The sequence below is a fragment of the Dyella lutea genome (assembly GCF_024158035.1).
Classification (GTDB): Bacteria; Pseudomonadota; Gammaproteobacteria; order Xanthomonadales; family Rhodanobacteraceae; genus Dyella_A; species Dyella_A lutea.
This window is the reverse complement of record NZ_JAMZEK010000003.1, coordinates 617585-731268: the sequence shown is the minus strand read 5'-3', so window position 1 is coordinate 731268 and position 113684 is coordinate 617585. Positions and strand designations below refer to the sequence as shown.

The window sequence follows — 113684 nt, the reverse complement described above, 5'->3', positions numbered from 1 at the left end:
CAGCCGGAAGGCAGAGTTCGTGCAACGCGCACGAGGCGCAACTGCGGCGGAGCTGGTTCAGGTCGAGAACGCTGCTGGTGTCCATGCGGGTGCTCTTTCCCTGTCCTAGGCAGGAGGTGAATCAGGTTCTTGCGGTGTCTGGGCAGGTTAACCGATTGCCGCGCAATCGTCTCCCGTGGCCGGTGCGCAGTAGATGCCATGCAGCGCTTCGATCACCTGCAGCGCCGGGCCGGGGGTCAGGGCGTAGTAGATGGTCTGCGCCTCGCGTCGGGTCGTGACCAGGCCGTCCTGCCGGAGCCGGGCGAGATGCTGGGACAGCGCCGACTGGCTCAGCGTCATCGATGCGTGCAGGTCGCTCACCGACCGTTCCCCACCCAGCAGCAGGCAGAGGATGCGCAGCCGCTGCCCGTTGGCCAGCACCTTCAGCAACGAGGCCGCCTGGTCGGCGTTCTCGCGCATGGCATCGATGTCCAGTTCGACCGGGGGAGGCGGATGGGAGCTTTTCATGGAGTCGGTCTCGCGATGGGTCCGGGGGCGGGCTTGTCCCGCGGACGACGTTGACATTTTAGCTTGAAGCTAATTAAGATGACACTACATTAGAAAACACTAATTTAGTGCACATTTGATCAGCGGCAAGTCGATGGCTCACCCGTGGGCGCATCGTCAGGCCAGTCGCGACCTCTCCGGCGCACCATCAGAAGGAGTCCACTCATGGCACACGTCATCGTCATTGGCGCCGGCATCGGCGGCATGTGCGCGGCCTACGAACTGCGCGCCGCGATCGGCGGCAGCCACGCGATCACGGTTGTCGGGGAGGCGCCGAGCTTCTCCTTCACTCCGTCCAACCCGTGGGTCGCGATCGGTTGGCGCAAGCCTTCGGACATCCAGGTCGAGGTAGCGCCGGCGCTCGGTCGCCGCGACATCGGCTACATCGACTGCGGCGTCGCCAAAGTCGTCCCGCAGGACAACCGCATCGAGCTCAAGGACGGGCGCAGCGTGGCCTACGACTACCTGGTGATCACCACCGGGCCGCGTCTGGCGTTCGACGAAGTGCCCGGCCTCGGCCCGCACGGCGGCCACACCCAGTCCGTGTGCACCACGCCACACGCCACCGACGCGTGGGCGAACTACGAGGCGTTCGTGAAGAATCCGGGGCCGGTGGTGATCGGTGCGGCGCAGGGCGCCAGCTGCTTCGGTCCCGCCTACGAATTCGCGCTGATGCTGGACACCGACCTGCGCCGGCGCAAGATCCGCGACCGGGTACCGATGACCTTCATCACCAGCGAGCCCTACATCGGCCACATGGGGCTTGGTGGCGTGGGCGATTCGCAGGGCCTGCTCGAGCGCCAGTTCCGCCAGCGCCACATCCGCTGGCTCACCAGCGCGAAGATCGACAAGGTGGAGGCCGGTCAATTCCACGTCTCCACCCTGGGCGGCGCCGGCCAGCCGGCCGGCGAACACACGCTGCCGTTCGCCTACTCGATGATCATCCCGGCCTTCACCGGCGTCGACGCCGTGCGCGGCGTCGAGGGGCTGGTGAACCCCCGTGGCTTCGTGCTGATCGACAAGCACCAGCGTAACCCGACCTACCGCAACGTCTTTTCCGCCGGCGTGTGCGTGGCGATCCCGCCGGTGGAGGCCACGCCGGTGCCCACCGGTGCGCCGAAGACCGGCTTCATGATCGAGTCGATGGTGACCACGCTGGTGGCCAACCTGAAGGCCGATCTGGAAGGGCGCGAGGGCAACGCCGAAGCCACCTGGAACGCGGTATGCCTGGCCGACATGGGCGACAGCGGCGCGGCCTTCGTGGCGCTGCCGCAGATCCCGCCGCGCAACGTCACCTGGGCCCGCGAGGGCAAGTGGGTACATGTGGCCAAGGTGGCCTACGAGAAGTACTTCCTGCGCAAGATGCGCGCCGGCACCAGCGAACCGCTGTACGAGCGCTACGTGATGAAGGCGCTTGGCATCGCGCGCATCAAGCCGGGTACCGGCAAGCACTGATCCCGATCCCTTTTCCACCAGAGAACCGTCATGAACATCGATCGTTTCGTCCTCGCGTTTGCCGGCAGCGTGGTGCTGCTGAGCGTGGTGCTGGCCCACTTCGTCTCGCCGTGGTGGCTGCTGCTCACCCTGTTCGTCGGCGCCAACCTGCTGCAGTCGGCGTTCACCGGCTTCTGCCCGCTGGCGCTGATCCTGCGCAAGGTCGGCCTCAAGCCGGGCTGCGCGTTCGGCGACCGCTGATCCACCTTCCCCGAGAGAGACCGACATGATCGTGCGTGTGCGCCACCTGGCTCCTTTTTTCGCGCTGGCCCTGCTCGCCGGCTGCGGCGACAAGTCCGCGCCCTCGGCAGGCCAGGCGCCCCGGCCGTCGCTTGCCTCGCAGGTGATCCACGCCGGGGATGCTTCGCGCGAGCAGACCTGGGACGGCGTCGTCGAGGCGGTCAACCAGGTCACCCTGACTGCACAGACCAACGCCCGCGTGCTGGCCTTGCCGCACGACGTCAACGACGTGGTGCCGGCAGGTGCCGTGCTGGTGCGCTTCACCGACGTGGAGCAGAGGTCCTCGCGTGACGCGGCGCTGGCGCAGCTTGCCTCGGCGCGGGCCGGCTACAGCGATGCGCAGGCGTCGTTCGAACGCTTCTCCGCGCTGCTGCCCAAGGGCTACGTGTCCAAGTCGGACATGGACAGCGTGCGTGCCCGGCGCGATGCCGCCAAGGCTGCGCTGGATGCCGCGCAGGCCCAGCTTGCCCTGGCGAAGCAGAGCGTGGACTACACCGAGGTGCGCGCGCCGTATGCCGGCGTGATCACCCGCCGTTTCGTGCACGTGGGCGAGGCGGTGCAGTCCGGGCCGCCGTCGCCGCAGCCGCTGATCGCGATGGAGTCGCTCGATGCGCTGCGCGTCAGCGTGCAGGTGCCGCAGAGCTCGGTCGACGCGATCCGCGCCGCCAGGAGCGCCACCATCCTCGCCGACGGGCGGCGCGTGCCGGCGAAGGACATCACCGTGTTCCCGTATGCCGATCCGGCCACGCATACCTTCACCGTGCGCGTGGAGGTGCCGGGGCAGGACAGGGGCCTGCGTCCGGGCACCTCGGTCAAGGTGGCCTTCCCCGTCGGTGACGCGAAGCAGCTGCTGGTGCCGGCGTCCGCGCTGGTGCGCCGCGGCGAGCTGATCGGCGTCTACGTGATCGGCGATCATGGTGTCTCGCTGCGCCAGCTGCGCGTGGGCGATCCGGTGGGCGACCGGGTGCAGGTGCTGGCCGGCCTGGACGACGGCGAGACCATCGCGACCGATCCGGTGGCGGCGCTGAACTTCCTCGCGCAGCATCGCGCCAAGGATGCGTCCGGCCATGAGTGAGGCAGGGAAGATGGGTATCTCCGGGCGCATCGCACGGGCCTTCCAGGCTTCGCAGATCACCCCGCTGCTGGCGCTGGCGGGGCTGTTGCTGGGCATCGCCGCGGCGATCATCACGCCCAAGGAAGAGGACCCGCAGATCGAGGCCACCATGGCCAACGTCATGGTGCCGTTCCCCGGCGCCGGCGTGGACAACGTCGAGCACCTGGTGTCGTTCCCGCTGGAGCAGAAGCTCTCGGAAATCCGTGGAATCAAGCATGTGTACTCGATGAGCCGTCCGGGCATGTCGGTGGTGACGGTCGAGTTCCAGGTCGGCGTGCCGCGCCAGGAGGCGCTGGTCCGCCTGTACAACAAGATCTATTCGAACGCCGACTGGGCCCCGCAGGGCCTGGGCGTCGGCCAGCCGCTGGTCAAGCCGTACGGCATCGACGACGTGCCGATGATGGCGCTCACGCTGTGGTCGGACCGGCCCGAGGTGGACGCCGAGCAGTTGGCCCGAGTCGCGCATACGCTGGAGACCGAGGTCAAGCGTATCCCCGGCACGCGCGACGTCTACACCCTTGGCACGCCCGACCGCGCGGTAACGGTGCAGATCGATCCGTCGAAGCTGGCCAACTACCAGCTCACCGTCGGCGATCTCGACCAGGCGTTGAAGGCGGCCAATATGGCGGCCGACGTCGGCAACGAGATCGGCGACAACCGCAACGTGCCGGTGAAGGCTGGTCGCCTGCTGATGAATGCCGACGAGGTCGCCCACCTGGTGATCGGCCTTTCCGGCGGCAAGCCGGTGTACCTGTCCGACGTGGCCACGGTGACGGCCGGTGCCGACCAGCCCAGCCAGTTCGCCTCGTTCGGCGCGCCCGCAGGCAAGGCCGGTCCGCTGACCGGGCTGGTGCCGGCGGTGACCATCGCGATCGGCAAGAAGGCCGGTACCAACGCGCACACCATCGCCAGCGAGGTGCAGGCGCGCATCGCCGCGCTGCGCAACGTCTCGATTCCGGACAGCGTGCACGTCACGGTCACCCGCGACTACGGCTACACCGCCAACCAGAAGGCCGACGAGCTGATGCTGCACCTGGCGCTGGCCGCCCTGGCGGTGGTCGCGCTGGTGCTGTTCGCGCTGGGCTGGCGCGAGGCGGTGGTGGTCGGCGTGGCGGTGGTGGTGACGCTGGCGATCACCCTGTTCGCCTCGTGGGCGATCGGCTTCACCATCAACCGCGTCTCGCTGTTCGCGCTGATCTTCTCCATCGGCATCCTGGTCGACGACGCCATCGTGGTGGTGGAGAACATCCACCGGCACATGGCACTGGGCGGCAAGCGCCTGCTCGAGGCGATCCCGCAGGCGGTGGACGAGGTCGGCGGCCCGACCATCCTGGCCACCTTCACGGTGATCGCGGCGCTGCTGCCGATGGCCTTCGTCGGCGGCCTGATGGGCCCGTACATGCGGCCGATCCCGATCAACGCGTCGGCCGGCATGATGATCTCGCTGGCGGTGGCCTTCGTGGTCACGCCGTGGCTGGCTTTCCGACTGCTCGGGCACCACGAGCACCAGGCACATCCGGGCCATGGCGAGGGGCTCCAGCCGTCGCGCATCGATGCCTTCCTGCAGCGCTTCTTCAAGCGCCTGATGACGCCGTTCCTGGCCGGTCGCAGCGCGTCGCGCAAGCGCCGCATGCTGTTCGCCGGCATGGGCCTGCTGGTGCTGCTGGCGGTGGGTCTGGTCGGCGTGAAGGCGGTGATCCTGAAGATGCTGCCGTTCGACAACAAGAGCGAGTTCCAGGTGGTGCTCAACATGCCCGAGGGCTCCACCCTCGAGCAGACCCAGCGCGTGCTGGTGGAGATGAGCCAGGTGATCGACAAGGTACCGGAGGTGAAGGACTTCCAGATCTATGCCGGCACCTCCGCACCGATGAACTTCAACGGCCTGGTGCGCCAGTACTACCTGCGCAACCAGCCGTACCAGGGCGACATCCAGGTCAACCTGGTCGACAAGGACGAACGTTCGCGGCAGAGCCACGAGATCGCCAGTTCGGTGCGTCCAGCGCTGGCCGCGGTGGCGCACAAGTACCACGCCCACATGGTGCTGGCCGAGGTGCCGCCGGGTCCGCCGGTGATGGCACCGATCGTGGCGGAGATCTACGGGCCGTCCTACGGCGGGCAGCGTCAGCTGGCGCGGACGATGGAGCAGATGTTCGGCAAGACCGACGGCATCGCCGACATCAATTCCAGCGTGGAAAGTCCGGCTGCGCGGCGCAAGGTGTTCGAGATCGACCGCGAGCATGCCGCCACGCTGGGCGTGAGCCAGGCCGAGATCGTCTCGGTGCTGCAGGCGGCGATGGGCGGCGACCGCGCCACGTATCTGGGCGAGCCGGGCATCAAGTACGCGGTGCCCGCGCTGCTACGGCTGTCGCCGGCGGCGCTGGCGTCGACCCAGACCATCCTGTCGCTGCGGGTACGCTCGCGCAGCGGCGCGCTGATCCCGCTGTCCGAGGTGGTGAAGGTCAGCGACGAGCCGTGGGCCGGCGCGGTCTACCACAAGGACCTGCGCCCCTATGCCTTCGTCACCGCGGACGACGCCGGCAGCGAGGACAGCCCGGTCTACGGCATGTTCCGGCTGGTCGGCAAGCTGGGCGCAGGCAAGGTGGATGGGCACACGCTGACCCAGCACTTCACCGGCGCACCGATCGGCGACGACCACTACTCGATCAGCTGGAGCGGCGAGTGGGAGATCACCTACGAGACCTTCCGCGACATGGGCATCGCCTATTCGGTGGGCCTGGTGCTGATCTACCTGCTGGTGGTCGGCCAGTTCCGCAGCTACCTGGTACCGCTGGTGATCATGGCGCCGATCCCGCTGACGGTGATCGGCGTGATGCCCGGCCACTGGCTGCTCGGCGCGCAGTTCACCGCCACCTCGATGATCGGCATGATCGCGCTGGCCGGCATCATCGTGCGCAACTCGATCCTGCTGGTGGACTTCATCAACCACGCGATCGCCAGCGGCCTGCCGCTGGAAGAGGCAGTGGTGGAGGCCGGAGCGGTGCGCGCCAAGCCGATCATCCTGACCGCCATCGCGGCGATGCTCGGCGCGTTCTTCATCCTCACCGACCCGATCTTCCAGGGCCTGGCGGTGTCGCTGGTGTTCGGCGTGCTGGTGTCCACGGTGCTCACGTTGCTGGTGATCCCGCTGCTGTATTACGCCATGCTTGATCGGCGACGCCGCAAGACCGCGGCGATCACCGATGAAGGAGCACACGCATGAGCGAGACCCAGGAGTTCACCCTGACCCTGACCCAGGAAAGCGACTACGTTTTCCGTATCGCCTTCGACGACACGCCGATCCCCGAGCTGGTCACCGACGAGACCGCGCCGCTGGGTGGCGACCAGGGACCCAATCCGTCGCGCTTGCTGGTGGCGGCCGTGGCCAACTGCCTCAGCGCGAGCCTGCTGTTCGCGCTGCGCAAGTTCAAGAACGCTCCGGGGACGCTGGTGACCCGGGCACGTGCGACGCTGGGCCGCAACGAGGAAGGGCGGCTGCGGGTGCAACATATCGCCGTCACGCTGGAGCTGCCCGAGGCGGTGGCCGACTACCAGCAGGCCGAGCGCCTGCTGGCGCAGTTCGAGCACTTCTGCGTGGTGACCGGCAGCGTGCGCGACGGCGTGCCGGTGGAAGTGAGCGTGCGCGACCGCGATGGCCAACTGGTCCATCACAGCGAGGCGGAGTAGGGCGGGCGATCGAGGGCTGCGGCAGGGCGTCGCAGCAAGACGGATCGGGTCGAAAGAACTGACGGCGGTCAAAAGGCGAAACGAAGGGCTGATGACAATGCATCCGTCTTTCGACACAAAAACAAAGGAACGCCCCATGAAAGCATCCGCTCTTGCCCTGACCGCCCTGGCCCTCGCCTTGGGTGCCGCATCCGCCGCCCACGCCGCCGATACCTCGCCGTGGGTGTTCCGGGTCGGCGTCCACACCGTCAATCCGAAGTCCAACAACGGCACGCTGGCCGGCATGAAGGCCACCATCGACAGCGACACCAAGCCGACCTTCAGCATCGAATACATGTTCGATCGCAACTGGGGTGTCGACGTGCTTGCCGCGCTGCCGTTCAAGCACACCGTCCGCCTCGATGGCGTGTCCGCCGCGACCACCAAGCACCTGCCGCCGACGGTGGGCCTGAACTACCACTTCCTGCCGGACGCCGTGGTGTCGCCGTTCGTCGGCGTCGGCCTGAACTACACCACTTTCTTCCAGACCCGCGGTGTCGGTCCGCTGCAGGGTACGCATGTAAGCATCGCAAACAGTTTCGGCGCAGCCGCGCACGCCGGCCTCGATTTCCGCATCAACGATCGTTGGCTGGCTACCGCGGATGTACGCTGGATGAGCATCGCCGGTGACGTGAAGGTAAACGGCACCAAGGTCGGCAAAGCCAACATCGACCCGCTGGCCTACGGCCTGAGCATCGGTTACCGCTTCTGATACCGGAGATGCGATCACCTTCGTCCACTTGGGAACAAGGACATGATCGACAGTACGGTCGTTGAACTCTCGCGGTGGCAGTTCGCTGTCACCGCGCTCTATCACTATCTGTTCGTACCGCTCACGCTCGGGCTCAGTTTCTTCATCGCGGCGGTGGAGACGGTGTACGTCACCACCGGAAAGACCATCTACCGCGAGATGGCCGAGTTCTGGGGCAAGCTCTTCGTGGTGAACATGGCCCTCGGCATCGCCACCGGCCTGACCATGGAGTTCGAATTCGGCACCAACTGGTCGTTCTATTCCGGCTTCGTCGGCGACATCTTCGGTGCGCCGCTGGCGATCGAGGGCCTGATGGCCTTCTTCATGGAATCCACCTTCGTCGGCCTGATGATCTTCGGCTGGAAGCGGCTGTCCAAGGTGCAGCACCTGCTGGTCACCTACCTGGTGGCCTTCGGCACCAACCTGTCGGCGCTGTGGATCCTGATCGCCAACAGCTTCATGCAGGACCCGGTGGGCGCGAAGTTCAACCCGGTCACGATGCGCATGGAGCTGGACAGCTTTTCCAGCCTGATCTTCAGCCACGATGCCCAGGCCAAGTTCGTGCACACCAGCATCGCCGGCTATGTCACGGCGGCGATCTTCGTCACCGGCATCAGTGCCTACTACATGTACCGCAACCGGCACATGGCGATGGCCCGCCGTTCGTTCCGCATGGCCGCGCTGTATGGCGTGCTGGCCACGGCTGGGGTGATCACCCTGGGCGACGCGCTCGGCTTCGTCGGTGGCCAGGCGCAGCCGTCCAAGCTGGCGGCGATGGAGGCGATGTGGCAGACCGAGCCTGCGCCGGCACCGTTCAACGTGATCGCGTGGCCCTCGCAGGAACACAAGCGCAACCTGTTCGAAGTGCAGGTGCCCTACGTGCTGACGCCCCTGCTGACCCACACCATGACCCAGGAAGTCCCGGGCGTGGACCGCATCGAGGCCGACGCGGCCAGGCGCATCGCCAACGGCATTCCGGCCGTCGCGGCACTGAAGGTGCTCAGCAGGGATCCGACCAATGCCGATGCGCTGGCGCAGTTCAACAGCCATCAGCAGGATCTGGGCTACGGCTTCCTGGTCAAGCGCTATGCGCCGGGCCAGGACGTGGAAAAGGCCACGCCGGCGGACATCCAGAAGGCCGCAGGTGACGCGGTGCCGAATGTCTTCGCGATGTTCTGGAGTTTCCGCGTGATGGTCGGGCTGGGCCTGGCGATGCTCGCGTACTTCGTGCTGGCGGTGATCTTCTCGGTGCGCAACGACGTGGAGAACCGCAAGTGGTTCCTGCGCCTGGCGCCGTGGATGATCCCGATACCGTTTATCGCCAACGAGTTCGGCTGGCTCACCGCCGAGATCGGCCGGCAGCCGTGGACGGTGTACGGCCTGCTGCCCACCTGGATGTCCGCGTCCAGCCACAGCGTGGGTTACATGGTGTTCTCGCTGATCGGCTTCGTCACGCTCTACACGGTGTTCATTGTGATCGAGATGACCCTGATGGTGAAGTTCATCCGCAAGGGGCCGAGCAGTCACGGGCACGGCCATCCGGCGCCGCCGCGTCCTTCGCTGGGTGGTCGTGCAACCGCCGTGGCCATGATGCGCGAGGAGGGCTGAGCGATGGAACTGTATTTCGGACTCAAGGTGCTCTGGTGGCTGGTGCTCGGCGTGCTGCTGATGGGCCTGGCGATCATGGTCGGCATGGACATGGGCGTGGGCACGCTGCTGCGCTTCGTCGGTCGTGACGACAACGAACGCCGGGTCTGCCTCAACGCGATCGGTCCGCATTGGGACGGCAACCAGGTGTGGTTCATCCTCGGCGGCGGCGCGATCTTCGCGGCGTTCCCGCTGATCTACGCCACGGCGTTTTCCGGCCTGTACGTGGTGATGCTGCTGCTGCTGTGGACGATGATCGTGCGTCCGCTCGGCTTCGAGTACCGCAGCAAGCTGCCTTCGGCCACCTGGCGCAACGCCTGGGACTGGGCGCTGCTGGTCAGCGGCGCGGTGCCGATGATCATCTACGGCGCCGCGATGGGGAACATGCTGCAGGGCGTGCCGTTCCACTTCGACTGGGACATGCGCTCGTACTACACCGGCAGCTTTGTGTCCCTGCTCAATCCGTTCGCCGTGCTGTGTGGCCTGCTGTCGCTCTCGCTGTCGATCTACATGGGGGGCGTGATGCTGATGGGGCGCGCCGGTGGTGCTGTCGCACCGCGTGCGCGCAAGGCGGCGATGGGCGCGGCGATCGCTGCGATCGTGCTGTTCACGCTGGGCGGGATCTGGGTGTCGTTCCTGCCGGGCTTCGTGCTCGAGCACGCGCCGGCACCGGGTATGCCGCAGAATCCGCTGCAGCAGCAGGCGAGCATCGTCACCGGTGGACTGCTGGCCAACTACCGCAGCCAGCCACTGCTGTGGGCGGTGCCGGCGCTCGGCTATGCCGGCATGTTGCTGGGCCTGCTGGCCGTGCGCGGCAAGCGGTCCACGCTGGCCTGGTGGCTGGGTGCGGGCGCCTGGATCGGCGTGATCGGCACGGTGGGCGCGGCACTGTTCCCGTTCCTGATGCCGTCCAGCAGCGAGCCGTCGCAGAGCCTGACGCTGTGGAACTCGGTGTCGAGCCAGACCACGCTGCTGTGGGCGACCGGATTTGCCGCGGTGTTCGTGCCGCTGGTGGTCTGGTACACCAGCTGGGCGTTCTGGGTGATGCGCGGCGAGGTCGATGCCGCGGCGATCCAGCACGACGAACACGCGTACTGAAGGAGCGAGCCATGAAGACCTTGCTGCAATTCCTGATCTACATGCTGCTTGCCGTGGTGGCGATCGTGATGGGCGTGATCCTGGGCGACTACGGCTCCTGGTATTTCGCCTGGTTCGTCGGCACCGCGATGATCGTGCTGGTGGCCGCCGCCGGCGGCGCCTGGATGGACGCGCACGACGGCTCCGTCGACGAGACGGAGCCGGCCGGCCACTGAGCCGGATGCTTGCGGGGAAGGGGGCGAGGGGACCGGCAACGGTCCCCTCGTTTTTTTCAGCCCAGCAGGTCCTGCAGGTCGAGGAAGGGGCCAGGTTGCCGAGCCAGATCGTCGGGCCGGCCGCGCTGGACGACGCGCCCGCCGTCCAGCACCGCTACCTCGTCGACCAGGCCGGCCAGCGTGCCGAGCTGGTGGGTGATCAGCAGCACGGTGCGGCCGGCCATGGCGACGGCCAGCGAGTCGTGGAGCGCGCGGGCGGTGGCGGCATCGAGGCCCTCGGTGGGCTCGTCCAGCAGCAGGATCGGGGCATCCTTGAGCAGCGCGCGGGCGATCGCCAGCCGGCGCGCCTGGCCACCGGACAGGCGCATGCCGGCTTCGCCGAGCGTGGTGTGGTAGCCCTCGGGCAGGGCCTCGATCACCTCGTGCACCTGCGCCGCGCGGCACGCCGCCACGATGGCCGTGTCGTCGGCATCCGGCCGTGCCAGCAGCAGGTTGTCCAGCACCGTGCCGTTGAACAGGTAGGCGTCCTGCGAGACCACCGCGAAGCAGGCGCGTGCGTCGTCCGGGGCGAAGTCCCGCAGCGGCTCGCCGCCGAGCAGTACCTGGCCGTCCTGGAAGTCACGAAAACGGGCCAGCAGCTGCAGCACGCTGCTCTTGCCGGCGCCGCTGGCACCGACCAGCGCGGTGCGTGAGCCGGGCGCGAGCGCCAGGTCGAAACCGTCCAGCACCCAGGGGCGGTCCACCTCGTAGCGGAAGCGCACGCGCTCGAAGCGCACGCTGGCATCGCGCGGCGCGGGCGAGGGACGGTCCGGCGTGGCCACGGCCGGCTCGGCATCCACCACGGCAAAGATGCGTCGTGCCGCAGCGAGCTGCTCGCCCAGCATCTGGAACGCCAGCGGCAGCGGCGTCACCGCCTCGAACGCGGCCATGGCGAACAGTGCCAGCATCGCCAGTTGCGCCGGTGCGATCGCGCCGGCGGCCACCGCGGGCGCTGCGGCGATCACCGCCCACCACAGCGCGAGGTTGGCGCACAGGCCGACGGCGCCGGCGGAGAAACCGGCCAGTTCGCTCAATCGGCGCTGGTCGGCGAGCAGGTCGTCGGAGAGCCGTTGCACGCGTTCATGCCGGGCGTGCTCCGCGCCGTACACGCGCAGTTCGGCGGCTCCGGCGAGGGCATCGGCCACCGCGTTGCGCAGGGCGGCGCGGGTCTGCACGGCACGGGCGCCGGCCGCCTCGCCGCGATGCCGCAGCCAGGCCGGCAAGGCCACCCCGGCGAGCGCAAGCCCCAGCGCCGTACCCAGAGCGACCGGCACGCTGAAGACGGCCATCACCGCGACGATCGCCAGGCTGCCGAGCGCGGCCACCACCACTGGCACGAACAGGCGCAGATAGACCTGGTTGAGCGTGTCGATGTCGGCCTGGATGCGCGACAGCAGGTCGGCGGCGCGCAGCGACTGCAGGCGTGCCGGGGCCAGTGGCTCGAGGCGTTCGTAGAACCACACCCGCAGCTGCGCCAGCAGGCGGAAGGTGGCCTCGTGGGTCACCAGCCGTTCCAGGTAACGGCCGCCGGTGCGGGTCAGCGCGAAGGCGCGGATCAGCGCGGCCGGGGTGAAGTAGTTGAGCGTGATGCCGGCCGCCCCGGCCAGCGCCATCGCCGCGATGAAGTGGCCGGACACCGCCAGCAGGCCGACGTTGGCGAGCAGGGCGGCCAGCGCCAGCAGGGCGCCGCCGGCCATCCACGCGCGGTAGGGGCGGAACAGCGCCCCCAGCCGGCGCAGGTCGGCACGTCCCTGGGCGCGGTTGGGGCGGCGCGTCATGCGGACCCCGCGGCAGCGGCCAGCAGGCGCGCGAACGGACCGTCGGCCGCGCGCAGCGCCTCCGGCGAGCCCTGTTCGACCACCCGTCCGCCGTCGAGCAGCACTACGTGGTCGGCCAGCGCCAGCACGTGCAGGCGATGGGTCACCAGCAGCACGGTGCGACCGCGGGCCAGTCGCTCGATCGCCTCGAGTACCGCCCGCTGGCTGTGCGTGTCCAGGTGGGCGGTCGGCTCGTCCAGCAACAGCACCGGCGCGTCTTTCAGGAACGCGCGGGCCAGCGCGAGTCGTTGCACCTGTCCACCGGACAGGTTGGCGCCGCGCTCGCCGAGCGGCGTGTCGAAGCCCTGCGGCAGCGCGTCGATGAAGGCCTCGGCGCCGGCGGCGCGGGCGGCCTCGCGCAGCTGCGCATCATCGGCATCGGGGCGGGCCAGTCGCAGGTTGTCGGCCACGCTGCCCTCGAACAGGTGCGCGCGCTGCGGCACCCAGGCGACGCGCGTCAGCCACTCGGTTTCGGCGATGTCCGCCAGGTCGACGTCACCGACCGTGATGCGACCGTGGGTGCGTCCGATGAACCCGAGCAGCAGGTGCAGCACGGTGCTCTTGCCGGCACCGCTGGCACCGACGATCGCGGTCACCCGGCCGGCGGGTGCGGTGAAGCGGCAGTCGTCGAGGGCCACGGTGCCGTCGGGATAGGCGAAGCCCGTGGCTTCGAACGACAGCGACGGCGCTCCGGGAGGGGCCGGCGCCGTTCCGAGTCGTCGCTCCAGGATGGGCTCGGCGAAGACCTGCACTATCCGCTCCGCCGCGCCGATCGCTTCCATGCGCAGGTGGTAGACCGTGCCCATGTTGCGCAGCGGACCGAAGAACTCCGGCGCCAGCAGCAAGGCGAACAGGCCGGGCAGGAAGGCCAGCTCGCCCCACATCAGGCGAAAGCCCACCAGCACGGCGACCACGGCGATGCTCACCGTGGCGAGGAACTCCAGCACCACCGACGACAGGAACGCCACGCGCAGCACCTGCATGGTGCTGCGCCGGTAGTCGTCGGACACCTGAGCCACCACGGCCGCCTCGCGCCGGCTGGCACCGAACAGCTTGAGCGTGGTCAGGCCCTGCAGGGTGTCCAGGAAGCGTGCGCCGAGAAAGGCCAGCACGCGCCACTGCTTCTGGTTCAGCTCCTCGGTGCCCTTGCCGATCATCCACATGAAGAACGGGATCAGCGGTGCGCTGACCAGCATCACCAGCGCCGAGATCCAGTCGGCGGGAAACACCGCGACCAGGATCGCCAGCGGCAGCAGCGCGGTCATGCCCATGGTCGGCAGGTAGCGCGCGTAGTAGCCCTCCATCGCCTCCACACCGCCCACGACACTGGTGACCAGATCGCCGCGCGCCTGCCGTTGCAGCCACGCCGGCCCCAGTTTCTGCAGGTGGGCCAGCAGGTCGGCACGCAGCGTGCGGCGCACGATGGCGCCAGCGCGGAAGGCGACGCGCTCGGCTGCACGCGCCAGCGCGAAACGCAGTGCGAACACCACCGGCAGGGCGGCCAGCGCCGGCCACAGCCGGGCCAGTGGCGCGCGGTGCATTACGCCGGCATTGATTGCCCACGCTGCCAGCCAGGCCTGGGCGACCAGCAGCAGGCCGTTGACGAGACCGAGTGCGGTCGCCCGGCGCAGCGGTGCGCGGACCCGGGAACGGAAGCTCTTCAGCCAGACTTCGGGGCGCGGCAGGTCGGAGGCGGCGGACACGCGGCGGGCACGCTCGGTGGACAGGGGACGGATGCGCCGGACGGCCATCCGGGCCCGCGCAGGATAGCAGTGCGCGACGGCCCGGCCGGCCGCTTTAGCCGCTCCGCGGCGAGGCGCGACGCCGCAGCAGTGCCAGCCAGGCGGCGGATACGGCGAGCATCGCCGCCACGCCGAGCCACGTGGCCGGTGCGGGCCAGGCCATCGCCATCACGTGGCGCAGCCACGGCACGCCGAGCGCCAGCGCGATCATCGCCAGCAGGGCGGCGAACATCGGCAACAGCCACGGATTGCCGGTGCCAGCGCGGTGGCGCGCGCGGTTGGCAAGGGTCAGCAGGAATACCGACAGCAGCAGGGCGAGGAACGTGCCGGTGCGCGCCTGGACCGCTCCCACGGCGTCCTGCAGCAGGCCGAAGCCCGTGAGCAGGATCGCCGCGAGGCCGGCGCCCTGCAGCAGCCCGCGCAGCAATTGGCGGGGGGCGAACGGCGAGTCGGAGGCCCTGCGCGGCGGTCGGCGCATCACCGTGTCGGCGGCCGGGTCGGCCTCGAACACCACCGAGCACGCCGGATCGATCAGAAGTTCGAGCAGCACGATGTTCACCGGCATCAGCAGCACCGGCCACTGCGCCAGCGCCGGCACCAGCGCCAGCGCCACCACCGGCACGTGCACGGCGAAGATGAAGCGGGTGGCGCGGCGCACGTTGTCGTCGATGCGACGCCCCTGCCGGATCGCCGCCACGATGCTGGCGAAGCTGTCGTCCAGCAGCACCAGCGCCGCTGCCTCGCGCGCCACGTCGGTGCCGCGCTCGCCCATCGCGATGCCGACGTCGGCCGCCCGCAGCGCGGGCGCATCGTTGACGCCGTCGCCGGTCATGCCCACCACCTCGCCGCCGGCCTGCAGGCAGCGCACCAGCCGCAGTTTCTGCTCGGGCATGACCCGGGCGCAGATGTCGGTGTCGCGCAGGCGCGCGGTCAACGTGGCGTCGTCCATCGCGTCGATGTCGCCGCCGGTCAGCACCACCGGCGTGTCGGCGAGGCCGACGCGGTGGCCGATCGCCTGCGCGGTGAGCGGATGGTCGCCGGTGAGCATGATCACGCGGACGCCCGCCGCACGACATTCGGCCAGCGCCGCCGGCACCTCGCTGCGCGGTGGATCCAGCAGGCCGACGAGGCCGAGGAACTCGAAGTCGAAATCGTGCTGGCTGGCCGGGTGGGCGTCGCCGCGCCAGTGGCCGCGGGCCACGCCGAGCACGCGCAGGCCGCGTCCGGCCATCGCCGCCACGGTCGCGCGCAGGTCGGCGAGATCGGGCTCGGCCAGGTGGCAGAGGTCGGCGACCGCCTCCGGCGCGCCCTTGGTGGCCAGCAGGTGGCGGTCGGGCGCGCGCTCCGGATACACCCGGGTCATCGCCAGGATCTCCGGACTGAGGCCGTACTCGGCGATCGGCAGCCAGTCGGCGTGCACGTGTTCGGTGCCGGCGAGCAGGCTCCGGCCGAACGACTGGATCGCCTGCTCCATCGGGTCGAACGGCTGCGCCGGCGTGGCCAGCATGGCGAACTCGACCAGTGCGTGGAACGGCTCTTCCAGCGGGCCTCCCGTTGCCGCGTCGTAGTGGCCAGCGTCGATGGCCAGCTCGGCGACCTCCATGCGGTTGCGGGTCAGGGTGCCGGTCTTGTCGGCCGCCAGCACGGTGATCGCACCCAGCGTCTCCACCGCCGGCATGCGCCGCGTCAGCACCTGCTGGCGGGCGATGCGCCAGGCGCCGAGCGCGAGGAACACGGTGAGCACCACCGGGATCTCCTCCGGCAGCAGCGCCATGCTCAGCGCGACGCCGGCCAGCACGCTGGGCAGCGCGCCCTGGCCATCCCACGACCACAGCAGCAGGGCATAGGCGGCGGCCACCAGCAGGCCGGCGACGGTCATCGTTCGGATCAGCCGGCGCGAGGACCGCTGCAGGCGCGAGGGGGGCTCCACCGCGTTCGCCAGCGCCAGGCCGATGCCACCGACGCGGGTTCGTGCACCGGTGGCGGTGACGCGGGCGAGGCCGCGGCCGCGGGTCACCACGGTACTTGCGAACAGCGGGGCAGGAGCGGCGCCGACCAGCTTGTTCACCGGAACGGCCTCGCCGGTGAGCAGCGACTCGTCGACGTCGAGCTGGCCTTCCAGCAGTGTGGCATCGGCGGCGATGCGGTCGCCCTCGTGCAGCACCAGCAGGTCGCCCACCACCACCTCGATCGCGGCGATGCGGACCCGCTGCCCGCCGCGCTGGACCAGCGCCCGCGGGGCGGACAGGTCGCGCAGCGCTTCGAGGGCCCGCTGCGTGCGGTGCTCCTGGGCGAGCGTGATGCCGATCACCACCAGCACCGAGCCCATCAGGAAGGCGGCTTCGGCGCGGTCGCCGAGCGCCAGGTAGATGCCGCCGGCGGCCAGCAGCATCAGCAGCATCGGCTCGGCCAGCACGCTGGCCAGGGTGCGCCACAGCGGCCGGTGTTCGCCGCCGGGCAGGGCGTTCGGGCCGTCGCGCAGCAGTCGTCGCGCCGCCTCCGCCGGGTCGAGGCCGGCGTGGCTGCCGTCGCCGTCGGGGGCCGTGGACGGACTGCCTTCCGCCCTCATCGCGAAGGCATCAATGGCAGACCAGCACGGGCGGTTCGGCGGTCAGCAGCACCTTCTGCGTCTCGCTGCCCAGCAGCAGGCGGTTCAGTCCGCGCCAGCCGTGCGAGCCCATCACGATCAGGTCGCAGTGGTTCTCGCCGGCGACCCGTGCGATCACCTTGTGCGGCTGTTCGTCCAGCAGATAGCGGCTGTCGCACGGTACGCCGGCCTTGGCGGCACGATCGCGGACCTCGGCAAGGAAGCGTTCGGCGCGCGCGATCGACTCCTGCGTGTAAGCCAGCTCGGTGGCCGCAAGCATCTCGGCCATGTAGGAGATCGTGTGGAAGGGCGGTACCACGTGGAGGGCGAGGATGCGCGCCCCGCAGGTGCGGGCGAGGTCGATGGCCGTGGCGGCCGCGCGGATGGAGAGCTCCGATCCGTCGGTAGGAACCAGAATGTGCTTGAACATGGCGTGCTCCGGACGCAGTGGACATATACAGGGTGCGCCAGGTCGGCAGGGTCCATCTTGATGGGCGTCAATGGTCCTGTTCGGTGGCCGGGGAGAAGGGTCGTCGCCGCCCGGCCGGTTGACCCTGATCAACGGCCGACACGGGCGGTTGGTGCAGCATGTCGACCACGCCTTCCGGAGCCCCCGCCATGCTCGACCTGATCATCAACCTCGACCGTCTCGAGGACGACACGCCGGCCTGCGTGGTCGGCCTGGCCGCAGCCCGTCAACTGGGCGCCTTCGCCACCGGCATCCACGTGGTGGCGGTGTATCCGCCGGTGATGGCCATGCCCGAGGCACTGGCGCTGCTCGATACCGAGGAGCGTTCGGCGCAGGCCTTCGCCACGCAGTGGGAGGCGCTGTGCGCGCGGCATGGGGTGAAAGGGGAGTGGGAGGTGATCCGTGGCGCCTATGTGCCGATCCTCGCCAAGCGTTCACGGCTGGCGCAGTTCATCGTCACCGAGTTGCCGGTTCGCAACCCGGATGCACCGATCGGCTTCGACAACATCACCCGCACCCTGTTCGACGACGCCTCCCCGATGCTGCTGGTACCGGAAACCTGGCGCGGCACCGGCGCGGCGGATCGGATCCTGGTGGCCTGGAACGGGTCCGGCGAGGCCGCCGGTGCGGTCAAGGCGGCGTTGCCGTTGCTCAAGCGGGCGGGCAAGGTGCTCGTGCTCGACGGCGAGCGCACCGGGCTGCCGGGATTGTCGCCGCCACCGCTGCCACTGCGGGCCTGGCTGGAGCGGCAGGGGGTGGCGGTCGAATGGCAGCGCTTCGACAAGGGCGCCAACGTCGGCAAGGCCCTGCTCGAGAAGGCCCGGGAGATCGAGGCGGACCTGCTGGTGATGGGCGCCTGGGGGCGCTCACGCCTGAGCGAGCTGGCCCTCGGCGGCGCGACCCGGTACGTGCTCGACCACACCCATCTACCGCTGTTGATGGCGCACTGACGCCGGGGCTCAGGGGCTGAGCAGCGTCCGGCGCGTGCCCGTCGCCCGGTCGAGGCCGGCAGTCACCTCGGTGCCGCAATCGCCCAGCGTTGACGACTGCTTCAGCCACTTGGGGTCGGGGTAGTAGGCGAAGACCACCGAACGATCCTTGATCGTGTCGATCAGCCGCTTGGCCACGCCCCGTCGCACCGCCGGGCAGCCCCAGCTGCGCCCCAGGCGCCCTTCGGAGGAGGCGAACAGGGGGCTGACATAATCCGCCCCGTGGATCACGATGGCGCGGCTTTCGGCGTTGTCGTTGAAGCCCTCGTCAAGCCCCTTCAGACGCAGCGAATAGCCGTTGTGGCCCACGTAGGTGCCGTCCGTGACGAAGGTGCCGAGGCTGGACATCAGGCTGCCCGGCGCGTTGGAGAAATGCGAGGCCAGGTTGTCTCCGCTGTTGCGACCGTGCGCCACGAGCTCCTTGAACAGCAGGGTGCGGTGGGCCAGGTCGAACACCCACAGTCGCGGCTGGGTGGACGGGCGCGAATAGTCGATCACACTGAGCGTGCGAGCGGGCATGGCCTTCTGCACGCACTGCAGCGCACGGGTCGCCAGCGCGATCACATGCGGATCGGCCGCCGGCGCTGCCCGGACCAGCGCGCTCGCAAGGTCGCCGGGCGCCGTCGCATGGGATGCGGGCGCAAGGCCGAGCAGCAGGGCAACAACGGAAAGCACGCGACGCACCGGGGTGCGAGGGGCGAAGTGCGGCATGGGAGGCAACCACAAGAGCGGACGGCGGCCAGTTTCCGGGGCGGAAGCTGAACGAATTGTCAGGAAAAAATGAACGAAGTCAGCGACTTTCGCGAGGCGTGACCGGCTTCGCGGTCGCCGGGGCGGGGGAGGCCGCTTCGAGCAGCTTGGCGTAGGGGATCTTCCCCTCGCCCCCCAGGCCGGGCAGGTCGGTGACCAGCACCGTCGTCCCCGGAACCATGGCGTCGCGCAGCCGTTCACCGAACCGGGCCGGCACGTGCAGCCGCGCGGCCATCGTCGCGGGGTCCGGCACGAAGCCTTCGCCAAGGATGCGATAGGCCGACCAGCGGGGCAGCATCGGGCGGTCGTCTCCGCCGGTTTCCGCCTGGCCGGTCATCACGTAGAGCAGCGTGCCCTCGGGAATCTCGCCCGGAGCGATCGCCAGCGGCGCCTGGCCCAAGAGCACGCCATTCTGCAGCACATAGACCCGCTGGTCGTACGTGCTGACCACCACGCCCAGCGTGCCCCCAGGTGCGAGGGTGAGCGTATCGTCGCCCTCGCCGGGCACGGCCATCGGCGCGCCGGTCAGGTCGATCGGCGCTACCGCGGCGGGGTGCACGATCGGTGCCGGCGATACTTTGCCGTCGGACACGACGACGATGCCGCCACGCTGGGTCACGGCAAACAGCTTCTCGGCGAAGGCTGGCGGCAGCCGCACACAACCGTGGGAGGCCGGATGCCCGGGCAGCACGCCGCCGTGCAGCGCGACGCCATCCCAGGTCAGGCGCTGCATGTACGGCATGGGGGCATCGTCGTAGAGGTTGGAGCGATGTTCGCGCTCCTTCTGCAGGATGCTGTAGACGCCTGGCGGTGTCTCGTACCCCCGTTTGCCGGAGCTGATCGGGCCTGCGCCGATCGCCACGCCATTGCGATACACGTAGATCGACTGCTCGTCGAGGCTGACGATCACCACCACCGGGCCGGCCGGTGCAATTTCCGGGTGCCAGAAATAGCGCGTGGCAGCCCGCAACGACGCCGCCGGCCACAGCAACAGGGCGAGCAGCAGTACGATCGGCAGGCGGGTGCGGCGTAGGGCGGACATGCGGAAAAAGAGCGGCGGGATCGTCACTTCATCATGGGCCGCTTGCCTGGCGGCGGCAATCGCGTCCCCGCCGAAGTTCGTCGCCAATCGCCTTTGCCAGCATGGCCAGCACACTGCCGAGTGCGGCCAGCGCCATGTCTTTCTGAGCGTCCCACGGATCGCCCTGGGTGCCGAGATAGGCGGTGCCCAGCCCGTCGCCGAAGTGGACCGCAGCGAACCATTCCACCAGTTCGTACACCACCGAGTGCGACATCACGAAGGTCACCGGCAGGATCCATCGCCAGATGCTCTGCGGCGGCGCGCGCCGATCGAGCAGTTCCACCGCCATCGGCGTCACCAGCAATCCGTAGAGGAAGTGCACCAGTCGGTCGTATTCGTTGCGCGGGAATCCGAGCAGGCGGTCGAGCGAGTAGCCGGTGAGGCGCTGGAACCATGCGTCGTAGGGCACCTCGGAGTAGGTGTAGTGCGCCCCCACTTCGTGCAGCAGCAGGAATGCGAACAGCGCGATGCATGCCCGACGGGAAAAGCGAAGGCGGTGCCAGCCGTAGGCGAGCAGGGGCAGCGCCACCAGCACGACCGCATTCTCCAGCAGCCAATCCTGCCGATAGCGTGGCGCGATGCCGAGCAGGCTGGCTGCGATGAGGAACAGCCCCAGCAGCAGCGCGGGGAACCGCCAGTCATTGTCGCTATCGGAATGCACCATGAAACCCGTCGGGGGTGGTAGCGGGTCGCGTCGCCCGCAGTCTGGCACGTGGCGCAGGCCTTCGCGCACGGAGTTATGATGCCGGAAGCGGGCAGTGGCGGCTCAAGCTCCGCATGGGGAAGACGATAGGGAAGCATACGGGTCCGGAGCGCCCCGGGGGCACTTCGCTCCACCGGTTCACCGGGGCGCGGCAGTGCGTGCGATGGGCGAGTCGGGACGATTTCGGATGGAACAGGGCGATCGGGGAGCGGAGCGCGGAGGCTTGAAGCGGGAAGCGCCGGACCATGCCCTGGCGGGAGCCGGGCTGCGCTCCCGCTTCTACCGCAGCCTCGCCGAAACCCTGGTCCGCCTGCACACGAACCATGGCTATGACCGCCGACTGGCCATGGCCGAGGTCGTGGCGATTTTTGCAGCCACGATGGAGTTGCCGCTGGTCTGGCTCGGTCGGCACGTGCCCGGTGGCGATGGAGTCGCCGTGCTGGCCGCGGCCGGGTCGGCGACCGACCGGGCCGGCCGCCTGCTTTCGGGAGAGGATCCGCCTGGCGTCGGGCCGGATGACCCGGTGGGCGAAGCGCTTGGTTCGGGGGCGGGGTACGTCCTGCGGCGGGAGCTCCCGGCGTCAGCGCCCGGACAGGCCGGCGCGTGGAACGACGGTTTCGCATGTTGCCTGGCGGCAGCCACCGCGCAGGACGGCAGCCGGCTGGTGCTCGCGGCCTGCGCGGTCGATGCTCCGGGCGACGCGCCGGATGAACTGGGGGCGTGGCTGGAGCAGCTGGTGGTCGAGCTGGCGCGGTTCTGGGATCACCAGGCCATGGTCGAGCGGGATCAGCGCATCAGCCGTTACCGCGAGGCACAGCGTGCGATCCAGCGGGCGTTGCTCGAGCAGCCGGATCCGGAGGCCGTGTATCGCACGCTGGCCCAGTCGCTGGTCGAAGTGGCAGGCGCCGCGGCCGTGGACGTGCTGATGGTCGAGAACGAGGGTGCGTCGCTCCGCCGCGTCGCGCTAGCCGGTCCGATCGCCGAGGAGCTCGGACGACTTTTTCCCCGGCCGCCGGCCGAGGGCCAACGGGTGCCGCTACCCTTGCTGGCCCTGCGCGAAATGCGCCCGCAGATCCGGATCCGCCCCAGCGAGCGCAGCGACATGTCGCCGATCTGGCAGCACGGGCTGCTGGCGGACATGGGGGCCTCGGGCTGCTGGCCGATTCTTGCTCCGGACCGCGCCCCCGGGCAGGCGGCCAGGCCGATCGGGGTGTTCGCGCTGATCACCCGGGAGAAAGACGCGTTCGACGACGAGATGTGCCGCGTACTGGACGAACTGGCCGAAGTAGCCGGAATCGCTCTTCGCCAGCACGAACGTCGCCGGGCCCAGCTCGAAGAGCAGCAGCGGCAGACCTACCTCGCGCTGCACGATGCGCTGACCGGATTGCCGAACCGGCGTGCGCTGGACATGCACATGGAGTGCGCCCTCGAGCGCGCCGAACGCAACGAGCGACTGGTTGCCGTGGGCATGCTCGATCTGGACGACCTGAAGCCGATCAACGATCGCTACGGGCATGCCACCGGCGATCTCCTGCTGGTCGAGGTGGCGCGCCGGTTGCGAGCGGCGTTACGGCCGGATGACTACATCGCCCGCCTGGGCGGCGACGAGTTCGTGATCGTCTGCGAGGGGCTGCATCGCGACGTGGAGATCGAGCCCCTGCTCGATCGGCTGTGGATCGCCCTGCGCGAACCCATGCGGGTCGAGGGCGAGGTGTTCGAGCTGACCGCCAGCCTGGGCATCGCACTGTTCCCGGACCATGCGACCGGCGGCGGCCAGCAACTGCTGCGCCGTGCCGACCAGGCGATGTACCAGGTAAAAGCGCGCAAGCGGCAACGCGAGCGCTGGTGGTCGACCCCGCTGGCCGCAGCCGCACAGCCCGCTCCCGAGTTCGACGGCCGCAACCAGGCCCCCTACGGACAGCACGCCGAAGCCCTGTTGCGACCATGGGCCGCGCTTGCCGAGCCACTGGTGCCCGAACTCGTCGATGCCTTTATCGGCGAGCTGCGTTCGCACGAAGGCATCGCCCGGCTGTTCGCGGTGTTGCCCGAGGTCGACCGCGCCATGCTGGCAGCGCGCTTCGCCCAGCACATCCAACTGCTGGTGCAGCCGGGCCTGGATATCGAATCGCATCGTTTGCAGGCGGCACGGGCCGGGCGCTTCCATGCTTCGGCCGGCCTGGAGGAGGTCTGGTTGCTGGAGGGCGTGGAGCGCTTGCGGGACCTCATCGCGCAGCGTTTCGGCAGCCTGTCGGTCAGCGACCGTCGCCCACTGGGCATCGTGCTGCAGCGGCTCGGGCTCGAGCGCCAATGGCAACTGGAGAGCATCCGCGACGTGCAGCGTGAGCGTGTGGCGCTGCTGGCGCGCCTCAATGCACTGGCCTGGTCGGCCGAAGGCTATCTCGAGCTGATCCAGGGCGTGGTGGATGCGCTCGCCGGGCACAGCGAAATCTGTTCCTGCGCTGTGGGACGGCCCGACGACAGTGGTCAGCTCACCTACGAAGCCGTCGGCGGCGAGGCGTTTGCCGAGTACCTCCGGGCGCTGGCACGGGGTGGCGCCGCGCCGATCAGGGTCAATGCCGACAGCGAGCAGGGCGGCGGACCCAGCGGGCGCGCGTGGCGCACCGGACAGGTACAGCGTTGCCTGCACTACGGGACCGATCCGGCGATGGTCAGCTGGCGCGACGTGGCGTTGCCGATCGGGATCGTATCGAGCGTTGCGATTCCCCTTTGCCCGATGCCGCCGACGCCATCGGCGGTGCTCACGATCTACAGCGCATATTCGGGCGGTTTCCAGAGCGAGGACCAGCAGGCATTCGTCGACCAGCTCAAGAATCTGCTCGATCTCGCCCTGGCCCGCCTGGTCCCGCCGCGCCCGGGGACGGAGTTGTTGCCCTTCTTCGTGCGCGAACGCTGGCGAGCGTTGATCGCCACCGATGCCTTGCAGACCTACTACCAGCCGGTGGTGCGGCTGGCCGATGGCCATGTGTCCGAACTGGAGGCGCTGGCGCGTCTGCAGGACCCGGACGGAGGGCTGCTGTCGCCCGCGCGCTTCCTCCCGGCACTGGGGGACGACGACCTGGTGGTGCTGTTCCGGCAGGTGCTGTCGCAGGCGACGCGGCAGCGGGAAATGCTCTCCCGGATGGGGCATGTGGTGGACGTGTCGGTGAACACGCCGGCCGCGGCGTTGGAGGATCCGCGCTATGCCGAGGCCGCCGCGGCGACCATTTCCGAGGGATGCTGCCCGGTCGAGTCGCTGCTGCTGGAGATCCTCGAGTCGCCGATGGGCACCGACCACAGCGCGGCTTCCGGGACGGCCGGCATGCAGGCGCTCAAGGCGCTGGGGGTACGGCTGGTCGAGGACGATCTCGGCGCAGGCTACAGCTCGCTCATCCGTCTGCGGCACTGGCCATTCGACCGGGTGAAGATCGACCAGGCCATCGTGATGCAGGTGGCTGACGATCCGCTGCGCACGCTGCGCTTCATTCGCCAACTGGTCCGGCTCGGGCACGACCTGGGACTCGATGTGGTGGTCGAGGGCCTGGAGACGCCGGGTCTGATCGAAGCTGCGCTGTGGCTGGGCGCGGACATGGGGCAGGGCTACGCCTTGGCGCGGCCGATGCCGCCGGGGGATCTGCCGCGCTGGCTGGACGGCTTCCGCTGGAAGTGGAACGCCGCGCGTCCGGTGACTGCGCTCGGAGCCCTCGCCAGCGCCCTGCAGTGGGAGGAACAATTCCTGGCGCTGCCGGCCGGGCCGGAGTTCTGGCGGTATCACGCCCAGCGCGCGTGTGCGACCGGAAGCTACCTGGACGCCGCGCTCGCGGTGCAAGCGAACCTGCGTGAGGCGAGTGCGGCGCACGTCGCGATGCATGCCGCCGCCGTGGCGGGTCCCCACGATGCGCAATACCGCCGGCAGAGGAACCGCTTCATCCAGCTCTTGATCGAGCAGGTGCAGTTCGAGGAGCGCTCCCGCGCGACAGCGTGAGCCGGCCGGATCAGAAAGCCAGCCGTTGCCTGCCGGCGGCCTTCGCCCGGTACATCGCCGCGTCGGCGCGGCGCAGGAGCTCCTGCGGTGTCTCCTCGTCCTGGCCGTCGTGCACCGCCACGCCGACGCTGGCGGCCAGGCGCACGGCAACGCCCTGGATCTCCCGCTCCGTGGCCAGCCGCGCCAGCAGCGCCCGACCGAGTCGTTCGGCGTGATCGCGGACCGGCTCGAGGTCCTCGATCACCACCACGAACTCGTCGCCGGCGAGCCGGGCCACGAAGTCCGAGTCGCGCACCGAGCCACGGATGGTTTCGCCGAAATGACGCAGCACGGCGTCGCCGAACTCGTGCCCGAGCGTGTCGTTCATCGGCTTGAAATTGTCCAGGTCCATGAACAGCACGGCCACCGCCCGGTCATGCCGACGAACGCGGTTCATCGCCTGCTGCAGCCGCTGCATCAATGCGCGGCGGTTGGGCAGGCCGGTGAGTGCGTCGTGCGAAGCTTCGTGCTCGATGCGTTCGTACAGAAGCTTGCGCTCGGTGACATCCTGGGCGAGCAGGTAGAAGCCCGCGACGGTCCCGTCCTCCACCACGTGCGGCACCAGCGTGGCGTAGAACCACATCGGGCCCGTCCGCCCGGGCAGCGAATACTCGGCCGTGGCGCGATGGCCAGCCAGCACGCGTTCGATCACCGGCTGCAGCTGCGCACAGGTTGCCTCGCCCCAGAACTCGGGCACCCGGATGCCCAGCAAGCCGTCCGGCGCGATGTCGAACCAGTCGGTATAGGCGCGGTTGTGGAAGCGATAGCGCAGGTCCCGGTCGATGTAGGCGATCATCGCCGGTGCGTTGTCGGTGATGGTACGCAGCCGCTCTGCGCTGCTGCGCAACGCCAGTTCATCCGCCTTGCGACGGCTGATGTCCTGCAGGAAGGCGTTGGCTACCATGCGGCCGCCGATCCGGGTTGCTCCCAGCGTGAGTTCCAGCGGGAACTCCTCGCCATCGCGCCGCACGCCGCTCAATTCCAGGTGTCGGCCGACCAGGTGGCCCGTGTCGGGCAGGCCGGCCATGAAGCTTTCGAATGCCTTCAGGTGGCGCTCCCTCATCGACGCGGGGACGATGGTGTCGGCCAGCGAGCGCCCGATCGCCTCATCGCGCGACCAGCCGAAGATCAGCTCCGCCGAGCGGTTCCAGGACACGATGCGATCGTCCGCATCGACCTCCACGAAGGCATCCGAGGCGAGCTGAAGGGTGGTCTCGAAACGCTCCTTTTCCTCGATCAGCGCCTGTTGGGTGGACGCGCGCGCGGCGATCTCGCCCTGCAGGCGTACCACCGTGAGGTGCAATTCCGCCGTGCGCTCGGCGACGCGTTGCTCGAGGGCGTGCCGCAGGGTCGCCAGATCGTGCTCGACGGTCTTGCGCACATGGATGTCGGTGAGGACGACGACGAGGTTCTCCGGGTGGCCTTCGCGGTCGCGCAGCACCGATGCGCCGACCTGGGTCCACGAGCAACTGCCATCGGCGCGCAGGAAACGCAGTTCCATGTCCAGCGCCTCGGTATCGCCTTGCAGCACCTGGCGAGCCATTGCCAGCCCGCGCTCACGGTCATCGGGGTGAGCGAAGTCGGCCACATGGGCGCCCAGCAGTTCGTCGCGCGAATGGCCGAGGATGTCGCAGAAGCGCTGGTTCATCTCCAGCCAGCGGCCATCCGTGGACGCCACCGCGATGCCCACCGCGGCATGTGAGGCAGTCCTTGACAGCAGGGTCTCGCTGCGTTCCAGCGAGACTTGCATCGCGTGGGTCTTCTCGGCGGCCTCCAGGCTCCACAGGTGGTCCTGCACCATGTCCGCCAGGTCGCCGAGCGCGGCCCGGTCGACGTCGCCGGACTCGCGCGGTGCCCGGTCGATCACGCAGAGCGTGCCCAATATGTCGCCCCGGCGCGAGCGCAGCGAGCGGCCCGCATAGAAGCGGATGTACGGTGGGCCAGTCACCAGAGCATGGTCGTGGAAGCGGATGTCGCCGGCTGCGTCGCCAACCACCATGGGTTCGTCCTGCCCGATGGTGTGGGTGCAGAATGGCAGCCCTTCCATGGCTTCCTGCCAGTCCGCACCGGATCGGGAGAGCGACCATCGGCGGTCGCCATGGATCAGCTGCACCATAGCCACGGGAACGGCGAACAACCGCGCGGCCGTGCGCGTGATCCTGTCGAGCACGGGGTCATCGATGTGCCCGGGCTGCCCGAGGCGGCAGAGCAGGGCTGGGCATTCCGGTTCGTCGCGGGACTGGCTGGTCGGAAGCATCGAACATCTCTTCGGGTCCGCAAACGATGCGGGGAGGCGGGAGAAGTTCCGTCTTCAGTCGAAGCCTAGCGTCAGAGCGGCTGGCGCAGCTGTGCCGGCGATCACCTGGCCGGTATCGGAGGGCGGCCATACGAAAGCGGGTCCGGCATGCCGGACCCGCTTTCGTCGATTCGTTGGTGGGCGGTACAAGGATCGAACTTGTGACACCTGCCGTGTGAAGGCAGTGCTCTACCGCTGAGCTAACCGCCCGCCGGGAGCGCGCAAATATACGGGGTGTCCCGGCTTCGGTCAATACTTCCTTAATCGCCGCGCCAGGGTTCGGCGAGGAAGGCGTCGGCCGGTTGCTACAATCCCCGGCTTGTCTCCCTGGCGACACCCTCATGGACACCTTCGCGCACCACTTCCAGCACATCCTGGACGCCTTGCATCGCTTCGAACTGACGCCCTGGAAGATGGTCGGTTACGCCGGCACGTTGATGTTCACCAGTCGCTGGTTCGTGCAGCTCTACTACACCCGCAAGCACAAGCGCGTGGTGATGCCGCTGGCGTTCTGGTGGCTGTCGGTGATGGGCAGCACGCTGCTGCTGGCCTACTTCATCCTCGGCAAGAACGATTCGGTGGGCATCCTCTCCAACTTCTTCCCGGTGTTCGTCTCGGTCTACAACCTGGTGGTCCACTTGCGTCACCAGAAGAACAGCCTGACCGGCGACGCGACCGGTTGAGCCCCGGAGACTCCCTGGCCCAATCGACGCCCCCCGGCCGTGGATCCCCCCGGCAGGTCGGAGCGCACCCTGTGCGCGACCGGGTCGGGGGGAGGCCGGTCGTCGCGCACAGGGTGCGCTTCTGCGAGCCTTACTCCGGGTCGTAGTCCAGGATCGGCGCCAGCCAGCGTTCGGCCTCCTCGCGCGTCCAGCCCTTGCGCCGGGCATAGTCGTCGACCTGCTCGCGGGTGATCCGGCCGACCACGAAGTATTGGCTGTCCGGGTGCGCGAAGTACCAGCCGGACACCGCCGCAGCCGGGGTCATCGCGAAGCCCTCGGTAAGGTTCATGCCGGCGTTCGCCGGCGCGTCGAGCAGGGCGAACAGCGTGGCCTTTTCGGTGTGGTCGGGGCAGGCGGGGTAGCCGGGGGCGGGGCGGATGCCGCGGTAGCCCTCCGCAATCAGGGTGTCGTTGTCCAGCGCCTCGTCGGGTGCGTAGCCCCAGAACTCGCGGCGCACGCGCTCGTGCATGCGTTCGGCGAACGCTTCGGCCAGGCGGTCGGCCAGTGCCTTGAGCAGGATCGCCGAGTAGTCGTCGTGCGCCGCCTCGAAGCGGGCCACGTGCTGCTCGATGCCGATGCCGGCGGTGACCGCAAAGCCGCCGATCCAGTCGGGCTTGTCGCTGTCCTTCGGCGCGATGAAGTCGCTCAGGCAGAAGTCGGGACGCTCGGCCGGCTTGTCCGCCTGTTGGCGCAGGTGGTGCAGCGTCGCGCCCTTCGCGCTGCCTTCGAGGACGATGTCGTCGCCGACGCTCGCCGCCGGCCAGAAGCCGATCACGCCGCGGGCGGTCAGCCACTTTTCGGCGATCAGCGTGTCCAGCATCTTCTGCGCGTCGGCGAACAGCTCGCTGGCCTGACTGCCGACGATCTCGTCGGTGAGGATGGCGGGGTAGCGGCCGGCCAGTTCCCAGGCGTTGAAGAACGGTGTCCAGTCGATGTACTGGCGCAGTTCGGCGAGGTCGTAATTCTCGAACACGTGCAGTCCGGGCTGCTTCGGCTGGGCCGGCTGGTAGGCGTACCAGTCGCAGCTGAAGCGCTGGCCGCGCGCCTTCTCCAGCGACACCAGTTGCTTGCCCGGGCCGCGGTTGCGATGGCGTTCGCGCACGTCGGCGTACTCAGCGCGCACCTTGTCCATGAACGCGTCCACCAGCTCCTTGCTGAGCAGCGACTGCGCCACGCCGACCGCGCGCGAGGCGTCCTTCACCCACACGGTGGGCGCCTTGTAGTGCGGGTCGATCTTCAGCGCGGTGTGCGCGCGCGAGGTGGTGGCGCCGCCAATCAGCAGCGGGATCTGGAACTCCTGGCGCTGCATCTCGCGCGCCACCTGGCTCATTTCTTCCAGCGAGGGCGTGATAAGCCCGGACAGCCCGATGATGTCGGCGTGGTGCTCGCGCGCGGCGTCGAGAATCTTCTGCGCCGGCACCATCACGCCCAGGTCGATCACCTCGAAGTTGTTGCAGCGGAGCACCACGCCGACGATGTTCTTGCCGATGTCGTGCACGTCGCCCTTCACCGTGGCCATCACGATGGTGCCGTTGTTCTTGCCGGCGTCGCCGGTGCGCAGCTTTTCTTCCTCGATGAACGGAATGAGGTGGGCGACCGCCTTCTTCATCACGCGGGCGGATTTGACCACCTGCGGCAGGAACATCTTGCCGGCGCCGAACAGGTCGCCGACCACGTTCATGCCGTCCATCAACGGGCCTTCGATCACGTCCAGCGGACGGGGCGAGAGCTGGCGCGCCTCCTCGGTGTCCTCCACTACGAACTGGTCGATGCCATGCACCAGCGCGTGGCTGAGACGCTCGCGCACCGGCTTTTCGCGCCAGGCGAGCGTCTCGACCACCGCCTCGCCCTTCTTGGACTTGAAGCGTTCGGCGATCTCCAGCAGCCGTTCGGTGGCATCGGCGCGGCGGTTGAGCACCACGTCCTCGACGCGCTCGCGCAGTTCCTCGGGGATGTCGTCGTAGATCATCAGCGCGCCGGCGTTGACGATGCCCATGTCCATGCCGGCCTGGATCGCGTGGTACAGGAATACCGAATGGATCGCCTCGCGCACGGTGTTGTTGCCGCGGAACGAGAACGACACGTTGGACACGCCGCCGGAGACGTGGCTGAGCGGAAAACGTTTCTTCAGCTCGCGGGTCGCCTCGATGAAGTCCACCGCGTAGTTGTTGTGCTCCTCGATGCCGGTGGCGATGGCGAAGATGTTGGGGTCGAAGATGATGTCTTCCGGCGGGAAGTCGAGCTTCTCGGTGAGCAGCGCGTAGGCGCGCGAGCAGATCTCCACCTTGCGCGCGCAGGTATCGGCCTGGCCGACTTCGTCGAATGCCATCACCACCACCGCGGCGCCGTACTGCTGCACCTTGCGCGCCTGCTCCAGAAAGGCCGCCTCGCCTTCCTTCATCGAGATGGAATTGACGATGCCCTTGCCCTGCAGGCAGCGCAGGCCCGCCTCGATCACCGTCCACTTGGAGGAATCGACCATCACCGGCACGCGGGCGATGTCCGGCTCGGCGGCGATCAGGTTGAGGAAGCGCGTCATCGCCGCCTCGGAGTCGATCAGGCCCTCGTCCATGTTGACGTCGATGATCTGCGCGCCGTTCTCCACCTGCTGGCGTGCGACTTCAATCGCCTCGGCGTAGCGGTCTTCCTTGATCAGCTTGCGGAACTGCGCCGAGCCGGTGACGTTGGTGCGCTCGCCGACGTTGACGAACAGCAGGTCCGGCGTGATGACCAGAGGTTCGAGGCCAGACAGGCGGGTGTAGCGGGGAGTGTTCATCGAATAAGAAGGCCGGCAGGTATTGCTCCCTCTCCCCTGGCTTCGCCGGGGGAGAGGGGTGGGGTGAGGGGGCGCTCTGATGCCTGGGCGAAGGGGAAAGCCAAAAGCCGCCTCGTCTTCCAGTCGCCCGACCGAGTCGAGTGCACGCTCTTTCTTCCGAGCGGGAGGCAAGGGATAGAGCTCAAGCGCGCGGCGTCTGGGCTCTTTGTTCCCTCTCCCCTGGCGTAGCCGGGGGAGAGGGTTGGGGTGAGGGGGGGCCTGATGCATCGCTGACGTGCACAGCCAAAAGCTTCCCCCTCACCCAACCCTCTCCCCCGAGCGAAGCTCGGGGGAGAGGGCTCAAGCGCGTGGTGCCTCGGCGCATTGCTCCCTCTCTCCTTGCTTTGTCGGGGGAGAGGGCCGGGGTGAGGGGGGAGCTCTGATGCCTGATTGAAGGGGAAAGCCAAAAGCTTCCCCCTCACCCACCCCCCCGATCGAGTCGAGGGCAGGCTCTCTCCCCCCAGCGGGGCTCGGGGGAGAGGGCTAAAGCGTGTGGCGTCGCGGGCCGTCGCTGCCTCTCTCCCGTGCAGGGGAAGGCTCCAGCGTTGCGGCAACTCGCAACTCACGCCGCAGCCTCGTCCAGCGACGGCAGTGCACGCGGCGCGCAGTCCTTCACCGCCTCCGCAATCGCACTGATGTGCGCCGGCGTGGTGCCGCAGCAGCCGCCGACCAGGTTGAGCAGGCCGTCCCGCGCAAAGCCGCGGATCGCGCTGGCCATCTGCTCGGGCGTCTCGTCGTATTCGCCGAACGCATTGGGCAGGCCGGCGTTCGGGTGCGTGCTGACGTAGCCGTCGGCGACGCGCGCCAGGGTCTGGATGTGCGGGCGCAGGTCGGCCGCGCCGAGCGCGCAGTTCAGCCCCACCGACAGCGGACGCGCGTGCTGCACCGAGTAATAGAACGCCTCGGCGGTCTGCCCCGAGAGCGTGCGGCCGGAGCGGTCGGTGATGGTGCCGGAGATCATCACCGGCAAGCGCCCACCGCGCTCGCGGAACAGCTCGGCCAGCGCGAACAGCGCGGCCTTGGCGTTGAGCGTGTCGAAGATCGTCTCGACCATGATCAGGTCGGCGTCGCCGTCGATCAGGCCGCGGGCCGATTCGGTGTAGTTGGCCGCCAGCTCGTCGAAGCTCACGTTGCGAAAGCCCGGATCGTTGACGTCCGGCGACAGCGAGGCGGTGCGGCTGGTGGGGCCGAGCACGCCGATGACGAAGCGCGGCTTGTGCGGCGTCTTTGCCTCCATCGCGTCGCAGGCCGCGCGGGCCAGCGCGGCGCCGGCACGATTGAGCTCGTAGGCGAGGTGTTCGAGGTGGTAGTCGGCTTGGCTGATGCGGGTGGAGTTGAAGGTGTTGGTTTCCACCAGGTCCGCGCCGGCCTCCAGGTAGGCCGTGTGCACGCCGCGAATGATGTCCGGTTGGGTCAGCGTGAGCAGGTCGTTGTTGCCCTTCAGGTCGCAGGCACCGGGGTGATCGTGCGCATGCGTGCTGTCGTGGCCGCCAGCGAAGCGCTCGCCACGGAAGGCCGTCTCGTCGAGCTGGTGACCCTGCAGCATGGTGCCCATGCCGCCGTCGAGGATCAGGATGCGCTCGCGAAGCGCCGCCTGGAGCTTGGCGACGCGCTCAGGATGGAGCCAGGGCAGGGTGGTCATGGGCATGTTCCTCGATGGCCTACGGCTTGCGCGCCAGCAGGCTGATGACTTCGAAATGCGGGGCCTTGCGCTCGCGGCTGAGGCGATTGGCGCTCACCACGTCCAGTCCCGCGGCCGCGGCAAAACCGCCGAGTTGCTTGAGCGAGAAGCCGAGATTGATGTGGTCGAACGGCTCCACCGCGGCGCGGTGGTCGTGCTCGCCCAGCGTGACCGCCAGCAGGCGGCCGCCGGGGCGCAGCACGCGGGCCGCTTCGGACACGGCTACGGCCGGTTCGGCGGCGTAGGTGAGCGCGTGCAGCATCAGCACCAGGTCGAAGCGCCGCTCGCCCAGGTCCAGTGCCTGCATGTCGCCCTGACGCACCTCCACGTTGGAGAACGCCTGCAGGCGACGGGCCGCGGCTTCGACCACGCGCTCGCTGGAGTCGATGCAGACGATCGAGCGCGCGTGCGGCGCCAGCAGTTCGGCGGTGATGCCGTCGCCGGAGGCAATGTCCAGCACGTCACCGGTTTCCAGCAACTGCAGCAGCGAGCGGGCCAGGGTTTCCCAGGTGCGGCCGGGCGAGTAGTGGCGTTCCATGTCGCCGGCGACCGTATCGGCCCAGCCGGCCTCGCGGGCGCGCTGGGCCAGTACGCCGGGGACCCGGGCAGCGTCCTCGCGCAGCAGGGCGTCGTCGATGCTCTCGCGGAGCGACTTCACCAACTGGTGCTGATGCTCGTCGCCTTCGGCATTGGCCCGGTAGTAGGCCGATACGCCGGCGCGGCGGTCACGCACCAGGTTGGCCTCTTTCAGCTTGGCCAGGTGGGTGGAGACCCGTGGCTGCGCCAGATGCAGCACCGCGGCCAGCTCGGCCACGGTCAGCTCTTCGCTCTCCAGCAGCGCCAGCAAGCGCACCCGGGTCGGGTCCGCCAACAGGCGCAGCACACTGGAGGCGGTCGCCAGATCCATGATCATCCTTTTATCGCGATAAAAAGATTTATAAGGCTAGGGCGGCATCCGAGGTGCGTCAAGGCCCGTAAGAGCGGCGGCGCCTGGGTAGTGTCCCTCACTGCTCTGCTGCATCCGCACAGGGCGTCATTTGGGGCCACGTTAGAATGGGCGGCTAAGTCACGACCTGGAGTAGTTCATGGATTTCCGTTTTACCGAAGACCAGCTGTCGATCCAGGCGATCGCCCGCGATTTCGCGCTCAAGCGCATCGCCCCCGTGGCAGCCGAGCTCGACGCGAGGGGCGAGTTCCCGCTGGACAACATCCGCGAGATGGGCCAGCTCGGCCTGATGGGCATCGAAGTGCCCGAGGAGTACGGTGGCGCGGGCATGGACCCGGTGGCCTACGTGCTGGCGATGATCGAGATCGCCGCGGCCGACGCGGCCACCTCCACCGTGATGTCGGTGAACAACTCGCTGTTCTGCAACGGCATCCTCAAGCACGGCAGCGAGGAGCAGAAGCAGAAGTACGTGCGCGCGATCGCCCAGGGCGAGGCGATCGGCGCCTACGCGCTGACCGAGCCGCAGTCCGGCTCCGACGCCTCGGCCATGCACACTCGCGCCACCAGGAACGAGAACGGCGACTGGGTGATCAACGGCAAGAAGAGCTGGATCACCTCCGGCCCGGTGGCCCGCTACATCGTGCTGTTCGCCATCACCACGCCGGGCATCGGCGCCAAGGGCGTGTCGGCCTTCATCATCGATACGCAAAAGCCGGGCTTCCACGCCGGCAAGACCGAGCCGAAGCTGGGTATCCGCGCCTCGGCCACCTGCGAGATCGAGCTCAATGAGTACGTTTGCTCGAAGGACGACGTGCTGGGTGAGGTCGGCAAGGGCTTCTCCATTGCCATGGGCGTGCTCGATGCCGGCCGGATCGGTATCGCCTCGCAGGCCGTGGGCATCGCCCGGGCCGCGTACGAGGCCACGCTGCAGTGGTCGCGCGACCGCAAGGCGTTCGGCCACCCGATCGGCACCTTCCAGATGACCCAGGCCAAGATCGCCGACATGAAGTGCAAGCTGGACGCGGCCACCCTGCTCACCCTGCGTGCTGCGTGGGCCAAGGGCGAGGCGGAGAAGAATGGCGGCCGCTTCGGCACCGAGGCGTCGGTGGCCAAGCTGGTGGCCTCCGAGGCGGCGATGTGGATCACCCACCAGGCGGTGCAGATCCATGGCGGCATGGGCTATTCCAAGGAACTGCCGCTGGAGCGCTATTTCCGCGACGCCAAGATCACCGAGATCTACGAGGGCACCAGTGAAATCCAGCGCATCGTGATCGCCCGCAACGAGACGGGGCTGCGCTGAAAAGCGAGGAGTGAGTGAAGAGGAGTGAGAAGTGAGTAAAGGCCACTTCGCTGACCTTCACGAAAAAAAGCCCCGGCAAATGCCGGGGCTTTTTTATCGACGCATTTGATGGAGCAAGGCAATGAGCTGAGGCACGCGAGGGCGTCACCTCTCACTTCTCACTTCTCTTCACTCACTCCTCGCTCTACGCCCCGCGTCGCGGATCCGAGTCGAACGGCTGCATCCCGCCATGCCCGGACGACGACGTGCTGTCGTCGTGGTGGTGATCCAGCCGGTCACCCAGCAGGCGCCGGACCGTGACGTAGAACACAGGGATCAGCAGCAGGCCGAGGAAGGTGGCGAACGTCATGCCACCGATCACCCCGGTACCGATCGCGTGGCGCGAGTTGGCGCCGGCACCGGTGGAAACGGCCAGCGGCAGCACGCCGAGGATGAAGGCCAGCGAGGTCATCAGGATCGGGCGCAGGCGCAGGCGGGCTGCCTCGATCACCGCCTCACGCAACGGCTTGCCGGCAGCCTGCTGCTCCACCGCGAACTCGACGATCAGGATCGCGTTCTTCGCTGCCAGGCCGATCACCGTGATCATGCCGATCTTGAAGTAGATGTCGTTCGGCAGGCCTCGCGCCATCGAGAACACCACGGCACCGAGCAGGCCCAGCGGTACCACCAGCAGCACGGATACCGGGATCGACCAGCTCTCGTAGAGCGCGGCCAGGCACAGGAACACGATCACCACCGACAGCACCATCAGCAACGTGGCGGCATTGCCGGAGAGGATCTCCTGGTAGGACTGCCCGGTCCAGTCGTAGCCGAAGCCCTTGGGCAGGTCGTCGTTGACGATCTTCTCCATCTCGGCCATGGCCTGGCCGGTGGAATAGCCCTGTGCCGGATTGCCCACGATCTCCACCGCCGAGTACCCGTTGTAGCGGGCCAGCGCGGGCGAGGCCATGTGCCACTGGGCGTCGACCACGTTGGAAATCGGGATCATCTGCGGCGTGCCGTCGGCATTGGTCTGCGTGCTCGGCGTATAGATGTGCTGCAGCGCATCCGGCCCCATGCGATAGGGCTGGTCGGCCTGCATCAGCACGCGCTTTACGCGCCCGCCATAGGCGAAGTCGTTGACGTAGACCGGGGCCAGGGTCAGCTGGATCGCGGTGTAGATGTCGCTGACCGACAGACCCAGTGACTGCGCCTGGGTGCGGTCCACGTGCAGCTGCAGGGCCGGGGCGTCCTCCAGCGCCTGCGGACGGATACCGGTGAGCTTCTCATCCTGCGCGGCCTTGGCGAGCAGGGTGTTTCGCGCCTGGGTGAGCTCCGTACGGGTCTGTCCTGCGCGAGCCTGCAGCCACATGTCGATCCCGCCAAACTGGCTGAGACCGCGGATGGTCGGCAGGTTCACCATGAAGATCTGCGCATCGCGGATGCTGCTCAGCGCACGGTTGGATTCGGCGATGAACTGGTCGGCGGTTTCCTTGCGTTCGGACCAGTCCTTCAGGTGCACGAAGGTCATGCCGGTGTTCTCGCCGGCGCCGACGAAGCTGAAGCCGGACACCTGGAACATCCCCTCCACTGCCGGATTCTTGAGCAGGACGGCGCGGATCTCCTTCATCACGTGCTCGGTGCGCGAGACCGTCGCTCCAGGCGGCAGCGAAACGATCGCCAGCGCCACGCCCTGGTCCTCGCTGGGCACGAAGCTGGTGGGCATGCGGTTGAAGAGCACGCCGCACAGCACGACGATCACCGCGAACACCGCCATCCACCGCGGAGCATGGTTGACCGCGCCATGGATGTGCCCGCTGTAAGTGCGGGTGACGCGGTCGAAGATGCGGTTGAAGCTGCGGTAGACGATGTTCTTCTTGTGCTCGTGCTCCGGCCTGAGGATGCTCGCGCACAACGCCGGTGTGAACGACAGCGCGAGGAAAGCCGAGAAGCCCATCGACACGGCAATGGTGAGCGCGAACTGCTTGTAGATCACGCCCGAGGCACCCGGCTGCAGCGCCGAAGGCACGAACACCGCCGCCAGCACCACCGTGATCGCCACGATTGCGCCGGTGATCTGGCCCATCGCCTTGCGCGTGGCTTCCTTCGGTGACAGGCCTTCCTCGGTCATGATGCGCTCGACGTTCTCGATCACCACGATCGCGTCGTCCACCACGATGCCGATCGCCAGCACCATGCCGAACAGGGTGAGCTGGTTGACCGTGAAGCCCAGCGGCAGCAGGCCGATGAAGGTGCCCAGCAGCGCCACCGGGATCACCAGGGTAGGGATGATCGTGGCGCGGATGTTCTGCAGGAACACCAGCATCACCAGGAACACCAGCACCATCGCCTCGACCAGCGTGTGCATTACCTCCTTGATGGAGATGCGCACGAATGGGGTGCTGTCGTAGGGAACCGACCAGGTCACGCCGGGCGGGAAGCTCTTGGCCAGCTCGGTCATCTTCGCGCGCACCGCGGTGGCGACGTCCAGCGCGTTGGCACCGGGCAGCAGCTGCACGCCGAAGGCGCCGGCCTCCTGGCCGTTGTACTGGGCGTGGAAGCCGTAGTTCTGGGGGCCGAAGGCGATGCGCGCCACGTCACGCAGGCGCACTGCGGTGCCGTCGCCGTTGGCGCGCAGGATGATGTCGCCGAACTGCTTGGGCGTCGAGAAGCGGCCTTCGGCTGACACGGTGGCACTGAAGCCCTGTCCCGACGGGGCCGGATCCGCGCCCAGCGAGCCGGCCGCGAACTGCACGTTCTGCGCGCGGATCGCCGCCAGCACCTGGGAGGCCGACAGGCCATATCCGTGGAGCTTGTCGGGATTGAGCCAGATCCGCATCGCGTATTCGGAACCGATCTGGCGGATGTTGCCGACACCGGAGATGCGCGAGATCTGGTCAAGCACCTGCGAGGCAACGATGTCGTTGAGCTTGGCGCCGTCGATGGTCGGGTTGCTCGAGGTCAGCGCCACGAACATCAGGAAGTCCGGGTTGGCCTTGGCCACCACCACGCCCTGCTGGGTGACTTCCGAAGGCAGTCGCGGCGTGGCCAGCGAGACCTTGTTCTGCACCTGCACCTGGGCGATGTCGGGATCGGTGCCGGTTTCGAAGGTCAGGGTGACCGACGAAGAGCCGTTGGCGCTGGACGACGAGCTGAAATAGAGCAGGTGGTCGATGCCGGTCAGCTGCTGTTCGATGACCTGGGTTACCGTTTTCTCCGTGGTGTCGGCGCTGGCGCCCGGGTAGGACGCGTTCACCGTCACCTGCGGCGGGGCAATGTTCGGGTAGGACTCGATGCCCATGTTGAGCACCGCCAGCGTGCCACCCAGGGTAATCAGGATGGCCACCACCCAGGCGAAGATCGGGCGATCGATGAAAAAGCTGGGCATGGATGCGCTCCGTTACTTGCCGCGGGCCGCCGACCGGCTTGAAGCCGAGGCGGAGCCGGACGGTCCGGGCGTCCAGGGCTCGGCCGTCGCGGGCGCTCCGTCCTTGACCTTCTGCAGGCCGGAAACGATGACCTTGTCATTCGCTGCCAGCCCGTCGGTCACCAACCAGTTGCTGCCGATGGCCTGGTCGGCGGTGACGTCCTTGCGCGCCACCTTGCCGTCCTTGCCGACCACCATGACGTAGGCGCCGACGGTGTCGCGCTGCAGCGCGGGTTGCGGCACGAGGAACACCTTGTGCTGTTCGCCCAGGCGGGCCTTCAGGGTCACGTACATCCCCGGCAGCAGCACATGGCCGGGGTTGGGCACCGTTGCGCGCAGGTCGACCGAGCCGGTGGCCGGGTTCACCGTGGTGTCGGAAAAGTCCACAGTGCCGGGATGGTCGTAGCGGCTGCCGTCGGGCAGCGCGACCTCGACGGTCGCCTTGTCGGTGGCGGCGAGGGTCACGCTGCCATTGGCCTGGGAGCGGCGCATCTGGTCAAGCTCCGCGGTGCTGAGGCTGAAGTTCACGTACAGCGGATCGATCTGGTCCACCGTGGTCAGCAGCGTCGCGTCGCCCTGGCCGACCAGGGCGCCCTCGGTCACCTGCTGCTTGCCGGCACGGCCGTCGATCGGCGACCGGACATTGGCGTAGCCCAGGTTGATGCGAGCGGTCTGCACGTTCGCCTGGGCCTGTTGCACGCTGGCTGCAGCGGTGCGCTCGGCCGCCAGCGCATTGTCCAGGTCGGACTTGGAGACGTAACCCTTAGGTGCCAGCTCGCGCACGCGATCGGCGGCCACCTTGGCGTTGGTGTAGGAGGCGCGTGCCTGGGCCAGGTTCGCCAGGCTGGCATCGAGCGCGGCCTTGAGCGGTGCGGGATCGATCTGGAACAGCAGTTGGCCCTTCTTCACGTCGGAACCTTCCGCGTAGACGCGCTTGACCAGAACTCCCGCGACGCGCGCGCGCACATCGGCGCTGCGATAGGGCGACAGGCGGCCGACAAGGTCCTTGCTCAGGGGCTGGTTCGTCGGCGCGACGGTGACGACGCCAACCTGGGGCGGCGGCGGTGCCGGCTGGGCATTCCTGTCCTTGCCTCCGCATGCAGCCAATGCCAGCAGGCCAAGGCACAACAGGGGTGCGCGCAGTGAAGAGGGGTTCATGAAAACTCCATGATCGCGTTGTCAGGTTTATTCGGTGCCGCAACATGGCCTGGCTGCGAACCCGTGGCGGGGAAGGTTCGCAGCGGCATTGGGGTCCGGCGGGGAGGGGCGCCGTCGCCTTGCCGATCGTCCGCGAGTCGCGGAGCAGTGCTTGGCGCGAACATCAAAACGCCAATATACCCAGCAGTACAAAATTTGTCTCGCCCGTTGATTCAGCTTGGCTGGGCCCTTTACGCACTTGTGGCAGAGGCGGATTTGTGAATGCGATCCGGCGCCGGCGGCCGATGCAGTGACATCGCGTCACGACGAATCATCCCGGGCATGAAACCGGGCGTGCTGCCAGGGTCGGAGCATCGGCGCGCATGCTTCGAGGTGAAGACGTTTTCTATTGCGCTGCAGCGTGATCGCCCGGCAGCTTTCCATGCGCCCGGGCATGGCGACACGCGGCGTTGCGCGGTGGATTCGACGAAACGCGAAGCGTATCCTTCGCAGGCTTTTTGTTCCCCCTCTGCATCCACTGAACAGTAGAAGCCATGAATGCGATTCGCGCGGCCGTGAATGAGTCCCTCGCAGCAGCTGTCATCGACGAAACAAGCAAAAAGGATTTGCCCGTCCAGCGCCTCCAGGAGGCGCAATTTTTTATCCGCGCCTTCTTCGCGCGACTGGCCTCTGGCGACGAGTCGCTGCATACCCCGGCGCAGTGGGCCGAACTGGTGCTCGATCTGCTCGGATTCATCGCCCGGCGCGAGCCCGGCCGGGCATCGGTGCGAGTGACCAATCCCGCGCTCGGTCATGACGGCCGCAGCGTCGTGGAGGTGGTGACCGACGACATGCCGTTCCTGGTTGATACCGTCAGCATGATCCTGTCGGCGGATGGTCCCATCCATACGGTGATCCACCCGGTGGTCAGGGTCGCACGGGATGCCGCAGGCGCCCTGCAGTCCATCGGCGGCGATCAGGGTCAACCCGAATCGGTGATGCATTTCGAGATCGACCGGCTCGCCGACGGCGAGCCACAGGCCGAGTTGAAGGCCCGGATCGAGTCCGCGCTGGATGACGTCCGGCTGGCTGTCCGTGACTGGGAGGCGATGCGGGACAAGGCCCGTGCCATTGCCGCCGAGCTGCCGGTCCGACCGAACACGCGCGATGTCGCCGCGACGACCGAGTCGGCGGAGTTCCTGCGCTGGCTGGCCGACGACAACTTCACCTTCCTTGGCTACCGCGAATACGAGGTTCGGCAGGGCGAGGGCGGCGAAGTGCTGCAGTCGGTCGAGGGCTCGGGGCTGGGCATCCTGTCCGGCACGGAGCGCTCGCTGGCACCGCGTTCGGTGGCCTCGCTCGGGGCCCACGGCGCCACCGCCGGTTCGATCGAGCCGGTGATCCTGACCAAGACCAATGCCCGTTCACAGGTGCATCGTCCGGGCCACATGGACTATGTCGGCGTGTTGCGCTTCGATGCCAACGGCGAGCCGATCGCCGAGCAGCGCTTCCTCGGCATGTTCTCGTCCAATGCCTACATGGCCCGTCCGCAGGACGTGCCGGTGGTGCGCAACAAGGTCGAGGCGGTGCTCACCCGTTCCGGGTTGAAGCGCGATTCGCATTCGGGCAAGTCACTGCGCCACATCCTGGAGACGCTGCCGCGTGACGAGCTGTTCCAGTCAAACGAGGACGAGCTGTACCAGGCGGTTTCCGGCATCCTGGAGCTGCGCCAGCGCGCGCGAACCCAGCTCTTCGTGCGTCGCGACCGCTACGGGCGCTTCTTCACCTGCATGGTGTTCGTGCCGCGCGAACGCTTCAACACCACGGTGCGCGAACGCATCGAGGCACTGCTGCGCGAGGCGCTGCATGGCCTGGAGCTGGATTCGACCGTGCTGCTGGGCGACTCCGCGCTGGCGCGCCTGCACGTGGTGGTGCGTCCCCGCGTGGGCGAGCAGGTGTCCTACGACCTGCACGCGCTGGAAGAGGGCGTGGCCGGTATCGTGCGCAACTGGCAGGACGAGGTGCGCGACTCGCTGGTCGGCCGGCTCGGTCCGCAGCGAGGCGTGGTGCTGGCCAATCGCTACGCTCGCGCCATGCCGCCCGGTTACATCGACGAGGTCGCGCCGGCCGTGGCTGCGGCCGACATCGAGGCGCTGGCTAGCCTCGAGGACGACGATGCCATCCGCATGTCGCTGTATCGCCATGCGGACGGGTCGCTGCGCTTCAAGGTGATCCATGCGGGCGAGCCGATCCCGCTCTCCGAGGCGCTGCCGATGCTGGAGAACATGGGCGTGCGCATGCTGGCCGAGCATGTCTACAGCCTGGAGGGCCAGGAGCGCCCGCTCACCATCCACGACTTCGAGGTCAAGCCCAAGCAGCCGCTGAGCTTCGAGCTGGAGCACGTGCGCGACCGCTTCGAGCGCGCATTCGAGGCACTGTGGCGCGGCCACGCCGAGAGCGACGGCTTCAACAACCTGGTGCTGTTCGCCCAGGCCGACTGGCGTCAGATCGCGGTGCTGCGCGGCTACTGCAAGTACCTCCAGCAGGTCGGCATCGCGTTCTCGCAGACCTACATGGAAGCCACGCTCAACCGCTACCCGGCGATCGCCGGGGTGCTGATCGAGCTGTTCCATGCCAAGTTCGATCCGCGCCGCGAATCGCTCTCGGCCGACGAGCGGGTTCGCGCCGGCGAAGACCTTCGTCGCGAGATGCTGGCGCTGATCCCCGAGGCCACGCGCAACGCGCGGCCGGAGCTGGTCGATGGCATGGTCGCCTGCCTGGCCAAGCCCCGCGCCGAGCAGGTGCAGGTGCTGACCGAGGCGCTGCGCACGCTGCTCGACGACGTGGCGAGCCTGGATGACGAGCGCATCGTCAAGAGCTATCTCGACGTGATGGGAGCCACGCTGCGTACCAGCTACTTCCAGCTGTGGGACGGCAAGCATCGCCCGTACATCAGCTTCAAGTTCGACTCGCACCGCGTGCCGGACGCGCCCAAGCCGGTGCCGTACCGCGAAATCTTCGTGTACTCGCCGCGGGTGGAGGGCGTGCACCTGCGCTTCGGCCCGGTGGCGCGCGGTGGCCTGCGCTGGTCCGACCGCCGCGAGGATTTCCGCACCGAAGTGCTGGGCCTGGTGAAGGCGCAGATGGTGAAGAACACCGTCATCGTGCCGGTCGGCTCGAAGGGCGGCTTCTACGTCAAGAATCCGCCCGAGGGCGGCGATCGCGACGCGCAGCTGGCCGAGGGCATCGCCTGCTACCGGCTGTTCATCGCCGGCCTGCTCGACATCACCGACAACCTGGTCGAGGGCAAGGTGGTGCCGCCGCACGACGTGGTGCGTCACGACCAGGACGACCCGTACCTGGTGGTGGCCGCCGACAAGGGTACGGCGACGTTTTCCGACATCGCCAACGCGATCTCGGTGGCGCACGGCTTCTGGCTGGGCGACGCGTTCGCCTCCGGCGGCTCCAACGGCTACGACCACAAGGCGATGGGCATCACCGCCAAGGGCGCGTGGGAGTCGGTGAAGCGGCACTTCCGCGCGCTGGGTCGCGACTCGCAGACGCAGGACTTCACCTGTGTGGGCATCGGCGACATGTCCGGCGACGTGTTCGGCAACGGCATGCTGCTGTCGCGCCACATCCGGCTGGTGGCGGCGTTCGATCACCGCCATGTCTTCCTCGACCCGAATCCGGACGTGGAACGTTCGTTCGTCGAGCGCGAGCGCATGTTCAAGCTGCCTCGCTCGAGCTGGGAGGACTACGACAAGTCGCTGATCTCCGCCGGCGGTGGCGTGTATCCGCGCAGCGCCAAGTCGATCCCGATCTCGCCCGAAGTGCGTGCGGTGCTCGGCATCAAGGGTGACGTCGCCCAGCTGTCGCCGACCGAACTGCTCAGCGCGATCCTCAAGGCGCCGGTCGACCTGCTGTGGAACGGCGGCATCGGCACTTATGTCAAGGCGACCAGCGAGACGCACGCCGAGGTCGGCGACCGCGCCAACAACGCGCTCCGTGTGAATGGCGCGGAGCTGCGCTGCAAAGTGGTGGGCGAGGGCGGCAATCTGGGCATGACCCAGAAGGGGCGCATCGAGGCCGCCCAGCACGGCGTGCTGCTCAACACCGACTTCATCGACAACTCCGCCGGCGTGGACACCTCCGACCACGAGGTGAACATCAAGATCCTGCTCGGCGACGCCATGCAGCGCGGTGAGCTCACCGAGGAGGCGCGCAACGAACAGCTGCGCGTGATGACCGACGAGGTCGGCCGACTGGTGCTGTGGGACAACTACCGCCAGAACCAGGCGATCACGGTGATGGAGCACCAGTCGATCAAGCGCATCGGCTCGATGGCGCACTTCATCCGTACGCTGGAGGGCGAGGGTCTGCTCGACCGCCAGGTGGAGAATCTGCCCAGCGACGCCGAGCTGACCGAACGCAAGACCCGCGGCCAGGGCCTGACCCGGCCGGAGCTGTCGGTGCTGCTGTCCTACGACAAGATCAAGCTGTACCAGCAGCTGCTCGAGTCCGACGTGCCGGAGGACCCGTACCTCTCCAAGGAGCTGGTCCGCTACTTCCCCGAGCCGCTGCATGGCAAGTACGCCGAGCACATGCAGCGCCATCGCCTGAAGCGCGAGATCATCGCCACCGCGGTGACCAACTCGACGATCAACCGCATGGGCGCCACCTTCATGATGCGCATGCAGGAAGACACCGGCCAGGGCCCGGCGGCGATCGCCAAGGCCTATACCGCCGCCCGCGAAATCCTGGATGCCCGCGAGCTGTGGGCGGAGATCGAGGCGTTGGACAGCAAGGTGGCCGAGAACACCCAGATCGACGCGATCCTGCAGATCTGGAACCTGCTGCGGCACATGACGCGCTGGCTGCTCAACCGTCCCGGTGGCACGTTGGATATCGCTGCCAACGTCGAGCGCTACCAGAGTCAGGTCAGCGAACTGCGCAAGGCGTTGCCCGGTGCGCTCACCGACACCGGTCGCGGCGATTTCGAGTCCAGCCAGGAGAAGTGGGAGGGGCTTGGCCTGCCGGGTGATCTCGCCGTGCGTCTGGCCAGGCTTTCCGAGCTTCGCGCCGCGCTCGACATGGTCGAGGTGGCCCAGCAGAGCGGCGCGCCGATCGCCCGCGTGGCTACCGTGTTCTACGAACTGGGCGAGGCGCTCGACCTGGAATGGCTGCGCGACCAGATCGAAGCGCTGCCGGTGGAGGGTGCCTGGCACGCGCAGGCCCGCGGTTCGCTGCTGGACGAGCTCAATCACCAGCACCGGGCACTGGCGCTGCAGGTGCTCACCCTCTGCGGCGACCGGACCGACCGCACGCCCGTGCAGGCCTGGCTCGAGCGTGACGATGCGACGCTCAAGTACACCCGAGCCATGCTGGCGGAGATCCTCGCGCAGAACGCGGACTATCCGATCGCCTCGGTCGCCGTTCGTCGCTTGGCGCAGCTGGCCCAGGTGCCGGTCGTCTGACCACGTCCGCCCTCCTGCATGGAGGGCGGCTGTGATCGTCCATGGACGCGCCGCGCCGTCGCCCGACGGCGCGGCGCTCCTGTAAGCTCGAAGGGTTGCCATCGCCCGCGGATACGTCATGCGCTTTGCCTTCGTCGCCAGCGATACACCGGTCGCCCAGCAGGCACGCCGCAAGCTGGTGGCCCAGTACGGCGACGTGCCGCCGGCGGAGGCCGAAGTGATCGTGGCACTCGGCGGCGATGGTTTCATGCTCCGCACCCTGCATGCCCACCGTGACGGGCAGGTGCCGGTCTACGGTATGAAGCTGGGCCGGGTCGGCTTCCTGATGAACAAGCACCGGCTCGAGGATCTGCCCGGGCGAATTACCCAGGCTCACGCGGCGACGCTCCATCCGCTGGAAATGCACACCACCGATGCCGATGGCGTCGAGGCCACGGCGATCGCCTTCAATGAGGTCTCGCTGCTTCGCCAGAGCAACCAGGCGGCGCACCTGGAAGTGAAGCTCAACGGCACGGTAAAGCTGTCCAACCTCATCTGCGACGGCCTCCTCGTGTCCACGCCGGCCGGTTCCACCGCCTACAACCTGTCGGCCCATGGCCCGATTCTGCCGCTGGACGCCAATGTGCTGGCGTTGACGCCGATCAGCCCGTTCCGTCCGCGCCGCTGGCGTGGCGCGATCCTCCCGCATCTGACTGAAGTCGGTCTGCGCGTGCTCGACCCGGGCAAGCGCCCGGTGAGTGCGACGGCCGATTTTCACGAGGTGCGGCACGTGCGCGAGGTGTCGATCCGGCAGGCGCGCGACCAGGGGGTTCGCCTGCTGTTCGATCCGGAGCACAACCTCGAGCAGCGCATCCTGGACGAGCAGTTCGCGCTCGACTGAGCGACACCGGCATCGGCCGGATGCGCTAGATTGCACGACATGACCGTGCACTTTCCCGATGCCCACGATCCGGCCGCCAGCCAGGACAACCGGTTGGTCGTGGCGATCTCTTCCCGCGCGTTGTTCGATCTCGGCGACAGCCACAGTCTGTTCGAGCGCGATGGACTGGATGCCTACCGCCAGTTCCAGATCGAGCACGAGGAAGAGATCCTCCGGCCGGGCGTGGCGTTTCCGCTGGTGCAGAAACTACTGGGACTGAACCGGCTTGCCGGGGACGTGCCGCCGGTCGAGGTGATCCTGCTGTCGCGCAATTCCGGCGACACCGGTCTGCGCATCTTCAATGCGATCCAGCACTATGGGCTGGAGATCAGCCGCGCCGCTTTCACCAGCGGTGCGCCGACATCCGATTACGTGGCCCCGTTCAAGGCCGACCTGTTCCTGTCCGCCAACGCCGAGGACGTTGGCCGCGCGCTGGCGGCGGGGGTCGCGGCAGCGACGATCCTGCCCAGCACGGCGCCGCCGCGTGCCAGCGAGCAATTGCGGATCGCCTTCGACGGCGATGCGGTGATCTTCGGCGACGAGGGCGAGCGGGTCTCGCGGGAGGAAGGGTTGGCCGCCTTCCATCGCAGCGAGCACGAGAATGCGGCCGAGCCGCTCTCGGTCGGTCCGTTCCGTGGGTTCCTCACGGCGGTCCATCGCCTGCAGGCGGCGTTTCCGGCCGAGAATTCGCCGATCCGTACCGCGCTGGTCACCGCGCGTTCGGCGCCGGCGCACAAACGGGTGATCCTGACCCTGCGTAAGTGGGGCGTGCGCATCGACGAGGCGCTGTTCCTGGGCGGCCGCGACAAGGGACCGTTCCTGGATGCGTTCGGTGCCGACATCTTCTTCGACGATTCGCCGGCCAACGTGGAATCGGCACGCCGCCACGTAGCCACCGGGCACGTGCCGCACGGGGTGAGCAACCGCTGAGTCGCCTGCCGGCCATGGGGTCGGTGATGGCGTGGCGCGTTTGCTCTATGGTGGGCTGCCGCCAGGGTGGCGGCTCAAGGAGGAATCACCATGAAGCCACGTTATCGCTTGCTCGTTTCCGCACTCCTGCTGCTGGCCGTCGCCGGTATAGGCAGTGCAGCGGCACAGACCGTGATCGTCGTGTGCCACCCCTGCATCATGACCTATCAGGACTGCCTGGACAGCGGCCAGTCGCCCAACTACTGCCAGACACACACCTACGCCTGTTGCCCACCCATGTCCGCTACGCAGACGGGTGTGCAACCGGTCGCTGATCGGGCGAACAAACCCGGAAAGGCCTGAAACAGCGCATTCTGCGCTGGCTTCGCGGGGCGCATGGCGCCCCGCGCTCTTTCGATCTCAGGGGACCGCGTGCCCCTGGCTGGCCGTCCAGATCGCATACCAGTCCTCTCTGTCCAGGCGCAGCTCGAGCGCATCGAGCGCCTCCCGGATCCCGTCGATGCGCCCGCTGCCGGTAATCGGATGAGGCCGCGAGGGATGACGCAGGATCCAGGCATAGGCCAGGGTGGCGATGCTGGTGTCGAGGCGTCTGGCGATGGCACTCATCTCGCCTCTGAGCCGGACGGCACGTTCGTCTTGCCCGGAGAACAGCCTGCCGCCGGCGAGGGGCGACCAGATCATCGGCCGACAGTCCAGTGCCTGCGCCTGATCGAGCGTGCCGTCGTCGAGTGCATGCAGAGCCAGCGGCGAGAGCTCAAGCTGGTTGGTGACCAGGGGATGATGGCGATTCAGCAGGTCGAACTGGCTGGCGCTGTGATTGGAGACGCCCCAGTGGGCCACCTTGCCTTCCCGGGTGAGTGTCCGGAAGGTGTCGGCCAGGGCGGCAGCATCCATCAGGTAGTCCGGGCGATGGATCAGCACCAGATCCAGTTGTTCGGTCCGGAGCTGGGCCAGCGATCGTTCCACCTGGCTGCGGACATAAGCAGCTGAGGTGTCGTAGTGATTGACTCGATATGGCCGGTCAGCGGAACGTAGCCGGATGCCGCATTTGGTGATGAGCTGCATCCGATGGCGCAGCACCGGGGCTGCCTCCAGTGCCTCACCGAACAGGCCTTCGGCCCGGTAGTCGCCGTAGATATCCGCCAGGTCGAACGATGTCACTCCCAGGTCGAGCACCTGCTCGATCCAGCGCACGCGCTGGGCAACGTCCTGTTTCCAGTCCGCAATGCGCCAGAGGCCGGCAATGATCGGAGACAGAGGGGGCAGGTTTGGTGGCATCGGGGGGTCCGTGGGCGAAAGGGCATGCGTCTTGGATGGGCGTCAGGGCAGGGGCTGGCGACGCCACCAGCGGGTGACCTGTTCCTCGCGCACGAGCGTGAACAGGCCGGCGCCGAGGATCAGCACGATGCCCACCAGCATGGGCCAGTCGAGCCGATCGCCGAACAGCCAGTAGCCGAAGCCGATCGCCCAAAGCATCTGGCTGTACTGGGTCGGTGCGATCCGGTTGGCCGGCGTGAGCAGCGTGGCCAGCATCAGCAGCACGCCGGCGATGCCCTGCATCAGGCCGTAGCCAAGCAGCTTCATCCAGGCCGAGGGATCGGGCCAGACCATGTGCGGGAGCATGAAGATACCGCCGACCAGCAGCGGTCCAACCACGCCGGCGCCGTAGAGGCTGATGCGCTTCTCGTGCTGCCCGGCCAGGCGCATGGCGACCATCGAGACCGCCCCGGACAGCCCGCAGGTAATTGCGGCGAAGTGACCGATGCCCAGCTGGCGGAAGCCGGGGCGAAGCACCACGAGAACTCCGATGAAGCCGACCACGACGGCGGTCCAGCGGCGCCAGCCGACGTGTTCCCGGAGGAACAGCACCGACAGCAGCGTGACGAAGATCGGCATCAGGAAGATCAGCGCGAAGGTCTCCGCCATCGGTAGCAGGGTGAAGGCGATCACCGCGCTGATATTGCAGACCGCACCTGTGATCGCGCGTATCCACCAGACTCCGGGACGCCTAGCGACGAACAGGTCGCGCAACCGGTCGCCCGGCGCGCGAATGAAGGGCACGGCACCGAGACAGAGCAGGGCGCCGACGAACACTACCTCGTAGGCCGGGATCGCTCCGCGGAGGGATTTCACGCAGGCGTCGCTGATCGCATAGGCCGCGTAACAGGCAAAGCCGAGGATGACGCCTTGGCGCATGAACGGGGAGGGCGACGGGAAGGAGCCGCATTGTCCCATGTCGACTTGCCGGTAGGACGCAGGACAAGAAAAAACCCGCCGGACGAGGCCAGGCGGGTCGGTAATGGTGGAGGTGGCGGGAGTCGAACCCGCGTCCGAAGGCGCTCAACGCCCAGTACTACATGCTTAGCTCACCGTTGGATCTCGTCCCACGACAGCACGATGTGCGAAGCGCATCGAAGGACCAGCCTGCTTGATTTGACCCTGGCCGACAGGCGGCGGCTTCGGGCGATCCCGTGATGATGACCCTACATCCACGAGCACGAGCACAAGTGGGTTCGGGGCTAGGCCTTAAGCGGCCAGAGCGTAGTTGTCGTCGTTGGCAACTATAAGTTTGCGGCTGGATTTACGAGGAAAGCTGCCCCCTCGGCATGCACCAGGCCATCTCACTACCCCCGTCGAAGCCAGAACACCCCCGGGGAAACGCGAAAAAGCTTGAAGAGTATATGTGGCCGGCACGCCGTCATTCAATGAACGGATGCGATCATGCGGCCTTGTTGTGCGAGCGCATGGTGCGCTGCTTTTCCCGCTGCCAGTCGCGCTCCTTGGCCGTGTCGCGCTTGTCGTGCTCCTGTTTGCCGCGGGCCACGCCGATCTCGACCTTCACCTTGTTGCCTTTCCAGTACATCGCAGTAGGTACCAGGGTGTAGCCCTTGCGCTCGGTGGCACCGATCAGGTGGTCGATCTCGTGACGGTGCAGCAGCAGCTTGCGGATGCGACGATCCTCGGCGATGACGTGCGTGGAGGCGCTGATCAGCGGCGGAATCGAGGCTCCGTACAGGAACAGCTCGCCATCGCGCACGATCGCGTAGCTCTCGCCGAAGTTGATCCGGCCGGCGCGCAGCGCTTTCAGTTCCCAACCCTGCAGGGCAATGCCGGCCTCGTAGCGCTGGTCGATGTGGTATTCGTGGCGGGCACGCCGGTTCAGCGCGATGGTGCCGCCGCCCTTGGTGTCCTTGTCCTTGCTCTTGCTCATGTCCGCTAGACTTCCGGGCGGTTGCCCTGTGCTGGGTCAGGCCGCATGTTCGCGCGGGCCGATCCTTGAATCGTGATATTCCGAGAGGCTTTGCGTGATCGAAATCCGCCGCAGCGCGCTGGTGTCCTACACCCCGGCGCAGATGTTCGATCTGGTGAACGACGTCGAAGCATACCCAAAGCGCTTCGCCTGGTGTGCCGGCTCCTGTGTGCTGGAACGCGGGCAGAACATGATGGTGGCTCGACTGGACCTCAAGATGGCCGGTTTCAACCAGAGCTTCACCACCCGCAACACCGCCGAGCGTCCTGAGCGCCTGCAGATGAGTCTGGTCGACGGGCCGTTCCGCAGGCTGGAGGGTTTGTGGACTTTCCAGGCCCTGGGGGACAGTGGATGCAAGATCGCGTTTTCGCTCGACATCGACTACGGCGGCGTGATCGGCGCCGGCGCCATCAAGCTCGGCTTCCAGGGGCTCGCGGGCCGGATGGTCGAAGATTTCACGCGTGAGGCCCGGCGGACCTATGGCTGACCGGGCGGGCCTGATCCGGGTGGATGTCGTGATCGCCATGCCTGGCTCCGCCTGGAATGCCTCTCTGGAGCTTCCGCACGGAGCTACTGTCGCCGATGCCGCCGCGGCTATCGAGCGCACGGCAGGATGTCCTCAAATTGCCGCCGAGGCCATCCGTGCGAAGCGGGTGGGCGTATTCGGGCGCCGCGTTGATGACGATTTCGTCCTGGGCGACGGTGACCGACTGGAACTCTATCGTCCGCTTACCGCCGACCCGAAGGAAGCCCGTCGTCGGAGGGCGGCCCGCCCCGGGTGAGGGTGCAGGCTTCGATGCGGCCTCAGTGCTGGTCGCCGCCTGTGCCGGTCGGACCCTCGTTCTTGTCGCCCTTGGCGTCGTCGACCGGGTAGCTCACCTTGAACTTCTGCGTTTCCTTCAGCAGCTTCTCGGCATCCTCTGCGAAGAAGTCGCCTTCGGTCCGCACCAGGGTGTCGTTGTTGAAGGTCAGGGTGAAGGTGCGGATCTTGATCGGGCCACCGCGATGCTGCTGGGTCGAGACGTAATCCCAGCGATCATGGTCGAACGGGTCGCTGACCGAGGGCGATCCCAGCAACACCAGCACCTGCCGCTTGGTCATGCCGGGCTTGAGTTGTTCGACAGCGTCCTTGGTGAGGATGTTGCCCTGCTGCACGTCGGGGGTATACACGAGTCGGCAACTGGCCAAGGAAAGCGCCAGAGTGGCGAAACCCAGCGTGCGAATCAGCTTTTGCATGCGTGTTGCGTCCCGAACGTAAAGGTCACGGATGATACACTAACCGCCTTGCGATACCGCCCGCGGAGCCGGCAATGGATCAGGAAACCAGAGAGCTGCGCAAGGCCGGGTTGAAGGTCACCCACCCGCGTATGCGCATTCTCCAGATCTTTGAGGAAGAGGGTGTCCACCACCTCTCTGCCGAGGACATCTACCGCCGCCTGCTGGCTTCCCGGGAGGACATAGGACTGGCCACCGTTTACCGGGTACTGACCCAGTTCGAGGCGGCCGGCATCCTGATGAAGCACAATTTCGAGGGTGGGCAGGCGGTTTATGAACTCGACCGTGGCAAGCACCACGACCACATGATCGACGTAGACAGCGGCAAGGTCATCGAGTTCGTCAGCGAGGAAATCGAACGCCTGCAGCGGGAGATCGCCGCCAAGCATGGCTACGAGCTGGCCGACCACAGCCTGGTGCTGTATGTCCGCTCCAAGGACAGCCGTTCCCGATAGTGCATCGACGTGGGACCCGGGCGTCGGCGCCGGGAGGGTGGCTCGGTGCCTGCTGGAGGCGGGCAATAAAAAAAGCCGCAGACGGACTCCTGTCCATCTACGGCTTATCCGCTACCAGGTGGCGACGGATTCGGGCGAGTTGCTCGCGAGAATCCTGTCGCCGAAGGTATCGGCCGAGCAGCAATCCTTGCCGCCCTTCGAAGCCACCGTCCCCACGGTGACTTCGGCTCGCCATCTTGCAATGGCGGCTCCCCCACATCGATGGAAGGATCCTAACGAAGCCTTCACGAACCGGGTATCAGAAAAATTCCTAGGGATGACGCACGGACGGGTCGACCTTGCCGGGCGAAATATTGTTGCCACGCAACAAGATGCGCAGGTGGACCCCCGGCGTGCCCGGTCGCAGGCGGAACAGTCCACCCAGCGAGGTGACGCGATCGCGCATGCCTTGCAAGCCACGCCCCCCTCGCGGGAGCGTCCCGGGCAAGCCGGCGCCATTGTCGCGGATGTCCAGCAAGGCCAGCGGGGCGCCATGGCGCTCCCCGATGCGCAGCCGCAGTCGAAACTGGCTGGCCTGTGCGTGTTTGACCGTATTGGTGGCGCTCTCCTGCACCAGGCGGTAGATCGCAGTGCGAGTGTCGTCGTCGAGCAATCTCGGGTCGCCATGGAGATCGGTGACGTACTCCACGCCAGCAGCGTCCAGAAGGTCTCTGATCGGGCCCTCCTCGAGTGCCCGGAGCAGGCCGAACTCGTCCAGTACGGCCGGGCGAAGGTCGTCCAGCAGTCGGTGCAGCGCACGGCGCATGTGCCCGAGGATGGTGTTGACCGATTGGACAACATCCTCCATTCCCGTCGCCTGCAGCCGGCTCTGGGCCAGCTTCATGTGCGTCTGGATCGCCGTGATGTTCTGGCCAAGCTCGTCGTGGAGTTCGGCGGCCATGTAGCGTCGCTGGCTTTCCTCGGCCTGCAGGTTTCCTCGAGCGGCGTCGCGCAGCTGGCGGGCAAGCTGATCGAGCCGTCGGTTCACGGCGGCGAGATAGACATTCTGTTCGGCCACCCGCTCGCTGCTGCGGCGCAGGGCATCGGTGGCGGAGCCGAGCATCAGTGCACCGGTTCCCGCCACGGCGAGGAACAGATAGCCCGAGGCGCTGGGGACCGGTTGCCCCACCACGAAGTCCACCAGGCTCATGCCCATGCTGGTGGTGATCATGGCCAGGCTGGCACCGCGCCAGCCGTGGCGGAAGGCAAAGAACATCACCGGGGCGAGCGACAGCACGCGGGCGAACTGTGGTTGTGGCGCCGCGTGCTCGGAAAGCATCAGCAGGATGGCCATCGATGGCAGCATGACCAGCAGGCCGTCCATGATCAGATTGGCGAGCATGCGCCGGCTGGGTCGGGCACGAACCAGCATGATCATCAGTGGCACGATCAGCAGGACGCCCAGGTAGTTGCTCAGTAGATCCAGGCCCAGGGCCTCGATCATCGGGCTGGACGGGGCGGTCTGGTGCATCAGGGCGAGCAGGGCCGCATCCACGGCGGTGGTCGCGGTGACCACGAGCACCGCAGACAGCAGCAGACGGGTCACGTCCTCCGGCACGCGCAAACTCGGATGGAGGTTGGCCTTGCGCAGCAGCCATAGGCCGGTGGCCACGATCAGGGGGTCCGGTACGTCCCCGATCAGGAAGCCCAGCAAGCCCATCACCTCGTCGCGATGAACCTCCAGGAAAACGCTGGCCCCCAGCTCCGTGCCGAGCAACCACGGCCATTGGCGCATCGGCGTCAGCAGCAGGGCGCCGAAGCGCAGGCCGAAGGGAAGCATCCAGTAGGGCTGTTCGGTCGGCCACAACAGCAGCCAGGCCGCCAGGTAGCACACAGCGAGGAACGGGCCGGAGGCCAGGAGCCGGGTCGTAAGGGTCCGCATCGGGGCATGTTACATGTGCGATGCTTGGTGCGGTCGAGAGGGTGCGGCTGGGTGGAGAGGGGCATGTACAGCATTGTTCTGGTGGACGACCACGCCATCGTGCGTGAGGGGTTCAAGCGACTGATCGAGATGGAGCCTGACCTGGAAGTCGTGGCCGAATGCCGCTGCGCCGATGACGCGGTGGATGCCATCAATCGGACTTCGCCGGACCTCGTGGCGCTGGACCTGTCGCTGCCGGATGGCAGCGGGCTGCCTCTGATCGAACACCTGCTCAGCGTGTCTCCCGGCAGCCGGATCGTGGTGCTCAGCATGCACGACGGCGAGCCTTACGTTTCGGAAGCCCTGCGTCGCGGTGCCAGCGGTTTCGTGACCAAGGGGGTGGCGCCCGAGGAGCTCGTGGCCGGGCTCCGGGCGGTGATGGAAGGGGAGTGCTACCTGAGCTCGGACCTGCGCCAGCGGCGGGCCGATCGGCCGACCGAGGCGCTCGACCCGATCCAGCGGCTGACCGCCCGCGAGCGCGAGGTGTTCCTGTTGCTGGCGGCCGGGCGGGCGCCCAAGCAGGTGGCGGCTGAACTGGGCATCGGCCAGAAGACGGTCTACATCCACCGAGCCAGTCTGATGGGCAAGCTCGGTGCCGGCTCGGAGCTCGACCTCTACCGGATGGCCAGCGAACGAGGCCTGCTCGACGGTCCGGCGACCTGAGCCTCAGCCGGCCTGCGCCCGCTCCAGCATCTGCTTGGCGTGGGCGCGGGTCGCGGCGGTGATCTCCAGGCCGCCCAGCATCCGCGCCAGTTCGGCCTGGCGACCGGCCCCATCCAGCGTCCTGATCAGGGTGGCGGTGGTCTCGCCGTCGCTACTCTTGCTCACTTGGAGGTGGGCGTGGCCTTGCGCCGCCACCTGCGGCAGGTGGGTCACGCACAGCACCTGGCGCAGGGTACCGAGCGAGCGCAGTTTCTGGCCGACCACTTCGGCCACGGCACCACCAATGCCTGTGTCCACCTCGTCGAACACCATGGTGCCGACGGTGTCCTTGCCCAGCGTGGCTACCTCGATCGCCAGGCTGATGCGCGCCAGTTCGCCGCCGGAGGCCACTTTGCGCAGTGGCCGGGGCGGCTGTCCGGGGTTGGCGCTGACCAGCAACTCGCAGCGTTCGCGGCCCTGTGGGTCGGGATCCGTGCCACCGGCCGGCTCCAGCTCGATCGTCAGCGTACCGCCGGCCATGCCGAGCTCGCCCATCAGGACACCGACTTCCGCCGCCAGACGGGTGGCCGCGTCGCGGCGGGAGGCGCCGAGGACGTCGGCGGCTTTCGCGTATTTCTGCTGCAGTTTGTCGCGGCGGGCTTCGAGCGCGTCCAGTGCCTCGCCCGCACCCTCCAGTTCCGCCAGTTCGGCGCGCAGGGAGACGAGCTTACCGTGGAGGTCAGCCGCGGGCAGACGGTGCCGACGGCCCAGTTCGTGCAGCCGGGCCAGGTGGGTGTCGACCTGGGTGAAGCGTTCGGGGTCGAGATCGACGTCCTGCGCGTAGCGCCCCAGGTCGTCGGCGGCCTCGCCGAGCTGGATCGTGGCATTTTCGACCAGTTCCAGCAGGGGCTGCAGCCGGTCGTCGATCGCCGCCAGCCGAGCCAGCTCGGCCTGCGTGCGGCCCAGCACGCGGCGCAGCGCGAACTCGCTGTCGCCGTCGATCATGTCGATCACCCCGGCCGCGCCCTCGGCCAGCCGACCGGCATTGGACAGACGCTTGTGCGAGGCCTCCAGCTCGGCCAGTTCCTCCGGCGGCAGCGCCCACTGCTCCAGTTCGGTGACTTCGTGGCGAAGCAGCTCGAGCTGGCGGTCGCGGTCATCGCCGCCGCTGAGCTTGCGGATGCGGGCGCCGACCTCACGCCATTCGGCGGCCAGCGAGCGGACCTCGCCAAGGCCGGCCTCGTTCCCGGCGTAAGCGTCCAGGAGAGCGAGCTGGTGCCCCCGCGAGAGCAGCGCCTGGTGCTCGTGCTGGCCGTGGATCTCCACCAGCAGCGCGGCCAGCTCACCGAGCTGGCTGGCGTTGGCGGGGCGGCCGTTGATCCATGCGCGCGAACTGCCCTCGGCGCGGATCACCCGGCGCAACTGGCAATGGTCTTCGTCATCCAGCTCCTCGCGCTCCAGCCAGGCCCGGGCTTCCGGAAGTCCGGTCAGGTCGAACTCCGCGGCCAGCTCCGCGCGGTCCGCGCCCGCACGCACCATGCCGCTGTCGGCGCGGGCGCCGGCCAGCAGCATCAGGGCATCGACCATCAGCGATTTGCCGGCGCCGGTTTCGCCGCTGACCACGGTAAGCCCCGGGCCGAAGACGATCTCGGCTTCTTCAACGACGGCGAAGTGTCGGACGTAGAGCGAAGTGAGCATGGAAAACGGTTCGATGGAAGAGACTGGATTGTAGGGATGGCAGGCGACACGGGCGAGGCCCCGCCGCCGGCGGACACGGTCCGGCTTGCAAAGCCGCTCGCCACACCTTATTTGTTCCCCGTCTCAAGGATTGCCACAGCGCATGCGACAGCACCATGGCCACGAACTCGACGCCCGCGCCCGCAGCTTGCTGCGGTCGTTGATCGCGCAGTATCTGTCCGACGGCGAGCCGGTCGGCTCGCGCACGCTGTCGCGCTCGTCCGGCCTGGACGTCAGTCCGGCGACCATCCGCAACATCATGGCGGACCTGGAGGAGGCCGGCCTGGTCGCCTCGCCGCACACTTCGGCCGGGCGCATTCCCACGCCGCGCGGGCTGCGCCTGTTCGTGGACAGCCTGATCGAGCTCCAGCCGCTGCATCGGGACGACATGGCGCGGCTGAGGCGCGAGTTGCCGCCGCAGCCGGCGACCACACGGGATTTGCTGGGCAACGTGTCCTCGCTGCTCTCGGCGATGACCCATTTTGCCGGCGTGGTCACCGTGCCCAAGCAAGGGGACTTCCCGCTGCGCCACATTGATTTCGTGGCACTGCCGGACGCCCAGGTGCTGGTCGTGCTGGTGTTCGCCGACAACCAGGTGCAGAACCGCATCGTCCGCCTGGCCAAGCCGCTGGACAATCGCGAGCTGGAGCAGGCGGCCAACTACCTCAACGCCCATTTCGCCGGGCTGCGCCTGGACGACATCCGGGCCCACCTGCTGCGCGAGATCCGCGAGGCCGGCAGTGAGCTCAACCGGCTTCTGGCCAGTTCGGTCGAGCTGGCAGCCGCTTCGTTTGCCCCCGCGGGCGAAGACGAGGACGTGCTGGTAAGCGGCCAGACCAATCTGATGAACTACGCCGAGCTCGCCGATCTGGACCGCCTGCGCGAGCTGTTCGAGGCCTTCCAGAAGAAGAACGAGCTGCTGCAGCTCATGGAAATGTGCGCCCGGGCGCCGGGCGTGCGGCTGTTCATCGGCGAGGAATCGGGCTTCACCGCGCTGGACGGGTGCAGCGTCGTCACCGCCACCTACGGCGCCCACGGGCGGGTGATGGGCGCGGTGGGGGTGATCGGGCCGACGCGCATGGCCTACGAGCGGGTGATCCCGGTGGTGCAGGCGACCGCCGGGCTGCTCAGCGACGCCTTGAATCGGGCCGCGCCGACCTCATAAACGCCCCGGGAGGCGGGGTTCCCCGCATGTTTCGAGGGTCGGCAAGCCTTGCCGGCCCGGGTTTTCTGCTGGAGTGGGATTATGCAAAACAACGATCCGCAGGCGCCGGAGCAGGGCCGGGAAACGGCTGGCCAGGCCGACGATCTGGCGGCGCTTCAGGCACGCATCGTCGAGCTGGAGGCCAGCAACGCCGAGCTTCGCGAGAGCGTGCTGCGTGAGCGGGCGGACCTGGAAAACCAGCGCCGTCGCCTGCAGCGTGACCTGGAGCAGGCGCGTCGCTTCGCCAACGAAAAGCTGCTCAACGACCTGCTGCCGGTTTACGACAGCCTCGAGCGCGGGCTGGCGGTGGAGGGCGGTGACGTGGCGGCGATCCGCGAGGGCATCAGCCTCACGCTGAAGGCGCTGCTCAAGGTGGCCGAGTCCAACGGCATGGTGCAGGTCGATCCGCTCGACCAGCCGCTCGATCCGGAGCGCCACCATGCCGTCAGCATGGTTGCCGCACCGGGCAAGGCGCCGGGCACGGTGGTGAGCGTGCTGCAGAAGGGTTACGTGTTGAACGACCGCCTGTTGCGGCCGGCGCTGGTCGCCGTCGCTCAGGAGTGAGGCATTGGCAGGCGGCGGTCGGTTGACCGGCGTCAGGCCAGACCCCAATCGGGAGGCCCGATCGGCATTGAATCGCCAGGCGCGGGCCCCATTCTGGAAACCAGTTCGCGGCCGCGGGGGCCGCAAGAAAAATTCGGAGCACACACATGGGCAAGATCATCGGCATCGACCTGGGCACGACCAACTCGTGCGTGGCCGTCATGGACGGCACCTCGGTCAAGGTCATCGAGAACTCGGAGGGCGATCGCACCACGCCGTCCATCGTCGCCTTCAACAAGGACGGCGAAGTGCTGGTCGGTGCCTCGGCCAAGCGCCAGAGCGTGACCAACCCGAAGAACACCTTCTACGCGGTGAAGCGCCTGATCGGCCGCAAGTTCACCGACGCCGAGGTGCAGAAGGATCTGGACATCGTCCCCTACGGCATCGTGGCGCACGACAACGGCGACGCCTGGGTGCAGACCTCCGACGGCAGGAAGATGGCGCCGCAGGAGATTTCCGCCAAGGTGCTGATGAAGATGAAGAAGACCGCCGAGGACTATCTCGGCGAGACCATCACCGAGGCAGTGATCACGGTGCCGGCCTACTTCAACGATAGCCAGCGCCAGGCGACCAAGGACGCCGGCAAGATCGCCGGCCTGGACGTCAAGCGCATCATCAACGAGCCGACCGCTGCCGCGCTGGCCTACGGCCTGGACAAGAAGGGCGGCGATCGCAAGATCGCGGTGTACGACCTGGGCGGCGGCACCTTCGACGTATCGATTATCGAGATCGCCGAGGTCGATGGTGAAAAGCAGTTCGAGGTGCTGGCCACCAACGGCGATACCTTCCTCGGTGGTGAAGATTTCGACATGCGCGTCATCGACTACCTGGTCGAGGAATTCCAGAAGGACCAGGGCATCGACCTGCGCAAGGATCCGCTGGCCCTGCAGCGCCTGAAGGATGCCGCCGAGCGCGCCAAGATCGAGCTGTCCTCCAGCCACCAGACCGAGGTCAACCTGCCGTACGTCACGGCCGATGCCTCCGGTCCGAAGCACCTGAACATCAAGCTCACCCGCGCCAAGCTGGAAGCATTGGTCGAGGATCTGGTCAAGCGCACCATCGAACCGTGCCGCACCGCGCTCAACGACGCCGGCCTGCGCGTGTCCGACATCAACGAGGTGATCCTCGTCGGCGGCCAGACCCGCATGCCCAAGGTGCAGGAGTCGGTGAAGGACTTCTTCGGCAAGGAGCCGCGCAAGGACGTCAACCCGGACGAGGCCGTCGCCGTGGGCGCGGCGATCCAGGGTGGCGTGCTGGGCGGTTCGGTCAAGGACGTGCTGCTGCTGGACGTGACCCCGCTGTCGCTGGGCATCGAGACCATGGGCGGCGTGATGACCAAGCTGATCGAGAAGAACACCACGGTGCCGACCAAGGCCTCGCAGGTGTTCTCCACCGCCGACGACAACCAGACCGCGGTCACCGTGCACGTGCTGCAGGGCGAGCGCGAGCGCGCCAGCGCCAACAAGTCGCTGGGCAAGTTCGACCTGCAGGGCATCGAGCCGGCGCCGCGCGGCATGCCGCAGATCGAGGTCACCTTCGACATCGACGCCAACGGCATCCTGCACGTGTCGGCCAAGGACAAGAAGACCGGCAAGGAGCAGCGCATCGAGATCAAGGCCGGTTCGGGCCTGTCCGAGGAGGAGATCGCGCGCATGGTCGCCGACGCCGAGGCGAACAAGGAAGAGGACAAGAAGTTCCACGAGCTCGTCGCCACCCGCAACAAGGCCGACCAGCTGGTGCACGCCACGCGCAGTGCGCTGAAGGAGCATGGCGGTAAGGTGCCGGCGGACCAGCTGTCGACCATCGAAGGTGCGCTGTCTGATCTGGAGAAGGTCAAGGACAGCGACGACAAGGCGGCGATCGAGGCGAAGGTCGAGAAGCTCGAGCAGGTGGCCCAGGCGCTGTATGCCGCGGCCCAGTCTGGCGGCGATGCTGGTGGTGCCCAGTCGGCTCCGGGCGGTGGCTCGGCGCAGCCGGACGACGTGGTCGACGCCGAGTTCACCGAGGTCAAGGACGGCGACAAGAAGTAAGTAGCGTCGGTCGACGACATCGACGAAAACCAGCCCGCGCCGCGCCGAAAGCCGGCGCGGGCTGTTTGCTTGCAAGAGCGCCGGCAGCCTGTCCGGCGTTGGGGAAGTGATCGAGTTTCGGGTGTGATGAATGAGCAAGCGTGACTACTACGAAGTGCTGGGCGTGGAGCGCAGCGTCACCGAGGTGGAGCTGAAGAAATCCTTCCGCCGCCTGGCCATGAAGTACCACCCGGACCGCAATCCCGACGATCCCGGGGCGCAGGAGAAGTTCAAGGAGGCCAAGGAGGCCTACGAGGTGCTGGCCGATGCGCAGAAGCGTGCGATGTACGACCAGCACGGCCATGCGGCCTTCGAGGGCGGCATGGGCGGTCGCGGCGGCGCCGGCTTCGGCGACATGGGCGATATTTTCGGCGACATCTTCGGCGACATCTTCGGCGGCGGTCGGGGGCGCGCCCGCCGGGGCGCCGACCTGCGCTACATCATGGAGCTGGATCTCGAGGAGGCGGTGTTCGGCATCGAGCGCACCATCGAGATTCCCACCCAGGTGAACTGCCATCACTGCAATGGTTCGGGCTCGGCCGACGGCAAGACGGTCACCTGCAAGACCTGCCATGGCCACGGCCGCGTGCGCATGCAGAACGGCATCTTCTCGATTCAGCAGGCATGCCCGCATTGCGGCGGCAGCGGTCAGGCGATCGAAAAGCCCTGCCGGCACTGCCATGGCGAGGGCCGGCTGGAGGAGACCCGGAAGCTATCCGTACGCATTCCGGCCGGCGTGGACACTGGCGACCGAATCCGCCTGGCCGGGCAGGGCGAGGCGGGCCCGGCCGGCGCCGAATCCGGCGATCTGTACGTGGAGGTGCGCGTGCGCGAGCACGCGATCTTCCAGCGCGACGGCAACGATCTCCACTGCGAGGTACCGATCCGCTTCTCCCAGGCTGCACTGGGTGCAGAGCTGGCAGTGCCCATGCTGGAAGGCGAGGTGCCGGTCACCATCCCGCCGGAGACCCAGACCGGCCAGCAGTTCCGCCTGCGCGGCCGCGGCGTGAAGTCGGTACGCAGCGGCCGGCATGGCGACCTGATCTGTCGGGTGGTGGTCGAGACCCCGGTGCGGTTGACCCGCGAGCAGCGTGAGCTGCTGGAGCAGTTGGAGGCCAGCTTCGCCGAGGGCGATGCCGGGAAGCACATGCCGCGGGCCAAGACCTGGGTCGACGGGGTCAAGCAGTTCTGGTCGAGGGTGACTTCCTGAGCTGCCGGTCGCGTCCGGTCAGACATGATGGAGGTCTTGAGGGTTTCATCTGATGGAGCGGATCATGGGTGAGGTTGTTCGCGTCGCGGTCAATGGGGCCACCGGACGCATGGGGCGCGTGCTGGTCGATCTGCTGCGACGGGATCGCCGGTTTGACCTCGTTGCAGCAATCACGGCTGCCGACGCGCAGGAAATGGGCGCGCCGGTTGCGCACGGCAGCCAGCTTCGTTTCACGCACGATTGGGCCGGCGTGCCCACTCTCGACGTGGTGATCGATTTCAGTGGCCCCGAGGGTCTGCAGGCGGCTCTCCAGCATTGTCTGGACAGTGGCGCGGCATTGGTGGTCGGCACGACCGGCGTGGGTGATGCACTCGAGGCGAGACTGGCCCAAGCGTCCCGGCACCTGCCGCTCCTGCGCTCGGCGAATTTCAGTCTCGGCGTGGCGGTGCTCTCCCGACTGCTGCGGCAGGCCGCTGCCGCGCTTGCCGATTGGGACCTGGAGATCCTAGAGGCTCACCACAACCGCAAGGAGGATGCTCCCTCCGGCACGGCTCTGCTGTTGGGCGAGGCCGCCGCTGCCGGGCGGGGTGTCGCGCTCGGCGAACAGGTTGTGTTTTCCCGTGAAGGTCGTACGGGACCTCGCGAGGCGGGCGAGATCGGCTTTGCCGTGATTCGCGGCGGCGACATCGTTGGCGAGCACACCGCCATGCTGATCGGGCATGGCGAGCGATTGGAGCTTGCGCACCGGGCCACCGACCGTGGCATCTTCGCGCGAGGGGCGATCGAGGCCGCACACTGGCTCGCCGGGAGGCCGCCGGGCGGCTACGATCTGGATGCGATGCTCGCCGAGCGAAGCGGCGGCTGACACCGCGTTCGCGCACCCGGTGCGCGAACCGCTCCGGCCGGGGTCAGTCGCGGTGCGCGGCGTCGCGGGCGCGGCCAGCGCCAAAGCGGGTGTCCAGCCGGCCGAAAATCTTCTTGAACGAGCGCGAGAACTTGCCGCGCTTGGTCTTGCGCGTCTTTTCCTCTTCGCTGGTAAGCCATGCAATCTGGATGACGCGACGCTCCCCCTCGTACGGCAGGTGCCCATGGAAGGAGTTGTCGCAGCGCTTGAATACGGCGAACTCGCCATACAGCGGCTTCAGTTCCGGCACAACTACGTCGTCGATGTTGTCGATGCGATGCAGGAAGCGCAGGCAGCCTTCGCTGGTGTCCGGCCACTTCGGGTTGAGGTAGAGCAGGGCGGTGGCGATCTTGGAGCGGCTGTCGGTGTGGATGGTGCCGTGGCGCTTGTTGAGCGAGCGGCAAATCGTGACGAGCGTCGGATAGTCACCCAGGTTCTCGATGCCCAGCCGACGACCCACGGCGCTGGCGAACGAGGGCGCAGTCAGGTGCTCGACCAGGGTGTTGATCGTCGGTCCGCAGTCCGCGGGGTCGTAGGGAAAGAATCCAGCGCTGGTGTATTTCGGGAAATCGCGATCGAGGTCGCTGCGGGCTTCGTCGGGAAGCTGGCCGTGGGCAACCATGAACGGGAACGGCTCGAGCTTCACCTCCGTATCGGGACGGTCGAGGCGGGCGGGGTCGAGCAGCACGACGGCATTCATCGGGTCAAGGCTTCCACGAGGGGCGGATGCGCAAGTGTAGCGCCCTGCGGGGCGTCGTCACCGGTCCGGTTTGGCCTTCCGTTCACCTGAAGTCGTGGACAGGAAAGCTGCCGCGGCCTATCATTTCGATCCGCCCAGACCATCCACGACCTAAGGTCCACAAGCCAGCTTCACCGCGGCTTGCGGGCTTTGCTGCACCTAAAGGCGGCCTCCCCATGCTTACTCCTGCTCTGCTTGCCCTCGAAGACGGCAGCGTGTTCCACGGCCACGCCGTGGGCGCCACCGGCCAGACCGTCGGCGAGGTGGTGTTCAACACCGCCATGACCGGTTACCAGGAGATCCTCACCGATCCCTCCTACGCCCGGCAGCTCGTCACGCTGACCTATCCCCACATCGGCAATACCGGCTGCAATAGCGAGGACGAGGAGTCCACTGCCGTACACGCCGCCGGGCTGATCGTGCGCGACGTGCCGCGCCGCGCGAGCAATTGGCGTAGCAGCGAAAGCCTGCCCGATTACCTCAAGCGCCATGGCATCGTGGCTATCGCCGGTATCGACACCCGCCGCCTGACCCGCATCCTGCGCGACAAGGGCGCGCTGGGCGGTTGCATCGTGGCCGGCGAGTCGATCGATGCGGATGCGGCCGTCGCCGCGGCCCGGAGCTTCCCCGGCCTGAACGGCATGGATCTGGCCAAGGTGGTCAGCACGACCTCCCACTACGAGTGGAACGAGGGCAGCTACGACCTGGACCGCACCGCCTTCAACCACCCCGAGAAGCGCTTCAAGGTGGTGGCCTACGACTTCGGCGTGAAGCGCAACATCCTGCGTCTGCTGGCCGAGCAGGGCTGCGACATCACCGTGGTGCCGGCGCAGACACCGGCCGCCGAGGTGCTGGCGATGCAGCCGGACGGCGTGTTCCTCTCCAACGGCCCCGGCGACCCGGCGGCCTGCGATTACGCCATTGCCGCCACGCGCGAGCTGCTGGATGCGAAGCTGCCGCTGTTCGGCATCTGCCTGGGCCACCAGATCATGGGCCTGGCGCTCGGCGCGAAGACGCTGAAGATGAAGTTTGGTCACCACGGCGCGAACCACCCGGTGAAGGACCACGACGACGGCCGCGTGCTGATCACCAGCCAGAACCACGGCTTCGCGGTGGACCCTGACACGCTGCCGGCCAACACCCGCGTCACCCACACCTCGCTGTTCGACGGTTCGCTGCAGGGCTTCGCGCTCACCGACCGCCCGGCCTTCTGCTTCCAGGGCCACCCGGAAGCCAGCCCCGGCCCGCACGACATCGGCTACCTCTTCGACCGCTTCGCCGCCCTGATGCAGGAGGCCCGCTGACATGCCCAAGCGCACCGACATCCAGTCCATCCTCATCATCGGCGCCGGTCCCATCGTGATCGGCCAGGCCTGCGAGTTCGACTACTCCGGCGCCCAGGCCTGCAAGGCGCTGAAGGAGGAGGGCTACCGGGTCATCCTGGTGAACTCCAATCCGGCCACCATCATGACCGACCCGGACACGGCCGATGCGGTCTACATCGAGCCGATCAACTGGCAGACGGTCGAGCGAATCATCGCCAAGGAGAAGCCCGACGCCGTGCTGCCCACGATGGGCGGCCAGACCGCGCTGAACTGCGCGCTCGACCTGGCCGACCATGGCGTGCTGGAGAAATATGACGTCGAGCTGATCGGCGCCTCCCGCGAGGCCATCCGCATGGCTGAGGACCGCGAGCTGTTCAAGCAGGCGATGGCCGAGATCGGCCTGGACTGCCCGAAGGCCGAGGTCGCGCGCAGCTACGAGCAGGCGGTGGACATCCAGACCCGCGTCGGCTTCCCGACCATCATCCGCCCCAGCTTCACGCTGGGCGGCTCCGGCGGCGGCGTGGCCTACAACGTCGAGGAGTTCGAGGAGATCGTCAAGCGCGGCCTCGACCTCTCGCCGGTGCACGAGGTGCTGGTCGAGGAGTCCGTGCTCGGCTGGAAGGAATTCGAGATGGAAGTGGTCCGCGACAAGGCGGACAACTGCATCATCGTCTGCGCAATCGAGAACCTCGATCCGATGGGAGTGCACACTGGTGACTCGATCACCGTGGCCCCGGCGCAGACCCTCACCGACAAGGAATACCAGCGCCTGCGCGACGCCTCGATCGCCGTGCTGCGCAAGATCGGCGTGGACACCGGCGGCTCCAACGTGCAGTTCGGCATCAGCGCCGAGACCGGTCGCGTGGTGGTGATCGAGATGAATCCGCGCGTGTCGCGTTCGTCCGCGCTGGCCTCCAAGGCCACTGGCTTTCCGATCGCCAAGATCGCGGCCAAGCTGGCGGTGGGCTACACGCTGGACGAGCTGAAGAACGACATCACCGGCGGCCTGACCCCGGCCTCGTTCGAGCCGACCATCGACTATGTGGTCACCAAGATTCCCCGTTTTGCCTTCGAGAAGTTCCCGCAGGCCGATGCCCGCCTGACCACCCAGATGAAGTCGGTGGGCGAGGTGATGGCGATCGGCCGCAGCTTCCACGAATCGCTGCAGAAGGCGCTGCGTGGCCTGGAGATCGGCAAGACCGGCCTCAACCCGACCGGGCTGGACCTGACCAGCGACGAGGGCCTGGCCAAGCTCAAGCGCGAACTGCGCGAGCCGCGCCCCGATCGCGTGTTCCATCTGGCCGATGCGTTCCGCGCGGGCCTGTCGCTGGAGGAAGTCTACGGCCTCAGCCGCGTCGATCCGTGGTTCCTCGCCGCGTTCGAGGACATCGTGCTGGCCGAGAACGAGGTCCGCCAGCAGGGCGTGAGCGCGCTCGATGCCTCGCGCCTGCGCCAGCTCAAGCGCATGGGCTTTTCCGACGCGCGGCTGGCCGAGCTGGCCGGTACCGACGAAGCCGCGCTGCGCCACCTGCGCCGCACGCTGGGCGTGCGCCCGGTGTACAAGCGCGTGGATTCCTGCGCCGCCGAGTTCGCCACCACCACCGCCTACATGTACTCCACCTACGAGGAGGAGTGCGAAGCCAATCCGAGCGACCGCCAGAAGGTGATCGTGCTCGGCGGCGGCCCGAACCGCATCGGCCAGGGCATCGAGTTCGACTACTGCTGCGTGCACGCCGCGCTGGCGCTGCGCGAGGACGGGTTCGAGACCATCATGGTCAACTGCAACCCGGAAACCGTCTCCACCGACTACGACACTTCCGACCGCCTGTACTTCGAGCCGCTCACGCTCGAGGACGTGCTGGAGATTGTCGACCTGGAGCAGCCGAAGGGCGTGATCGTGCAGTACGGCGGCCAGACCCCGCTGAAGCTGGCCCGCGCGCTGGAGGCGGCTGGCGTGCCGGTGATCGGCACCTCGCCGGATTCGATCGATCTGGCCGAGGACCGCGAGCGCTTCCAGCAGATGATCCACAAGCTGGGCCTGCGCCAGCCGCCGAACCGCACCGCGCGCAACGCCGACGAGGCGCTGGCGCTGGCGCGCGAGATCGGCTACCCGCTGGTGGTGCGTCCCAGCTACGTGCTGGGTGGCCGCGCGATGGAGGTGGTGTACGACGACGCCGACCTCGCCCGCTACATCCGCGATGCGGTGCAGGTGTCGAACGACTCGCCGGTGCTGCTGGACCGCTTCCTCGACCACGCCGTCGAGGTGGACGTGGACATCATCGCCGACGCCACCGGCGAGGTGCTGATCGGCGGCATCATGGAGCACATCGAGGAGGCCGGCGTGCATTCGGGCGACTCGTCCTGCTCGCTGCCGCCGTACTCGCTGTCCGGTGAGATCCAGAACGAGATGCGCCGCCAGGCCGCGGCGATGGCGAAGGAGCTGAAGGTCGTCGGCCTGATGAACACCCAGTTCGCGATCCAGGGCGACACCGTGTTCGTGCTGGAAGTGAACCCGCGCGCGTCGCGCACGGTACCGTTCGTCTCCAAGGCCACTGGCGTGCCGCTGGCGAAGATCGCCGCGCGCTGCATGGCCGGGCGTTCGCTGGCCGAGCAGGGCGCGACGCGCGAGGTGATCCCGTCGTACTACTCGGTGAAGGAGGCGATCTTCCCGTTCCTGAAGTTCCAGAACGTCGATCCGATCCTCGGGCCGGAGATGCGCTCCACCGGCGAGGTGATGGGCGTAGGCCGCAGCTTCGGCGCCGCCTTCGCGCGCGGCCACGACGCGGCCGGCATCAAGACGCCGCCCAAGGGCAAGGTGTTCGTATCGGTGCGCGATGCCGACAAGGATCGCCTGCTGCCGGTGGCGCGCGACGCGATCCAGCGCGGTTTCAGCCTGGTGGCAACCGCCGGCACCGCGGCGTTCCTGACCGAGCATGGCGTGGTCTGCGAGCGCGTCAACAAGGTGCTCGAGGGCCGACCGCACATCGTCGACCTGATCAAGAACGGCGAGATCGTTTACATCGTCAACACCACCGAGGGCAAGCAGGCGATCGCCGACTCGTTCTCGATCCGGCGCGAGGCGCTGCAGCACCGCGTCACCTATTCCACCACCGTCGCCGGTGCCCGTGCGCTGGTCCACTCGCTGGATTTCCACGGCGCGGAAGACGTGCACAGCCTGCAGGAACTGCACAAGGAGTTGAACGCATGAGTCGCGCACCCATGACCAAAGCCGGCGCGGAGCGCCTGCGCGGCGAGCTGGACCGGCTGAAGTCCGAGGACCGGCCGAAGATCATCGCCGCCATCGCCGAGGCCCGTGCGCACGGCGACCTGAAGGAAAATGCCGAGTACCACGCCGCCCGCGAACAGCAGAGCTTCATCGAAGGCCGCATCGCCGAGCTGGAAGCGGCGCTGTCCACGGCCGAGGTGATCGACATCACCCGGCTCGGTGCGGGCACGCGGGTCGTGTTCGGCGCCACCGTGGACCTGGAAGACCAGGACAGCGGCGAAGCGGTGACCTACCAGATCGTGGGCGACCTCGAGGCCGACATCAAGAAGCGGCTGATCGCGGTGTCCTCGCCGATCGCGCGCGCCCTGATCGGCAAGAGTGCGGGGGACAGCTTTGAGTTCACCGCGCCGAACGGCGTCAAGCACTACGAGATCGTCGACGTGCGCTACGAATGATCCGGGACCGTCGGTGCCTCGCCTGAAGGCGGGGCATGGACGGTTCGCGAAGTGGTCCGGTTCCGGAGCCGGGCACAAAAAAAGGCCGCTTTCGCGGCCTTTTTCCTGACTCGTCGCGCGGGAATCAGCGCTGACGGGCCTTGAAACGCGGGTTGCTCTTGCAGATCACGAACACCTTGCCGCGACGGCGCACAACCTTGCAGTCACGGTGCCGCTGCTTGGCGGACTTCAAAGAGGAAAGCACCTTCACGGCCAGCTCCTGGAACCAAAGAAAAATTCAAGTCCGCGATTGTAGCGTGCTTTCAATGTCATCACAAGCTGCGGACGGTCGCCGTCTCGGCGACCACGGCGAGGAACTGGGCCAGCGCCGGCGAGGTGTCGTTGGCCCGGCTGGCGATGGCCAGGAGCATGTAGGCGTCGGGATCCTCGACCGGGACGTATGCCAGCCCGGCCAGCCGGACGGTCCGCATCGTCGCCGGCACCAGTGCGAGGCCAAGGCCGGCAGCGACCATCGCCAGCATGCCGTTCACCTGTTGCACGTGGCGCTGGATCCTGGGCTGGAACCCGGCCTTCTGCGCGAGCTGGTGCAGGCGGTCGTAAAGCGTTACGGCCACCTCGCGTGGCTGCGCGACGAAGGGTTCCTGTGCCACCTCGTCCAGCCGCAGGCTGCTGCGTCCCGACAAGGGGTGGCCTGCAGGCAGGGCGAGTAGCAGCGGCTCGCGATCCAGTACGGTCATGCGCAGCGCCCTGGCATCGATCGCGCGACGCGGCTCGTCGCGCACGAGGCCGACGTCGATCCGGCCGTCCAGCAGCGCCTCGAACTGTGGCTCGGTGTAAAGCTCGCTCAACTCGACCCGCACGTTCGGTGCGACCTGGCCATAGCGCAGCAGGATCCGCGGCAGGGCGGGGTGAAACGATACCGATACTGTGTATGCCAGTCGCAGCTGGCCGCTGTGGCCGGCTGCAGCAGCCACTACCTGGGTGCGCGCCTCGTCCGCCTTGGCCAGGATCTGCCGGGCATGATCGAGAAATATGCGCCCCGGGCCGGTCAGCGAGACGGATCGCTTGGTACGTTCGAGCAGGCGTACGCCGAGATCCTGCTCCAGTGCCTGGATTTGCTGGGAGAGCGGCGGTTGCGACAGATGCAGTCGTCGAGCCGCGCGAGTGAAGCTCAGCTCTTCGCTGACGGCCACGAAGTAGCGCAGCTGGCGGAAATCAAACATATAGAGAAACCAGATTAATCTGGCGAGAAATATATATTGGCGCTGTTTCTTGGGCGAGCCTAAGATTCCTTTCGTCCGCCACCTTTCCCCTCCCCCGGGTGGCGCGGCCCCGCTCCGCAGCGACGCTCTCCCCCTCGACCGCCGGCATCCCCCCTGAGCCGCCCGTCGATGCGTCGTTCGCGGAGCGTTTCTTTTTTCTTCCCGCGGAGCCCTTCCCGCGGGGCACGGCCATCCGGCACCCTTCGTCAGAGCGATGCAGCCAGGCGCGTGCCCTGATCGATGGCGCGCTTGGCGTCGAGTTCCGCCGCCACGTCGGCACCGCCGATGACATGGACAGTCATCCCCGAGGCCGCGAGCGAATCGGCCAGCGGCCGGAAGGGCTCCTGGCCGGCACAGATCACCACTTGGTCGACCGGCAACACGGTTGCTTTGCCTGCCACGCTGATGTGCAGGCCTTGGTCGTCGAGGCGATCGTAGGCGACGCCGCCGAGCATCTGCACCTGCTTGGACTTGAGCGTGGCGCGATGAACCCAGCCGGTGGTCTTGTTCAGCCGCGCGCCGGGACGACCTTCGCTCCGCTGCAACAGCCAGACCTGGCGTGCGGGCGGCTCGGGCGCCGGTGCATCCAGGCCGCCGCGGGCAGCCAGGGCCATGTCGATGCCCCACTCGTGGGTCCAGCGCCGGATGTCCGTGCTCGGTGCGGGTGGGTTCTCGACGAGGAATTCCGCCACGTCGAACCCGATGCCGCCGGCGCCGATGATCGCGACCTTGTGACCCACTGGGCGATCGTGTGCGAGCACGTCGAGGTAGCTCAGCACCCGCGGGTCCTCGCTGCCGGGAAAGGCGATCCGGCGCGGCGTGATCCCCGTCGCCAGTACCACCTCGTCGAACGATCCGTCGGACAGCATGGCGGCGTCGACGCGTGTGCTAAGCCGCAGCGTCACGCCGGCGTCGGCAAGGCGGTGGCCGAAATAGCGAAGGGTCTCGTGGAACTCTTCCTTGCCAGGAATGCGTTTGGCGTAATTGAACTGGCCGCCGATGCGGTCGGTCTGGTCGAACAGGGTGACGGCGTGGCCGCGTTCGGCGGCCACGCTCGCGCAAGCCATGCCCGCCGGTCCTGCGCCGACGACGGCAATGCGCTTGCGCTTCGCCGCTGGGGTGATGGTGAGCTCGGTCTCGTGACAGGCGCGCGGGTTCACCAGGCAGCTGGCGCGGCGGTTCTGGAACACGTGATCCAGGCAGGCCTGGTTGCAGGCGATGCAGGTGTTGATGCGTGAAGTGCGGTCGTTCATTGCCTTGCGCACCCAGTCCGGGTCCGCCAGCAACGGTCGCGCCATCGACACGATGTCGGCGTCTCCGTCGGCAAGAATCTGCTCGGCGACGTCGGGCATGTTGATGCGGTTGGTGGTGACCAGCGGGATCCGCACTTCCTGCTTCATCCGGCGCGTCACCCAGGTGAAGGCGCCGCGCGGCACCGAAGTGACGATGGTGGGGATGCGTGCCTCGTGCCAGCCGATGCCGGTGTTGATGATGCTGGCGCCGGCGGCCTCGACAGCCTTGCCCAGCGCGACGATCTCCTCCCAGCTCTGGCCTTGTTCCACCAGGTCCAGCATCGATAGCCGGTAGATGATGATGAAGTCCTTGCCGACCGCCTCGCGGGTGCGTCGCACGATCTCCACCGGAAAACGCATCCGGCGCCGGGCGTCGCCGCCCCAGGCGTCCTGGCGGCGATTGGTGCGCTCGACCAGGAACTGGTTGATCAGATAGCCCTCCGAGCCCATCACCTCCACGCCGTCGTAGCCTGCCTCGCGGGCCAGTTCCGCGCTGCGCACGAAGTCGCCAATGGTGCGTTCGACGCCTCGGGCGGAGAGGGCGCGGGGCGTGAACGGAGTGATCGGCGACTGGATCTTCGATGGGGCGACGGACAGTGGGTGGTAGCCGTACCGGCCCGCGTGGAGGATCTGCATGCAGATGCGTCCCCCCTCGGCATGGACGGCGCGGCTCACCTTGCGGTGCCGCGCGACATGCCAGGGCATCGACAGGCGCCCGCCGAACGGCTTCAGCCAGCCCTCGATGCTCGGCGCGACGCCACCGGTCACGATCAGGCCGACGCCACCCCGCGCGCGCTCGGCGAAGTAGGCCGCCAGCTTGTCGAAGTCGGCGGCGCGATCCTCCAGACCCGTATGCATCGAACCCATCAGCACCCGGTTGGGCAGGATCACGTGGCCCAGGTCGAGCGGGGCCAGCAGGTGCGGATAGGACATGGCAGGATTCCGATCAAACGATCGTATGAATCTGCCCGCAACGCGGTGGTAAAAGCAAGCTCGCCGGGGTGGTGCTCAAGGCAGCAGTCGTTCGACCAGGGCGATGTAACGCTGCATGGCCTCGTCGCTCGGGGTGCCGCGCAGCTTCGCCCAGGCCTCGTACTTCGCGGTGCCGACGAAATCGAAAAAGCCCGGAGGCTCACCGTGGACGTCGCCTTCGGAGCCCTGCTTGAACAGGGCGTAGAGCTTCAGCAGGGTGTCGTTGTCCGGCCGCGTGCCCAGCCGTTTGACGTCCTCGGCCGCACGCTCGAAGGCATGCCGGAGATCGCTCATGAGATGCATGCCCCCTTGCCCGGAGCGGGCAGTGGTCGGCTTGATAGCACGCACCCGGGGAGGGGTCAACGCGGTAACATGGCCGCCTTTGCCCAAGGAAACCGCCCATGTCCCGTCCCGTTGTCGTGCCTGTGCTCACCATCGACGGGCCGTCAGGATCGGGCAAGGGCACCGTTAGCCGGCTGGTCGCCGAATGCCTCGGCTGGCGCCTGCTCGACTCCGGCGCGCTGTACCGGGCGGTGGGCTATGCCGCCGGGGCGGCCGGACTGGACCTGTCGGACATCGATGCGGTCACGCGTTGCGCGCAATCCACGAAAATCCGCTTCCACCCGTCGGCGGACGGCGGGGATACGCGGGTGCTGGTGAATGGGCACGATGCCACCGACGAACTGCGCACGGAAACGGCGGGTGCCGCGGCCTCCGCCATTGCCTCGATTCCTTCGGTGCGTCAGGCACTTGTGGATCTCCAGCTGGGGTTCCGCAAGGCCCCGGGACTGGTCGCCGATGGGCGCGACATGGGCACGGTGATCTTCCCGGACGCCGCCTACAAGGTGTTCCTCACCGCCAGCGCGGCGGAACGGGCGAAAAGACGCTATAAGCAGTTGAAGGAAAAGGGCCTGAGCGTTACACTCAGCGGCCTTCAGCGCGAGATCGAGGCGCGTGATGCCCGCGACGCTTCCCGGGCCGTCGCTCCGCTCAAGCCTGCCGACGATGCGGTTCTGGTGGACACCACCGGCATGCCCATCGACGAGGTCGTCGCGAAAGTATTCGCCGTCGTGCGCTCCTGAAGGGCGCAGGCCGGCAACAAGCGCCCCTGCCGCGGCATGGGGTTTTGGTCAACGGTGAAGGGGGTAACCCCGATCACCCACAACCGGTGGGCCGATCCGTTTCTGCGCATTACATCCGACGGCGCGCAGGAGCTACGGCCTTTTCTCATTTCTGGAATCAACATGACTGAAAGTTTTGCCGAGCTGTTTGAACAGAGCCAGCAGGCCATCGCCAAGCTCAAGCCGGGCGCTATCGTCACGGGCATCGTGGTGGAGATCCGCAACGACGTCGTCGTGATCAACGCGGGCCTGAAGAGCGAAGGCATCGTCCCGATCGAGCAGTTCAAGGACGAGAAGGGCGAGTTGGAAGTGCAGGTGGGCGACGAGGTCAAGGTCGCCCTGGACGCCCTGGAAGACGGCTTCGGCGAGACCAAGCTCTCCCGCGAGAAGGCCAAGCGCTCGATGGTGTGGGACGACCTCGAGACGGCTTTCGACAAGGAAGAGACCATCACCGGCATGATCTCCGGCAAGGTCAAGGGCGGCTTCACCGTCGACATCAAGGACGTCCGCGCATTCCTGCCGGGCTCGCTGGTCGACGTGCGCCCGGTCCGTGACCCGGTGTACCTCGAGGGCAAGGAACTCGAGTTCAAGATCATCAAGCTGGACCGCAAGCGCAACAACGTGGTGGTCAGCCGCCGCGCCGTCGTCGAGACCGAGTTCTCCGAGGAGCGCGAGAAGCTGCTGGAGCGCCTGACCGAGGGTGCGGTGGTCAAGGGCACGGTCAAGAACCTCACCGACTACGGCGCGTTCGTGGACCTGGGCGGCATCGACGGCCTGCTGCACATCACCGACATGGCGTGGAAGCGCGTGCGTCACCCGTCCGAAGTCGTCAACGTCGGCGACGAGCTGGAAGTGCGCGTGCTGAAGTACGACCGCGAGCGCAACCGCGTGTCGCTGGGCCTGAAGCAGCTGGGCGACGATCCGTGGGTCGCGATTGCCCGCCGTTACCCGGTCGGCAGCCGCCTGTTCGGCAAGGTCTCCAACGTCACCGATTACGGCTGCTTCGTCGAGATCGAGCCGGGCGTCGAGGGGCTGGTCCACGTGTCCGAGATGGACTGGACCAACAAGAACGTCAATCCGGCCAAGGTGGTGCAGGTCGGCGACGAGACCGAGGTCATGGTGCTGGACGTGGATGAAGAGCGTCGCCGCATCTCGCTGGGCATCAAGCAGACCCGCTCGAACCCGTGGGAAGCCTTCGCCGCCATGCACAAGAAGGGCGACAAGGTCTCCGGTCAGATCAAGTCGATCACCGATTTCGGCGTCTTCATCGGCCTGGATGGCGGTATCGACGGCCTGGTCCACCTGTCGGACATCTCCTGGCAGGCCTCGGGCGAGGACCTGGTGCGCAACTTCAAGAAGGGCGACGAGATCGAGGCCGTGGTGCTGGCCGTGGATCCGGAGCGCGAGCGCATCTCCCTCGGCATCAAGCAGATGGAGCAGGATCCGTTCGGCCAGTTCATGGCCAACCACTCGCGCGGCACGGTCGTCACCGGTACGGTGAAGGAAGTGGACGCCAAGGGAGCGGTGGTCGACCTGGGCGATGGCGTCGAGGGCTATATCCGCGCCAACGATATCGCCAAGGAGCGCATCGACGACGCCACCCAGCATCTGAAGGTGGGCGACAAAATCGAAGCCAAGTTCACCGGCATGGACCGCAAGGGTCGTCAGCTGTCGCTGTCGATCCGCGCCAAGGACGAGGACGATGTGCAGGATCTGATGGCGGACTACGGTTCGGCCAGCAGCGGTACCACCAAGCTCGGCGCGCTCCTCCAGGAGCAGCTCAACAAGGCCGAGTAAGCCCTGTACGAGCCTTAGCAGGATGCGGGGCGGCCCTCCGGCCGCCCCGCAGCACCACGTCACGGACATTGGGGACCCATGACCAAATCCGAGTTGATCGAGGCGCTGGCCAAGCGCCAGCAGCATCTTGCGTTCGGTGATGTCGAGCTGGCCGTCAAGAGCGTCATCGAGCAGATGAGCCATGCACTGGCCAACGGCGAACGCATCGAGGTCCGGGGGTTCGGCAGCTTTGCCTTGCACTATCGTCCGCCGCGCATGGGGCGTAACCCCAAGACTGGCGAGGCGGTGGCGCTTCCGGGCAAGCACGTGCCGCACTTCAAGCCCGGCAAGGAGCTCCGCGAGCGGGTGAACCAGTCGGCCGAGTCGGCCGAAGGCTGATCACCGCTGGTCTGGCCCGTACGGGCCAGGGATGAAGGCAGGCGACCGCGAGGTCGATCCTGCCTTTTGTTTTTCGGGTCCGGTGATCTGTGCCGGCCTGGGGCGATCGGGTAAAGTCATCGAATGCGCTTGCTCATCCTGCTCGTCGTGATCGCTTTCGTTGCCCTTGGTGTCATGCTCGGGGCGCTCAATGCCGACCTGGTCGTCTATGACTTCGGTGTCGCAAGCGTGTCCCTGCCCAAAGGGGCGGCCCTGCTGGCCGCGTTGCTGGTCGGGTGGCTGCTCGGAGGGTTGACGGCATGGCTCGGCCGGTTCCGCCGCCCGTCCCGCGGAAAGCGTTCGTCTCGGGCATCCGGAGAGGCGTCCCGCGCTCCATGAACCCCCTGTATGCGTTGTTGCTTCTGCCAGTAGCTTTCCTGAGCGGGTGGTGGACTTCGCGGCGCGCCGGTGTGCGTCGCTCAGGCGCCAGGGTGAGCGAACTCTCCTCGGACTATTTCCGCGGCCTGAACTACCTGCTCAACGAAGAGCAGGACAAGGCCATCGAGGTGTTCCTCAAGCTGGCCGAGTACAACCGCGATACCGTGGAGACCCACCTCGCGCTTGGCAACCTGTTTCGTCGACGCGGCGAGGTGGATCGTGCCATCCGGCTGCACCAGCATCTGGTCTCACGCCAGGGGCTGTCCGACGCGATGAAAACCGTCGCCTTGCTCGAGCTAGGCGAGGACTACATGCGCGCGGGCCTGCTGGATCGCGCCGAGACGCTGTTCTGCGACCTGGTGGCGATGGATGCGCATGCGCCATCGGCCCTGCGTCACCTGATTGCGATCTACCAGCACGAGCGCGACTGGCACAAGGCGATCGAACATGCCCGCCGGCTGGAGGCGATGACCGGCGAGGACGAGTCGGCCATGGTGGCGCAGTTCTACTGCGAGCTGGCCGAACGTTCGCGCCAGGCGGGTGCCCGCGCCGAGGCGGCGGGCTACCTCAAGCAGGCTTTCGAATGCCAGCCGGACTGTGTCCGCGCCTTCATGCTCACCGGGCGCTTGCACGCCGAACAGGGCGAGCATGACGATGCCATCACCGCCTACGAGGCGGCCGTGGCGGCGGATGTGGCGTTTGTGCCCGAAATCCTGCCGCCGCTGCTGCACAGCTATGCCTGTACGCAGCAGATGGCGCGTGCCGAGACATTCCTGCAGGACATCCTGACCCGCTACCACGGTATCTCGCCGGTGCTGGCCCTGACCCGGCTTTACCAACAGCGCGACGGCGAGCGGGTGGCGGTCGACTTTCTCACCGGGCAACTGCGCCAGCGCCCCTCGGTGCGCGGTCTGATGGCGCTGATCGATGCCACGATGGACAAGATCCAGGGCGAGGCGAGGGACAATTTCCTGATTCTTCGCGATCTCACCCGCAAATTGCTCGAAGGTCAGGCGATGTACCGCTGCAGCCGTTGCGGCTTCGGTGCCAAGGCACACCATTGGCAGTGCCCCAGCTGCAAGAGCTGGAGCACAATCCGCCCCATCCATGGCGTGGCCAACGAGTAGAGCGGAATGGTCTTGCCAGGGTCGGCCTCGTTGCTTCCACCGTTTTGCTTCCTCGTTGCTCTTGCAGTGGTGCGCGCGGCGATCGCCTATGCGCATCGTCGCGGCATGCTGGACCAGCCTGGGCAGCGGCGCTCACACACCATCCCGACCCCGCGTGGCGGCGGGATCGGCATCGTCGTCGCCGTGTTGATCGGCTTGCCGGTCATTGCGCTGGACCTTGCGTCGGCCGAGCTCCGGCTGACGCTTGCCGCCGTCTGGCTGGGCCTTGCCTGTGTGGCATGGACCGGGTGGTGGGACGACCATCGCCCGCTTCCGATCGTCCCCAGGCTGGTGGCCCAGACGGCTGCCTCGGGATTGTTGGCGCTGGCGTTGTGCGCCTCCGGTGTCCCGGTCCCGTGGTTGCCACTGCTGCTGTTCGTCGGTGTGGGAAGCATCAACCTGCACAATTTCATGGACGGTATTGATGGCCTGCTGGCACAGCAGGCGATGTTCGTGATGGCGGGGCTGGCGGTTCTGGCGTTAGCGCAGCCGGCTCACGGGCTGGCCGTCGCGGCGCTTGCCGTGGGATTCGCGACGACAGGATTCTGGGTGTACAACCGGGCGCCGGCCCGCATCTTCATGGGCGATGTCGGAAGCGGCTCATTGGGGTTTCTGGTGTTCGCCGTCGGCGCGATGCTCTGGCGGATCGCCCCGGCCACGTGCTGGCCAGCCGCCATCCTCTGCTCCGCCTTCTTCACCGATGCGGGCATGACGCTGCTGGTCAGGATCTGGCGAGGTCGCCGCTGGTACAGTGCGCACCGCGAGCATCTTTACCAGTGGATGGTTCGCGGGGGGCGGTCCCATGGAGCGGTGTCCGGGTCTTATACGGCCTGGAACCTGCTTGTGTGCGCTCCGGCGGCGTATGCCGCATGGCTTATGGGCGCGGGAGGCTGGGTGGTTTTTGCCGTGGTCTACGGCGTGTCGGCGGTGGTCTGGATGATGCTGAAGCGGCGTTGCCTTCGGCGGGCTAGGGAGCGGAAATTCTGATGTCGGTTCGTAAGTTCATCGCAGCGATCCATCCGCGCGCGGCCGTCGTGGTGCACGATCTCGCCGTGGCCGCCATCGCCTGGTGGCTCGCCAAGGCGCTCCGCTACGCGATGAAGCCGGATGAAGTGGTCAGCTTCGTTGCACTCGAATTCCCGCTTGTCCTGGCCGTGCAGGGCCTGCTTTTTGCTTGGACCGGTCTGTACAAGGGCGTGTGGCGGTTCGCCAGCCTGCCGGACCTGTGGAACATCCTGCGCGCGGCCGTGGCCGGCAGTCTGGTGATCGGCCTGGTGCTGTTCCTGTACGACCGGCTCGCCGGGGTTCCCCGTTCGGTACTGCTGCTTTACCCGGTGATCCTCGCCACCTTGCTGGGGACTCCGCGTCTGCTCTACCGGTTCTGGAAGGACAGTCGCGTCGACCTGTTCGAGTCCAAGCCGGCCAAGCGCGTCCTCATTGTGGGCGCGGACCGGGCCGGTGAAGCGCTGTTGCGCGACCTTCGTCGGGACAGCCGCTTCAACGTGGTGGGGTTCGTCGATGATCTGGGCAGTCTGCGCGGCGCCAAGATCAGCGGCTGTCCGGTGCTGGGGCGGCTCGAGGATCTGCCCGACGTGGCGCGCGAAACCGGTGTGGAAATGTTGCTGATCGCGTTGCCCGGAGCGTCCACGGCGCAGATGCGCAGGGTGGTCGAACTGTGCGACTCCACCGGCCTGCCGTACCGCACGGTCCCTCGACTGGAGGATGTCGTTGCCGGGCGCGCCCATTTCAACGAGATCAAGGAGGTCGCGATCGAGGATCTGCTCGGGCGCGATGCCATCCAGCTCGACTGGACCGCGATCCGCGAGAATCTCACCGGCCAACGCGTGATGGTGACCGGTGGCGGTGGCTCGATCGGTTCGGAACTGTGTCGCCAGGTGGCACGGCTCGGGGCGGCAGCGCTGACCGTGGTCGACAACAGCGAATACAACCTCTATCGCGTGGCCAAGGAACTGGCTGCGGATTTTCCCGAGTTGATTCTGGACGGCGTACTGGCCGACTGCGGCGACCGGGTCGCGATGGCGCAGGTGTTCGTCGACCACAAGCCGCAGGTGGTTTTCCACGCGGCCGCCTACAAGCACGTGCCGTTGTTGCAGAGCCAGTTGCGCACGGCCTTCCGCAACAACGTGCTCGCCACGCGCCAGGTGGCCGAACTGGCCCACGAGCACGGCGTCGGGTGCTTCGTCCTGATCTCCACCGACAAGGCCGTGAATCCCACCAGCGTGATGGGGGCGTGCAAACGCATTGCGGAGATCTGGTGCCAGAACCTCAGTGCCCGCTCATCGACCCGCTTCATCACCGTGCGCTTCGGCAATGTGCTCGACTCGGCCGGCTCGGTGGTGCCGCTGTTCCGTCAACAGATCCGTGACGGTGGGCCGGTTACCGTCACCCATCCGGAGATGTCGCGCTACTTCATGACGATTCCGGAGGCGTGCCAACTGATCCTGCAGGCATCCACCCTGGGCCGCGGCGGAGAGATCTTCGCGCTGGATATGGGTGAGCCGGTCAAGATCCGCGATCTGGCCGAGCAGATGATCCGGCTGGCCGGAAAGAAGCCGGCCACGGAGATCCCGATCGTCTACACCGGGCTGCGGGCGGGCGAGAAGTTGTTCGAGGAGTTGTTCCACGCGCAGGAAAACTACAGCGAGACCGCCCACGCGAAGATCTTCCTGGCACAGCACCGCGAGGTGGCCTGGGAGTTGCTCGTGGCGGCCATCAACAGATCGGCGGAAGCGGTCGACCGCTTCGATGAAGAGGAACTGCGGCGTTGCGTGTCCAGTCTGTTGCCCTCGTTCCGCTGGAGCGAGACGGCGCAGCCGGCCAACGTCGTATCCATCCGTCGCCAAGAGACTGGAGAAAGGTAAGTGAGCAAGCCGTTGCGCAAGGTGGTGTTCCCCGTCGCCGGACTCGGCACCCGGTTTCTTCCTGCCACCAAGGTGGTGGCCAAGGAGATGCTGCCGGTGCTGGATCGTCCGCTGATCCAGTACGCGGTGGACGAGGCGGTCGACGCGGGAGCCGACACCCTGGTATTCGTCACCAACCGCTACAAGCACGCCATCGCCGACTATTTCGACAAGGCCTACGAGCTGGAGGCCAAACTGCAGGAGAAGGGCAAGTCCGATCTGCTGGCGATGGTCCAGGGCACGCTGCCCAAGCACGTGCGGGCGATCTTCGTCACCCAGCCCGAGGCGCTCGGTCTGGGCCATGCGGTGCTGTGCGCCAAGCCGGTGGTAGGTGACGAGCCGTTTGGGGTGATCCTGCCTGACGACCTGATCTGGAATACCGGCCGCGGTGCACTGGGGCAGATGGCCGAACTCTCCCAGGCGCAGGGCGGTGCAGGGGTGATCGCCGTGGAAGAAGTACCGCACGACGAAACCGACAAGTACGGCATCGTGGCGGCTACGCCAGTGGACGAGCGCAGCGCCGAGATCCGGCATATGGTGGAAAAGCCGAAGCCGGCGGACGCGCCCTCCAACCTGGCCGTGGTCGGTCGCTACGTGCTGCCCGGGCGGATCTTCGAACTGCTCGAGCGCACCACGCCAGGTGCAGGTGGCGAGATCCAGCTCACCGACGCTATCGAGGCGCTGCTCAAGGAGCAGGGCAAGGTGCTGGCCTACCGTTTCCAGGGCACCCGTTTCGACTGCGGCAACAAAGCCGGCCTGGTGCGCGCCACCATGCATATGGCCATGCAGGATCCGAAGCTGGCGGCGGTGGTGCGCGAATTCGTCGCCACCCACTGACGGCCTTGGCTTCCGCCTGTGGCGTTCGGCCCTGCGTTCGGCACGGGCCGGACGCCGTCAGCCCCGCGAATGGCGGTATGCGGTTATCCTCCGGGCTTCGTCGATAGCCGGTTCACCCTTGCCCTGATGCCCCCTGTACCGGCCGCCTCCTATTACCGCGCCACCGCGAACGCCTACGCGCCCTTCGCGCCGCTGCAAGGTCGGCGCGAGGCCCGCGTGGCGATCATCGGCGGCGGATACGCCGGCCTGAATACCGCACTCGGCCTGGCCGAGCGCGGCGTCAACGACGTGGTGCTGCTCGAGCGCGAGCAGGTGGGCTTCGGTGCTTCCGGGCGCAACGGCGGTTTCGTCTTTGCCGGCTACTCGCTCGGCGAGCAGTCGCTGCTCGACCAGCTCGGTGCCGAGCGCGCCCAGGCGCTGTTCGGGCTGACCACGGCGGCCGTTCACCGCATCCGCGACCGTGTCGCCCGTTACGACATCGCCTGCGATGCCGTGGACGAGGGCGTGATCTGGGCCAACTGGTTTCGCGACCCGGCCGTATTGCGTGACCGCCAGACCCTGCTGGCCGAACGCTACGGCGTGCAATGGGAATGGCTCGATCAGGTCGAGTTGCGCGAACGCGTGCGCAGCGAGCGCTATTTCGACGGACTTTACGAACGCGACGCGCTGCACCTGCATCCACTGAACTACGCCATCGGCCTGGCCACGGCGGCGGCGGGGCAGGGTGTGTCGATCCATGAAGGAACCGCGGCAAAGCGCATGGAACGCGCCGGTCTGCGCTGGAGGATTGCCACGGCGCAGGGCGAGATCTTCGCCGACCAGGTGGTGCTCGCCTGCGGCGGATACCTTGCCGGACTGCAGAAGCCGATCGATCGCGCGATCCTGCCGATCGCGACCTACGTGATGGTGACCGAGCCGCTCGGGGACCGCCTGGACGACTGCCTGCGCACGCGAGCGGCGATCTACGACAGCCGCTTTGCTTTCGACTATTACCGTCCGCTGCCCGATCGCCGGCTGCTCTGGGGCGGGCGGATCTCGGTGCTCAACCGTTCGCCCCAGGCGGTGCAGCGGCTGCTCACGCGGGACCTGCTGCGGGTCTTCCCGCAGCTCAAGGGCGTGCGCGTCGACCATGCGTGGTCCGGCCTGATGAGCTATGCACGCCACCAGATGCCGCAGATCGGCAGCGACGGCAATGGCCTGTGGTGGGCGCAGGCGTTCGGCGGTCACGGGGTGGGACCGACCTGTGCGGCGGGCGAGCTGGTCGCCGCCGCGATCGCCCAGGGCGACGAGGGCTGGAAGCAGTTCGCCGATTACGGCCTGCCCAGCACCTGGCGGCCATTCGGCTTTGCGGGGGCCCAGGTCACCTACTGGTGGCACGAGTTCAACGACTGGCTGAAGACCCGTCTGGAGGGCTGAGCATGGCGAACGGGGCATGCCGGCTCCGTGCATGGCCGCTACCCTGCGGTTTTTCCACAGCGCACTGCATGAGTCCATGAGCGACGCCGACATTCCCGCACAGATCAGCCGGGCCGACTTCGAGCGCGTGCTCATCGTCGCCGGCACCGTCACCCGGGTCGAGGCGTTTCCCGAGGCCCGTCGACCGGCATGGAAGGTGTGGGCGGACTTCGGTCCCTACGGCGAGCGCAAGACCAGCGCGCAGATCGTGTCGCTGTACCGGCCCGAGGATCTCGTCGGTCGGCAGATCGTCGGCGTGATCAACTTTCCCGAGAAGCAGATCGGACCGTTCCGCTCGCAGTTCCTGCTGACCGGGTTCCACACCGACGAGGGCGTGGTCATCACCACCGTCGAGCGCCCGGTGCCGAACGGCGCGCGGCTCAGCTGAGCGCGATCATCCTGCCTTCGGCCGGAGCCGCGCGACGGATCATCATGGCGGCTACCGCAGCGAGCACACCGCCGACCCCGGCGATGACGAAAGGGGCCACGTAGCTGCCATCCACCGTCCGTAGCCAGCCGGCGAGGAAGGCTGCCGTGGCAGCGCCGATCTGGTGGCCCGCTGCGACCCAGCCGAACACCACCGGTGCATCGTGCTCGCCGAAAGCTTCGGTGGCCAAGCGGATGGTCGGCGGCACCGTGGCGATCCAGTCCAGGCCGTAGAACACGCCGAACACGCCCAGGGCGGCGAACGAGAAATCGGAGTAGGGCAGCCAGATCAGCGACAGCCCGCGCAGGCCGTAGTACACGAAAAGCAGCTTGCGCGAGTCGAAGCGGTCGGTCAGCCAGCCCGACAGCGTGGTGCCGACCAAGTCGAATGCCCCCATCATCGCCATCACACCCGCCGCACGTACTTCCGGGATGCCGTGGTCGCCGCAGAAGGCGATGAAGTGCGTGCCGATCAGCCCGTTGGTGGTGAACCCGCAGATGAAGAAGGTACCGAACAGGAACCAGAACGTGCGCGTGCGCGAAGCCCGGATCAGCGCGCCGAACGCGATCGCCAGCAGCGGCCGTCGCGGCGGCGCGACCGGTGCCCCCGTGGCCCCGTAAGGCAGCAAGCCGATGTCCGCGGGACGCTCCGGCAGCAGCCACGCCACCAGGGGAACCAGCACCGCGCAGGCTGCCGCCACCGTCCACACCACCGGGCGCCAGCCGTGGTGCGTGGCGAGCGCAGCGAGCATCGGCAGGAAGATCAGCGTGCCGGTCGCCGTACTGGCGGTGAGCAGACCCATCATCAGGCCACGGCTCCGGACGAACCAGCGGTTCACCACCGTGGCGCCGAGCACCATCGCCACGCAGCCGGAGCCGACGCCGGAGAACACGCCCCAGCTCAGCAGCAGTTGCCAGGACTGGGTCATCCATCCGCTGGAAGCGATCGACACCGCCATCAACGCCAGCGCACCGATCAACGTGCGACGAATGCTGATCGCCTGCATCAGCGCCGCGGCGAACGGCCCCATCATGCCGTAGAAGAAAATGCCGACCGCGGCGGCGAGCGAGATGCTGGCGCGACTCCAGCCGAAGGCTTCGTTCAGGGGGACGATCAGCACGCCGGGCGTGGAGCGCACCCCGGAGGCGACCAGCAACGCCAGAAAGATCACGCCGGCGACGACGAATACGTACTTCTGGCCGAACGGCCGGGTGCGGGATATAGTCATGTTACCGATCAGTACGGTTGGTGTACGGATCATACGTACCGATCGGTAACATCGTCAATCGGAAACACTCATGGCCACGAAACACAGCTCCGATCCGGTGCATGACGAACCAGCGGACAAGCCGCGCGCTGCCGAGCGCATCCGCAGCACCGCACGCGAACTGTTCTATCGCGAAGGTATCCGCGCGATCGGCGTGGAGCAGATCGTGCAGGACGCCGGCGTGACCAAGCCCAGCCTGTATCGCAGCTACGGGTCCAAGGACGACCTGGCGGCAGCCTATCTGCGCGACTACGACGCGGAATTCTGGGTGCGGTTCGAGCAGTCGGTCGCCGCACATCCGGGCGACCCGAAGGCGCAGTTGCTCGATTACTTTGGCGGACTGGCCGAACGTGCGGCCAAGCCGGGCTATCGCGGCTGCGGGCTGACCAATACGGTGGTGGAGTACCCCGGCGCAGACCATCCGGCGTGCAAGGTGTCGCAGGCGCACAAGCGCAAGCTGCGCAAGCGGCTGACCGCCATGGCCGAGGCGATGGGCGCGGCTTCGCCGGAGACCTTGGCCGACGGACTGCAACTGCTGCTCGAAGGCACCTATGCGTCGGGGCAATTGTTCGGACGCGATGGACCGGCGCGGTCGCTGGTGGCGGTGGCCGAACGGCTGATCGACGCGTCCTGCGGCTGAGTCCGCGTCAGGCGCTACGCCGCTGTTCGTTGTCCAGCCACACCTCGAGACCTTGCGCGTTGAGCGTGATGTCCATACCGAGCACCAGGGCCTCCATGGCATCGCGACCTTGCAGACAGCCGTGCGCCTCGGCGCGGCTGGCATAGAGGTCGGCCAGGGCGGACTTCAACGCTTCGTGTCGGTTCGGCTTGCCGTTCGCCTCGCGCGCCAGTGCCACCATGGCATCGATCTGTGCGTGCAGATCCGCGGCCAGGCGCTCCACCTGTTCCACGCGGCCGTAGTGGGTGAGGTACATCGCTGCAGGCTTCATCGCGAGCAGCCGATCGATCGAGTCATGCAGCGCCTCGGGGTCGAACTGCACCGGCGAGGTGGTGGGGATGATGAACGGGCCCTTGTCGGTATCGAGTTCGCGATAGGACAGGCCGAACGTGTCGCCGGTAAAGCACGCGTTGGCTTTTTCGTCGTAGATGGCGATGTGGTGCTTCGCGTGGCCCGGCGTGTCGATGCACAGCAGCGGCCGGTTGCCCAGGTGCACGATATGGCCGTCCGGCGCCTCCACCACGCGTTCGGCGGGAATCGGTCGCAGCCGCCCGTACGTCTCGTCCATCACCGCCTCGCCATACACCGCGCTGGCACCGGCCCACAGCTGCGAAGGATCGATCATGTGCCGCGCACCGCGCGGGTGCACCACCAGCTTCGCGTTCGGCAGTTGCGCGATCAGTTCGCCGGCGCCACCGGCGTGATCCAGATGCACGTGGGTCAGGATCAGCCAGTCCACGTGTTGTGGAGTGAGGCCGGCCGCGTCGAGCGCGGCCATCATCCGCGGCACGGCGTAGTTCGTGCCGCAGTCGATGAAAGCCGCGCGATCGCCGTCCACCACGAGGTAGGCGGCGTCGAACTGCTGCCGTACGAAGCCGGTGTCGATGGTATGGATGCCGTATTCGTTGCCCATGCGCGCCTCCACTGAGATTCAGCGCTTGAGGGTAGCAAGACGTGGCGTGACGGGCAGTTGAACCTTTGTCGGATGCGCGGGAGACGAAGCGGTCAATGGCCTGCCCCGATGACGGGTAAGCGATAATTCCGCCATTCCCACCCCATGGAGAGAGAGGCATGCAAAGGACATATACCGGCAGCTGTCATTGCGGAGCGGTGCGCTTCGAGGCGGACATCGACCTGGCAGCGGGGACCAACAAGTGCAATTGCTCGATCTGCACCAAGACCCGCAACTGGAATGCCATCATTCGCCCCAACGCGTTCCGCCTGCTGGCCGGGGAGGACGCGCAAGCGGATTACCAGTTCGGTCGCAAGGCCATGCACCACCTGTTCTGCCGTACCTGCGGGGTACACAGCTTTGCGCGTGGCTACGTGGAGGAGATCGGCGGGCACTACGTGGCGGTGCAGCTGGCCTCGCTCGACGACGTGGATCCGGCCGAGCTGATCGACGCGCCGGTGCGCTACGCCGACGGGCGTCATGACAACTGGCATCACGCACCGGCCGAAACCCGGCACCTCTGACCCACACGCAAAACGGCGGCCCTGCGGCCGCCGTTTTTGTCACCGCTTCCGTGCGCGTGTGCCTCAGGCCGCCGCGTCCACCAGCACCAGTTCGGCGTCTTCCAGCGCCGTCACGCGCAGAGCCGGTTCGTTGCGGATGGCCGCACCGTCGCGGGCGTCCAGCTTCACGCCATTGATCTCCACCGAGCCGGTCGACGGCACCAGGTAGGCCTGGCGGCCATCGGCCAGCACGTAGGTTGTGCTCTCGCCGGCCTTCAGCGTGGCACCCAGCACGCGGGCGTCGGTGCGCAGGGGCAGGGCGTCGGCGTCGTCGGCAAAGCCGCTGGCCAGCGCCACGAACCTGCCCGATCGCTCGCCGCGCGGGAACGGCTTGGCGCCCCACGACGGCGGCTTGCCGGTTTCGGTCGGGATGATCCAGATCTGGAAGATCCGCGTGGTGCCCGGCTCCAGGTTGTACTCGCTGTGGGTGATGCCGCTGCCCGCGCTCATCACCTGCACGTCGCCCGCCTCGGTGCGCCCCTCGTTGCCGAGGTTGTCGCGGTGGGTGATGGCACCCTCGCGCACGTAGGTGATGATCTCCATGTCCGAATGCGGGTGCGGCGGAAAGCCGGTGCCCGGCGCGATGGTGTCGTCATTCCACACGCGCAGCGCGCCCCAGCCCATCCGGCGCGGGTCGTGGTAGCCCGCGAACGAGAAGTGGTGCTTGGCATTGAGCCAGCCGTGGTCCGCACCGCCGAGGGTGCTGAAAGGACGGCGTTCGATCATGACGTTCTCCCATGTGGTCGGCGCCGGTCGGCGCCCTGGAACGAACGATAGGCGCAATCATATCGTGCGCATAGTGACGCCAATAGAACTGATTGTTGCATTATTGGATCAATATGGGAAACGATCAGGGCTCCCACGTGAGCACCAGCTTGCCGATGTGCTGCGAGCTCTCCATCAGTGCATGCGCCTGGGCGGCCTCGGCGGCCGGGAACACCTGGTGCACCACCGGCCGCACCGTGCCCGCGGCCAGCAAGGGCCATACGTGCTCATGCAGCGCCCGGGCGATCGCCGCCTTGAACGCCACCGGCCGGTTGCGCAGTGTCGAGCCGGTGATCGTGTGGCGCCGGCGCATCAGCGCGCCGGCATCGATCGTGGCGGCACCGCCGCCCAGCGTGGCGATGATTACCAGCCGGCCGCCCTCGGCCATGGCGTCGAGCTCGCGGGGCACGTAGTCGCCGGCGACCATGTCCAGCACCACGTCCACGCCACGGCCGTCGGTCAGCGCCTTGATCCGTGCCACGAAATCCTCCTCGCGGTAGTTGATGGCCTCGGCACCCAGCGCGGCGCAGGCGCGGCATTTCTCCGTGTTGCCCGCGGTGGCGAAGACCCGGTGGCCGAGCGCGTGCGCCAGCTGGATCGCGGTGACGCCGATGCCGCTGGAGCCACCCTGTACCAGCAGGGTTTCCCCGGCACCGCCTTCGCCCCGGCCGAGCTGGCCGCGGTCGAACACGTTGCTCCATACCGTGAAAAAGTTTTCCGGCAGCGCCGCAGCCTCGAGCAGGCTCAGGCCTTTGGGCACCGGCAGGCACTGGCCCAGCGGCGCCACCGCGTATTCGGCGTAGCCGCCGCCGGCAAGCAGGGCGCAAACGGCGTCTCCGGCTTCCAGGCCAAACGGGTTGTCGCCAGTGAGGTCGCCCTCGACCAACTGGCCCGCCACCTCGAGCCCGGGCAGGTCGGAGGCGCCTGGCGGTGGCGGGTAGCGGCCGAGGCGCTGGAACACGTCGGGCCGATTCACCCCGGAAGCCGCGACCCGGATCAACACTTCGCCAGGCCCCGGAACCGGACGTGGCCGTTCGCACGGCGTCAGTACTTCCGGACCACCCGGTTCCCGGATGGCGATGGCGTGCATGGTGGTCATCGCAGGCTCCTGATCAACGAGAAAGATCGTCAATGATCGCGCAACGGCAGTGCAGGGCGTGCGATGTACCCTTGGCGCCAGGTGGAGAGGCGCGCATGCGGGAAAGCGATACGACGGCACCGATTCGATCCGGCGGGCACAGTGGGCCCGCGTCGTGGCGCTGGATCGCCGTCGTGCTTTTGCTCCTGCAGTTGACCGGTTGCGCGCTGGTGCATGTGAAACAGGGCGATCCGCGGGACTACGACGAAGGCCGTCGCGGCGATGTCCTCAGCACCGGTCATCTCAGCTATGCCAGCCGCAACGCGATCTCGCGGCTGGGGCTCGACCCCGATCGCTGCGTGGCCGAGCCGTCGCCCTGCGTGGCAGCGTTGCGCGAGGCGACCATCCTGGGTAATGACGCGCGCCTCTCGGCGCTGGCCGAGCTCGCCCTGGATGGTGCGCTCAAGGCCGACCGCTCCGCCGACCGCGATACCGCAGGTCCGATCGCCGACTACCTCGATGCCGCACGTTATGCGTACGCATATCTGTTCTTCGGCGAGCGCACGCCGCGCGAACGCGCTTTCGAGGATCGGCAGACGCAGATGCGCGACAGCTACAACTACGCCGCGGAGCGCGTCGCGGCACTGCTGTTCGCGCGGGGGCAGCGGGCCGGGCACGTTCATCCACCGTCGCCGGGCAGCGCCGAGTCGGTGGATGGCTGGCGCCTTCGCTACGGCGAGATCCAGCTGACTCTGCCGCGCGGCGCGCCGAAACTCGAGGCCATGGTGCCGGCCTCCCGCCTGCGCATCGACGGGCTCGAGAGCGTCTATCGCCGGGACGGCCTCGGTGCCGAGGTGGTGATGGTGGCGCGTCCGACCCAGGCCGCCCGGCGGGCGCCGACGCAACCGTTCGCCGAGACCGGCTACCTGCCGGCGACGGTATTGCTGCAATTTCCCGGCGACACCCTGTCGCAGGTGCTCGACACCCGCGAAGCGGTGGTCGACGCACTCGATCCGTACCGCCAGGACACGATGCAACTGGACGGCCAGACCGTACCGCTGGCGGCCAACTTCAGCGCACCGTACGCGCTTTGGCTGGCCGAGTCCGGCTTCAACCGCAAGGCGATCGACAATCTGCTCGGGCGCGACAACGCGCTCGATCATCCGCGCGTGATCCTGATGCAGCCGTACGATCCCCACCGACTCACGGTGGTGATGATCCATGGCCTGGCCTCCAGTCCCGAGGCCTGGGTGAATCTCGCCAACGAGGTGATGGGCGACGAGGCGCTGCGCAGGCGCTACCAGATCTGGGAGGTCTATTACCCGACCAACGCGCCGATCCCGGTGAACCTGGTGCAGATCCGGGCGGCGCTGGAGCAGACCTTCGCCACGCTCGATCCGGCCGGCACCGCGCCGGCCAGTCACCATGTCACGCTGATCGGCCACAGCATGGGCGGTGTGATCGCGCGGTTGCTGGTGGTCGACAGCGGCGACGCGCTCTGGCAGCGCATCTTCCACGCCCCTCCGGATTCTCCACGGCGCAAGAGGCTCGCCGCGTTGGCGCCCTATTTCACCATCAAGCCGCTGCCTGGCGTGGACGAGGCGATCTTTCTCGCCGCCCCGCATGCCGGCACGCCGGTGGCCGGACACTGGCTGGCACGCATGGTCACCAGGCTGATCCGCCTGCCGAAGACCTTGCTGGATGCCACCACCCGCATTGCCGATGCGCTGGCCGGGGAACTGCCGGAGCAGGCGGCACTGTTCCGCGCCGCGCCAACGGGCGTCAATGTACTGCGCGACACCGGTCCCTACCTGCGGGCCACGTCCACGTTGCCGATCGTGCCCGGCGTGCGCTATCACTCGATCATCGCCCGGCGCAGCGCGGAAGGGCCGCTGGAGGCCTCCAGCGACGGCTTCGTGCCTTATGCCAGTGCACACCTGGCGGGCGCTGCGAGCGAGAAGGTGATCGTCTCCGGCCACAGCGTGCAGGAGACGCCGCAGGCGATCCTGGAGATCCGGCGCATCCTGCGCGAGCATGCCGGGCTGCCTGCCGGTGACGCGGTCGTGCCACGTGCATCGGACACATCGCGCTAACACCCGGCCTGTCCCGGCGGCATATGCTCCAACGGTCACGTCACCCGGGAAGCGCCGATATGTCGATCCGTACCCTGGTCCTGCCGCTGCTGTTGGCGTCGGCGGCGTGTACGGCGTGCTCCGCCAAGCCGGTGCCCGGCGCGTCCCCGGATTCCGTCGCGCCGGTTGATCCGACCTCCTTGCAGGGCTACCACTGGAAGCTGCAGTCGGCGACCGATGCGACTGGCAGGCGCATCGCGGCCCTGTTCGTGCGCCCCGATCGGCCGGTGCAGCTCGATTTCTCGCAGAACCACCTGACGATTGGCCAGCTGTGCAACGCCAGGGGAGCGAATTACCACATCGAACAGGGGCAACTCGCGCTGGGCCCGATGCTGTCCACCCAGATGGCCTGCCTGCAGGCCGGCCTGGGCGGCCTTGATCAGGCCGTAGTGCAGAGGTTGAAGAGCCGACCATCGATCTCGATCGACCGGGAGGGAGCCATGCCCCAACTGCAGCTGGCCACCGCCGACGGCGACATGTTGCAGTTCACCGGGCAGCCGACGGCCGAGAAGCGCTACGGCGGGCCAGGGCAGGTCGAATTCCTGGAAGTGGCAGCGCAGGACGTGCCTTGCGACACCGGCGCATCCGGCGACACCCGATGCCTGAGCGTGCGCGACCGGCATTACGACACCCACGGCCTGAAGAGCGGCGAGCCCGGGCCGTGGCATGACATGGCATCGGGCATCGAGGGTTACACGCATGAACCCGGCACGCGCAACGTCCTGCGGGTGAAGCGCTTCGATACCTCGGAAGGGCCGGTCTACGTGCTCGACATGGTGGTTGAATCGGAGAAAGTGGCCACGCCCTGATCCTTGTGCGGCGCGGAGCGCGGCCGGAGCGTGAGCGCACCGGCCGCGGTGGGACCTCAGTCGTCGGTACCGACCACTTTGCCGGTGTCTGGATCAACGTCCAGCTTCACGTGCTTGCCGGCACTGTTTTCGGCCTTGGCAGTCCACAGCCCGTCATCGAAATCCACGTCGTGCACGTCGGTGTAGCCGGCGCTGGAGAGGGCGGCACGGATGTCGTCCTCGCCCAGGCGGGCAAGCTTCTGGTCGTCTGCATAGGCCTTGCCGGTGCGGGCGTCGATGCGCAGGTGCACGTGGTGGCCATTGCCGCTCTCGGCCTTGGCGCGCCACATGCCGTGATTGAACTCCAGATCATCGACGTCGCTGTAGCCCTGCTGATGCAGCTGCGTCCGGATCTGTGCCTTGGTCATCACGCCATGATCCGGCGACTGCGCCATCGCCGCGCCGGCAAGGCCCAGCGCGAGGGCGGTGGAAAGTACGACCGTTTTCATCGCCTCGTCTCCTGTGGGGAAGGGAGTCCCGAGTCTTGGCAGTCATGGATCAGCGGGCGGTGAAAGTGGCGTGGCGAGTGCGTGGGGTGTTCAGGCGACGTCGTGCGGCCGGCCGGTGCTAAGGTCACGCGCTGTCAGGATCTTGAGGGGACGCCGAAGATGTCCGGTTCCAGTCGTGCCGACGACGGGGAAGCCTCCACAGAGCGTCTGCCGCCCCGGCAGGTGGTTACACGCAAGTTCCCGGTGATGTCGATGGCGCCCACGCCGGTGCTGGACACGGCGGACTGGTCGCTGACGCTCAAGCACGGCGTGCGTCCGCTCAGGCGCTGGGACTGGGCGAGTTTCGATGCGCTGCCCAGGCAGCGCGTCGTGCGCGACATCCACTGCGTCACCCGCTGGTCGAAGCTCGACACGGCGTGGGAGGGCGTGACGCTGGACGACCTGTTTGCCGACGCCGGCATCGCTCCACCCACCGGCTTCGTGCTGGCGCACAGTGCCGACGGCTACTCCACCAACCTGCGGATCGACGACCTGCTCGGCGGTCGCGCGATGATCGCCACCCGCTACGACGGCCAGCCGCTGCCGCCCGAGCACGGTGGTCCGGCCCGTCTGCTGGTGCCGCACCTGTATTTCTGGAAGTCCGCCAAATGGCTCACCGGCCTGCAGTTTACCGCGCGTGACGAAGCGGGGTTCTGGGAGTTGCGCGGGTATCACATGCGCGGGGATCCGTGGCGGGAAGAGCGGTTTTCGGATGACGGATGACCAGGGTCGGAGCCAGGCGGCTGGCTGCAGAGCATGGACTGGCGCATCTCGATCTGGACTCCATCGTCTGGGAACCGGGGAGGATCGCCGTGCAGCGATCTACCGAGGCCATTGCCGCGTCCCTCGCGGCGTTTCTCGCCGGGCATGACCGCTGGGTGATTTAGGGCTGCTACGGCGAGCAGGCTCAGGCCGCGTCCGCCCACTGCAATGAGCGGGTGTTCCTCAACCCCGGACTGGAAACCTGCCTGGAACACAACCGCCGGCGCCCCTGGGAGCCGCACAAGTACGCCTCGAAAGAGGCGCAGGACGCCATGCTCGAGCCTCTGCAGGCCTGGGTGGCCGGCTACTACGAACGTGAGGATCAGTGGTCGTACCAGGCGCATCGGCGCATCTACGATGCCTTTGCAGGCCACAAGAGCGAGCATCTCGATGACACCGGGGCTCGCGGCCGATGGGGCTTCACGAGTCTTCCGGTCGGTAACCGCATTGCTTCCCGATTCCGCGGAGCGCCCCATGAAAGCGAACCTTCAGGCCGTGCATCCCGTGCTCGCCTGCCGCGAGGTAGGTGAGTCGGTGCGCTTCTACCGCGATCTCGCTTTCGTGCTGTTGTTCCAGGACACACCGGAGGCGCCGAGGCACGCGGCGGTGGGGCAGGACGGAGTGGAGATCCGCCTGCAGTGGGCGGACGCGGGGCAGTGGGCTTATCCCACCGATTGGCCGGCCTGCCGCTTCCTGGCGGACGACGTGGACGCGCTCTACGAGGAGTTCGTCGCGAGCGGCAGCATCGGCGAGCAGCACCACCCGGAAGGTCCCTGGGCGAGACCCTCGCAGACGCCCTGGGGAACCCGCGAGTTCCATCTCCACGACCCCGGCAGGAACGTCCTCCGGTTCTATTCCCTTCGGTAGAAGGCGGCCTTCGCAGCGACGCACGCAGTCCTGATTGATGGGGGTCAATACGCCTGCGCATGCGCCGGCCTAGGGTGTCGGGCGTGGTGATCGGCCACGTTCGCACGGGTATCGCGATGAAGGCTTGCACGGTAAGGCGCGGTCGCGAGAGCGTGGAACGATCGCGATGAAGGCGCCCGACGATTCTGGGGCCAGTGGTGGTGGGCGGTCCGATGCCGCGGCAGTCGCCGCGGTGCTGGGCGGCGGTCCGGGTAGCGGGCGCGGTCGCCGGGTTCTGCGCTGGATACTGATTGTCCTCGCGCTGCTGGTCGTGGTCGTGGCCGGCTACGGCTGGTTCCTGCGTGGCCGCGAGGCGGCCCAGCCGCGCTACCAGACGGCGGAGGTCACCCGCGGCAACCTGGTGGTGACGGTCGCGGCCACTGGCAACCTGCAGCCGACCAACCAGGTGGACGTGGGCAGCGAACTGTCCGGCATCATGGAGTCGGTCAAGGTCGACGTGAACGACACGGTCAAGCGCGGTCAGGTGCTGGCCCAGCTCGACGTGTCGCGGCTCAGGGACCAGATCGCCAACGCCCGCGGTGCACTTGCCGCGGCCCGCGCCCAGGTGGCACAGGCCGTGGCCACGGTCATCGAGACGCGGCTGCAGCTGAGCCGGCTCCAACGCATGTTCGCCACCAGCGGCGGCACGGTGCCGGCCCAGGTGGACATCGACACCGCACGGGCGGCCCTGCAACGTGCCGAGGGTGCCGAGGCGAACGCGCGGGCGGCCGTGGTGCAGGCGCAGGCGTCCCTCAGCACCGGGGAAACCAATCTGGCCAAGGCGTCGATCCGCTCGCCGATCGACGGCGTGGTGCTCAGCCGTTCGATCGAGCCGGGGCAGACGGTGGCCGCCTCGCTGCAGGCGCCGGTGCTGTTCACCCTGGCCGAGGATCTGTCGAAGATGGAGCTGCAGGTGGACGTGGACGAGGCCGACGTGGGCCTGGTGCACGAGGGTCAACCGGCAACCTTCACCGTGGACGCCTACCCCGGTCGCGAATACCCGGCGCAGGTCCGCCGGGTGGGCTTCGGCTCGCAGACCAAGGACGGCGTGGTGTCTTACCTCACCGTGCTCACCGTGAACAACGACGACCTCAGCCTGCGCCCGGGCATGACCGCCACCGCCGCGATCGTGGTCAACGAGCGCCATCAGGTGCTGCTGGTGCCGAGTGCCGCGCTGCGCTTCACGCCGGCATCCACGACGTCCGGTCAGGCCTCGGGCAGCCTGGTCAGCCGGCTGATGCCGCGCCCGCCGCACGGCACGAGCCGCGCCCAGGGCACCGGCAACGGCAAGTCCCGCCAGGTGTGGGTGCTGCGCGATGGCGAGCCGCGGGCGGTGCCGGTCACGGTCGGCGCCAGCAATGGCCAGTTGACGGAGGTGACGGGAGGCGAGCTGCAGTCCGGCATGCGGGTGATCACCGAGAGCCTCGGTGGTGCCCAGTGAGCCAGGGCGATGGCGCCGCAGCGCCGCTGATCGAACTGGCCGGTGTAACCAAGACCTACGGTCAGGATGCGGTGGCGTTCCAGGCGCTGCGCGGCGTGAACCTGGTGGTGGAGGAGGGGGAGTTCGTGGCGATCATGGGGCCGAGCGGCTCGGGCAAGTCCACGGCCATGAACATCCTCGGTTGCCTCGACGTACCGACCACCGGCAGCTACCGCTTCCGCGGCACCGCGGTGGAACGGCTGTCACGCAACCAGCGGGCGTTGTTGCGCCGGCACTACCTGGGCTTCGTGTTCCAGGGCTACAACCTGCTCGGGCGCACCACGGCGCTGGAGAACGTGGAGCTGCCGTTGCTGTATCGCGGAGAGCCGCCGGCCGCGCGCCATGCCGCGGCGCGCGAAGCACTGGCGGCCGTGGGTCTGGCCGGTTGGGAACACCACGTGCCGGCCGCGCTGTCCGGTGGTCAGCAGCAGCGGGCCGCGATCGCCCGTGCCATCGTCACCCATCCCGCGGTGCTGCTCGCGGACGAGCCCACCGGCAATCTCGACACCCGGCGCAGCCGGGAGATCATGGACCTGATCGCCGCGCTCAATCGCGACCGCGGCATCACCGTGCTGATGGTGACGCACGAGCCGGACATGGCCGCCTATGCCCGGCGCGTGGTGCACTTCGTCGACGGCCAGGTGGAGAGCGACACGCGCCAGGCGGGGGTGGCCTGATGTTCTGGAACACGCTGCTGCTGGCGCTGAAGGAGATCCGCCGCAATCTCACGCGGAGCTTCCTGACCGTGCTCGGCATCCTGATCGGTGTGGCCGCGGTGATCACCATGGTCACGCTCGGCAACGGTGCCACCGCGTCGGTGTCCGCGCAGATCGCCAGCCTGGGCAGCAACCTCTTGATGGTGCGTCCCGGCCAGCGGCTGGGGCCGACCCGCGATACCGCCGGCGCGGCGGCCTTCCGCCTGGCCGATGCCAGTGCGATCCAGAGCCAGGTGAGCGGCCTGGCCGGCGTGGCGCCGGTGGTTTCGCGTACGGTGACCGTGGTGCACTTGGCCAGCAACTGGTCCACCAGCGTGGTGGGCACGACCAACGACTACTTCACCGCAGGCAACTGGAAGTTCGCCGCGGGGCGTCCCTTCCTGGACGCCGAGCTGCAGGCCGGCAAGGCGGTGTGCGTGCTGGGCGAAACCGCGCGCAACAAGCTGTTCGGCAGCGAGAATCCGGTGGGCGGTGCGATCCGCGTCAAGCAGTTTTCCTGCGAGGTGGTCGGCCTGCTCGCGGCGAAGGGCCAGTCGTCGATGGGACGCGACCAGGACGACACGGTAGTGATGCCGCTGCGCACGGTGCAGCGGCGGCTGGCCGGCAACCAGGACGTGGGCATGGTGCTGGTGTCGGTGCAGCCCGGTGTGCCGACCGCGCAGGCCAAGCAACGCATCGAGGCCCTGCTGCGCGAGCGCCGGCACATCGCGCTGGGTCAGGAGGACGATTTCAACGTGCTCGACACGCGCGAGATCGCCGACATGCTCTCCAGCACCACGCGCGTGCTTACCCTTCTGCTCGGCGCGGTGGCGGCGGTGAGCCTGCTGGTAGGCGGCGTGGGGATCATGAACATCATGCTGGTGTCGGTCACCGAGCGCACCCGCGAGATCGGCATTCGCCTGGCGGTGGGCGCGCTGGAACGCGAGGTGCTGCTGCAGTTCCTGATCGAGGCGGTGGTGCTGTCCTCGATCGGCGGACTGCTGGGCGTGCTGCTGGCGACGGTCGGCTCGATCGTGCTGGCGCGGGTGCTCGAGGTGCCCTATGTGTTCGGACCGTCGATCAACCTGCTGGCGTTCGCCTTCTCGGCCGTGATCGGGGTGGTGTTCGGCTATTTCCCGGCGCGCCGGGCGGCACGGCTGGACCCGATCGAGGCGCTGCGCCACGAATGACCGCAGCGAGGGGCGGGTGCGGGCGCCGGCCGGGCCGGCGATACTCTGGCCTTCTCCCGGCCACCGATGCAGGCATCCATGGGCAAGACCCGGCTCGAAGCATTCAGCGATGGCGTACTCGCCATCATCATCACCATCATGGTGCTGGAGATGAAGGTGCCGCACGGTGTGTCGCTGGGTGCACTGTGGCCGGTGCTGCCGGTGTTCCTGAGCTACGTGCTGAGCTTCGTGTACGTGGGCATCTACTGGAACAACCACCACCACACGCTGCACCTCGTGCGTAGCGTCAGCGGCGGCATCCTCTGGGCCAACCTGCATCTGCTGTTCTGGCTGTCGCTGCTGCCGTTCGCCACCGGCTGGATGGGCGAGAACCACTTCGCCGCCGTGCCTTCGGCGCTGTATGGCGTGGTGTTGCTGATGGCGGCCGTGGCGTACTGGATCCTGCAGCGGGCGATCATCAAGGTGCAGGGGCCGGGTTCTACCCTGGCGGGCGCGCTTGGCCGCGACTGGAAGGGCAAGCTGTCGCCGTTGATCTATGTCGCCGGTATCGTCTTCTCGGTCTGCGCACCGGGCCTTGGCATGGCGTTCTACGCCGGTGCGGCCCTGCTGTGGCTGGTGCCCGACCGGCGGATCGAGCGGGTGACGGTCCGGCCGACCGACTGAGCGGCGCGGCGGGTCGCCGCAGCGGCTCGCCGATTGACGTGCGTCATCGGCTGTCCGGGCGGAGGCGGCCAGGATGGACGGTATCCGATCGATGCATGGAGACTGTCATGTCGAGCAAGTCCTTCGTCGAGATCACCCAGGATCTCAACCGCGCCATCGCCACCATCCGCGCCGCCGCGCCGGACACGATGGGCGGCTTCTCCGCCATGGCCAGGGCCGCGCTCGAGCCGGGGGCGCTGTCGGCCATCGACAAGGAACTCATCGCGCTGGCCATTGGCGTGGCCGGGCATTGCGACGGCTGCATCGGCTTCCACGTGAAGGCGCTGGTACGCCTGGGCGTGGAGCGCGGGAAGTTCATGGAGACGCTCGCCGTGGCGGTCTACATGGGCGGCGGACCGTCGCTGATGTATGCAGCCGAGGCGGTGCGCGCGCTGGAGGAGTTCGGCGAGGCCTGCCAGCCCACCGCGAGCGAGGTCTAGCGAGGCCGGTGCCCGCTCAGTTCGTGGCCGGCATCGTGGGCGAAGCGCAGGTGCCAGACCGTCGAGCTGAGCGAGACCAGGGTCACCGCGACGAAGGCAAAAGAAAAGTCGCCGGCCTGCGGGTGCGCATGGCCGCGCACGCCCATCGCCAGTTTCAGCAGCAGCGCGCCGGCACAGACGCCGAACGAGAGCATCAACTGTTGCAGCGTGGTGTAAAGCGCGTTGGCCGCGCCCAGCCGTTCGCGTGGCACCCCCTCGTAGGCCACCGTGTTGTAGGCGGCGAACTGGAACGACATGAAGGCGCCGCAGCCCATCAACAGGCCGAACATCAGCGCGAACGGCCAGTCCGGCCGGAACAGCGCGCAGACCGCGTACCCGAGGCTGCTCAGCACGCCGTTGTAGAGCATGCCGTTGCGGAAACCGACCAGCTGCAGCAGGCGCGGGGTGAACGAGCGGGTGAGCAGCGCACCGAGCGCGGTGGCGAGCACCAGCTGGCCGCTGCGCACCGCGGAATAGCCGAAGCCGATCTGGAACATCAGCGGCAACAGGAACGGCTGCGCGCCCTGGGTGATGCGCATCAGCGAACCACCGATCACCGACAGACGGAACGAGTCGATGTGCATCAGCCCCAGGTCGAGCAGGGGGTTCGCCCGGTGCCGGGCGTGCCACAGATAACCCAGGCAGCCGGCCAGGCCGACCGCCAGCAGTATCGTCGCCATCGCCAGGTCGGCGCTCTGGCCGATCATCTCCAGTCCGAACAGCAGGCCGCCGAGTCCCGCACCGCAGAGCGCAAAGCCACCAAGGTCGAGCGGGCTGCGTCCGGCATGCGGCGCGATCGGCGGGATGAACCGCCGCACCAGCCAGACCCCGAGCAGGCCGATCGGCAGGTTGATGTAGAAGATCCAGCGCCAGCTCAGGTACGTCACGATCAGTCCGCCCAGCGGCGGCCCGGCGAGCGGCCCGAGGAACGCGGGCACCAGCGACCAGGACATCGCGGAAACCAGATGCTTGCGCGGTACCGCCGAGAGCAGGATCAGGCGGCCGATCGGCGCCATCATCGCGCCGCCGGCGCCCTGCAGCAGCCGGGCGCCGACCATCGCCGGCAGGCTGGGGGCCAGCGAGCAGGCGACCGAGCCCAGCAGGAACACGCCGATCGACGCGGCGAACACGCGGGTGGCGCCGAAACGGTCGGCGGCCTTGCCGCTGACCGGAATCAGGATCGCCAGGGCCAGCAGGTAGCTGGTCATCGCGATGCTCATGGCTGGCGCGCCGACGTGGAAGTCGCGCGCCATGGTGGGCAGCGCGGTGGCCAGCACCGTCGCGTCCAGCTGCTCCATGAAGATCGCGCAGGCGATGATCAGCGAGATGACGCGGTAGTCGGGAAACGCCGGCGTCCCGGTATCGGACGCAAGGGGGGCCGCGGTCGACTGGCTCACGGGTGGACTCGGTGCGGGCGTGGGAAGCCGGCAGCGGTCGTGGGGACGGCGGCTGCGGCGCCTGCGCCCGGGGAGCGGCGCGCCGCGGATTATAGAGGGCCGCCCGGTATCGACAACGAGACCTGGCGGCCGGGCATCGCGGGGATGCCCGGCCATCTGCCGGCGACGGTCAGTCGGCGTCGTCGGGGGGAACCGGGGGCGCCGGAGGCTGAGGCGGCGGTGGCGCGTCGAGCTGCGGCGGCTGCGGCGGGTGCGGAGCCATCGGCGGCGGAGGTGGCGGGGGCGGCGGCGGGAAGTCGCTCAGTGCCTTCCAGCGATCCATTGCGTTGTCGCCGACGATGCCGCGAAGCTTGTCGCAGGTGGCCTTGTCGTCCTGGTGACGCCGCTCGAACAACTGTTGCACCTGCCGGGCCTGGTCGGTGCTGATTCCGAGCGCCGCCTGCCAGCGGCTTTCACGGGTGAAGTCGGGAAACATCGGGTGCGGCATAGGCTTCCACTGCCGATCGAGGCAGCCGGGCGGCAGCGGCGGCAACGGCACGCCATCGACAGCCACCCGGGCGCGATCGACTTCGATTCGATGGGCGTTCTGGGCGAGCAGCGGCGTCTGGTCCATCGGTTTGCCGGCCTGTGCCGACGCGGTGCCGGCACAGGCGAGACCGGCGAGGACGACGATCAAGCGGGTTTTCATCAGGTGACCTCCTTGGAGTGGCCGGGTGATCCGACGGAAGTCACGATGGGCTGCAAGATCGCAGGCAATATGCAGGGAATGTGGAGGCGGCGGCATGGGGCGGCCGCTATGCTCGGCCGCCATGACACCGGCTTCTTCCCGACCCACCGGCTGGCGCCTGCGCGTGGCGCACAAGCTGTTCCTGTTGCTGGCGATGGCGATCGCGTTCTCGCTGCTGGCGATGGGCCTGCTGACCGTCCATCACCTGCGCAGCGGCTTCGTCGCGTATGTGAACGATGCGGACCTGGACCGTCTTGCCCCGCTGGTGCACACGTTGGCCCGGCGCGGTGATGCCGGGAGGGGGTTTGACGGTCTGCGCGATCCGCAGGTCTGGCATTCGGTGTTGCAACGCTCGCTTGTGCCGGATAGGCACCCGGTGGATGAGGGGGCGGGGCCGCGGTCTTCGCCGTTGGAGGCTGTAAGCGGCCACTTGGTTTGCAAAATCGGGACACTTGGTCTGCCAACTGGCGGGAGGCCAGTTTAAAGGGCCTTCAAAGGGTGGGAAACGGGGTCAGGTAGAGCGCCGGAACGCGGAGGGGCGCGGGAGGACAACCTGGGCGTCATGCGGGGTGGCCGGAAGGGGAACGGACCAGCGGGCGGCGAGCCGCCGGACTGGTCCAGTCCAGGAGGTAGCCTCAGCGGCGACGTGCTGCAGCAGGAGGCATACCTGGAGGCGGTCCACGCTGGGGGATGCCAGGACATCCAGCAGCGCCTCCAGCACCTCCCCGGACCTGGTGGCCACATGCACCACCGCGAGCTCCGGCCGTACGCCCTGCAGCCACTCAGACGGGGGATCAAGCTCCCCGACCCGCCAGGTATCCAGGTGCTGATTTCCTAGTGGCCCGACCAGCTTCTGATCGAGGGCGGCTGAGAACAGTCGCTGATGCAGGCGAGCCAGGCTTTGGCACGCCGCGAGGATGAGCTGGTGGTCGGTCTGCAGGTCCACCAGCTAAGTGTGCCAGTCAGAACAGGCCGGCGGGCTCCCGCTGGACATCCCAGCTGAAGATCAGCACTTCGCCGACCTCCTTGGCGCGATCGCCACCACCGACCGTGTAGGTATGTTCTGCACGCTCGATGTGGAAGGCAGAAAACAGCTCACGGATGGCGGGGTGGTCATTCAGCGTGAGAATCGCCCGGCCCTTGATGGTGCCGAGCGTACTGGCCAGCGCCTGGTACTCGGGCCATCCGAAGTCCACGCCGTAGCCTTCGGTTTCCCAGTAGGGCGGGTCCATGAAAAACAGGGTGTGCTGCCGGTCGTACTTGCCCACGCAGTCGCGCCACGGGAGGTGCTCGATGTAGGCGTTGGCCAGGCGCAGGTGGGCGGCGGATAGCGTCTCCTCCAGGCGCAGCAGATTCAGGCCTGGCGGCGCGGTGGTTGCGGTGCCGTAGGTCTGCCCTTCGATCTTGCCGCCGAAGGCACTCTGCTGCAGGTAGTAGAAGCGCGCCGCGCGCTGTATGTCGGTCAGAGTCTCCGGCCGAGTGACCTTCAACCATTCGAACACCTTGCGGCTGCTCACGACGCGATAGAGGTTGATCAGCTCGCCGTTGATGTCGTTGATCACTTCGACGTCGGTCGGCGGCTTCAGAAAGAACAGCGCCGCGCCACCGCAGAACGGCTCGACGTAGCAGGTATGCGTATTGTCAAAGAACTTGAAGATGCGATCGGCGAGGCGGCGCTTGCCGCCCAGCCAGGGAATGATCGGTAGGGCCATGAGGTCTCCACATTTGAGATTGCGTGCCCATAGCCTTTGTCGTGCCGGTACCGGCTAGGGGCCTCGCTTGATCCACATCCCACGTGGAGAGGGGTCGCGCTGCGCCAACAGCGCGACGCCCCGAACTTCAATCGAAGGTCAGCGAGCCACCTCCAGCGCGCTATCGGCTGGCTGCAGCATCCAGATGTCCTCGGGCGTGACCCTGCGGACCGAGGCGGTGCGAAACAGTGGATCGCCGCCCTGGGCGAATGACCAGGCGACCAGCTCAGAGCAGAACCAGCTGTCGTCCTGCTGCCATTCACGGTGCAAGCCAATGCCGAGGACGCCGGTGTAGTCGTAGGGCTTGCCCAGCTGGGTATGTGCCGCGGCGATGATCGCCGCCGGATCACGGCAAGGAAGCGCGCTCATGCACCATGACGGATCCTGTGCCTGGCGCTTAGCAAGCGGCGTGCGCACCACACCGTGGATAGCCACCGCCTCGATCACATAGTCGCCGTCGACCAGTGCAACGTGCGACCAGCGCGACCAACTGCCCGCACGGATCATCCAGCTGAGCGGGTTCGATCGATTCGTGCAGAAAAGCAGGTTGATCGCGCTCATGAATGCACCTAAGCCGAAATCGCCTGAAGATTTGCGATGGCGGTATCCGCAGCAGCGCTAGCGGATGCCTCGTCGGCCGCGTTCAGCACCGACTGCTTGCCAAGCAGGCGGGCCGAACGAATCGCCTGCAAAGCGCCCATCCACTGTTGCGCGGTGGCCAGGATGTCATCGCATGCCTGCTGGCCGGTCCAGCCCTTGGCTGTGGCCCAGCATTGGACCGTAGGAGGCACGGCCCCGGCATAGCCGGCGTCCTTGAAGGCGGTCGCCTCGGTCTGCGCTTGCTGGTATTCCGCGAGGCGCCCCGGGCTTGGCCCGCCGATGCTCATGTAAACAGTGTCCGCCACGGCATCGATTGCCTGGCAAAGCTGCGCCTGTACCTCGGGCAGCGTTTGGGCGGGCGCGGCAACAGCCACCGGAATACCGTCAGCACCTACCTCGATAGTGCCGTTGGCATACAACGCCGTCAGCAGCTGCTGATGCTGCTGTGGGGTGATCTGGATCGCACCAGCCGGCACCTTGCTGATTCCGGAGTCGTAGAAGGCACCGTCGGCGGGGTTGTAGTAGATCGTCATCTCAGTGTCCAAGAGCGATGTAGTTGAAGGTGATGCCAGCGCCAGATGCAGCGCCGCTGGTGGTTTTTGTCGTGTAGGTTCGCGTTGAGGCGGTAGAGCCCTGGCCACCGACAAGGTTGTTATCCGGTGGGATCACTGCATCAGCCAGCAGCGCCGTGGGGAAAGTGACCGGGAAGGTGACCACCTTCGTGGTTGTGCCATTGGTCGTGACGGTGCCCCACTGAACAATCAGGCCGCCCGGCAACTTCTGATAACCGGGATTCGCAAGGGTCTGATTGCTGCCAGTGAACTGCTGGCCAATGATCGCGATGATGGCTGCCAGCACCTGGGTGTTGTCGGCGTCGCTTGGCACAATCCCAGCCTCCGTCAATAGACCGATCAGCTCATCGGTTACGAGGTTGGCCCAGCTCGCCGAGTCTCGGCTGGCGGCAACGCCGCCGGCCGGGTTGCCATCGGTGAACTTGCCGCCAACCAGGCCGACGGTGGGATCGCTTGTGGGGTAGTCCATGATTCTGCCCTTACGTGTAGATGAAGTTGACGATGGTGTGCGCCGGTGCGTGCTGCCGCATCACGCATTCCAGGACGTCGTTTTGCCAGGTGGCGTAGGCCTCGCCATAGGCGGAGTTGCCGAAGCGGCGATAGACCACGCTGTTGAGTGGTGCGTGGACCTCCCAGACGAACTGCCAGTCGGTGCCGCCGTAGTAGTCGCCCAGGGCATCGCCATAGCGGCGCGCGTGGCGCTCGACGATGTTCACCGCGTAACCGAGTGACTCCGCGAGCGAGAGCAAGTACGGGATGGAAGGCCCGCTGTTCGAGGTCAGCCGCGCGATCAGCGCTGCACGGCGGGCGTCGACTGATTGACCGGCCGGCGTGCAGTTGTCCGGCAGATCAGCCATGCGCTCCCAGTCAGCCAGCAGCTCCGTGGTGCTCGCCGGCACGGACTCGTCGATCAGCACATCGCCGCGGCCGTCCACGCGTGCATATTCAGCGGCCAGCGCCTGCAGCAGCAGGGTGAGCTCGCCATCGCTACCGTCGTCCAGCGCACGACCGGGAGGCAGCAGCGCCCGCAGGTGCTCGGCGTACTGGTCAACCGTCAGGCCCACGTGATCACCCCGAGCGTGGTCATGGCACCGGTCGCCTCCACCACATTTGCCGCCGGCACCGTAAGCACGTGGTCGGTTTCACCCGCGGCGATGCTGATCGCCTCGTTGATGTGCGACAGCAGGATGGTGCCGCCTGGCGAGGCTTCGCGATTGATCAGGTCGGCAAGCTCGGCCGTCACGGCATCGCGAACCGCCACCGTGTCCGGCGTGAGCTGGATGGTCAGATCGAGCGGCGAAGCAGTGGGCGCAACCACAGTGACGTCAGCGGTGACCGGACGAACACTGTCGATGTAATCCTGCACGGCGGTCACGGTCGGCACATCGGGGATCAGGCCACCGGGTGCGTTGTCGGTCACGAACCGCACCGTGATGGTGCCGATGCCAAGCTCCTGCGGATAAACCCAAGCGCGGGTCACGCCGGACACCGACAGCGCCCACTCCAGGTAATCGCTGCTCGTGCCGCCCTTCGGCGGCTGCTGTATCCGCGTCAACAGGCGCGCGCGCCATGCCTCGAGGTCTTCCACATCAGCACCGCCACCGATGCCTGCCGCCGCCACGGTCGCGTTGGCGTTGATGCCGGCGATCGGGGCGACGAACGAGAGCGCGGTGTTGGCCACCGCATCGCCGGCCACGCCGGCCACCGTTGCGGTGACATTCGCCGTCGCTACCCCGCCCACAATGGTGGCATCGGCATCGGTTGTGTATTCGGTGCCGTCGCCACGGGTCAGCGAGGTACCTGCAGGCACTACGTCGCCTTCGTCACCGGCCACCTGGATCGGTCCGTTTGCCGCGACGGGCGCCTTGCGTGGCACTTTCCAGATCGCCGCGTGCCGGGCGAGCACGTCCTCATCGCAGGTGTCCACCAGGATCTGCTTGGCGATCCACTCCTGGTGACCATAGAGGCCGTGCACCGCGCCGGCTTGGGCACGGCCGAGAATGGTGGTCATGGCACGACGCAGGCGGGCGCCCGTGCCCGGCAACCGCGAGGCAATGTCGGTGGCGATCCGGTCGATCAGGGTCGCGAGACTGGGGCGGTTAAACGACATCAGACAGCGCTCCACACGTACTGGTATTGGCGGTTGAAAGGCGGTTGATTCGGGCGTGTGATGGCGACCGAAAGGCCGACCACGCCCTGGGCGATCAGCTCGGCCTGCGCGACCACCGAGGAGGCCACGCCATCGTCGACCAGCCAGGCCAGCGCCTGCTCCGCGTATTCACGGACGCGGACCAGCAGCTGCGGCACGGTCTTCTCGCGGCTCAGCAGCCAGAACTTGGAGCCGACCTGGTCGCCCTGGTCGTCGGCGAAGCTGTCGCCCCACCAGCCGCGCGGATCATCGTCGATCGACACGCCGTCGTCGGCGTCGGCCCGGCGGTCCAGGAACAGGCTCAGCAGCACGGCGGTCTCCAGGCCATCGTCGGTGACCAGGTCGGCATCGCCCACCGCGATATCGCCGTGGCTCACGTTCCACTGAATGGCGATATCGGTCATGCCGCCGCCCTCGAGGTCAGCGTGATGCCGTTCGCACTCACCTCAGTGGTCGCCGTCAGGCTGTCGCAGGTGATTTCCTCGGCCACGGTCAGCTTGTGCGTGCAGTGCACCTCGGGCGTGTCGAGGGTGACCTTGGTGGTGGCCGCCACATTCACCATCGGCGCACTGACGTCGAGCTCGGCGCCCGCGGTCACCGCGATGATGCGGCCGCGCTTGAGCACGATGCTGTCGCCCTCGTCCGTGTAGAGCGCCACCTCGCCCGAATGCAGGTTCTTGAGCCGGTACCGGCCGTCGTCGACGGCGATCGCCACCAGGTGCGATCGCACACCCGCGATCGACGCGAGGATCGCCTCCGCGCCGCTCAGCGGCACGCTGGTGTAGCCGTACTCCTGGAAGCGCTGCACGTTGGCGGTTTCGCCATCCAGCACCGTCACCTGAAGGCCCTGCACCATAAGCGTGTCGTTGACCAGGCGCACGACGCCGCGACCGATGGCCATGCGGATGCGGCGCGCCAGTGCGTGAAGTGCCCGAGTACTCAAAACAGGCCCTCGTTGGGTGCTGGCTGCGGGATCTTGATCGGGTCGTAGGCATGCCGACCGACGACGGTCAGCTCGGTTCGCTCGCCCTGCTCGTCGAGCGTGAAGTCCACCTGCGAAATGAGCCGCTGCTCATTGACGCCCAGGTAGCTGTCCACCACCTGCACCAGGGTGTTCGGCTGCCATAGGGCGCCGTTGGCCCGCCAGCCATTGACGGTGTAGACCACCAGGCTGCCGCGCGCCGCAGAGACCGTGCGCTGCCACTCCGCGCGGGTCTTGCACGTTCCGGCGTTCGCCTGGTCCTCGGCGAGGATGATGGTCGGCCGGTAGCGACCCACGGCAGAATCCAGCGCGCGCCCGCTCGGCTGGGCAGCTGTCGCCCCGAACAGTAGGTCGTTGCCGGCTTGCTGGGCCTTCACGATGTACTCGGCGAACCGCTGCTGCAGGCTGGAGTGCCCGCGCGCCTGCAGAATGTTGTCGCCCAGCTTGAGCGTGGCCGGCGCCTTGTCGCTTCCCGGCTGGGTGATCACCAGGTTACCCAGGCCATCGGAGAGCAGCAGCACGCCGCGATAACGCGCGGCGCGGTCCAGGCTCTCCATCACCGTCTCGCCCGGCTCGATGCGCCACTCGGCGAACGGCGCACCCACGTCGGTGTGCACCACTACCGGGACCTTGAATGGCTTGGCCAGGTCGGTGGCGATCTGCGCCAACGTGCGACCCTTGTAGACGCCTGCCGTGCAGATGGCCGCGCAATCGACCAGGTCGCCGGTCGCATCCCGCCCGCTGATGCTCAAGGTATGGCTGGCGGCGTCGTAGTTCGGCGCGACCACGTCCACCCAGCCCGTGATCACGGTGGTGCCGTCGATCGATACAGTGGCCTTCTGGCCAGGCCGGATCGGGCGCGGCTTGGTGAGCCCGTCGAAACGCTCGGTCACGCTCAGCTCAAAGCCGCCGGCCACCTGCTCGATGCCGCGGCTGATCCGCAGCGAGGTCCAGCCGCCGTAGCGCTGCCCGTCGATCGCCAGCAGGAGGTTACTCACTCAGCACCTCCAGCGCTGCACCGCCCTGGGCAAAGCCCGGGTAGACCAGGTCGTTGCGCGCAACGATCTCCGCATCGCGCGTGGCGTCGTCATAGAGCCGATAGGCAAGCACGATGCTGGGCAGCGTGCGCGCCGGCACGAACGTCACCAGCGCCGGCAATGCAGCCACCCGGGTGTTGATGTCACGAACGGTGGCGGCGCGCAGATCCATCAGCACCGGATAGAGCTGGTCATCCGCGGTGAGGCTGAGCGTGTCGATAGCGGCGGTGATCTCGTCGCGCACGGCAGTGGCGGTGCCGATGTCGGCATATCCGTCCACGGCAACACTGACGGTGGTCTGCAGGCCGGTGGTGGTGGAGCTGCTCGCGCTTCCGTCTGCGGCATTGACGATCTGCACCCGGGTTTCACCCTGTGCCGGTACCGCCGCCGCCCACGAAGCCGCCTGCGCGATCGCCACGCCCTGGACCAGGCCCACCACCGCCGCATGGTTGCTGGCTTGCTGGGTGCGAGCCGGCGTCGTACTGGCGATCGGCGCGGCATCGGAGCCGAAGTCGAACAGCGAGGTGTACAGCCCGAGCGCATCGAGCGGCTGCTGCACGATCGTTCCCAGCCCGACCACCAGGCTGACGATGCCGGCGCCGAGGTTGAACGGGTCGCGGATCAGGCTGCTGAGCTCGTTGGAGAAGCCCTGCAGCTGCGCGTTGAACGCCGTCACCGCAGACGGGATGCCCGGGATGCGATCGCGCAGGCTGGCCAGCATGCCAGTCAGACCGCCGAGGTCACTGGTGGTGGAGTCCACTACCCACTGCGGCATCCCGTCCTGGCTGTACTGGTTGGCGAAGCTATGCGCCAGCTGGTCGTTGGTGCTGGACGCCTGCGACTGCAGCTGCGCCGCCGTGTCGTCGGTGTTGGCCGGCTCCTGCTTGTCGCCGGCCTCGGCGAACGGGATGCGGAAGCGGGCCATGCCTCCTTCGCGGGTGCTTTCGGACACCTCGGCACCATCGAGCACCACCACGCGCAGCGTGCCGCGGTAGGGGTGCACCAGCGTGCCAGGCCCGGCAGCTTCGAGCGCCGTGACCAGGCGATCGCGCTGGGCCATGTAGTCCGAGCCGAGGACAAAGCAGTCGATCGAGAACTGGCGGGCGCGACGGCCCAGATCCTCGCTCCACGGCGTGTCGCGAAGCGGATATTCGTGCAGCGCGATGCGCCGGCCGACCTGCGTCTGCGCGTCGTGGATCAGGAAGGGCACGCCACGGAACGATCCGGGCTGCAGCTCATCACGCCAGGACATTTGCTACGCTCCCGGCTCCAACGGACAAGGGGTAACGATCATGCGCGCCACGTGGATACTGGCTGGGCTGGCCCTTTCGGGTGCTGCGCAAGCGGCTCACCCGCCGCTGTTCAAGCCGGATGCTCCATCGAGTTGGAGCTGGAATCAGAAACAGCTGGCCGATAGAGCGCTCGATGCGCTGTTCCAGGCATGTCCGGCGATGAACAGCTGGCTGCCCGATATAAAGGGCGCATCCATGCACGTGGATGACCTGCAAAGCCCGATTAACGCGATGGAGGCGCCGATGTTCGCGCCCTACGGCTGGAACAAGGCGCTGGTGGTCTCCGTGTATACGGTGGCTGCGCCGAAGTGGCCAGCCTTCGCTCCTTACGTCGACCGAAACGGCGTCAGCATGGACTTCTATCTCGGGGGTGGTATGCATCCCGGCATCTTTATGCCCACCAGCTTCTACCCGGCAGCAGCCTGCGGGGCTAAAGATCGACGGGACGTACGCGTGCAGAACGATCCCTCGCATGACATGAAGGAAGACCCGGACAGCTTCGTGCCGGTACCAGCCCTGAAACTGCTGGACGCGATCTAGCATCACGGAACGCCCATCATCGAGCCGACATCGAGCGGCACGTTGGGGTTCTTGCTGGTGACCTTGCCCACGCGGGCGCGACCGTCCTGGCTGATCTTGATCTCTACCGAACCACCCACCTGCGTGGTGGCCGGCTGCGCGGCCTGCTGGGCCACCCACTTCTTCCAGTCGTCGATCGGACGCGAGTTCTCCCACCAGTGGTACGCCTGCTTGTGCTGGCCGTACCAGGTGCCATAGGGCGTCTGCGCCTCGACGGCGCGTCGAGCGGCGACCTCGACCGCACTCAGGTGGCGCTTTTCGTCCGACGGCTGCAGGGCGTCGTAGCGGCCGCCCTTCTTCCAGCGCTCATAGTCGGCATCGTCCTGGGCCGCCATCGTCTGCTGAGGCAGATCCTCGGCGATCTTCTTGAACACATAGATGCCACCGGCACCTGCCGCCACGGGGGCGGCAACGGCCAGCAGGCCGCGCAGCGTGGCACCGGCACCGCCGGCCGCGACCTGCTTGGCGGCGGCTTTCTCGGCGCTCTCGGCTGCCTTGCCAGCTGCACCCGGGACACCACTCGACAGGCTGGCCGGGAAGTTGGTCACATAGACCGGCTGCACGCCGGTGGCGGCCTCCACGGCCTTGCCTTCGGCGATGCCTGCGGCCAGTCCGGCCTTGCCCTTGAGGAATGCGCGCAGCGACAACCCTCCACGCGCGAGCCGGTAGCCGCCATAAAGCGCTGCAGCGCCAATCGCACTACCAGCCGTGATCGAGACCCCGTTCGCCAGGCCCTTGTGATGGCTAGCGATGTCGCCGATCGCGCCATCCAGCTTGTTGGCCAGCTTGATGGCCTCGGTCATCTTGCCGAGCATCGGATCAAAAAGGGTTGCAAGCGTGGTCTTGTTGGTCGAGGACAGCTCTGCCACGTTCATCAGCAAGCCTTCCTCACGCGTAGCAACCTGCTGCGAGAGAGACGCTTGCTGATCCAGCGATGCCTTGATCTCGTCGTAGCTCTTCACGCCCGGAAGGCTCGGCGCGAGCAGCTGCGTGATGGCCTTGCCGCCGGTCTGGCCAAACACCTCGCCGAGCATCGCGTTGCGTTGCTCTTGCGTCTGGGTGGCCATCTTCTTTTTCAGCTCATCGAGCGAGGCGTCCAGGCCGATGAACTTGCCGCCCTTGTAGAAATCGAGGCCCCATTCCTTGCGCCACTTCTGGCCGCGGTGCGAGCCGCCGGTCATCACCGCCAACGCCGCGCCGAGGTCTGAGCCGGCCTCCTCGCCCAGCGGCGAGAGCGCCTTGAGCGCGATCACCGTGGACCTGAGGTCCATGTTGCCGAGCATGTGTGCCCGGGCGCCGACCTGGTCCAGGTTGTGGAACAGCTGCGTCAGGCCGCCGGATGCCAGGATACTGCCCCGCGCGATGAGGTCAGTGGCTGGCCCATACTCTTCGGGGCGGAGCTGGAAGCTGTGGCCGACATTCGCGATGTTCGCCGCCGTCTCTGCCGGATCCACATGGCGAATCTCTGCGAGTGCCTCGACAGCGAACGCCGCCCCCTTGTCGCCGCCCAAGATGGCCTTTAGCGGCAAGCCGCCCTGATACAGCTGGGTCTGGACATCCATGACCTCCTTGGCGCTGTACTGCATGTGTTTCGCGACGGAGATGGCGTTCTGGTTGGCACGCTCCATCTGATCGGCCAGCTTGGCCGCATTCGGATGCGCGCCTGCCAGAATGCCTTTGAGCGCGAGCGACGATTCTTGAAGCTCGGCAGCGGCAGCGATAGCTGGCTTGAGCTTCGCTGCGATATAGCTGCCGACCGCAAGCGATTTCAGTCCGGCCGAAGTGTGCCGGATCATGTTGTCGTAGTCGCGCTGCACCGACTTCGCCGCGGTACCGCTGCCGGCGATCTCAGAGCGGAAGCGCCGTAGCACCCCACTGAAGAGGTCCACGGCGCTGATCCGCATGGCGAGTTTTAGCGTGTCGCTCATGGGTCAATCGGTGTCCGGGTCGTCTGTGTTTGTCAGTGCGCGCACGTAGTGGTCGAACTGGCTGCGCGGCAGCGTGGTGATCTCCCGGTGGCTCCAGCCGGTGCGAGTGCCGAGCAGCAGCACCTGGTCGTGGTATTCCTTCAGCCGCCGGGTTCGCTTTTTCCCAGCGCTTCAACCTTGTCCTGTTCGTCGAAGAGCTGTCGCACGTCGTCCTTGTGCAGCTTCCTGAGCCACTTCAGGTCGAACGGTCCACTCAGCTCGCCGAGCTTCACGATCTGCCGAGCAAGCAGTGCACCGTTGTAGGACAGGCGCCGATGCGCGGGTGCATCGTCCTCGGCATCGAACATGTCATCCGTATTCGAATCGCGGAGCTCGTAGTCCTTGTAGACCTGGTCGCCCACCTTCAGGCCGTGCTTCAGGGTTCCGGTGATCTTGGCCATCAGACCGGCTCCGCCTTGGCCGCAACGAATTTCAGCGGCGTCTTGCCGCCGCTGGTCGCCGCGCCGGGCTCGACCGGCGACTCCAGCCAGGCGTGCGGCAGCACGTAGGTCTGGCCGGTGTCGCACTGGAACATCATCGTCACGTCGGCCATGTTGTTGATGGCGTCCAGGTCGGTGTCGGCGTTGATGAACACGTTCATCTCGACGCTGGCCTCGACCGCCTCCTCGGCGTAGCCATGCACCTCGTTGCCCTTGACCACGTTGCGCTTCACGCCACCGGTCATGAGCTTGCTGGCGTCGTCGGTGAGCAGCGTCTGCCCGTCGACCTTCACCGTTGCCTTGCCAAACATCTTTGCCATTGCGGGTTACCTCAGAGGATGAACTGGATCTGCTCGGCGAAGATGCGGAGCTGGTTGACCAGGTTCGGGCTGGACAGCACGTCGACGCGGTTCGGGTCGTTGGCGTTGATCTGCACGACCAGGTCGGCCTTGAACTGCGCCAGGTCTTCGATGATCCCGGCGTCGAGCAGCTCGCTGCCCAGGCCCACCAGCTCGGCACGGATCACGCTGGGCGTCACGATGGCCTGGCCGGGCGCCACCTTCACCGTGTCGCCGGCCAGCTTGTGCCGCGGGTACTTGCTGGTGATGCGCGCCCGGGTGGCGTAGCGGATGTAGCTCATCGTCGCGATGGTGTTGACGTCCAGGTAGCTGGTGTCGGCGATGTCCGAGGCGTTCTTCTGGTACATCGTGATCTGGCGCTCGATCAGCACGTTGCCGCCTGCGTCCACCTTGTGGGTGGCGATGCCGCTGTGCAGCTGCAGGTTGCGCTCGTCGAACGTGAACTGGTCGGCCTGGGCCGGCGGCAGGATGCCGGTCAGAGGCAGCGTCTGCAGCGGCCGCACCGGATCGTTCGCCAGGTTGAATGCCGCCACCGCCGCGATCACTGCCGCCCACAGGTAGGGTGGCTGCGGCGCGATCGACGTGCCCATGCACGACACCAGCGCCGAGTTGCGGCCGGTGCCGAACGTATCGGTGGCGGCGGCCGTGCCGCGGAACGCTGCATAGGCCACGCCGTCGATCTGGCGGATACCGCCGAAGCGGTCCAGCAGCTCCGCCTCGAGCAGCGTCAGGTTGGCCGCGTCGGTGTACGGCATGACGATCGCCTGATACCAGGCATCGCCCATTGCCGCGATCGCTGCCGACACGTCGGGGTTGGTGGTGCCCCCGTTCATGGCGACGATCGCCACCTGCAGACCGGCCGGGGTCAGCTCGCCGGTGTAGTAGTTCAGGCGCACGTCCAGGTCATTGCCCGTCTCGCCCTTGTGGACAGCGGTCAGGGTCACGACGCCGGCCGCGTTCTCCGCCGTCACCGGCAGCTGGGTGTTGGCAGCGATCGCCGCCACCACCGCGGTGGCCACGACGGTCGGGTCATCGCCGATCGCCACCGCCACGGGCACCTTGGTGCCGGCGATGTACAGGTTGAGCGTGCCGGCCTGCGTGGCGGCGCCGGTAAAGGTGAGCGTGCCGGTGGCCTTGACGCCCGCGGCAGCGTCGTCGAGCGCGATCGCCACCACCCGGGTGTAGTTGTTGGCCTTCTTCAGCGCCGCCAGCATGGAGGCGAGCATCGAGCCGCGGCCGAAGTACTGCTCGGCCTGGGCGGCGCCGAAGATCTCCACCGGCACGCCGGCCTGGACGGTACCTGCAGCGAGGCGCTGGCCGATCGCCAGGATGGTGTAGCTGTCCTGGGCGAGCCCGGCGGTGGCGCGGTTGTTGTTGAACTCGACGTAGGCGAGCGGGACGCGGACGTCACTCGGGATGGTGTCGAAGTTGATCACTTGGAGTCACCTTTCGCTGCGGTGGAAGCCGCGCTCGCGGCCTTGGGCGGCTTGCCCTGGATGACATCGCCATCACGCAGGCGGCGCAGCCAGTAAGAGGTAGCCGGCTTGCTCTCGCCGGACTCGGCCAGCGGCTTGCCGGTCTTCGGATCGCGGACCGTCACGCCGGCTTTGGGGGTCAGATAAAGGTCGTTGGAAAGGCTCACGGCGCGCTCCTACTGCGGCAGGGTGTCGGTTTCGGTGATGTCGATCTGCCCATCGGCAGGCGCGACGTCGATGTCCTGGTGGAAGGTTTCGAACAGGCCGAGCGCGTCGAGCGCCGCCTGGTCGAGCACCGGGTTGCTGATGGTCTGCTCGAAGCTGATCCCCCACAGCGCCACGCCGAGGTTGTCGATGCGATCGGAGTACAGGTTGCTGGCGTCGATCGATACCGGGGCGCTCGTGTCATCGCGGCCCCAGGTGTTGCCGCTGATCAGCAGCTGCAGCTTCTCCACCAGTGCGATCGCGCCGGCATCACGCGCCAGCTGGGGTATGTCGCGGGTGACCACGAATACGGCCCATCCCGCCGGAATCCGCGGCATGGCCTCGGTGGCATCGTTCAGCGGCGCGCGCAGCAAGGCGACCAGAACGGCCGGAGCACGCGTGGCGAAGCGCTTGAGCTCCTCGACGCTGTCGAAGCGGCCGCGGTGGGCCTCCACCATCGTGCTGGCCGGCAGTGCGGCTTTGATCGTATCGACGATTGCGGTGCGGACATCGAGCAGGCTCACTGCAGGCCCCCGGTGAGCTGCTGGTTGATCCAGTCGTTGGCGATCTCGCGCAGGTCCTGCTTGTTCTCGGACGAGAGCCCCGCGAACTGACGCGCCGGAATCTTGCCGCGGCCCTTGTTCTGCGTGCGCGCATAGATCAGGTTGGAGCCGACGTCGACCTCCTTGCCGTCGAGCGAAAGCAAGTGTGTGATGCTGTCCCACAGATGGCGTTCGGAGAACAGCAAGCTCTGGCCAGCAGTGCGGGTCTTCTTGTAGCGGTTGGACCAAGGAGCCCATGCCACGCCCTGGGGCGTGGTCTTCTCGAACTCGATGCGGCGCTTCCACTGCGACGCCACCTCGGCACCTACGCCATCCATCAGCTCGCGCGTGTCCATGTGCGACAGCAGGTCCACCCGCCGCTGTAGGGCGGCGAAGTTGGCGATGTCCCAGTGGAAACCGACGCCGCTCATAGCACCCGCGTCTGGTTGCGACCGAACGCGCGCGGCGGGCTCACCACGGTGGCGTTCTGCCCGGCGGTGGCCGGCGGCGGTGCCAGGCCCAGCTGCTGCACCCCGGTGGCGATGTTCTTCAGCGCCTTGATGGTGTCGTTGTACCGGTTGCGCATTTCCTCGGTCGGCAGTGCCGCCAAGCTGTACACCGCCAGGTCCACCGCGTACTTCACCAGGAGCGGCGGCACCGTGGCCAGCGGCAGCTGGTACCGCTCGGCCAGGTGCGAGTTGATCACGTCGTCCGCGTCCGTCAGCGCCAGCAGCACGGCATCGGTGTCGACCACGCCGTCACCATCGCGGTCGGCGATGGTCAGCAGCAGGTCGCTGCCGTAGCGGGTGTCGATGTCGGACTGCTGGGCGTAGGTCATCGCGGCCGGGCCTTACTCGGCGGCGTCGGCGGC

The 113684-nt window shown here is 67.4% G+C and carries 104 protein-coding genes, 1 tRNA gene, 1 other RNA gene and 1 pseudogene (2 of these 107 running past the window's edge); 53 read left to right on the top strand and 54 right to left on the bottom strand.

Annotated elements, in window-relative coordinates:
- Window positions 1-85: the 5' end (the start) of a cyclic nucleotide-binding domain-containing protein gene (locus NC595_RS15680; protein WP_253568002.1), read on the bottom strand. 674 nt of this gene lie to the left of the window's left edge; the window shows 85 of its 759 coding nt (coding positions 1-85); the start codon lies at window positions 83-85; its stop codon lies off the left edge, out of view.
- A 62-nt stretch (window positions 86-147) separates the two neighbouring features.
- Window positions 148-507, bottom strand: a complete 360-nt coding sequence (locus tag NC595_RS15675; protein ID WP_253568000.1) for an ArsR/SmtB family transcription factor — start codon at window positions 505-507, stop codon at window positions 148-150.
- 204 nt (window positions 508-711) lie between these two features.
- Between NC595_RS15675 and NC595_RS15670 the strand changes: the two genes are divergently transcribed.
- The 9 genes from NC595_RS15670 to NC595_RS15630 all read left to right on the top strand — a co-directional run bounded on the left by NC595_RS15670 (window position 712) and on the right by NC595_RS15630 (window position 10828).
- Window positions 712-2001 carry an NAD(P)/FAD-dependent oxidoreductase gene (locus NC595_RS15670; RefSeq protein ID WP_253567998.1) on the top strand — a complete coding sequence of 430 codons (1290 nt, stop codon included), beginning with the start codon at window positions 712-714 and terminating at the stop codon, window positions 1999-2001.
- A gap of 30 nt (window positions 2002-2031) precedes the next feature.
- On the top strand, window positions 2032-2241 hold the full coding sequence (locus NC595_RS15665) for a YgaP family membrane protein (RefSeq protein WP_253567996.1): 210 nt from the start codon (window positions 2032-2034) through the stop codon (window positions 2239-2241).
- 25 nt (window positions 2242-2266) lie between these two features.
- The gene (locus tag NC595_RS15660) at window positions 2267-3355 is read left to right on the top strand and encodes an efflux RND transporter periplasmic adaptor subunit (protein WP_253567994.1); all 1089 of its coding nucleotides are present in this window, start codon (window positions 2267-2269) and stop codon (window positions 3353-3355) included.
- Complete coding sequence (locus tag NC595_RS15655) at window positions 3348-6614, top strand: efflux RND transporter permease subunit (protein ID WP_253567992.1); 3267 nt, start codon at window positions 3348-3350, stop codon at window positions 6612-6614. Before NC595_RS15660 ends, NC595_RS15655 begins: the two co-directional genes overlap by 8 nt.
- Window positions 6611-7078 carry an OsmC family protein gene (locus NC595_RS15650; protein ID WP_253567991.1) on the top strand — a complete coding sequence of 156 codons (468 nt, stop codon included), beginning with the start codon at window positions 6611-6613 and terminating at the stop codon, window positions 7076-7078. Before NC595_RS15655 ends, NC595_RS15650 begins: the two co-directional genes overlap by 4 nt.
- A 136-nt stretch (window positions 7079-7214) precedes the next feature.
- Window positions 7215-7829 carry an OmpW/AlkL family protein gene (locus tag NC595_RS15645; protein ID WP_253567989.1) on the top strand — a complete coding sequence of 205 codons (615 nt, stop codon included), beginning with the start codon at window positions 7215-7217 and terminating at the stop codon, window positions 7827-7829.
- Window positions 7830-7871: 42 nt separating this feature from the next.
- A complete protein-coding gene (locus tag NC595_RS15640) occupies window positions 7872-9476 on the top strand; it encodes a cytochrome ubiquinol oxidase subunit I (RefSeq protein ID WP_253567987.1) in 1605 nt (534 codons plus the stop codon).
- A gap of 3 nt (window positions 9477-9479) precedes the next feature.
- A complete protein-coding gene (gene cydB, locus NC595_RS15635) occupies window positions 9480-10613 on the top strand; it encodes a cytochrome d ubiquinol oxidase subunit II (protein WP_253567985.1) in 1134 nt (377 codons plus the stop codon).
- A gap of 11 nt (window positions 10614-10624) precedes the next feature.
- Window positions 10625-10828 carry a hypothetical protein gene (locus NC595_RS15630; RefSeq protein WP_253567983.1) on the top strand — a complete coding sequence of 68 codons (204 nt, stop codon included), beginning with the start codon at window positions 10625-10627 and terminating at the stop codon, window positions 10826-10828.
- A gap of 56 nt (window positions 10829-10884) precedes the next feature.
- Here NC595_RS15630 and cydC read toward each other — a convergent pair whose 3' ends face one another.
- The 4 genes from cydC to NC595_RS15610 all read right to left on the bottom strand — a co-directional run bounded on the left by cydC (window position 10885) and on the right by NC595_RS15610 (window position 17443).
- On the bottom strand, window positions 10885-12645 hold the full coding sequence (gene cydC / locus NC595_RS15625; RefSeq protein WP_253567981.1) for a thiol reductant ABC exporter subunit CydC: 1761 nt from the start codon (window positions 12643-12645) through the stop codon (window positions 10885-10887).
- The gene (cydD, locus tag NC595_RS15620) at window positions 12642-14387 is read right to left on the bottom strand and encodes a thiol reductant ABC exporter subunit CydD (protein WP_253567979.1); all 1746 of its coding nucleotides are present in this window, start codon (window positions 14385-14387) and stop codon (window positions 12642-12644) included. The genes cydC and cydD overlap by 4 nt, the downstream gene beginning before the upstream one ends.
- A gap of 94 nt (window positions 14388-14481) precedes the next feature.
- Window positions 14482-16995: a cation-translocating P-type ATPase gene (locus NC595_RS15615; protein WP_253567977.1), complete on the bottom strand. Its 2514-nt coding sequence runs from the start codon at window positions 16993-16995 to the stop codon at window positions 14482-14484.
- 10 nt (window positions 16996-17005) lie between these two features.
- Complete coding sequence (locus tag NC595_RS15610) at window positions 17006-17443, bottom strand: universal stress protein (protein WP_253567975.1); 438 nt, start codon at window positions 17441-17443, stop codon at window positions 17006-17008.
- Window positions 17444-17631: 188 nt separating this feature from the next.
- Between NC595_RS15610 and NC595_RS15605 the strand changes: the two genes are divergently transcribed.
- Window positions 17632-18432, top strand: coding sequence for a universal stress protein (locus NC595_RS15605; RefSeq protein ID WP_253567973.1), 801 nt, complete (start codon window positions 17632-17634; stop codon window positions 18430-18432).
- A gap of 9 nt (window positions 18433-18441) precedes the next feature.
- Here the strand turns inward: NC595_RS15605 and NC595_RS15600 are convergent, their stop codons facing one another.
- From NC595_RS15600 to NC595_RS15590, 3 genes are all read right to left on the bottom strand, one after another.
- Window positions 18442-19182: a murein L,D-transpeptidase catalytic domain family protein gene (locus NC595_RS15600; RefSeq protein ID WP_253567971.1), complete on the bottom strand. Its 741-nt coding sequence runs from the start codon at window positions 19180-19182 to the stop codon at window positions 18442-18444.
- Between the two features lie 79 nt (window positions 19183-19261).
- Entirely contained in the window at window positions 19262-20263 is a 1002-nt protein-coding gene (locus NC595_RS15595) for a L,D-transpeptidase (RefSeq protein ID WP_253567969.1), read from the bottom strand.
- 31 nt (window positions 20264-20294) lie between these two features.
- Window positions 20295-20966: a DUF2238 domain-containing protein gene (locus tag NC595_RS15590; protein ID WP_253567967.1), complete on the bottom strand. Its 672-nt coding sequence runs from the start codon at window positions 20964-20966 to the stop codon at window positions 20295-20297.
- A 262-nt stretch (window positions 20967-21228) separates the two neighbouring features.
- On the opposite strand from NC595_RS15590, the gene NC595_RS15585 reads away from it, so the two are divergent.
- Window positions 21229-24987, top strand: a complete 3759-nt coding sequence (locus NC595_RS15585; protein WP_253567965.1) for an EAL domain-containing protein — start codon at window positions 21229-21231, stop codon at window positions 24985-24987.
- Between the two features lie 10 nt (window positions 24988-24997).
- Here NC595_RS15585 and NC595_RS15580 read toward each other — a convergent pair whose 3' ends face one another.
- On the bottom strand, window positions 24998-27196 hold the full coding sequence (locus NC595_RS15580; RefSeq protein ID WP_253567963.1) for a sensor domain-containing diguanylate cyclase: 2199 nt from the start codon (window positions 27194-27196) through the stop codon (window positions 24998-25000).
- A 261-nt stretch (window positions 27197-27457) separates the two neighbouring features.
- Window positions 27458-27532 (bottom strand) — tRNA-Val (locus tag NC595_RS15575).
- A 131-nt stretch (window positions 27533-27663) separates the two neighbouring features.
- On the opposite strand from NC595_RS15575, the gene NC595_RS15570 reads away from it, so the two are divergent.
- On the top strand, window positions 27664-28005 hold the full coding sequence (locus NC595_RS15570; protein ID WP_253567961.1) for a lipid-A-disaccharide synthase N-terminal domain-containing protein: 342 nt from the start codon (window positions 27664-27666) through the stop codon (window positions 28003-28005).
- A 130-nt stretch (window positions 28006-28135) separates the two neighbouring features.
- Here the strand turns inward: NC595_RS15570 and metH are convergent, their stop codons facing one another.
- The 3 genes from metH to NC595_RS15555 form a co-directional block, all read right to left on the bottom strand.
- On the bottom strand, window positions 28136-31087 hold the full coding sequence (metH, locus tag NC595_RS15565) for a methionine synthase (protein WP_256489235.1): 2952 nt from the start codon (window positions 31085-31087) through the stop codon (window positions 28136-28138).
- A 334-nt stretch (window positions 31088-31421) separates the two neighbouring features.
- Window positions 31422-32501, bottom strand: a complete 1080-nt coding sequence (locus NC595_RS15560; protein WP_253567957.1) for a homocysteine S-methyltransferase family protein — start codon at window positions 32499-32501, stop codon at window positions 31422-31424.
- A gap of 19 nt (window positions 32502-32520) precedes the next feature.
- Window positions 32521-33447 carry an ArsR/SmtB family transcription factor gene (locus NC595_RS15555; RefSeq protein WP_253567954.1) on the bottom strand — a complete coding sequence of 309 codons (927 nt, stop codon included), beginning with the start codon at window positions 33445-33447 and terminating at the stop codon, window positions 32521-32523.
- A 178-nt stretch (window positions 33448-33625) separates the two neighbouring features.
- Here NC595_RS15555 and NC595_RS15550 point away from each other — a divergent pair, with 178 nt between their 5' ends.
- The gene (locus NC595_RS15550; protein WP_253567952.1) at window positions 33626-34786 is read left to right on the top strand and encodes an acyl-CoA dehydrogenase family protein; all 1161 of its coding nucleotides are present in this window, start codon (window positions 33626-33628) and stop codon (window positions 34784-34786) included.
- A gap of 184 nt (window positions 34787-34970) precedes the next feature.
- Here the strand turns inward: NC595_RS15550 and NC595_RS15545 are convergent, their stop codons facing one another.
- Together NC595_RS15545 and NC595_RS15540 are read right to left on the bottom strand one after the other, a co-directional pair.
- Entirely contained in the window at window positions 34971-38153 is a 3183-nt protein-coding gene (locus NC595_RS15545; RefSeq protein ID WP_253567950.1) for a multidrug efflux RND transporter permease subunit, read from the bottom strand.
- 12 nt (window positions 38154-38165) lie between these two features.
- A complete protein-coding gene (locus NC595_RS15540) occupies window positions 38166-39350 on the bottom strand; it encodes an efflux RND transporter periplasmic adaptor subunit (RefSeq protein ID WP_253567948.1) in 1185 nt (394 codons plus the stop codon).
- A gap of 533 nt (window positions 39351-39883) precedes the next feature.
- Between NC595_RS15540 and NC595_RS15535 the strand changes: the two genes are divergently transcribed.
- The 4 genes from NC595_RS15535 to NC595_RS15520 all read left to right on the top strand — a co-directional run bounded on the left by NC595_RS15535 (window position 39884) and on the right by NC595_RS15520 (window position 46997).
- A complete protein-coding gene (locus NC595_RS15535; protein ID WP_253567946.1) occupies window positions 39884-44806 on the top strand; it encodes an NAD-glutamate dehydrogenase in 4923 nt (1640 codons plus the stop codon).
- A gap of 118 nt (window positions 44807-44924) precedes the next feature.
- On the top strand, window positions 44925-45686 hold the full coding sequence (locus NC595_RS15530) for an NAD kinase (protein ID WP_253567944.1): 762 nt from the start codon (window positions 44925-44927) through the stop codon (window positions 45684-45686).
- Between the two features lie 39 nt (window positions 45687-45725).
- A complete protein-coding gene (locus NC595_RS15525) occupies window positions 45726-46655 on the top strand; it encodes a 5'-nucleotidase (protein WP_063674354.1) in 930 nt (309 codons plus the stop codon).
- 90 nt (window positions 46656-46745) lie between these two features.
- Window positions 46746-46997: a hypothetical protein gene (locus tag NC595_RS15520; RefSeq protein WP_253567942.1), complete on the top strand. Its 252-nt coding sequence runs from the start codon at window positions 46746-46748 to the stop codon at window positions 46995-46997.
- Between the two features lie 57 nt (window positions 46998-47054).
- Here NC595_RS15520 and NC595_RS15515 read toward each other — a convergent pair whose 3' ends face one another.
- From NC595_RS15515 to smpB, 4 genes are all read right to left on the bottom strand, one after another.
- Window positions 47055-47933, bottom strand: a complete 879-nt coding sequence (locus tag NC595_RS15515) for an aldo/keto reductase (protein ID WP_253567940.1) — start codon at window positions 47931-47933, stop codon at window positions 47055-47057.
- Between the two features lie 42 nt (window positions 47934-47975).
- Window positions 47976-48851, bottom strand: a complete 876-nt coding sequence (locus NC595_RS15510; protein ID WP_253567938.1) for a DMT family transporter — start codon at window positions 48849-48851, stop codon at window positions 47976-47978.
- Between the two features lie 104 nt (window positions 48852-48955).
- Window positions 48956-49307: a transfer-messenger RNA gene (ssrA, locus tag NC595_RS15505) on the bottom strand.
- Between the two features lie 67 nt (window positions 49308-49374).
- A complete protein-coding gene (smpB, locus tag NC595_RS15500) occupies window positions 49375-49866 on the bottom strand; it encodes an SsrA-binding protein SmpB (protein ID WP_017460827.1) in 492 nt (163 codons plus the stop codon).
- A gap of 94 nt (window positions 49867-49960) precedes the next feature.
- On the opposite strand from smpB, the gene NC595_RS15495 reads away from it, so the two are divergent.
- Entirely contained in the window at window positions 49961-50392 is a 432-nt protein-coding gene (locus tag NC595_RS15495) for a type II toxin-antitoxin system RatA family toxin (RefSeq protein WP_253567936.1), read from the top strand.
- Window positions 50385-50687: an RnfH family protein gene (locus NC595_RS15490; RefSeq protein ID WP_256489228.1), complete on the top strand. Its 303-nt coding sequence runs from the start codon at window positions 50385-50387 to the stop codon at window positions 50685-50687. Before NC595_RS15495 ends, NC595_RS15490 begins: the two co-directional genes overlap by 8 nt.
- A gap of 22 nt (window positions 50688-50709) precedes the next feature.
- On the opposite strand, the gene NC595_RS15485 is transcribed toward NC595_RS15490, so the two are convergent.
- Window positions 50710-51141 (bottom strand): outer membrane protein assembly factor BamE, encoded by a 432-nt coding sequence (locus NC595_RS15485; RefSeq protein ID WP_253567934.1) that lies wholly within the window; start codon window positions 51139-51141, stop codon window positions 50710-50712.
- A gap of 74 nt (window positions 51142-51215) precedes the next feature.
- On the opposite strand from NC595_RS15485, the gene fur reads away from it, so the two are divergent.
- Complete coding sequence (fur, locus tag NC595_RS15480) at window positions 51216-51635, top strand: ferric iron uptake transcriptional regulator (protein ID WP_253567932.1); 420 nt, start codon at window positions 51216-51218, stop codon at window positions 51633-51635.
- Between the two features lie 310 nt (window positions 51636-51945).
- On the opposite strand, the gene NC595_RS15475 is transcribed toward fur, so the two are convergent.
- Complete coding sequence (locus NC595_RS15475) at window positions 51946-53556, bottom strand: MASE1 domain-containing sensor histidine kinase (RefSeq protein ID WP_253567931.1); 1611 nt, start codon at window positions 53554-53556, stop codon at window positions 51946-51948.
- Between the two features lie 63 nt (window positions 53557-53619).
- Between NC595_RS15475 and NC595_RS15470 the strand changes: the two genes are divergently transcribed.
- Entirely contained in the window at window positions 53620-54258 is a 639-nt protein-coding gene (locus NC595_RS15470; RefSeq protein WP_253567930.1) for a response regulator transcription factor, read from the top strand.
- A gap of 3 nt (window positions 54259-54261) precedes the next feature.
- Here the strand turns inward: NC595_RS15470 and recN are convergent, their stop codons facing one another.
- Entirely contained in the window at window positions 54262-55935 is a 1674-nt protein-coding gene (gene recN, locus NC595_RS15465; RefSeq protein WP_253567929.1) for a DNA repair protein RecN, read from the bottom strand.
- A gap of 142 nt (window positions 55936-56077) precedes the next feature.
- On the opposite strand from recN, the gene hrcA reads away from it, so the two are divergent.
- The 5 genes from hrcA (at window position 56078) to dapB (ending at window position 61925) form a co-directional block, all read left to right on the top strand.
- Window positions 56078-57139, top strand: a complete 1062-nt coding sequence (gene hrcA, locus NC595_RS15460; RefSeq protein ID WP_253567928.1) for a heat-inducible transcriptional repressor HrcA — start codon at window positions 56078-56080, stop codon at window positions 57137-57139.
- A gap of 81 nt (window positions 57140-57220) precedes the next feature.
- Window positions 57221-57742, top strand: a complete 522-nt coding sequence (gene grpE, locus NC595_RS15455; protein WP_253567927.1) for a nucleotide exchange factor GrpE — start codon at window positions 57221-57223, stop codon at window positions 57740-57742.
- Between the two features lie 146 nt (window positions 57743-57888).
- Window positions 57889-59811: a molecular chaperone DnaK gene (dnaK, locus tag NC595_RS15450; RefSeq protein ID WP_253567926.1), complete on the top strand. Its 1923-nt coding sequence runs from the start codon at window positions 57889-57891 to the stop codon at window positions 59809-59811.
- A 130-nt stretch (window positions 59812-59941) separates the two neighbouring features.
- Window positions 59942-61060 (top strand): molecular chaperone DnaJ, encoded by a 1119-nt coding sequence (dnaJ, locus tag NC595_RS15445; protein WP_253567925.1) that lies wholly within the window; start codon window positions 59942-59944, stop codon window positions 61058-61060.
- A gap of 64 nt (window positions 61061-61124) precedes the next feature.
- Window positions 61125-61925, top strand: coding sequence for a 4-hydroxy-tetrahydrodipicolinate reductase (dapB, locus tag NC595_RS15440; RefSeq protein WP_253567924.1), 801 nt, complete (start codon window positions 61125-61127; stop codon window positions 61923-61925).
- Window positions 61926-61968: 43 nt separating this feature from the next.
- On the opposite strand, the gene NC595_RS15435 is transcribed toward dapB, so the two are convergent.
- A complete protein-coding gene (locus tag NC595_RS15435; RefSeq protein ID WP_253567923.1) occupies window positions 61969-62664 on the bottom strand; it encodes a 2OG-Fe(II) oxygenase in 696 nt (231 codons plus the stop codon).
- 215 nt (window positions 62665-62879) lie between these two features.
- On the opposite strand from NC595_RS15435, the gene carA reads away from it, so the two are divergent.
- The 3 genes from carA to greA are packed head-to-tail and all read left to right on the top strand — an operon-like array spanning window position 62880 to window position 67709.
- Window positions 62880-64007 (top strand): glutamine-hydrolyzing carbamoyl-phosphate synthase small subunit, encoded by a 1128-nt coding sequence (gene carA, locus NC595_RS15430; RefSeq protein ID WP_253567922.1) that lies wholly within the window; start codon window positions 62880-62882, stop codon window positions 64005-64007.
- 1 nt (window position 64008) lies between these two features.
- The gene (carB, locus tag NC595_RS15425) at window positions 64009-67236 is read left to right on the top strand and encodes a carbamoyl-phosphate synthase large subunit (RefSeq protein ID WP_253567921.1); all 3228 of its coding nucleotides are present in this window, start codon (window positions 64009-64011) and stop codon (window positions 67234-67236) included.
- Window positions 67233-67709: a transcription elongation factor GreA gene (gene greA, locus NC595_RS15420; RefSeq protein WP_253567920.1), complete on the top strand. Its 477-nt coding sequence runs from the start codon at window positions 67233-67235 to the stop codon at window positions 67707-67709. The genes carB and greA overlap by 4 nt, the downstream gene beginning before the upstream one ends.
- 124 nt (window positions 67710-67833) lie before the next feature.
- Here the strand turns inward: greA and ykgO are convergent, their stop codons facing one another.
- The 4 genes from ykgO to NC595_RS15400 all read right to left on the bottom strand — a co-directional run bounded on the left by ykgO (window position 67834) and on the right by NC595_RS15400 (window position 71529).
- Window positions 67834-67959: a type B 50S ribosomal protein L36 gene (gene ykgO / locus NC595_RS15415; protein WP_008215056.1), complete on the bottom strand. Its 126-nt coding sequence runs from the start codon at window positions 67957-67959 to the stop codon at window positions 67834-67836.
- A 61-nt stretch (window positions 67960-68020) separates the two neighbouring features.
- Window positions 68021-68932: a LysR family transcriptional regulator gene (locus tag NC595_RS15410; RefSeq protein ID WP_253567919.1), complete on the bottom strand. Its 912-nt coding sequence runs from the start codon at window positions 68930-68932 to the stop codon at window positions 68021-68023.
- Window positions 68933-69177: 245 nt separating this feature from the next.
- On the bottom strand, window positions 69178-71196 hold the full coding sequence (locus tag NC595_RS15405) for an NADPH-dependent 2,4-dienoyl-CoA reductase (RefSeq protein ID WP_253567918.1): 2019 nt from the start codon (window positions 71194-71196) through the stop codon (window positions 69178-69180).
- A 75-nt stretch (window positions 71197-71271) separates the two neighbouring features.
- Complete coding sequence (locus tag NC595_RS15400) at window positions 71272-71529, bottom strand: acyl-CoA-binding protein (RefSeq protein ID WP_253567917.1); 258 nt, start codon at window positions 71527-71529, stop codon at window positions 71272-71274.
- Window positions 71530-71636: 107 nt separating this feature from the next.
- Between NC595_RS15400 and cmk the strand changes: the two genes are divergently transcribed.
- The 10 genes and pseudogenes from cmk (at window position 71637) to NC595_RS15350 (ending at window position 81715) form a co-directional block, all read left to right on the top strand.
- Window positions 71637-72317 carry a (d)CMP kinase gene (cmk, locus tag NC595_RS15395; RefSeq protein ID WP_253567916.1) on the top strand — a complete coding sequence of 227 codons (681 nt, stop codon included), beginning with the start codon at window positions 71637-71639 and terminating at the stop codon, window positions 72315-72317.
- Window positions 72318-72479: 162 nt separating this feature from the next.
- Complete coding sequence (gene rpsA / locus NC595_RS15390; RefSeq protein ID WP_253567915.1) at window positions 72480-74153, top strand: 30S ribosomal protein S1; 1674 nt, start codon at window positions 72480-72482, stop codon at window positions 74151-74153.
- A gap of 75 nt (window positions 74154-74228) precedes the next feature.
- Window positions 74229-74531, top strand: a pseudogene (locus NC595_RS15385) (integration host factor subunit beta); the annotation flags it as partial.
- Window positions 74532-74654: 123 nt separating this feature from the next.
- Window positions 74655-74909: a DUF1049 domain-containing protein gene (locus NC595_RS15380; RefSeq protein WP_253567913.1), complete on the top strand. Its 255-nt coding sequence runs from the start codon at window positions 74655-74657 to the stop codon at window positions 74907-74909.
- Window positions 74906-76075, top strand: a complete 1170-nt coding sequence (gene lapB, locus NC595_RS15375; protein WP_026107143.1) for a lipopolysaccharide assembly protein LapB — start codon at window positions 74906-74908, stop codon at window positions 76073-76075. The genes NC595_RS15380 and lapB overlap by 4 nt, the downstream gene beginning before the upstream one ends.
- A 30-nt stretch (window positions 76076-76105) precedes the next feature.
- Window positions 76106-77101 carry an MraY family glycosyltransferase gene (locus tag NC595_RS15370; RefSeq protein ID WP_343214915.1) on the top strand — a complete coding sequence of 332 codons (996 nt, stop codon included), beginning with the start codon at window positions 76106-76108 and terminating at the stop codon, window positions 77099-77101.
- Window positions 77098-78996, top strand: coding sequence for a polysaccharide biosynthesis protein (locus NC595_RS15365; RefSeq protein WP_425493165.1), 1899 nt, complete (start codon window positions 77098-77100; stop codon window positions 78994-78996). Before NC595_RS15370 ends, NC595_RS15365 begins: the two co-directional genes overlap by 4 nt.
- On the top strand, window positions 78997-79872 hold the full coding sequence (galU, locus tag NC595_RS15360; protein ID WP_253567910.1) for a UTP--glucose-1-phosphate uridylyltransferase GalU: 876 nt from the start codon (window positions 78997-78999) through the stop codon (window positions 79870-79872).
- 126 nt (window positions 79873-79998) lie between these two features.
- Window positions 79999-81288, top strand: coding sequence for an NAD(P)/FAD-dependent oxidoreductase (locus NC595_RS15355; RefSeq protein WP_253567909.1), 1290 nt, complete (start codon window positions 79999-80001; stop codon window positions 81286-81288).
- Between the two features lie 76 nt (window positions 81289-81364).
- The gene (locus tag NC595_RS15350) at window positions 81365-81715 is read left to right on the top strand and encodes a tRNA-binding protein (protein ID WP_253567908.1); all 351 of its coding nucleotides are present in this window, start codon (window positions 81365-81367) and stop codon (window positions 81713-81715) included.
- Here NC595_RS15350 and NC595_RS15345 read toward each other — a convergent pair.
- Window positions 81708-82982, bottom strand: a complete 1275-nt coding sequence (locus NC595_RS15345; RefSeq protein WP_253567907.1) for an MFS transporter — start codon at window positions 82980-82982, stop codon at window positions 81708-81710. The two genes, NC595_RS15350 and NC595_RS15345, sit on opposite strands and share 8 nt — an antisense overlap.
- 70 nt (window positions 82983-83052) lie before the next feature.
- Here NC595_RS15345 and NC595_RS15340 point away from each other — a divergent pair, with 70 nt between their 5' ends.
- The gene (locus NC595_RS15340; RefSeq protein WP_253567906.1) at window positions 83053-83661 is read left to right on the top strand and encodes a TetR/AcrR family transcriptional regulator; all 609 of its coding nucleotides are present in this window, start codon (window positions 83053-83055) and stop codon (window positions 83659-83661) included.
- Between the two features lie 7 nt (window positions 83662-83668).
- Here the strand turns inward: NC595_RS15340 and NC595_RS15335 are convergent, their stop codons facing one another.
- Window positions 83669-84613, bottom strand: coding sequence for an MBL fold metallo-hydrolase (locus NC595_RS15335; protein WP_253567905.1), 945 nt, complete (start codon window positions 84611-84613; stop codon window positions 83669-83671).
- A 158-nt stretch (window positions 84614-84771) separates the two neighbouring features.
- On the opposite strand from NC595_RS15335, the gene NC595_RS15330 reads away from it, so the two are divergent.
- Entirely contained in the window at window positions 84772-85176 is a 405-nt protein-coding gene (locus NC595_RS15330) for a GFA family protein (protein ID WP_253567904.1), read from the top strand.
- A 63-nt stretch (window positions 85177-85239) separates the two neighbouring features.
- On the opposite strand, the gene NC595_RS15325 is transcribed toward NC595_RS15330, so the two are convergent.
- Window positions 85240-85941, bottom strand: a complete 702-nt coding sequence (locus tag NC595_RS15325) for a pirin family protein (protein WP_253567902.1) — start codon at window positions 85939-85941, stop codon at window positions 85240-85242.
- A 124-nt stretch (window positions 85942-86065) separates the two neighbouring features.
- Window positions 86066-87079, bottom strand: coding sequence for an NAD(P)H-quinone oxidoreductase (locus NC595_RS15320; protein WP_253567900.1), 1014 nt, complete (start codon window positions 87077-87079; stop codon window positions 86066-86068).
- A 173-nt stretch (window positions 87080-87252) separates the two neighbouring features.
- Here NC595_RS15320 and NC595_RS15315 point away from each other — a divergent pair, with 173 nt between their 5' ends.
- On the top strand, window positions 87253-89151 hold the full coding sequence (locus tag NC595_RS15315; protein WP_253567898.1) for an esterase/lipase family protein: 1899 nt from the start codon (window positions 87253-87255) through the stop codon (window positions 89149-89151).
- Window positions 89152-89210: 59 nt separating this feature from the next.
- Entirely contained in the window at window positions 89211-89999 is a 789-nt protein-coding gene (locus NC595_RS15310; RefSeq protein ID WP_253567896.1) for an META domain-containing protein, read from the top strand.
- Window positions 90000-90055: 56 nt separating this feature from the next.
- On the opposite strand, the gene NC595_RS15305 is transcribed toward NC595_RS15310, so the two are convergent.
- Window positions 90056-90487 carry a PepSY domain-containing protein gene (locus NC595_RS15305; RefSeq protein WP_253567894.1) on the bottom strand — a complete coding sequence of 144 codons (432 nt, stop codon included), beginning with the start codon at window positions 90485-90487 and terminating at the stop codon, window positions 90056-90058.
- A gap of 159 nt (window positions 90488-90646) precedes the next feature.
- Here NC595_RS15305 and NC595_RS15300 point away from each other — a divergent pair, with 159 nt between their 5' ends.
- The 8 genes from NC595_RS15300 (at window position 90647) to NC595_RS15265 (ending at window position 96701) form a co-directional block, all read left to right on the top strand.
- Window positions 90647-91249 (top strand): sulfite oxidase-like oxidoreductase, encoded by a 603-nt coding sequence (locus tag NC595_RS15300; protein WP_253567892.1) that lies wholly within the window; start codon window positions 90647-90649, stop codon window positions 91247-91249.
- Complete coding sequence (locus NC595_RS15295; protein ID WP_253567890.1) at window positions 91246-91413, top strand: hypothetical protein; 168 nt, start codon at window positions 91246-91248, stop codon at window positions 91411-91413. The genes NC595_RS15300 and NC595_RS15295 overlap by 4 nt, the downstream gene beginning before the upstream one ends.
- Window positions 91414-91762: 349 nt before the next feature.
- Window positions 91763-92155, top strand: coding sequence for a VOC family protein (locus NC595_RS15290; RefSeq protein ID WP_253567888.1), 393 nt, complete (start codon window positions 91763-91765; stop codon window positions 92153-92155).
- Window positions 92156-92321: 166 nt separating this feature from the next.
- On the top strand, window positions 92322-93635 hold the full coding sequence (locus tag NC595_RS15285) for an efflux RND transporter periplasmic adaptor subunit (protein ID WP_253567886.1): 1314 nt from the start codon (window positions 92322-92324) through the stop codon (window positions 93633-93635).
- Complete coding sequence (locus tag NC595_RS15280; RefSeq protein WP_253567884.1) at window positions 93632-94351, top strand: ABC transporter ATP-binding protein; 720 nt, start codon at window positions 93632-93634, stop codon at window positions 94349-94351. Before NC595_RS15285 ends, NC595_RS15280 begins: the two co-directional genes overlap by 4 nt.
- Window positions 94351-95559, top strand: coding sequence for an ABC transporter permease (locus NC595_RS15275; RefSeq protein ID WP_253567883.1), 1209 nt, complete (start codon window positions 94351-94353; stop codon window positions 95557-95559). Before NC595_RS15280 ends, NC595_RS15275 begins: the two co-directional genes overlap by 1 nt.
- A gap of 78 nt (window positions 95560-95637) precedes the next feature.
- Complete coding sequence (locus NC595_RS15270; protein WP_253567881.1) at window positions 95638-96222, top strand: TMEM175 family protein; 585 nt, start codon at window positions 95638-95640, stop codon at window positions 96220-96222.
- Window positions 96223-96329: 107 nt separating this feature from the next.
- Window positions 96330-96701 carry a carboxymuconolactone decarboxylase family protein gene (locus NC595_RS15265; RefSeq protein ID WP_253567879.1) on the top strand — a complete coding sequence of 124 codons (372 nt, stop codon included), beginning with the start codon at window positions 96330-96332 and terminating at the stop codon, window positions 96699-96701.
- Here the strand turns inward: NC595_RS15265 and NC595_RS15260 are convergent.
- Complete coding sequence (locus NC595_RS15260; protein ID WP_253567877.1) at window positions 96698-98137, bottom strand: MFS transporter; 1440 nt, start codon at window positions 98135-98137, stop codon at window positions 96698-96700. The two genes, NC595_RS15265 and NC595_RS15260, sit on opposite strands and share 4 nt — an antisense overlap.
- Window positions 98138-98306: 169 nt before the next feature.
- A complete protein-coding gene (locus NC595_RS15255) occupies window positions 98307-98825 on the bottom strand; it encodes a hypothetical protein (RefSeq protein WP_253567875.1) in 519 nt (172 codons plus the stop codon).
- A 163-nt stretch (window positions 98826-98988) separates the two neighbouring features.
- Between NC595_RS15255 and NC595_RS15250 the strand changes: the two genes are divergently transcribed.
- Entirely contained in the window at window positions 98989-99348 is a 360-nt protein-coding gene (locus NC595_RS15250) for a hypothetical protein (RefSeq protein WP_253567872.1), read from the top strand.
- A 478-nt stretch (window positions 99349-99826) separates the two neighbouring features.
- On the opposite strand, the gene NC595_RS15245 is transcribed toward NC595_RS15250, so the two are convergent.
- The 10 genes from NC595_RS15245 to NC595_RS15200 all read right to left on the bottom strand — a co-directional run bounded on the left by NC595_RS15245 (window position 99827) and on the right by NC595_RS15200 (window position 107207).
- On the bottom strand, window positions 99827-100576 hold the full coding sequence (locus NC595_RS15245; protein ID WP_253567870.1) for a DNA adenine methylase: 750 nt from the start codon (window positions 100574-100576) through the stop codon (window positions 99827-99829).
- Window positions 100577-100714: 138 nt separating this feature from the next.
- Window positions 100715-101176: a C40 family peptidase gene (locus tag NC595_RS15240; RefSeq protein ID WP_253567868.1), complete on the bottom strand. Its 462-nt coding sequence runs from the start codon at window positions 101174-101176 to the stop codon at window positions 100715-100717.
- An 8-nt stretch (window positions 101177-101184) separates the two neighbouring features.
- Window positions 101185-101748, bottom strand: a complete 564-nt coding sequence (locus NC595_RS15235; RefSeq protein WP_253567866.1) for a hypothetical protein — start codon at window positions 101746-101748, stop codon at window positions 101185-101187.
- 1 nt (window position 101749) lies between these two features.
- Window positions 101750-102256: a gp53-like domain-containing protein gene (locus tag NC595_RS15230; RefSeq protein ID WP_253567864.1), complete on the bottom strand. Its 507-nt coding sequence runs from the start codon at window positions 102254-102256 to the stop codon at window positions 101750-101752.
- A gap of 10 nt (window positions 102257-102266) precedes the next feature.
- Window positions 102267-102851 carry a YmfQ family protein gene (locus tag NC595_RS15225; RefSeq protein ID WP_253567862.1) on the bottom strand — a complete coding sequence of 195 codons (585 nt, stop codon included), beginning with the start codon at window positions 102849-102851 and terminating at the stop codon, window positions 102267-102269.
- Window positions 102842-103897 carry a baseplate J/gp47 family protein gene (locus NC595_RS15220; RefSeq protein ID WP_253567860.1) on the bottom strand — a complete coding sequence of 352 codons (1056 nt, stop codon included), beginning with the start codon at window positions 103895-103897 and terminating at the stop codon, window positions 102842-102844. Before NC595_RS15220 ends, NC595_RS15225 begins: the two co-directional genes overlap by 10 nt.
- Complete coding sequence (locus NC595_RS15215; RefSeq protein ID WP_253567859.1) at window positions 103897-104340, bottom strand: phage GP46 family protein; 444 nt, start codon at window positions 104338-104340, stop codon at window positions 103897-103899. Before NC595_RS15215 ends, NC595_RS15220 begins: the two co-directional genes overlap by 1 nt.
- A complete protein-coding gene (locus NC595_RS15210) occupies window positions 104337-104879 on the bottom strand; it encodes a phage baseplate assembly protein V (protein WP_253567858.1) in 543 nt (180 codons plus the stop codon). The genes NC595_RS15215 and NC595_RS15210 overlap by 4 nt, the downstream gene beginning before the upstream one ends.
- Entirely contained in the window at window positions 104876-105916 is a 1041-nt protein-coding gene (locus tag NC595_RS15205) for a phage baseplate assembly protein (RefSeq protein ID WP_253567857.1), read from the bottom strand. The genes NC595_RS15210 and NC595_RS15205 overlap by 4 nt, the downstream gene beginning before the upstream one ends.
- Complete coding sequence (locus NC595_RS15200) at window positions 105909-107207, bottom strand: DNA circularization protein (protein ID WP_253567856.1); 1299 nt, start codon at window positions 107205-107207, stop codon at window positions 105909-105911. The genes NC595_RS15205 and NC595_RS15200 overlap by 8 nt, the downstream gene beginning before the upstream one ends.
- Before the next feature lie 40 nt (window positions 107208-107247).
- Here NC595_RS15200 and NC595_RS15195 point away from each other — a divergent pair, with 40 nt between their 5' ends.
- Window positions 107248-107787 carry a hypothetical protein gene (locus NC595_RS15195; RefSeq protein ID WP_253567855.1) on the top strand — a complete coding sequence of 180 codons (540 nt, stop codon included), beginning with the start codon at window positions 107248-107250 and terminating at the stop codon, window positions 107785-107787.
- A gap of 2 nt (window positions 107788-107789) precedes the next feature.
- Here the strand turns inward: NC595_RS15195 and NC595_RS15190 are convergent, their stop codons facing one another.
- The 9 genes from NC595_RS15190 to NC595_RS15150 form a co-directional block, all read right to left on the bottom strand.
- Window positions 107790-109754 (bottom strand): phage tail tape measure protein, encoded by a 1965-nt coding sequence (locus NC595_RS15190; protein WP_253567854.1) that lies wholly within the window; start codon window positions 109752-109754, stop codon window positions 107790-107792.
- Window positions 109755-109894: 140 nt separating this feature from the next.
- Window positions 109895-110194, bottom strand: coding sequence for a phage tail assembly protein (locus NC595_RS15185; protein WP_253567853.1), 300 nt, complete (start codon window positions 110192-110194; stop codon window positions 109895-109897).
- Window positions 110194-110553, bottom strand: coding sequence for a phage tail tube protein (locus NC595_RS15180; protein ID WP_253567852.1), 360 nt, complete (start codon window positions 110551-110553; stop codon window positions 110194-110196). Before NC595_RS15180 ends, NC595_RS15185 begins: the two co-directional genes overlap by 1 nt.
- A gap of 11 nt (window positions 110554-110564) precedes the next feature.
- Entirely contained in the window at window positions 110565-112028 is a 1464-nt protein-coding gene (locus NC595_RS20505) for a phage tail sheath subtilisin-like domain-containing protein (protein WP_253567850.1), read from the bottom strand.
- Entirely contained in the window at window positions 112025-112234 is a 210-nt protein-coding gene (locus tag NC595_RS15170) for a DUF2635 domain-containing protein (protein WP_253567849.1), read from the bottom strand. The genes NC595_RS20505 and NC595_RS15170 overlap by 4 nt, the downstream gene beginning before the upstream one ends.
- Window positions 112235-112243: 9 nt before the next feature.
- The gene (locus NC595_RS15165; RefSeq protein ID WP_253567847.1) at window positions 112244-112795 is read right to left on the bottom strand and encodes a DUF1834 family protein; all 552 of its coding nucleotides are present in this window, start codon (window positions 112793-112795) and stop codon (window positions 112244-112246) included.
- On the bottom strand, window positions 112792-113244 hold the full coding sequence (locus NC595_RS15160; RefSeq protein WP_253567846.1) for a phage virion morphogenesis protein: 453 nt from the start codon (window positions 113242-113244) through the stop codon (window positions 112792-112794). Before NC595_RS15160 ends, NC595_RS15165 begins: the two co-directional genes overlap by 4 nt.
- The gene (locus tag NC595_RS15155; RefSeq protein WP_253567845.1) at window positions 113241-113651 is read right to left on the bottom strand and encodes a gp436 family protein; all 411 of its coding nucleotides are present in this window, start codon (window positions 113649-113651) and stop codon (window positions 113241-113243) included. The genes NC595_RS15160 and NC595_RS15155 overlap by 4 nt, the downstream gene beginning before the upstream one ends.
- Before the next feature lie 12 nt (window positions 113652-113663).
- Window positions 113664-113684, bottom strand: the 3' end of a protein-coding gene (locus NC595_RS15150) for an HI1506-related protein (RefSeq protein ID WP_253567844.1). It continues 285 nt past the right edge of the window; the window shows 21 of its 306 coding nt (coding positions 286-306); its start codon lies beyond the right edge, outside the window — the gene reads right to left on this strand; the stop codon is at window positions 113664-113666.

Coding starts and splice junctions, on each gene's coding strand:
- NC595_RS15675 (WP_253568000.1), bottom strand. CDS start 507: ATGAAAAGCTCCCATCCGCCTCCCCCGGTCGAACTGGACATCGATGCC.
- NC595_RS15670 (WP_253567998.1), top strand. CDS start 712: ATGGCACACGTCATCGTCATTGGCGCCGGCATCGGCGGCATGTGCGCG.
- NC595_RS15665 (WP_253567996.1), top strand. CDS start 2,032: ATGAACATCGATCGTTTCGTCCTCGCGTTTGCCGGCAGCGTGGTGCTG.
- NC595_RS15660 (WP_253567994.1), top strand. CDS start 2,267: ATGATCGTGCGTGTGCGCCACCTGGCTCCTTTTTTCGCGCTGGCCCTG.
- NC595_RS15655 (WP_253567992.1), top strand. CDS start 3,348: ATGAGTGAGGCAGGGAAGATGGGTATCTCCGGGCGCATCGCACGGGCC.
- NC595_RS15650 (WP_253567991.1), top strand. CDS start 6,611: ATGAGCGAGACCCAGGAGTTCACCCTGACCCTGACCCAGGAAAGCGAC.
- NC595_RS15645 (WP_253567989.1), top strand. CDS start 7,215: ATGAAAGCATCCGCTCTTGCCCTGACCGCCCTGGCCCTCGCCTTGGGT.
- NC595_RS15640 (WP_253567987.1), top strand. CDS start 7,872: ATGATCGACAGTACGGTCGTTGAACTCTCGCGGTGGCAGTTCGCTGTC.
- cydB (WP_253567985.1), top strand. CDS start 9,480: ATGGAACTGTATTTCGGACTCAAGGTGCTCTGGTGGCTGGTGCTCGGC.
- NC595_RS15630 (WP_253567983.1), top strand. CDS start 10,625: ATGAAGACCTTGCTGCAATTCCTGATCTACATGCTGCTTGCCGTGGTG.
- cydC (WP_253567981.1), bottom strand. CDS start 12,645: ATGACGCGCCGCCCCAACCGCGCCCAGGGACGTGCCGACCTGCGCCGG.
- NC595_RS15615 (WP_253567977.1), bottom strand. CDS start 16,995: ATGAGGGCGGAAGGCAGTCCGTCCACGGCCCCCGACGGCGACGGCAGC.
- NC595_RS15610 (WP_253567975.1), bottom strand. CDS start 17,443: ATGTTCAAGCACATTCTGGTTCCTACCGACGGATCGGAGCTCTCCATC.
- NC595_RS15605 (WP_253567973.1), top strand. CDS start 17,632: ATGCTCGACCTGATCATCAACCTCGACCGTCTCGAGGACGACACGCCG.
- NC595_RS15600 (WP_253567971.1), bottom strand. CDS start 19,182: ATGCCGCACTTCGCCCCTCGCACCCCGGTGCGTCGCGTGCTTTCCGTT.
- NC595_RS15595 (WP_253567969.1), bottom strand. CDS start 20,263: ATGTCCGCCCTACGCCGCACCCGCCTGCCGATCGTACTGCTGCTCGCC.
- NC595_RS15590 (WP_253567967.1), bottom strand. CDS start 20,966: ATGGTGCATTCCGATAGCGACAATGACTGGCGGTTCCCCGCGCTGCTG.
- NC595_RS15570 (WP_253567961.1), top strand. CDS start 27,664: ATGGACACCTTCGCGCACCACTTCCAGCACATCCTGGACGCCTTGCAT.
- metH (WP_256489235.1), bottom strand. CDS start 31,087: ATGCATCAGGCCCCCCCTCACCCCAACCCTCTCCCCCGGCTACGCCAG.
- NC595_RS15560 (WP_253567957.1), bottom strand. CDS start 32,501: ATGACCACCCTGCCCTGGCTCCATCCTGAGCGCGTCGCCAAGCTCCAG.
- NC595_RS15555 (WP_253567954.1), bottom strand. CDS start 33,447: ATGGATCTGGCGACCGCCTCCAGTGTGCTGCGCCTGTTGGCGGACCCG.
- NC595_RS15550 (WP_253567952.1), top strand. CDS start 33,626: ATGGATTTCCGTTTTACCGAAGACCAGCTGTCGATCCAGGCGATCGCC.
- NC595_RS15545 (WP_253567950.1), bottom strand. CDS start 38,153: ATGCCCAGCTTTTTCATCGATCGCCCGATCTTCGCCTGGGTGGTGGCC.
- NC595_RS15540 (WP_253567948.1), bottom strand. CDS start 39,350: ATGAACCCCTCTTCACTGCGCGCACCCCTGTTGTGCCTTGGCCTGCTG.
- NC595_RS15535 (WP_253567946.1), top strand. CDS start 39,884: ATGAATGCGATTCGCGCGGCCGTGAATGAGTCCCTCGCAGCAGCTGTC.
- NC595_RS15530 (WP_253567944.1), top strand. CDS start 44,925: ATGCGCTTTGCCTTCGTCGCCAGCGATACACCGGTCGCCCAGCAGGCA.
- NC595_RS15525 (WP_063674354.1), top strand. CDS start 45,726: ATGACCGTGCACTTTCCCGATGCCCACGATCCGGCCGCCAGCCAGGAC.
- NC595_RS15520 (WP_253567942.1), top strand. CDS start 46,746: ATGAAGCCACGTTATCGCTTGCTCGTTTCCGCACTCCTGCTGCTGGCC.
- NC595_RS15515 (WP_253567940.1), bottom strand. CDS start 47,933: ATGCCACCAAACCTGCCCCCTCTGTCTCCGATCATTGCCGGCCTCTGG.
- NC595_RS15510 (WP_253567938.1), bottom strand. CDS start 48,851: ATGCGCCAAGGCGTCATCCTCGGCTTTGCCTGTTACGCGGCCTATGCG.
- smpB (WP_017460827.1), bottom strand. CDS start 49,866: ATGAGCAAGAGCAAGGACAAGGACACCAAGGGCGGCGGCACCATCGCG.
- NC595_RS15490 (WP_256489228.1), top strand. CDS start 50,385: ATGGCTGACCGGGCGGGCCTGATCCGGGTGGATGTCGTGATCGCCATG.
- NC595_RS15485 (WP_253567934.1), bottom strand. CDS start 51,141: ATGCAAAAGCTGATTCGCACGCTGGGTTTCGCCACTCTGGCGCTTTCC.
- fur (WP_253567932.1), top strand. CDS start 51,216: ATGGATCAGGAAACCAGAGAGCTGCGCAAGGCCGGGTTGAAGGTCACC.
- NC595_RS15475 (WP_253567931.1), bottom strand. CDS start 53,556: ATGCGGACCCTTACGACCCGGCTCCTGGCCTCCGGCCCGTTCCTCGCT.
- NC595_RS15470 (WP_253567930.1), top strand. CDS start 53,620: ATGTACAGCATTGTTCTGGTGGACGACCACGCCATCGTGCGTGAGGGG.
- recN (WP_253567929.1), bottom strand. CDS start 55,935: ATGCTCACTTCGCTCTACGTCCGACACTTCGCCGTCGTTGAAGAAGCC.
- hrcA (WP_253567928.1), top strand. CDS start 56,078: ATGCGACAGCACCATGGCCACGAACTCGACGCCCGCGCCCGCAGCTTG.
- grpE (WP_253567927.1), top strand. CDS start 57,221: ATGCAAAACAACGATCCGCAGGCGCCGGAGCAGGGCCGGGAAACGGCT.
- dnaK (WP_253567926.1), top strand. CDS start 57,889: ATGGGCAAGATCATCGGCATCGACCTGGGCACGACCAACTCGTGCGTG.
- dnaJ (WP_253567925.1), top strand. CDS start 59,942: ATGAGCAAGCGTGACTACTACGAAGTGCTGGGCGTGGAGCGCAGCGTC.
- dapB (WP_253567924.1), top strand. CDS start 61,125: ATGGGTGAGGTTGTTCGCGTCGCGGTCAATGGGGCCACCGGACGCATG.
- NC595_RS15435 (WP_253567923.1), bottom strand. CDS start 62,664: ATGAATGCCGTCGTGCTGCTCGACCCCGCCCGCCTCGACCGTCCCGAT.
- carA (WP_253567922.1), top strand. CDS start 62,880: ATGCTTACTCCTGCTCTGCTTGCCCTCGAAGACGGCAGCGTGTTCCAC.
- carB (WP_253567921.1), top strand. CDS start 64,009: ATGCCCAAGCGCACCGACATCCAGTCCATCCTCATCATCGGCGCCGGT.
- greA (WP_253567920.1), top strand. CDS start 67,233: ATGAGTCGCGCACCCATGACCAAAGCCGGCGCGGAGCGCCTGCGCGGC.
- NC595_RS15410 (WP_253567919.1), bottom strand. CDS start 68,932: ATGTTTGATTTCCGCCAGCTGCGCTACTTCGTGGCCGTCAGCGAAGAG.
- NC595_RS15405 (WP_253567918.1), bottom strand. CDS start 71,196: ATGTCCTATCCGCACCTGCTGGCCCCGCTCGACCTGGGCCACGTGATC.
- NC595_RS15400 (WP_253567917.1), bottom strand. CDS start 71,529: ATGAGCGATCTCCGGCATGCCTTCGAGCGTGCGGCCGAGGACGTCAAA.
- cmk (WP_253567916.1), top strand. CDS start 71,637: ATGTCCCGTCCCGTTGTCGTGCCTGTGCTCACCATCGACGGGCCGTCA.
- rpsA (WP_253567915.1), top strand. CDS start 72,480: ATGACTGAAAGTTTTGCCGAGCTGTTTGAACAGAGCCAGCAGGCCATC.
- NC595_RS15380 (WP_253567913.1), top strand. CDS start 74,655: ATGCGCTTGCTCATCCTGCTCGTCGTGATCGCTTTCGTTGCCCTTGGT.
- lapB (WP_026107143.1), top strand. CDS start 74,906: ATGAACCCCCTGTATGCGTTGTTGCTTCTGCCAGTAGCTTTCCTGAGC.
- NC595_RS15355 (WP_253567909.1), top strand. CDS start 79,999: ATGCCCCCTGTACCGGCCGCCTCCTATTACCGCGCCACCGCGAACGCC.
- NC595_RS15350 (WP_253567908.1), top strand. CDS start 81,365: ATGAGCGACGCCGACATTCCCGCACAGATCAGCCGGGCCGACTTCGAG.
- NC595_RS15345 (WP_253567907.1), bottom strand. CDS start 82,982: ATGACTATATCCCGCACCCGGCCGTTCGGCCAGAAGTACGTATTCGTC.
- NC595_RS15340 (WP_253567906.1), top strand. CDS start 83,053: ATGGCCACGAAACACAGCTCCGATCCGGTGCATGACGAACCAGCGGAC.
- NC595_RS15335 (WP_253567905.1), bottom strand. CDS start 84,613: ATGGGCAACGAATACGGCATCCATACCATCGACACCGGCTTCGTACGG.
- NC595_RS15330 (WP_253567904.1), top strand. CDS start 84,772: ATGCAAAGGACATATACCGGCAGCTGTCATTGCGGAGCGGTGCGCTTC.
- NC595_RS15325 (WP_253567902.1), bottom strand. CDS start 85,941: ATGATCGAACGCCGTCCTTTCAGCACCCTCGGCGGTGCGGACCACGGC.
- NC595_RS15320 (WP_253567900.1), bottom strand. CDS start 87,079: ATGACCACCATGCACGCCATCGCCATCCGGGAACCGGGTGGTCCGGAA.
- NC595_RS15310 (WP_253567896.1), top strand. CDS start 89,211: ATGTCGATCCGTACCCTGGTCCTGCCGCTGCTGTTGGCGTCGGCGGCG.
- NC595_RS15305 (WP_253567894.1), bottom strand. CDS start 90,487: ATGAAAACGGTCGTACTTTCCACCGCCCTCGCGCTGGGCCTTGCCGGC.
- NC595_RS15300 (WP_253567892.1), top strand. CDS start 90,647: ATGTCCGGTTCCAGTCGTGCCGACGACGGGGAAGCCTCCACAGAGCGT.
- NC595_RS15295 (WP_253567890.1), top strand. CDS start 91,246: ATGACCAGGGTCGGAGCCAGGCGGCTGGCTGCAGAGCATGGACTGGCG.
- NC595_RS15290 (WP_253567888.1), top strand. CDS start 91,763: ATGAAAGCGAACCTTCAGGCCGTGCATCCCGTGCTCGCCTGCCGCGAG.
- NC595_RS15285 (WP_253567886.1), top strand. CDS start 92,322: ATGAAGGCGCCCGACGATTCTGGGGCCAGTGGTGGTGGGCGGTCCGAT.
- NC595_RS15275 (WP_253567883.1), top strand. CDS start 94,351: ATGTTCTGGAACACGCTGCTGCTGGCGCTGAAGGAGATCCGCCGCAAT.
- NC595_RS15270 (WP_253567881.1), top strand. CDS start 95,638: ATGGGCAAGACCCGGCTCGAAGCATTCAGCGATGGCGTACTCGCCATC.
- NC595_RS15265 (WP_253567879.1), top strand. CDS start 96,330: ATGTCGAGCAAGTCCTTCGTCGAGATCACCCAGGATCTCAACCGCGCC.
- NC595_RS15255 (WP_253567875.1), bottom strand. CDS start 98,825: ATGAAAACCCGCTTGATCGTCGTCCTCGCCGGTCTCGCCTGTGCCGGC.
- NC595_RS15245 (WP_253567870.1), bottom strand. CDS start 100,576: ATGGCCCTACCGATCATTCCCTGGCTGGGCGGCAAGCGCCGCCTCGCC.
- NC595_RS15240 (WP_253567868.1), bottom strand. CDS start 101,176: ATGAGCGCGATCAACCTGCTTTTCTGCACGAATCGATCGAACCCGCTC.
- NC595_RS15235 (WP_253567866.1), bottom strand. CDS start 101,748: ATGACGATCTACTACAACCCCGCCGACGGTGCCTTCTACGACTCCGGA.
- NC595_RS15230 (WP_253567864.1), bottom strand. CDS start 102,256: ATGGACTACCCCACAAGCGATCCCACCGTCGGCCTGGTTGGCGGCAAG.
- NC595_RS15220 (WP_253567860.1), bottom strand. CDS start 103,897: ATGTCGTTTAACCGCCCCAGTCTCGCGACCCTGATCGACCGGATCGCC.
- NC595_RS15215 (WP_253567859.1), bottom strand. CDS start 104,340: ATGACCGATATCGCCATTCAGTGGAACGTGAGCCACGGCGATATCGCG.
- NC595_RS15200 (WP_253567856.1), bottom strand. CDS start 107,207: ATGTCCTGGCGTGATGAGCTGCAGCCCGGATCGTTCCGTGGCGTGCCC.
- NC595_RS15195 (WP_253567855.1), top strand. CDS start 107,248: ATGCGCGCCACGTGGATACTGGCTGGGCTGGCCCTTTCGGGTGCTGCG.
- NC595_RS15190 (WP_253567854.1), bottom strand. CDS start 109,754: ATGAGCGACACGCTAAAACTCGCCATGCGGATCAGCGCCGTGGACCTC.
- NC595_RS15185 (WP_253567853.1), bottom strand. CDS start 110,194: ATGGCCAAGATCACCGGAACCCTGAAGCACGGCCTGAAGGTGGGCGAC.
- NC595_RS15180 (WP_253567852.1), bottom strand. CDS start 110,553: ATGGCAAAGATGTTTGGCAAGGCAACGGTGAAGGTCGACGGGCAGACG.
- NC595_RS15160 (WP_253567846.1), bottom strand. CDS start 113,244: ATGAGCGGCGTCGGTTTCCACTGGGACATCGCCAACTTCGCCGCCCTA.
- NC595_RS15155 (WP_253567845.1), bottom strand. CDS start 113,651: ATGACCTACGCCCAGCAGTCCGACATCGACACCCGCTACGGCAGCGAC.